General features: G+C 37.3%; 112 protein-coding genes and 4 pseudogenes (2 of these 116 cut by a window edge). 78 read left to right on the forward strand and 38 right to left on the reverse strand.

Going from position 1 to position 115343, the window contains the following annotated elements:
* Together MKY08_RS06645 and MKY08_RS06650 are read right to left on the reverse strand one after the other, a co-directional pair.
* Positions 1-57: pseudogene (locus MKY08_RS06645) on the reverse strand (hypothetical protein); its annotated part reaches 429 nt to the left of the window's first position; the annotation flags it as partial.
* 741 nt (positions 58-798) lie between these two features.
* Positions 799-2409, reverse strand: coding sequence for a glycosyl hydrolase family 18 protein (locus MKY08_RS06650; RefSeq protein ID WP_069511950.1), 1611 nt, complete (start codon positions 2407-2409; stop codon positions 799-801).
* A 635-nt stretch (positions 2410-3044) separates the two neighbouring features.
* On the opposite strand from MKY08_RS06650, the gene MKY08_RS06655 reads away from it, so the two are divergent.
* Positions 3045-4106 carry a PepSY domain-containing protein gene (locus MKY08_RS06655; protein ID WP_069511948.1) on the forward strand — a complete coding sequence of 354 codons (1062 nt, stop codon included), beginning with the start codon at positions 3045-3047 and terminating at the stop codon, positions 4104-4106.
* A gap of 386 nt (positions 4107-4492) precedes the next feature.
* Complete coding sequence (locus tag MKY08_RS06660; RefSeq protein WP_069511946.1) at positions 4493-4774, forward strand: hypothetical protein; 282 nt, start codon at positions 4493-4495, stop codon at positions 4772-4774.
* 848 nt (positions 4775-5622) lie between these two features.
* Here MKY08_RS06660 and MKY08_RS06665 read toward each other — a convergent pair.
* Complete coding sequence (locus tag MKY08_RS06665; RefSeq protein WP_069511944.1) at positions 5623-6663, reverse strand: cytochrome ubiquinol oxidase subunit I; 1041 nt, start codon at positions 6661-6663, stop codon at positions 5623-5625.
* Positions 6660-7988, reverse strand: coding sequence for a c-type cytochrome (locus MKY08_RS06670; protein ID WP_069511942.1), 1329 nt, complete (start codon positions 7986-7988; stop codon positions 6660-6662). Before MKY08_RS06670 ends, MKY08_RS06665 begins: the two co-directional genes overlap by 4 nt.
* Positions 7989-8317: 329 nt before the next feature.
* On the opposite strand from MKY08_RS06670, the gene MKY08_RS06675 reads away from it, so the two are divergent.
* Complete coding sequence (locus tag MKY08_RS06675; RefSeq protein WP_069511941.1) at positions 8318-8911, forward strand: SAM-dependent methyltransferase; 594 nt, start codon at positions 8318-8320, stop codon at positions 8909-8911.
* Between the two features lie 273 nt (positions 8912-9184).
* Here the strand turns inward: MKY08_RS06675 and MKY08_RS06680 are convergent, their stop codons facing one another.
* A complete protein-coding gene (locus MKY08_RS06680) occupies positions 9185-10600 on the reverse strand; it encodes a PLP-dependent aminotransferase family protein (RefSeq protein WP_069511938.1) in 1416 nt (471 codons plus the stop codon).
* A 112-nt stretch (positions 10601-10712) separates the two neighbouring features.
* On the opposite strand from MKY08_RS06680, the gene MKY08_RS06685 reads away from it, so the two are divergent.
* From MKY08_RS06685 to MKY08_RS06695, 3 genes are all read left to right on the forward strand, one after another.
* Positions 10713-11633 (forward strand): EamA family transporter, encoded by a 921-nt coding sequence (locus MKY08_RS06685; RefSeq protein ID WP_069511936.1) that lies wholly within the window; start codon positions 10713-10715, stop codon positions 11631-11633.
* A gap of 74 nt (positions 11634-11707) precedes the next feature.
* Positions 11708-11950 carry an S-layer homology domain-containing protein gene (locus tag MKY08_RS06690; RefSeq protein ID WP_069511934.1) on the forward strand — a complete coding sequence of 81 codons (243 nt, stop codon included), beginning with the start codon at positions 11708-11710 and terminating at the stop codon, positions 11948-11950.
* Positions 11951-12246: 296 nt separating this feature from the next.
* Positions 12247-13941 carry an FAD-dependent oxidoreductase gene (locus tag MKY08_RS06695; RefSeq protein ID WP_069511932.1) on the forward strand — a complete coding sequence of 565 codons (1695 nt, stop codon included), beginning with the start codon at positions 12247-12249 and terminating at the stop codon, positions 13939-13941.
* 73 nt (positions 13942-14014) lie between these two features.
* Here MKY08_RS06695 and MKY08_RS06700 read toward each other — a convergent pair.
* A pseudogene (locus tag MKY08_RS06700) lies at positions 14015-14499 on the reverse strand (IS3 family transposase); the annotation flags it as partial.
* Positions 14500-14693: 194 nt separating this feature from the next.
* Between MKY08_RS06700 and isdC the strand changes: the two are divergent.
* The 4 genes from isdC (at position 14694) to MKY08_RS06720 (ending at position 20589) form a co-directional block, all read left to right on the forward strand.
* A complete protein-coding gene (isdC, locus tag MKY08_RS06705) occupies positions 14694-15344 on the forward strand; it encodes a heme uptake protein IsdC (RefSeq protein WP_256093180.1) in 651 nt (216 codons plus the stop codon).
* Between the two features lie 106 nt (positions 15345-15450).
* Positions 15451-16350 carry a heme ABC transporter substrate-binding protein IsdE gene (isdE, locus tag MKY08_RS06710; RefSeq protein ID WP_069512146.1) on the forward strand — a complete coding sequence of 300 codons (900 nt, stop codon included), beginning with the start codon at positions 15451-15453 and terminating at the stop codon, positions 16348-16350.
* Between the two features lie 21 nt (positions 16351-16371).
* A complete protein-coding gene (locus tag MKY08_RS06715) occupies positions 16372-17340 on the forward strand; it encodes an iron ABC transporter permease (RefSeq protein ID WP_069511926.1) in 969 nt (322 codons plus the stop codon).
* A gap of 306 nt (positions 17341-17646) precedes the next feature.
* Positions 17647-20589 carry an NEAT domain-containing protein gene (locus tag MKY08_RS06720; RefSeq protein WP_069511924.1) on the forward strand — a complete coding sequence of 981 codons (2943 nt, stop codon included), beginning with the start codon at positions 17647-17649 and terminating at the stop codon, positions 20587-20589.
* 188 nt (positions 20590-20777) lie between these two features.
* Here the strand turns inward: MKY08_RS06720 and MKY08_RS06725 are convergent, their stop codons facing one another.
* A complete protein-coding gene (locus MKY08_RS06725; protein WP_069511922.1) occupies positions 20778-21104 on the reverse strand; it encodes an antibiotic biosynthesis monooxygenase in 327 nt (108 codons plus the stop codon).
* A gap of 210 nt (positions 21105-21314) precedes the next feature.
* Between MKY08_RS06725 and MKY08_RS06730 the strand changes: the two genes are divergently transcribed.
* The 5 genes and pseudogenes from MKY08_RS06730 to MKY08_RS06750 all read left to right on the forward strand — a co-directional run bounded on the left by MKY08_RS06730 (position 21315) and on the right by MKY08_RS06750 (position 26154).
* Positions 21315-22286: an ABC transporter substrate-binding protein gene (locus MKY08_RS06730; RefSeq protein WP_069511920.1), complete on the forward strand. Its 972-nt coding sequence runs from the start codon at positions 21315-21317 to the stop codon at positions 22284-22286.
* Between the two features lie 23 nt (positions 22287-22309).
* Positions 22310-23335: an iron ABC transporter permease gene (locus tag MKY08_RS06735; protein ID WP_069511918.1), complete on the forward strand. Its 1026-nt coding sequence runs from the start codon at positions 22310-22312 to the stop codon at positions 23333-23335.
* 4 nt (positions 23336-23339) lie between these two features.
* Positions 23340-24110, forward strand: coding sequence for an ABC transporter ATP-binding protein (locus MKY08_RS06740; protein WP_256093179.1), 771 nt, complete (start codon positions 23340-23342; stop codon positions 24108-24110).
* A gap of 158 nt (positions 24111-24268) precedes the next feature.
* Positions 24269-25170 (forward strand): annotated as a pseudogene (locus MKY08_RS06745) (ferrochelatase).
* A gap of 351 nt (positions 25171-25521) precedes the next feature.
* The gene (locus MKY08_RS06750) at positions 25522-26154 is read left to right on the forward strand and encodes a hypothetical protein (protein ID WP_069511911.1); all 633 of its coding nucleotides are present in this window, start codon (positions 25522-25524) and stop codon (positions 26152-26154) included.
* 87 nt (positions 26155-26241) lie between these two features.
* On the opposite strand, the gene MKY08_RS06755 is transcribed toward MKY08_RS06750, so the two are convergent.
* The 5 genes from MKY08_RS06755 to MKY08_RS06775 form a co-directional block, all read right to left on the reverse strand.
* Positions 26242-27390, reverse strand: a complete 1149-nt coding sequence (locus tag MKY08_RS06755) for an endospore germination permease (protein ID WP_069511909.1) — start codon at positions 27388-27390, stop codon at positions 26242-26244.
* A 16-nt stretch (positions 27391-27406) separates the two neighbouring features.
* On the reverse strand, positions 27407-27646 hold the full coding sequence (locus MKY08_RS06760; RefSeq protein ID WP_069511907.1) for a hypothetical protein: 240 nt from the start codon (positions 27644-27646) through the stop codon (positions 27407-27409).
* An 8-nt stretch (positions 27647-27654) separates the two neighbouring features.
* On the reverse strand, positions 27655-28842 hold the full coding sequence (locus MKY08_RS06765; RefSeq protein ID WP_069511905.1) for a Ger(x)C family spore germination protein: 1188 nt from the start codon (positions 28840-28842) through the stop codon (positions 27655-27657).
* Between the two features lie 28 nt (positions 28843-28870).
* Positions 28871-30394: a spore germination protein gene (locus tag MKY08_RS06770; protein ID WP_069511904.1), complete on the reverse strand. Its 1524-nt coding sequence runs from the start codon at positions 30392-30394 to the stop codon at positions 28871-28873.
* 154 nt (positions 30395-30548) lie between these two features.
* Complete coding sequence (locus tag MKY08_RS06775) at positions 30549-30998, reverse strand: hypothetical protein (RefSeq protein WP_069511902.1); 450 nt, start codon at positions 30996-30998, stop codon at positions 30549-30551.
* A gap of 226 nt (positions 30999-31224) precedes the next feature.
* Between MKY08_RS06775 and MKY08_RS06780 the strand changes: the two genes are divergently transcribed.
* The 3 genes from MKY08_RS06780 to MKY08_RS06790 all read left to right on the forward strand — a co-directional run bounded on the left by MKY08_RS06780 (position 31225) and on the right by MKY08_RS06790 (position 33157).
* On the forward strand, positions 31225-31437 hold the full coding sequence (locus tag MKY08_RS06780; protein ID WP_069511900.1) for a DUF3955 domain-containing protein: 213 nt from the start codon (positions 31225-31227) through the stop codon (positions 31435-31437).
* A 193-nt stretch (positions 31438-31630) separates the two neighbouring features.
* Positions 31631-32761 carry a CamS family sex pheromone protein gene (locus tag MKY08_RS06785; RefSeq protein WP_081327956.1) on the forward strand — a complete coding sequence of 377 codons (1131 nt, stop codon included), beginning with the start codon at positions 31631-31633 and terminating at the stop codon, positions 32759-32761.
* 105 nt (positions 32762-32866) lie between these two features.
* Positions 32867-33157 carry a hypothetical protein gene (locus tag MKY08_RS06790; protein ID WP_069511898.1) on the forward strand — a complete coding sequence of 97 codons (291 nt, stop codon included), beginning with the start codon at positions 32867-32869 and terminating at the stop codon, positions 33155-33157.
* 49 nt (positions 33158-33206) lie between these two features.
* On the opposite strand, the gene MKY08_RS06795 is transcribed toward MKY08_RS06790, so the two are convergent.
* The 3 genes from MKY08_RS06795 to fdhF are packed head-to-tail and all read right to left on the reverse strand — an operon-like array spanning position 33207 to position 37686.
* Positions 33207-34253 carry an Mrp/NBP35 family ATP-binding protein gene (locus tag MKY08_RS06795; RefSeq protein WP_069511896.1) on the reverse strand — a complete coding sequence of 349 codons (1047 nt, stop codon included), beginning with the start codon at positions 34251-34253 and terminating at the stop codon, positions 33207-33209.
* 12 nt (positions 34254-34265) lie between these two features.
* A complete protein-coding gene (locus MKY08_RS06800) occupies positions 34266-34745 on the reverse strand; it encodes a DUF1641 domain-containing protein (RefSeq protein WP_069511894.1) in 480 nt (159 codons plus the stop codon).
* Positions 34746-34749: 4 nt separating this feature from the next.
* Positions 34750-37686 (reverse strand): formate dehydrogenase subunit alpha, encoded by a 2937-nt coding sequence (fdhF, locus tag MKY08_RS06805; RefSeq protein ID WP_069511892.1) that lies wholly within the window; start codon positions 37684-37686, stop codon positions 34750-34752.
* 572 nt (positions 37687-38258) lie between these two features.
* Here fdhF and MKY08_RS06810 point away from each other — a divergent pair.
* Genes MKY08_RS06810 through moaA form a run of 3 tightly spaced genes read left to right on the forward strand, consistent with a single transcriptional unit; the run spans position 38259 to position 40454 of the window.
* The gene (locus MKY08_RS06810; protein ID WP_025219003.1) at positions 38259-38606 is read left to right on the forward strand and encodes a DUF2294 domain-containing protein; all 348 of its coding nucleotides are present in this window, start codon (positions 38259-38261) and stop codon (positions 38604-38606) included.
* 12 nt (positions 38607-38618) lie between these two features.
* Positions 38619-39437 carry a formate dehydrogenase accessory sulfurtransferase FdhD gene (gene fdhD, locus MKY08_RS06815; RefSeq protein WP_069511890.1) on the forward strand — a complete coding sequence of 273 codons (819 nt, stop codon included), beginning with the start codon at positions 38619-38621 and terminating at the stop codon, positions 39435-39437.
* Complete coding sequence (gene moaA / locus MKY08_RS06820) at positions 39438-40454, forward strand: GTP 3',8-cyclase MoaA (RefSeq protein WP_069511888.1); 1017 nt, start codon at positions 39438-39440, stop codon at positions 40452-40454.
* A gap of 47 nt (positions 40455-40501) precedes the next feature.
* Here moaA and moaC read toward each other — a convergent pair whose 3' ends face one another.
* The 3 genes from moaC to MKY08_RS06835 are packed head-to-tail and all read right to left on the reverse strand — an operon-like array spanning position 40502 to position 42058.
* Positions 40502-40984: a cyclic pyranopterin monophosphate synthase MoaC gene (gene moaC, locus MKY08_RS06825; protein ID WP_069511885.1), complete on the reverse strand. Its 483-nt coding sequence runs from the start codon at positions 40982-40984 to the stop codon at positions 40502-40504.
* Positions 40977-41567 carry a molybdenum cofactor guanylyltransferase gene (locus MKY08_RS06830; protein WP_069511883.1) on the reverse strand — a complete coding sequence of 197 codons (591 nt, stop codon included), beginning with the start codon at positions 41565-41567 and terminating at the stop codon, positions 40977-40979. The genes moaC and MKY08_RS06830 overlap by 8 nt, the downstream gene beginning before the upstream one ends.
* Positions 41564-42058: a MogA/MoaB family molybdenum cofactor biosynthesis protein gene (locus tag MKY08_RS06835; RefSeq protein ID WP_069511881.1), complete on the reverse strand. Its 495-nt coding sequence runs from the start codon at positions 42056-42058 to the stop codon at positions 41564-41566. The genes MKY08_RS06830 and MKY08_RS06835 overlap by 4 nt, the downstream gene beginning before the upstream one ends.
* A 100-nt stretch (positions 42059-42158) precedes the next feature.
* Here MKY08_RS06835 and MKY08_RS06840 point away from each other — a divergent pair, with 100 nt between their 5' ends.
* Genes MKY08_RS06840 through moaD form a run of 5 tightly spaced genes read left to right on the forward strand, consistent with a single transcriptional unit; the run spans position 42159 to position 45671 of the window.
* The gene (locus MKY08_RS06840) at positions 42159-43175 is read left to right on the forward strand and encodes a thiazole biosynthesis adenylyltransferase ThiF (protein WP_069511879.1); all 1017 of its coding nucleotides are present in this window, start codon (positions 42159-42161) and stop codon (positions 43173-43175) included.
* Positions 43176-43188: 13 nt separating this feature from the next.
* Complete coding sequence (gene glp, locus MKY08_RS06845) at positions 43189-44478, forward strand: gephyrin-like molybdotransferase Glp (protein WP_069511877.1); 1290 nt, start codon at positions 43189-43191, stop codon at positions 44476-44478.
* A complete protein-coding gene (gene mobB, locus MKY08_RS06850; protein ID WP_069511875.1) occupies positions 44442-44981 on the forward strand; it encodes a molybdopterin-guanine dinucleotide biosynthesis protein B in 540 nt (179 codons plus the stop codon). The genes glp and mobB overlap by 37 nt, the downstream gene beginning before the upstream one ends.
* Positions 44962-45441, forward strand: coding sequence for a molybdenum cofactor biosynthesis protein MoaE (locus MKY08_RS06855; RefSeq protein WP_069511873.1), 480 nt, complete (start codon positions 44962-44964; stop codon positions 45439-45441). The genes mobB and MKY08_RS06855 overlap by 20 nt, the downstream gene beginning before the upstream one ends.
* On the forward strand, positions 45438-45671 hold the full coding sequence (moaD, locus tag MKY08_RS06860; RefSeq protein ID WP_069511871.1) for a molybdopterin converting factor subunit 1: 234 nt from the start codon (positions 45438-45440) through the stop codon (positions 45669-45671). The genes MKY08_RS06855 and moaD overlap by 4 nt, the downstream gene beginning before the upstream one ends.
* Positions 45672-45960: 289 nt before the next feature.
* Here the strand turns inward: moaD and modB are convergent, their stop codons facing one another.
* The 6 genes from modB to MKY08_RS06890 form a co-directional block, all read right to left on the reverse strand.
* A complete protein-coding gene (gene modB, locus MKY08_RS06865) occupies positions 45961-46617 on the reverse strand; it encodes a molybdate ABC transporter permease subunit (protein WP_069511868.1) in 657 nt (218 codons plus the stop codon).
* Entirely contained in the window at positions 46618-47400 is a 783-nt protein-coding gene (modA, locus tag MKY08_RS06870) for a molybdate ABC transporter substrate-binding protein (protein ID WP_069511867.1), read from the reverse strand.
* A 151-nt stretch (positions 47401-47551) separates the two neighbouring features.
* The gene (locus tag MKY08_RS06875) at positions 47552-48820 is read right to left on the reverse strand and encodes a PTS ascorbate transporter subunit IIC (RefSeq protein WP_069511865.1); all 1269 of its coding nucleotides are present in this window, start codon (positions 48818-48820) and stop codon (positions 47552-47554) included.
* 88 nt (positions 48821-48908) lie between these two features.
* Positions 48909-49172 (reverse strand): PTS sugar transporter subunit IIB, encoded by a 264-nt coding sequence (locus MKY08_RS06880; RefSeq protein ID WP_069511863.1) that lies wholly within the window; start codon positions 49170-49172, stop codon positions 48909-48911.
* Positions 49172-49627 (reverse strand): PTS sugar transporter subunit IIA, encoded by a 456-nt coding sequence (locus tag MKY08_RS06885; protein WP_069511861.1) that lies wholly within the window; start codon positions 49625-49627, stop codon positions 49172-49174. Before MKY08_RS06885 ends, MKY08_RS06880 begins: the two co-directional genes overlap by 1 nt.
* A 216-nt stretch (positions 49628-49843) precedes the next feature.
* Positions 49844-50740, reverse strand: a complete 897-nt coding sequence (locus MKY08_RS06890; RefSeq protein WP_069511858.1) for a LysR family transcriptional regulator — start codon at positions 50738-50740, stop codon at positions 49844-49846.
* Positions 50741-50877: 137 nt separating this feature from the next.
* On the opposite strand from MKY08_RS06890, the gene MKY08_RS06895 reads away from it, so the two are divergent.
* The 8 genes from MKY08_RS06895 (at position 50878) to MKY08_RS06930 (ending at position 59830) form a co-directional block, all read left to right on the forward strand.
* On the forward strand, positions 50878-51843 hold the full coding sequence (locus tag MKY08_RS06895; protein WP_069511856.1) for an ABC transporter ATP-binding protein: 966 nt from the start codon (positions 50878-50880) through the stop codon (positions 51841-51843).
* Entirely contained in the window at positions 51840-52871 is a 1032-nt protein-coding gene (locus MKY08_RS06900; protein WP_069511854.1) for an ABC transporter substrate-binding protein, read from the forward strand. Before MKY08_RS06895 ends, MKY08_RS06900 begins: the two co-directional genes overlap by 4 nt.
* Positions 52872-53003: 132 nt before the next feature.
* Positions 53004-54665, forward strand: a complete 1662-nt coding sequence (locus MKY08_RS06905) for an iron ABC transporter permease (protein ID WP_069511853.1) — start codon at positions 53004-53006, stop codon at positions 54663-54665.
* Complete coding sequence (locus MKY08_RS06910) at positions 54658-55749, forward strand: MBL fold metallo-hydrolase (RefSeq protein WP_069511851.1); 1092 nt, start codon at positions 54658-54660, stop codon at positions 55747-55749. The genes MKY08_RS06905 and MKY08_RS06910 overlap by 8 nt, the downstream gene beginning before the upstream one ends.
* A complete protein-coding gene (locus MKY08_RS06915; RefSeq protein WP_069511849.1) occupies positions 55746-56552 on the forward strand; it encodes a hypothetical protein in 807 nt (268 codons plus the stop codon). Before MKY08_RS06910 ends, MKY08_RS06915 begins: the two co-directional genes overlap by 4 nt.
* Before the next feature lie 583 nt (positions 56553-57135).
* Entirely contained in the window at positions 57136-58437 is a 1302-nt protein-coding gene (locus MKY08_RS06920; protein ID WP_069511848.1) for a M48 family metallopeptidase, read from the forward strand.
* Positions 58438-58547: 110 nt separating this feature from the next.
* Positions 58548-59363 (forward strand): YitT family protein, encoded by an 816-nt coding sequence (locus MKY08_RS06925; RefSeq protein ID WP_069511846.1) that lies wholly within the window; start codon positions 58548-58550, stop codon positions 59361-59363.
* Positions 59364-59473: 110 nt separating this feature from the next.
* A complete protein-coding gene (locus MKY08_RS06930) occupies positions 59474-59830 on the forward strand; it encodes an MmcQ/YjbR family DNA-binding protein (protein WP_069511844.1) in 357 nt (118 codons plus the stop codon).
* Between the two features lie 22 nt (positions 59831-59852).
* On the opposite strand, the gene MKY08_RS06935 is transcribed toward MKY08_RS06930, so the two are convergent.
* The 7 genes from MKY08_RS06935 to MKY08_RS06965 all read right to left on the reverse strand — a co-directional run bounded on the left by MKY08_RS06935 (position 59853) and on the right by MKY08_RS06965 (position 63757).
* Positions 59853-60197 carry a GIY-YIG nuclease family protein gene (locus MKY08_RS06935; protein ID WP_069511843.1) on the reverse strand — a complete coding sequence of 115 codons (345 nt, stop codon included), beginning with the start codon at positions 60195-60197 and terminating at the stop codon, positions 59853-59855.
* 16 nt (positions 60198-60213) lie between these two features.
* Positions 60214-60969, reverse strand: coding sequence for a DUF2087 domain-containing protein (locus tag MKY08_RS06940; protein WP_069511841.1), 756 nt, complete (start codon positions 60967-60969; stop codon positions 60214-60216).
* Positions 60970-61099: 130 nt separating this feature from the next.
* A complete protein-coding gene (locus MKY08_RS06945) occupies positions 61100-61975 on the reverse strand; it encodes an ABC transporter permease (RefSeq protein ID WP_069511839.1) in 876 nt (291 codons plus the stop codon).
* The gene (locus tag MKY08_RS06950; RefSeq protein ID WP_069511837.1) at positions 61959-62894 is read right to left on the reverse strand and encodes an ABC transporter ATP-binding protein; all 936 of its coding nucleotides are present in this window, start codon (positions 62892-62894) and stop codon (positions 61959-61961) included. The genes MKY08_RS06945 and MKY08_RS06950 overlap by 17 nt, the downstream gene beginning before the upstream one ends.
* Before the next feature lie 6 nt (positions 62895-62900).
* Positions 62901-63305 (reverse strand): DUF3021 domain-containing protein, encoded by a 405-nt coding sequence (locus tag MKY08_RS06955; protein WP_069511835.1) that lies wholly within the window; start codon positions 63303-63305, stop codon positions 62901-62903.
* Between the two features lies 1 nt (position 63306).
* The gene (locus MKY08_RS06960; protein WP_256093169.1) at positions 63307-63549 is read right to left on the reverse strand and encodes a LytTR family DNA-binding domain-containing protein; all 243 of its coding nucleotides are present in this window, start codon (positions 63547-63549) and stop codon (positions 63307-63309) included.
* Positions 63524-63757 carry a hypothetical protein gene (locus tag MKY08_RS06965; RefSeq protein WP_256093168.1) on the reverse strand — a complete coding sequence of 78 codons (234 nt, stop codon included), beginning with the start codon at positions 63755-63757 and terminating at the stop codon, positions 63524-63526. Before MKY08_RS06965 ends, MKY08_RS06960 begins: the two co-directional genes overlap by 26 nt.
* A 315-nt stretch (positions 63758-64072) precedes the next feature.
* Here MKY08_RS06965 and MKY08_RS06970 point away from each other — a divergent pair, with 315 nt between their 5' ends.
* Positions 64073-65107: an AbrB family transcriptional regulator gene (locus tag MKY08_RS06970; RefSeq protein ID WP_069511833.1), complete on the forward strand. Its 1035-nt coding sequence runs from the start codon at positions 64073-64075 to the stop codon at positions 65105-65107.
* A gap of 48 nt (positions 65108-65155) precedes the next feature.
* Here MKY08_RS06970 and MKY08_RS06975 read toward each other — a convergent pair whose 3' ends face one another.
* The gene (locus tag MKY08_RS06975) at positions 65156-66850 is read right to left on the reverse strand and encodes a methyl-accepting chemotaxis protein (protein ID WP_176723187.1); all 1695 of its coding nucleotides are present in this window, start codon (positions 66848-66850) and stop codon (positions 65156-65158) included.
* Positions 66851-67136: 286 nt separating this feature from the next.
* Between MKY08_RS06975 and MKY08_RS06980 the strand changes: the two genes are divergently transcribed.
* The 4 genes from MKY08_RS06980 (at position 67137) to MKY08_RS06995 (ending at position 70814) form a co-directional block, all read left to right on the forward strand.
* On the forward strand, positions 67137-67283 hold the full coding sequence (locus MKY08_RS06980; RefSeq protein ID WP_176723186.1) for an RAxF-45 family protein: 147 nt from the start codon (positions 67137-67139) through the stop codon (positions 67281-67283).
* A 106-nt stretch (positions 67284-67389) separates the two neighbouring features.
* Positions 67390-69195 (forward strand): ABC-F type ribosomal protection protein, encoded by a 1806-nt coding sequence (gene abc-f / locus MKY08_RS06985; RefSeq protein WP_069511829.1) that lies wholly within the window; start codon positions 67390-67392, stop codon positions 69193-69195.
* Positions 69188-69979 (forward strand): GNAT family N-acetyltransferase, encoded by a 792-nt coding sequence (locus tag MKY08_RS06990; protein WP_069511827.1) that lies wholly within the window; start codon positions 69188-69190, stop codon positions 69977-69979. Before abc-f ends, MKY08_RS06990 begins: the two co-directional genes overlap by 8 nt.
* A 100-nt stretch (positions 69980-70079) precedes the next feature.
* Complete coding sequence (locus tag MKY08_RS06995; RefSeq protein WP_069511825.1) at positions 70080-70814, forward strand: hypothetical protein; 735 nt, start codon at positions 70080-70082, stop codon at positions 70812-70814.
* Positions 70815-70878: 64 nt separating this feature from the next.
* Here MKY08_RS06995 and MKY08_RS07000 read toward each other — a convergent pair whose 3' ends face one another.
* Positions 70879-71259 (reverse strand): hypothetical protein, encoded by a 381-nt coding sequence (locus tag MKY08_RS07000; protein ID WP_069511824.1) that lies wholly within the window; start codon positions 71257-71259, stop codon positions 70879-70881.
* Between the two features lie 196 nt (positions 71260-71455).
* Here MKY08_RS07000 and MKY08_RS07005 point away from each other — a divergent pair, with 196 nt between their 5' ends.
* Positions 71456-71986, forward strand: coding sequence for an NfeD family protein (locus MKY08_RS07005; RefSeq protein WP_069511822.1), 531 nt, complete (start codon positions 71456-71458; stop codon positions 71984-71986).
* A 15-nt stretch (positions 71987-72001) separates the two neighbouring features.
* Entirely contained in the window at positions 72002-73558 is a 1557-nt protein-coding gene (locus tag MKY08_RS07010) for a flotillin family protein (protein ID WP_069511821.1), read from the forward strand.
* 144 nt (positions 73559-73702) lie between these two features.
* Here MKY08_RS07010 and MKY08_RS07015 read toward each other — a convergent pair whose 3' ends face one another.
* Both MKY08_RS07015 and MKY08_RS07020 read right to left on the reverse strand, forming a co-directional pair.
* A complete protein-coding gene (locus MKY08_RS07015; RefSeq protein ID WP_069511820.1) occupies positions 73703-74239 on the reverse strand; it encodes a GNAT family protein in 537 nt (178 codons plus the stop codon).
* Between the two features lie 28 nt (positions 74240-74267).
* A complete protein-coding gene (locus MKY08_RS07020) occupies positions 74268-75092 on the reverse strand; it encodes a methyl-accepting chemotaxis protein (RefSeq protein WP_024362360.1) in 825 nt (274 codons plus the stop codon).
* 301 nt (positions 75093-75393) lie between these two features.
* Here MKY08_RS07020 and MKY08_RS07025 point away from each other — a divergent pair.
* Positions 75394-76599, forward strand: a pseudogene (locus tag MKY08_RS07025) (MFS transporter).
* 97 nt (positions 76600-76696) lie between these two features.
* Here MKY08_RS07025 and MKY08_RS07030 read toward each other — a convergent pair.
* Positions 76697-77479: an SDR family oxidoreductase gene (locus tag MKY08_RS07030; RefSeq protein WP_081327943.1), complete on the reverse strand. Its 783-nt coding sequence runs from the start codon at positions 77477-77479 to the stop codon at positions 76697-76699.
* Between the two features lie 210 nt (positions 77480-77689).
* On the reverse strand, positions 77690-77938 hold the full coding sequence (locus tag MKY08_RS07035; protein WP_024362357.1) for a ferredoxin: 249 nt from the start codon (positions 77936-77938) through the stop codon (positions 77690-77692).
* Positions 77939-78043: 105 nt separating this feature from the next.
* Between MKY08_RS07035 and MKY08_RS07040 the strand changes: the two genes are divergently transcribed.
* The 7 genes from MKY08_RS07040 (at position 78044) to MKY08_RS07070 (ending at position 85537) form a co-directional block, all read left to right on the forward strand.
* Entirely contained in the window at positions 78044-79072 is a 1029-nt protein-coding gene (locus tag MKY08_RS07040) for a helix-turn-helix domain-containing protein (RefSeq protein WP_069511819.1), read from the forward strand.
* Positions 79072-80514, forward strand: a complete 1443-nt coding sequence (locus MKY08_RS07045) for an ATP-dependent DNA helicase RecQ (RefSeq protein ID WP_069511818.1) — start codon at positions 79072-79074, stop codon at positions 80512-80514. Before MKY08_RS07040 ends, MKY08_RS07045 begins: the two co-directional genes overlap by 1 nt.
* Positions 80515-80601: 87 nt before the next feature.
* Positions 80602-81339 (forward strand): LysM peptidoglycan-binding domain-containing protein, encoded by a 738-nt coding sequence (locus MKY08_RS07050; protein WP_069511816.1) that lies wholly within the window; start codon positions 80602-80604, stop codon positions 81337-81339.
* 159 nt (positions 81340-81498) lie between these two features.
* Positions 81499-82254: a metallophosphoesterase gene (locus MKY08_RS07055; RefSeq protein WP_069511814.1), complete on the forward strand. Its 756-nt coding sequence runs from the start codon at positions 81499-81501 to the stop codon at positions 82252-82254.
* A 141-nt stretch (positions 82255-82395) separates the two neighbouring features.
* On the forward strand, positions 82396-83361 hold the full coding sequence (locus MKY08_RS07060) for a YpdA family putative bacillithiol disulfide reductase (protein WP_069511812.1): 966 nt from the start codon (positions 82396-82398) through the stop codon (positions 83359-83361).
* A 69-nt stretch (positions 83362-83430) separates the two neighbouring features.
* Positions 83431-83991, forward strand: a complete 561-nt coding sequence (locus tag MKY08_RS07065) for a glycerol-3-phosphate acyltransferase (protein WP_069511810.1) — start codon at positions 83431-83433, stop codon at positions 83989-83991.
* Between the two features lie 4 nt (positions 83992-83995).
* Positions 83996-85537 (forward strand): aminotransferase class V-fold PLP-dependent enzyme, encoded by a 1542-nt coding sequence (locus MKY08_RS07070; RefSeq protein ID WP_069511808.1) that lies wholly within the window; start codon positions 83996-83998, stop codon positions 85535-85537.
* A 69-nt stretch (positions 85538-85606) separates the two neighbouring features.
* Here MKY08_RS07070 and MKY08_RS07075 read toward each other — a convergent pair whose 3' ends face one another.
* Positions 85607-86575, reverse strand: a complete 969-nt coding sequence (locus MKY08_RS07075) for an asparaginase (RefSeq protein ID WP_069511806.1) — start codon at positions 86573-86575, stop codon at positions 85607-85609.
* An 83-nt stretch (positions 86576-86658) separates the two neighbouring features.
* On the opposite strand from MKY08_RS07075, the gene prsW reads away from it, so the two are divergent.
* The 29 genes from prsW to hisC form a co-directional block, all read left to right on the forward strand.
* Entirely contained in the window at positions 86659-87333 is a 675-nt protein-coding gene (gene prsW, locus MKY08_RS07080) for a glutamic-type intramembrane protease PrsW (protein ID WP_069511804.1), read from the forward strand.
* Positions 87334-87432: 99 nt separating this feature from the next.
* Positions 87433-88257 carry a spore cortex-lytic enzyme gene (gene sleB, locus MKY08_RS07085; RefSeq protein ID WP_069511802.1) on the forward strand — a complete coding sequence of 275 codons (825 nt, stop codon included), beginning with the start codon at positions 87433-87435 and terminating at the stop codon, positions 88255-88257.
* A 24-nt stretch (positions 88258-88281) separates the two neighbouring features.
* Positions 88282-89556, forward strand: a complete 1275-nt coding sequence (locus tag MKY08_RS07090; RefSeq protein WP_069512140.1) for a PepSY1/2 domain-containing protein — start codon at positions 88282-88284, stop codon at positions 89554-89556.
* 86 nt (positions 89557-89642) lie between these two features.
* The gene (locus tag MKY08_RS07095; RefSeq protein WP_069512138.1) at positions 89643-90302 is read left to right on the forward strand and encodes a flagellar brake domain-containing protein; all 660 of its coding nucleotides are present in this window, start codon (positions 89643-89645) and stop codon (positions 90300-90302) included.
* Positions 90303-90385: 83 nt separating this feature from the next.
* Positions 90386-91060: a (d)CMP kinase gene (gene cmk / locus MKY08_RS07100; protein ID WP_069511800.1), complete on the forward strand. Its 675-nt coding sequence runs from the start codon at positions 90386-90388 to the stop codon at positions 91058-91060.
* Positions 91061-91162: 102 nt separating this feature from the next.
* A complete protein-coding gene (gene rpsA / locus MKY08_RS07105) occupies positions 91163-92299 on the forward strand; it encodes a 30S ribosomal protein S1 (RefSeq protein ID WP_069511798.1) in 1137 nt (378 codons plus the stop codon).
* A 450-nt stretch (positions 92300-92749) separates the two neighbouring features.
* On the forward strand, positions 92750-94060 hold the full coding sequence (gene der, locus MKY08_RS07110; protein WP_024364293.1) for a ribosome biogenesis GTPase Der: 1311 nt from the start codon (positions 92750-92752) through the stop codon (positions 94058-94060).
* 158 nt (positions 94061-94218) lie between these two features.
* Entirely contained in the window at positions 94219-95235 is a 1017-nt protein-coding gene (locus MKY08_RS07115; RefSeq protein WP_069511796.1) for an NAD(P)H-dependent glycerol-3-phosphate dehydrogenase, read from the forward strand.
* A gap of 415 nt (positions 95236-95650) precedes the next feature.
* On the forward strand, positions 95651-95860 hold the full coding sequence (locus tag MKY08_RS07120; RefSeq protein WP_024364291.1) for a DUF2768 domain-containing protein: 210 nt from the start codon (positions 95651-95653) through the stop codon (positions 95858-95860).
* A 19-nt stretch (positions 95861-95879) separates the two neighbouring features.
* Positions 95880-96668 carry a hypothetical protein gene (locus MKY08_RS07125; protein ID WP_069511794.1) on the forward strand — a complete coding sequence of 263 codons (789 nt, stop codon included), beginning with the start codon at positions 95880-95882 and terminating at the stop codon, positions 96666-96668.
* A gap of 144 nt (positions 96669-96812) precedes the next feature.
* Positions 96813-98291 (forward strand): stage IV sporulation protein A, encoded by a 1479-nt coding sequence (gene spoIVA, locus MKY08_RS07130; protein ID WP_069511793.1) that lies wholly within the window; start codon positions 96813-96815, stop codon positions 98289-98291.
* A 199-nt stretch (positions 98292-98490) separates the two neighbouring features.
* Positions 98491-98763 (forward strand): HU family DNA-binding protein, encoded by a 273-nt coding sequence (locus MKY08_RS07135; protein WP_004232618.1) that lies wholly within the window; start codon positions 98491-98493, stop codon positions 98761-98763.
* Between the two features lie 460 nt (positions 98764-99223).
* Positions 99224-99793, forward strand: a complete 570-nt coding sequence (gene folE, locus MKY08_RS07140) for a GTP cyclohydrolase I FolE (protein WP_069511792.1) — start codon at positions 99224-99226, stop codon at positions 99791-99793.
* A gap of 63 nt (positions 99794-99856) precedes the next feature.
* Entirely contained in the window at positions 99857-100075 is a 219-nt protein-coding gene (gene mtrB, locus MKY08_RS07145; protein ID WP_069511790.1) for a trp RNA-binding attenuation protein MtrB, read from the forward strand.
* 312 nt (positions 100076-100387) lie between these two features.
* Positions 100388-101155 (forward strand): heptaprenyl diphosphate synthase component 1, encoded by a 768-nt coding sequence (locus MKY08_RS07150; protein ID WP_069511788.1) that lies wholly within the window; start codon positions 100388-100390, stop codon positions 101153-101155.
* Between the two features lie 16 nt (positions 101156-101171).
* Positions 101172-101876, forward strand: coding sequence for a demethylmenaquinone methyltransferase (locus MKY08_RS07155; protein WP_024364286.1), 705 nt, complete (start codon positions 101172-101174; stop codon positions 101874-101876).
* A gap of 19 nt (positions 101877-101895) precedes the next feature.
* A complete protein-coding gene (hepT, locus tag MKY08_RS07160; RefSeq protein WP_024364285.1) occupies positions 101896-102870 on the forward strand; it encodes a heptaprenyl diphosphate synthase component II in 975 nt (324 codons plus the stop codon).
* 86 nt (positions 102871-102956) lie between these two features.
* On the forward strand, positions 102957-103373 hold the full coding sequence (gene ndk, locus MKY08_RS07165; RefSeq protein WP_024364284.1) for a nucleoside-diphosphate kinase: 417 nt from the start codon (positions 102957-102959) through the stop codon (positions 103371-103373).
* 115 nt (positions 103374-103488) lie between these two features.
* Positions 103489-103683, forward strand: coding sequence for a hypothetical protein (locus tag MKY08_RS07170; RefSeq protein ID WP_069511786.1), 195 nt, complete (start codon positions 103489-103491; stop codon positions 103681-103683).
* Between the two features lie 939 nt (positions 103684-104622).
* Positions 104623-106131, forward strand: coding sequence for an SH3 domain-containing protein (locus MKY08_RS07175; protein ID WP_069511784.1), 1509 nt, complete (start codon positions 104623-104625; stop codon positions 106129-106131).
* 347 nt (positions 106132-106478) lie between these two features.
* Positions 106479-107627: a thiolase family protein gene (locus MKY08_RS07180; RefSeq protein WP_069511782.1), complete on the forward strand. Its 1149-nt coding sequence runs from the start codon at positions 106479-106481 to the stop codon at positions 107625-107627.
* Between the two features lie 14 nt (positions 107628-107641).
* A complete protein-coding gene (locus MKY08_RS07185; protein ID WP_069511780.1) occupies positions 107642-108409 on the forward strand; it encodes a 3-hydroxyacyl-CoA dehydrogenase in 768 nt (255 codons plus the stop codon).
* Positions 108410-108534: 125 nt separating this feature from the next.
* Positions 108535-110160 (forward strand): long-chain fatty acid--CoA ligase, encoded by a 1626-nt coding sequence (locus MKY08_RS07190; RefSeq protein ID WP_069511778.1) that lies wholly within the window; start codon positions 108535-108537, stop codon positions 110158-110160.
* A gap of 517 nt (positions 110161-110677) precedes the next feature.
* The gene (locus MKY08_RS07195) at positions 110678-110908 is read left to right on the forward strand and encodes a hypothetical protein (protein ID WP_024364274.1); all 231 of its coding nucleotides are present in this window, start codon (positions 110678-110680) and stop codon (positions 110906-110908) included.
* Positions 110909-110992: 84 nt separating this feature from the next.
* Positions 110993-111763, forward strand: coding sequence for a protein-glutamate O-methyltransferase CheR (locus tag MKY08_RS07200; RefSeq protein ID WP_069511776.1), 771 nt, complete (start codon positions 110993-110995; stop codon positions 111761-111763).
* A 372-nt stretch (positions 111764-112135) separates the two neighbouring features.
* Positions 112136-113317 carry a chorismate synthase gene (aroC, locus tag MKY08_RS07205; RefSeq protein ID WP_069511774.1) on the forward strand — a complete coding sequence of 394 codons (1182 nt, stop codon included), beginning with the start codon at positions 112136-112138 and terminating at the stop codon, positions 113315-113317.
* Between the two features lie 3 nt (positions 113318-113320).
* Entirely contained in the window at positions 113321-114412 is a 1092-nt protein-coding gene (gene aroB, locus MKY08_RS07210) for a 3-dehydroquinate synthase (RefSeq protein ID WP_069511772.1), read from the forward strand.
* Positions 114409-114777 carry a chorismate mutase gene (aroH, locus tag MKY08_RS07215; RefSeq protein WP_069511770.1) on the forward strand — a complete coding sequence of 123 codons (369 nt, stop codon included), beginning with the start codon at positions 114409-114411 and terminating at the stop codon, positions 114775-114777. The genes aroB and aroH overlap by 4 nt, the downstream gene beginning before the upstream one ends.
* 19 nt (positions 114778-114796) lie before the next feature.
* Positions 114797-115343: the 5' end (the start) of a histidinol-phosphate transaminase gene (gene hisC, locus MKY08_RS07220; RefSeq protein ID WP_069511768.1), read on the forward strand. Its footprint extends 554 nt past the window's final position; the window shows 547 of its 1101 coding nt (coding positions 1-547); its start codon is at positions 114797-114799; its stop codon lies off the right edge, out of view.

A 115343-nucleotide genomic window follows, 5' to 3' on the forward strand; every position in this document is an offset into this window, starting at 1 on the left:
AATTAGAACAATAAAAACAACATAAATCCAATGGAGAGAAGTAAGTTCAATCCCCATATAGTTTCCCCCTCAAAATAGGTCTAATTATAGAATATGAGAGGAATTTTAGATGGTGATTAGTTTCGGAAATAAAAGGTGGGAGTCATGTGATAAAAATACACAGTAGGTTCATGTCATGAGAATTATATATAAACTAGAAAATTTAACTAATTATTTCCGTCAAATTTATAATAATGCCATTAGTCATTGGATTGTAATTGAACGTCTTGCTTTAAAACAAATGTTTTCATTACTCATTGTAATAAACTAAATTAGTTGAACTTGAAAATTCTTCATAATATACTGCCGATACATTTCTGACAAATATGTTTCCAATGTCCGGTGGCATTTGGGAAGGGAAATAATACGGTGAACTCATAAGTAAATGAGGTCCTGGAGAGTAGAAAAGCTTTGGGGGCACTCCTTTTTTTGTAATTCATGAAAGCTGATGTGGGCGTTGTGATATGTGAACACCAATTATTCTATAGTACGCATCATCAATATCTTGATAACTTTGCTAATTGTAAATGTTACACCTTTTAGTAAACTTTAGTAGAAATACTAAGCAAAATAAAAAAATGTACACTATTAAAATTAAATTTAGTCATGTACATTTTTATTATATGTGTAATATGATAGACAAGCTATGATGTAAGAAACCATAATTACTTGTCTTTCATTTTAAAGATTAGTTTAAAGGTTTTGCATTGAATCGTTTTATAACTGCTTGTTTTGTTTATACAACTATTGCGAAAGGACTTATTTTTTTACTGCATTCTTTTCTAAATCTGCACTTGCACGGTTTACCATCGCCGCCATTTGACCTCTCGTGACATGATCAAATGGATAAAATCCTCCATCTTCTTTTCCCTTAATAATCCCTTTACTACTTAATTTTAAAATATCTGCATATGCCCAAAAATCTTTTGGAACATCATAAAAACTGGACTCATCCGTAGGTAATGGATAATTTAATACTCTCGATAATATACCTGCTAATTGTGCTCTTGTGATATTGGCATTTGGATCGAAAATGTTTTCATTTGTGCCATTCACAATATGATACTTATAGGCAATTTCTATAGGACGTTTTGCCCAATGATTTGCTGGCACATCCTTGAAATAATTAGGTACAGTTTCGTTTGTTGTGTCTAAACCGATGGCATTAATAAGGATAACAGTAGCCTGAGCTCTTGTTAAATTACCATTTGGATCGTAAGTGTATTCGTTTTTGCCGTTAATCCAGCCTTTTCGGTAAAGGGCCATAACATCCTGTTCTGCCCAATGATTTTCCGTATCTATAAAGTTATGTTCCCCATTCGCCCAAGAAGAATAAAATTTCCAAATACCATTATCCGCTTGAGTTAACTCCCAGCTACCTGTTCCTCTTAAATTATATTTCTCTACAAGTCTTAACTTATATTTTAAAGATAAATCATTTTCGTACCATATCGTGTAATTTCCTGGTACTAGCTTTTTACCACCGATATAAGTAGGAGAGTCACTGCTTTTTACTGTAAATTTGGCAAATGCTGATTTTGAAGTATTATCAAAATAAAATTTTCCATTATGGCTATTCACAATAGATTTTACGGCATTATTAGCAATGCCTTCGCCTCCTATTTCCACATCATCCTTCCAAATTCGTCCATAAAAAGGGAGGCCTAATACTATTTTATTTGGATTAATCCCTTTATCTAATAAATATTTAATCGAATTTTCAACAAATGATAAACTTGCGACAGGACCAACTGAACCACCATTATAGCTTTCATCATACGCCATCAGCATTAAATAATCGCTATACTCACTTAGTTTCGTGTAATCATAAGAACCATGCCACCCAGTTGTCCACCCATATGGATTTGCAGCAACTGCTATGGATAATGTTTTATTATTAGGCATTTTTTCACGTAATAATCGGATGAAATCTGTAAACTCTTCTTTATTTGTATAGTTTAAATTTTCTATATCAATATCAACGCCATCTAAATTATTTTTCACAACAGAATTGACGATTTGAGTAGACAATATTTCTCGGTTTGTCATTGCGATTTGTGCCAATTTACGGTCCCAATGATTAGAAATGAAAGGCACAACTTTTAATCCTCTATTATGCATTGCATCGACTAAACTTTTATCAATCGTAGCACTTAAACTACCATCTGCATTTAAATTAAAAAAGTTAGGTGTTGCCGTATTTAACGCACCTTGAGTCATATCTATATTTTTTATGAAAGAGCTTGTATTTCCGCTATATAAATATGACATATGTATATCACTCGCTGAGGCGTTAGCACTAAACGGAGTAACTAATAAAGTAGTGAGCATAGCTGGTATTATCAAATATTTTTTTAATAGATTTTTCATTACTTTCTTCCTTTGTAATAGATTTTATCCACTTTATTATCTATTACTTTAGTAAACGTAATCAATTATTAAAATATGGTATCATTGAGTTGTTTTGTAAATTTATGATATTAAGGGTTTAATATAATCGAAGTTTAGCACTCAAGACATGGAAATGTAAGTATTGCATTGTCCTTTCGGAAAATTTAGAAGACAGATTATTTAATGACAAATCAAGGGGTCAATTAGTCAAGTTATTTAGTAGTTTTATGTAAAATTTTCAGGAATACCTGTTAAAAAATTGTAATGATTTAATTCTTCAATTCACTTTTGTTCTGAATTATACTTAGTATAAAAGGTTTATTTATTCTTATTATCCAAGTTTTGGACTAAGTGGATCGTATACTACCATCCAAAGATGCAAGGGGTATCTCTTAAAGGGGTTGTTACTTTATATCAATCAAAACTAATTAATAAATTGAAATAGATAGGGATATTAAAATATTTCTAGATTACCATAATGATTAAGCTAACTGACGCTATTTATATGGTTTGTACTTAATATCAAGTTCCAGAAATGACAACAGTAAGTTGGAAATTTTAATTCATAGTTACAACGAAAAATAGTATAGAAATAATATTTGGAGGACTTTATTTTGAAAAATATTCAAACCGTACTTGTTTTATTTTTTACTTTGTTTTGTCTTATTGGCATTGTAAAAGAGAAGGCTTCTGCTTCTACGCTGAACATTACACTAGAAACAGCAAAAGAAATGGCTATTAAGAAATTTGGGGGGCAGGTAATTGAAGCGAGTTTTGATAATGATGAATCCCATTTCGAAATCACTGTTTTAACGAATACAGAAAAAGTTGAAATGGATGTTGATGCTAATACAGGTGAGATACGGGTTACAGAACGTGAGGTTAATAATTACTTTATAGATGTAGACGTCAATGATCCTAATAATTTGCCTATTTATTGGGCTAGAAAAATGGGTTTAATAAATGGTTATAAAGACGGGACTTTTAGACCGAATAATATGGTGACAGAAAGACAGTTCGCAAAAATACTGGTGAATTATTTTAAGCTAGATAATAAGAGCAATGGTAACATTTCAGAAACGGAAATAAATTATAATATATTAGCTAAATATGGGGTTCCATTAAACGGATATAACGATACTAAGTTGAAAGATATGGCTGTGAATAGAGGTGTTGTTGCTCAAGCAATTGCTTATTTAGCCAATGGAAGTAATAATTTGAATGAATCTATCCAATATTTATTACAAAATAAAATAACGACAGGGCAAAATAATGAATATCAAAATATCAATATACAAAAATATTTTGGCTCAGAAAATGTGTTGACTAGAAAGCAATTGGTAACGTTTTTTTATAGATTAAATTACGCTAATATTACTAATGTTTCATCTGTTGCTTTAAATGTTTATACACTCAATTCAACGAGTGATACAATGTTAGATATAAACGATACTATACCTTCAAAACCTTCATCAGCTCAATTCATATCTCAAGACAAGGCAATTGCAATAGCAAAGGAAAAGGTTTCAGGTAATGTTACAAAGATTGAGTTGGACTATGATGATGGAATTGCTATTTATGAGATAGAAATACAAAATGGTCGTATAGAATACGATATTGAGATAGATGCAATAACAGGTACTATTCTAAACCTTCAAAGTGACTATGATGATTAAATTTCGTCATAACTGCTTCTAATCTTTAAAAGTTTAATTGGATAAGTAGTAAGAAGAGCACTACCAATACAAGAAGTGCTCTCTAATAAGAGTGACCTCAAATGTAACTGATTTGGGGTCAATTTCTTTCATAATTATTTTTTAGTCATTTTTATAGCTTTATTTTTTAGTATTCTAAAAAGTTATTACAGTTTTCCAAATAATAAAATATAACAAGTTATTTAAAGTTAACAACACTCGAGTTTAGGTCACCTTACAGTGATAATCTTTTTAATTATGGGATAAATTTATTTCACTGAATTTTCAACCAATTTAACTTTTCCCATGTTGTACTCCATTTTATAATAATTACAAAATATTTATTTACATGAATGGAGGAATTAAAATTGCGTAAAATATTCATTTTAGCATTATTAACAATTTTTTTGCTTCCTACTGTAAATCCAGCAGCGTCTCAAAGTTATGGACCTTCTGTAATAGAAAAGGATAGCATAGAGGACTTTAAAGATTATACTTTTGAAGATATTCTATCGTTAAAGCCTTTTGTCCATGTCGAAGATGGTTTTTTCGTCCTTAATGAAAACGGTGCAAGTGAAGCTGGAATTGATTCTATATTAATTAAAGGCCAACAAGAGTATTTTATTTTTTTAAATCAGCAGGTTAAATAAAATGCAATTAGTGTAGCATCAGATTTAACTATCCAGAGACTATTAAATAATAATAAAAATCAAAACAATACATTTATACGATTTTCAAGGTGTAGAGGTGTAACTACATCGACTGAATATTTCTGGAGGGGTTATAAAACAAAGTTAGATAGTTGTGATACGGCTAAAGTGAGTTCTGATGCAGGTACAATTGCAGCAGGTGGCCGATAACGACAACAAGTCTTACTGCTCTTGGGGTTTGGTTCCCTTCTTTGCTTGCTGTTGGTGCTATTTCTGGACTGACGTCCGGATACTTTTGGCTACTTTCGGAGCGTTTAAATGCTAATAATAAAGGTAGCTATGTTATTGTAGATATGGCTTGGGCAACAATTTATAATATTACGTCTCAATAATAAGGAAATGAGGCGGGGTGTTATAATGAAAAAACATTATCTATTTATATTTATTTTCATTCCTATATTTATATTAAATATATATTTCGGATATTTAGCAATTTGGAAGAATCAGAATGAATGGGTGCCAATTACAAACTTTTTAGCACTGATTGTTTTATTCGTTGTTGTATATTTAAATAGAAAATAGTAAACGGTTGCCAACAGGAACATCATTGGCTACCGTTTTATTTTATTAAAATTCCCCTTTTAAATTTACCTAACAGAAACAGATTACTGACTTGCAGCGCTATTTAAAGATCATTCATTTGGTCAAGCGTGGGAACCAGATGAGGAAGAGTTTCTGTTGCAAGAAGAATAGTAAGTTATGAGTGTTTAAAACGTAATCACTATATATTGAATAGACAAAGTCGAATAAATCGACTTTGTCTATGGTGTTCCTTGCGGTCGATACTTCTATTTCAACGAAGACTCTATTCGCTCCTCTGTTCGTGGATGTTCATCGAGATAAGGTGATAAATAGGCTTCTCTCAATTCATGACGCATCCAGCCCATTATACCAATAACAAACATGAAGACCAAAATAGAGGCTAGAAAAGAATTAGCAGAATCCTTATAGCCTGCTGCATAGAGTAACATACAAAGGATGACTGTTAAGACAATAGAAATAATAAGTAAAGAAGTTAACAATAAATCTTCTCCTAAATAAAGCATACGAATATTCGTATTAAAAGAAAATAATAATAAAAAACCAGTTACTAACTGTGTAATTGTAATCCAAAAGCCTACTTTGGCACCAAAAAGTTTTAATGCTTGTTCATGTTGCTCTAATTTCTTCTGCTTTCGTTTCAAATAAGCAAAATAGACAAACATATAAAATCCACCTGTTGCTAAACTCGCTAACATAAAATGGAGGTAACGTTGCCAAATTTGAGGGTAGTAAAATAAGCTTTCAAAAAAACCATTTGCTTCTCCCCAACGATCGGGATATAGCATGGAAGTGACATTGACAATAAAAATAAGAGGGACAAAAAACAGAATTAACATGGCTAATAGGCCAATACTTAAATGCAATAATTTTTTTGTTTGGAATTTAATCCAAGTGAACTTATAAATGTATAACAAAAGGAATGCAGCAATGAGTAAAATTAATAAACTCATCCAAGCCTTCCCTATTAAGATTGTGGAAGAATAAAAATATTGTGTATATAAGACACTTACAATTAATAAAGGACCAACACCTAACACAACTGCAATACTCTTATGTATTGAAGCATGAAAAGAACAAATTTGTGCCATTTTATCAAATAAACTATTTTTTTTCATCATCCCCGTAATTTCCAGCCCCACAGCACCTGCAGTCAATGAAATAGTAAAATTCACAAAAATAATATGAAGAATAAATGTTAAGACAATCAAAATTTCTAGTAAACCAATGGGTGCAGGAATCGGTAAAGGGTTATCAGAAGAAATTAATGCAAAAACTAGATGGTTCATTTTGGGGTCACCTCTTTATCATTTTCCAATTCTGTTACAATATAAGTAGCTAATGCTTCAATTTCTTCTTCTGTCCCCATAAATGGTGGCATTGCTACTTGTGCATAATGCATATTAGGAATAAAGGACATAATGGCTTGCTTATCCCAACCTTTCATTCTAGTAGCTAATGCTCGTGTATCTCGCCATCCATCAATCGTATGACAAGTAATACATTGACCAACGAAAACGTCTCGGCCAGCTTCAACCATATTGTTGTTAGTTACTTCTTTTTCTTTTGCCCATGTTGCATTTGCTAGATAACCTTCTTTTTTCAGTGTTTCTTCATCTTTTGCTAACATTCCGTTTGCGTACATATAATTATAAATAATGTAAGGCTTTCTAACGCTCTCTCTTACAACTTCAAATTCCCCAATAAATCCGATTGAAGAAAACATGACTGCAATTGATAGCATCCACGGAACGTTTTTTGGACTTTTAACGAGCCATACTAAGAAAATAAGAAGGATACTAAAACCTAAAATATTGAGACTTTTGAAAATGACCTCAGACATGCCTGTCGACCAAACAATCATGTTATAGGCTTCAGTTGGGATGGCCCATAAATACCATAATCCCGTTATAAAAGTGAGTGGTAAGGCGATAGCACCCCCAAATGCAAACACTCGAAAGACTTCTGTTCGTAACGCTTTATCTTTAATGCGCCAACGAATGAAAAATGATACTAATGAGATAGCTAGCATAATTGCTAAAAACATCCGGAATCCGAGTGAAGGGAAGTAAGTTGGGTTGAGAAAGGCATTCCAAAATGAAAATGTGTCAATCCAACGTCCCGGCGTTAATTTTGCGGCTAAGACACCTGTAATGATTACCATTGTTACCCATGAAGCAATACTAAGTGCGACCCCCAACATAATATGCTTTCGCTTACGTTCTCCCTCTTTCCATTTATCCCAAGTATAGTAATAGATGATAAGAATAATCACTTCCGAGATAAATGCGCCCCATTCCACAACCCATGCCCAAAAGAAAATACGTAGTAAAGAAGAAATGGAGTCCGGTTGTATGACGGTTGTTGAGAACCAAATCCCTACTCCAGTCATTGCTCCCATAGTTGTAGTAATGATTAATACCCATTTCAACATTGTTTTTGCTACTTGATCTAATGCTTCGTTCTTTCTTTTCATGGCTCTATACTCAGTAGATACAACTAAAACAGAGGTTCCAATTGCCACGCCATGGCTAATAATTACATGAATAATGGCAATAAGAGCAATGACAGTGCCGTTCCCAAACCAAGTATAATCGACCGATGGAAAATTCATAGTTACGCTTCCTTTCTGTTTTTAATGACATTCAACGCATATCATACTAAATAGATTTGAAACGCAGATGAGTAATATGTGAAATCCAAAGCAACTAAACTTCATTAGTTTGTCAAAATAGTATGTATAACGTAGAAAAGGTTTGTCCGATTTCTCTTGATTTCACGCAATAGATGCTATTTTTTGAGAGCAAATATCGACTTTAAATGAAATTTACTTTTTTGTTACTAAAATTCATTAGAATTTCTCAATTGTTTTTTATAATGATGGTAATCAAAGCATCAGTTTAAAATACTGGAATCGTTTTACGTATAAATGGGGGGAAGGGTATGAGCATGGGGCGTGAACAAGAGAGTCCACCACTATATGTGTATGGAACGGAAGCGAATCGATTTATTAAGTCTTCTGTACATTATTTCCCTAAGCATGCCAAAATTGCTGCGTATGAAGAAAATGAGGGGGCGAATGCAGTATTTTTAGCAAAACTAGGATATAAGGTAACGGTTTATAATTCTACTTCGCAAGGACTAGCTAAAGTTCAATTACTGGCAAATATGAATGGCGTAACGATCGACACAAAAAGGGTAGAATTAATAGAAAACAAACTACCTAAAGAAAACTATGATGGCGCAATAATGGTTTTTGGGCATTTTCCTCATAGCTTACAATTAGTAGTGCTTGATAAAATTATGAACTCTTTAAAACTAAACGGTGTATTTATGTTTGAGGTATATGAATACGCACAGCTTTTATACAATACGGGGGGACCAAAAGATATGTCTCATTTATATAACGCGGAGAATATTTTAAGATGGGCTCGTCGTTATAAATTAAAACATTACTTTACGGGGGAAGTAGAACAATATGATACGTCGATTCAAACAAGTACGCGCCGTGTCATACAAGTAATAGTAGAAAAATAATCAATAATCTGTATGGTATATGAGAAGAAAAAGACAAATGACATACGAGAAATAACTTGTACTTTCTTTTTCTATAGATCGAGGCTGGGACAAAATGAATAAGTTTGAAGAAACAGAGAAATAGTGTTCGTGTATTTTGCTTTTGCAAAAAATCTAATGAAAAACTAGTTGTCGGTAACGGAGCCTTTGGCGAACATCAACGACATAGCAAAAAAGTGTTAGATTGATTGCGGTCAATCTAACACTTTTTCTCTGTTGTTGTATGACAGCTCACTAAGCAAGTGATTGTGCCACTGCTACAAACCTTTTTAGCCCTTCTTTTAATTGTTTTTCATTTGCGTAAGAATAGCTTAAACGAATCCAAGATGATAATTGTTTTAATGGATCACAAACTTGTCCTGGCACAAAGGAAATATTTTGTTCGAAACTTTTGCTTAACAATAATTCAGTTGGAAAATTATTTGGGAGCTGTACCCATAAATTCAAACCGCCTTTTGGACTAGTCCATTGCCAACCTGTTATGGCTAGCTCTTCCTCCATGATTTCCTTTCGAATTTGAAGTGCAATTCGAATTTTCTCCAAGTGTTGCTGCAATCTTAGTGATGAAAAGTAATGGAGAAAAATTTTTTGATTGAGCAGTGGTGAGCCATTATCCGCTAATGATTTCGCTGTTAGCAGTGCGTTCATTAATGATGATTGACAAATAACAGTCGCAATTCTTAAACCAGGTGAAATATATTTGCAAAAGCTGCGGATATAAATGACTGTCCCAGCACTATCATAGGTGTAAATTGGTGGTGGAGGGGGTTCATCAAAATATATGTCATGATAAGCATCGTCTTCGATTAATAACAGTCGATATTGTTCAGCTAATTCTACTAATTTTTTTCGTTGCTCAACAGGAACAGTATAACCAGTCGGATTATGAAATGTCGGATTCAGATAAAATATTCGTGGTTTGTATTGTTGAATATATAATTCAAGTTGTTGTAAATCATACCCTTCTGGCTGAATATCAACCGTAACAATCTGGGCTCCCTGTGCTTTAAAAATATCAATCGCAGCACTATAGCTTGGACGTTCAAATAAAACGACGTCTCGAGGCTTAATAAAAGTTTGGGCTATAAGGTGAATCGCTTGCTGTGAGCCAGAAGTAATGAGTAACTCATCTGCACTAATATGTGTTTTATATTGGTTGATAAAATACTGTGTGAGTGTTTCACGTAGTTCTAAATCACCTTGCACAGTTGAGTAAGTTGCAAGTACTTTTGGATAAAGATCAAACACTTTCTTCACGTAATCTGAAAAATAATGATTAGGTAAAAGATTGGGATCAATTAACGCCTGCGAGAATTGGTAGGAAACAGCTGACTGATGAATTTCAGATAAATGATTTTTTTGTAAGTATGCAGAAACAATTGGATTGTTCTGATTTAGATTTTCAAGATGTTTTGTTTCGATTGATTGGACAAAATAGCCTGCTTTATCTTTTACATAAACTTTGTCATGCTTTTTTAATAATTGATAGGCTTTTAATACCGTTAATCGATGAACATTCATTTCAGAAGCTAATTGGCGGACGGAGGGAATCTTTTCATGTTCTTTCCATTCGTTGCGTTCTATACGGTGTAGTACATAATCATATACTTTCTTAAAAGTAAAAACTTTATGTTCAATCGTTTTGTCCACGTCGATTCCTCCTATTCAAAAAGATTGTACCACGAACGATGTTAATCTGTTCTATCTTTCTCAATCTGTTCTACGCTCCTTCTTTTATGATAGAAAAAAGGAGGAGATATATATGGTGATGATTAATTATATTTTTATGTGTTTGATTTTTGGTACGACTTTTTTAGCAATTAAAATGGGTGTTGATGCAGGGGTACCTCCATTTTTATCAGCTGGGCTTCGTTTTTTCATTGCTGGGTTGCTGCTATTTAGTTTTATGGTTTGGAGAGAAAAAACGACAATACAGTTATTATGGCGGAAAGAGATGTTTTTTACAGGGGTATGTTTAACTTTTGGAACGTTTGCCGCATTATACTGGGCAGAACAGTATGTGACATCAGGAATTGCCGCTGTCTTATCTGCAACGGGCCCGATGATAATTATCGTTATTCAAACATTAGTATTGAAACAACAAGGAAATCGACAAGCATTGATAGGTTGTGCTGTCGGGGTTATTGGTGTCACACTGTTGATTATACCTAGTTTTTCGATTGAAATAAGTACCTTCTGGATGGTTGGTTGTTTCGCCATCATAGTAGGTGAGCTATTTTATGCAATTGGAACGATTTATACGAAACATGTTATCCAAAAATTTGAAACGACATCACCAATTGCCTTAAATGCAGTGCAAATGATGTACGGCGGGATATTATTGATTATTTTATCGTTTTTTACCGAGAACATTCAGTTTGACAATCTGTTAAGCTTCGCTTCAATGGGCTCCCTTCTTTATTTAATTATTGTAGGCTCAATGATTGGGCATAGCATTTATTATTGGCTTGTTTCACGGACAAATCCAATATTTCCTTCTACATGGCTGTATATTTCTCCCTTAATCGCTGTAGTATTAGGCGTTATTTTTTATCAAGAATATCTATCTTGGTTAACTGGCATAGGTACTTTGACGATTATTGTTGGAACGGTTCTAGTCAATTACGAAACATTGAAGAAGTTACTCTGGCAGAAAGCGACTGTGCAGCATGTTAAAAATTAAAAGGTTTTGGATGAACATGATTTTGTAATGTAAGAAAATCGTTTAAAAAAATCTAATTTTCAAGGGGCTAAGTTATGGAAGTTTCTAGGGAAATAGCGGTTTTGGCCTTGGCGAAAATATTAGCGAATACATTACAGCTCCAACCACAAACTACAAGTTCATTTACAGATGTAGATAGTAGTCATTGGAGTGCAGGGTATATTGGGGCACTAGAACGAGCAGGGATTGCATTGGGTAATAATGGTAAGTTCCGACCTGAAGCTTCTGTGACACGAGCACAATTAGCAGCTTTTTTATATCGAGCGATGCAGCAATAAATCTTTTAAGGGCGTGAAGCATTTCCAGTGCTTTACGCCCTTTGAGTATTTCTGTTTGTGGGAGAGGGCTAGTAATAAGTTTAGCGTTTTAAAGTATGGAAAGAAGCAACATATTGTTACTTTATATGACTTGCATACGAAATTAGTGATGTTGCTTTTGGAAACGAAATCGAAAGTTTTTCTAATGCTCCTTTAATATGGTAAACTTTTAGTTGACTATATACCCCTATGGGTATATAGTGTATTGTGAAAGTGCTAATCAATTTATTTTATTCTACATATTTTTGGAGGGGATTTTGATGAAGAAGATTATTATTATTGGTGGAGTTGCTGGAGGCGCTTCTGCTGCGGCGAGAATTAGACGGTTAGACGAGCAAGCTGAAATTATCATGTTTGAAAAAGGACCTCATGTATCGTTTTCAAATTGTTCTTTACCATTTTATTTAAGCGGTGTTGTGGAAGATAGTAAGCGTTTATTAATGATGACACCAGAGTCCTTTGAATCAAAATATAAAATTGATGCACGTGTAAATAGTGAAGTGATTGCGATTAATCGTCATGAAAAGTCAGTAACGATTAGAAGTACACAAACAGGAGAGCTATCAACAGAAGTATATGATGAATTAATTTTATCTCCAGGAGCTAGCCCGATTGTTCCAAATCTTCAAGGTACGGATTTACCACATGTGTTCACTGTGCGAAATGTAGTAGATATTGAACAATTACAACAAGCAATTGTTCAAAAAGATGCTCAAAATATCGCAGTTATTGGAGGCGGATTTATTGGTGTAGAGGTAGCTGAAAATCTCCGCTTAGCTGGACGCGGTGTTACTTTAGTGGAATTTGCCCCACAAATTTTAACACCATTTGATGAAGATATGGTTCAAATTTTACACAAAGAGTTATTAGATCATGGTGTGAACTTAATTGTAGGGGATGGCTTAGCAGAAATTACGACAGACTCTATTACATTAAATTCAGGAAAAACAATGGATGCTGACATTGTTGTTTTAGCGATTGGCGTTCGTCCAGAAACAACATTAGCAGTAGAGGCAGGACTAGAGATTGGTGCAACTGGTGCCATTAAAGTAAATCAAAATTATCAAACGAATGACCCGAGCATTTATGCTATTGGAGATGCCATTGAAGTGTACCATCGCTTGATGAATAAACAGACTCGTTTAGCATTAGCTGGTCCTGCACAAAAGCAAGCTCGTGCAGCTGCGGATCATATATATGGAATTACTTCGGCTAATAAAGGTGTTATAGGCTCATCGAGTATTCAAGTTTTTGATTATGCGGCAGCAGCAACAGGATTAAATGAGCGTACAGCAAAGCAAATAGGGTTACCGGTTGATGCCGTGTATATCATTGCGCCAGATAAAGTTGGGCTGATGCCTACAAGTAATCCACTTCATTTTAAATTAATTTATGAAGTACCAACCGGACGAATTGTTGGTGCACAGGCGATTGGTAAGGGGAATGCAGATAAACGAATCGATGTCATTGCGACGTTAATGACAATGAATGGGACAATTGAGGATTTAAAAGAGCTAGAGCTTTCATATTCACCAATGTTTTCAACTGCAAAAGATGTTGTTAATTTAGCGGCTCTTGTCGCAACAAATATTATGGCAGGCCGTTTCAAGCAAGTGCGTGTCAGTGAAGTACGCCAATTAGTCGAGTCGGATGCAGTCATCATTGATGTACGTGAGCCTAATGAATTTGCAAATGGCGCAATCAAGGGTGCAAAAAACATTCCATTAAGTCAATTACGTGAGCGTATGCATGAAATTCCAAAGGACGTACCTGTCTATGTCCATTGTCGTTCTGCACAACGTAGTTACAATGCGGTAATGGTGCTAGAGCATAATGGTTATGATCAAGTTTACAATATCTCGGGCTCATTTTTAGGAATTAGCTTGTATGAGTATTTTAAAGATCAACAACTAAACCGTGAGCCAATTGTTACACAATATAATTTTAAATAATAGTTGTAGAAGTAAGGCATAGGGCTTTGCGAAACATTGGACGACACTTTGATTGTGCAGCTGGATAAAAAAACTACTTACTATCGGGACTGACCCCTGTATATAAGACAGCAATCAAAAAATCATACCCAACCAGTTGTCGGCATTGAACCGGCGGCTGGTTGTTTCGTTTGAATTCGGTTATAGTTAGAATAATTTATATAGTCTTTGACAGTTTGTTCTACGATGGCCGTCGTAGTATTTCGCAAATTGTCTAAGTAGAACGTTTCAGACTTTAATAAAGAATGAAACAATTCGATTGAGGTATTATCAGCGGGCGTTCCTTTACGGGATATGCTCATGGTAATGCCTTTTGCTTTTACAGCTTATTGATAGTGATAAGATGTATATACCGCGTCTTGGTCACTTTGCAATGTATACCCTTCAGGCAAATGATTGAGTTGGGCTAACGTATGCAGAATAAATCCATTTTCTGGCAATGATTTCGCTATTATATAAATCCTGAATACTTGAAAGATACAACTGTTTCTGAACAAATGGCAAGTAAGTAATAACGGTTTTAGAGGTATGAAAAAGCAAAGTATTTATATATTGACAAGTTAATTTATGCATAATATCATTTATACATAATGATAATGATTATCATTATCATTGAAAATATATCGAACACGCAGAATAATAAAGGGGTATTTTTTAATATCCCTTTTTATTCACAAGGTGTTGATAATTACTAATTACAAGGGGGTTTTACTATCAAAAAGTTATTTTTAGTGTCCATGTTAGTAGCCTTGTTTGGATTTTTAATTACACCAACTAACGATGTATCTGCTGCACTTGTAGACGGGAAATACACAATCAACTATCAAGTGAATAAACCGAATTCTTCATCTGCTTCCATCGCAAATGATTATTTTTTGAAGCCTGGTACACTTATTGTGAAAAATGGCTCTCAGGTATTACAGCTGAAGATGAAAAAAAGTTCGTGGATAACGAAATTTGAATCTAGTACAGGCGGTAATAAAGTAATTAGCGAAAATAAGGCAGAGGATACACGTATCGTTGAATTTGCACTTCCTTCCTATACAACGCCGACGCCTATTACGATGAAGGTCGATATTGATGACTTAAATTATCATCATGAATACACAGTAGATTTTGTATGGGATGCATCTTCATTGAAAAACGAAGATGGTAGTGCGGTGGCAAGTGCTGTGGTACAAAATAGTAACAACAAGGATACAACAAATAATAGTGGTGTAATAAATACTTCGTCATCTCAAGAAAGGGTGACAAATCCTCAAACAAATGATATTTTTCCATTTAGCATACTATTGTTTTTCTGTTTAAGTGGAATTCTATTATTTAATTTAAGGAAACGATCGAAGGAAGAAAAAATCATTTGATGTATTGCAAAGCACCCTACTCTACTCATTTTAAGTAGGGTAGGGTGCTTTTTAAAAGGAGTGAATAGGCATAGTGAAGATAAAAAATACGAAAGCATTTCATCGAATGCTATATATAGTAGGGCTTTTTAGTATGATAATAATTCTTTCAGCATGTATTACTTCAACTACGGAAAAGAAAAATCAAGCAGAAGAAGAGAATAACGAAAGCAATACAGTCGTTCAAGATGAAAATCAAAATCGAATTATTCCAACGACAGTTGCAGTCACACATATATTAGATGCACTGAATCTAGAGGCAATTGCGGTTCCTACAACTATGTATGATTTGCCAGAACGATATAAGGGATTACCGGAAATTGGTAATCCAATGTCGCCGGATATGGAAATTGTAAAATCTCTGAATCCAACAGAGGTATTTTCTGTAACAACATTGGAAGCAGATTTAAAAAATACATTTGAGGAAGTCGGTATTAATGCTTCATATGTCAATTTACAAAGTATCGATAATATGAAAGCGGCTATTTTAGAAATTGGTAAAAAATATGACCGTACTGCAGAAGCAACTAAGCTAGTGTCGCAGCTTGAAGGAAAGATTTCAGCCCTTCGAATGAAAGTAGAATTAAACGAATCACCTAAAGTTTTAATTTTGCTAGGAATACCAGGGAGCTATTTGGTAGCAACAGAAAATTCTTATATTGGGGACTTAGTGAGAATGGCTGGGGGTCAAAATGTCATGAGTGGTCAAGAGCCCGAGTTTTTACCATCCAATACGGAATTTTTACAACAAAGCAATCCAGATATTATTTTACGTCTGGCACATGGGATACCCGACCAAGTAGTGGAAATGTTTAATGAGGAATTTGCAACGAATGATATTTGGAAGCATTTTGACGCTGTGAAAAATGGCAGGGTGTATGATCTAGAGGAGCCTGTATTTGGAACAACTGCAACGCTTGCAGTGCCTCAAGCACTAGAAGAACTAATTGACATTATGTATCCGTAATGGGAAATGTAGAGGGCTCAGATGAATAAAAAAATTAGTAGTTTTATAATTGTAAGTACTTTACTTTTAGTCGTGATTATCTATTCGGCGATTACAGGCTCTATCAAAATGAATATGCTGGAATTTATTAGAGCTTTTTTGGGTGAAGAAAATCCAGATTACACAGTTATTAAAGATTTACGCTTCCCAAGGATCATCGTCGCATTATTTGCAGGTGCGGCATTATCAGTTGCAGGCGTATTATTACAGGCGGTTATGCGTAATCCATTAGCGGATGCAGGTGTAATTGGCATTTCAGCAGGCGCATCATTTGTCCAATTATTAGTCATTACATTATTTCCAATGCTGTTTTTCTTTACGCCATTCTTGGCTTTTTTGGGAGGAGCATTTGCTTGTTTTTTAGTATTTACGTTGTCATGGAAGTCGGGCTTAAATCCTTTGAAAATTATTTTAGTAGGTATTGCGATTAATGCGATGTTTACTGGTCTAACCGAAGCATTTGTTACACTATGTAGCTATATGAATATTATGGTTGGTGGTATAGGGGGCTCTAATTTGTCCATGCGTACTTGGAGTAATGTAAGTCTAATAACATTTTACGGTGCAATCGGTTTAATTATTTCTCTCCTTTTAGCTTCTTGGTGCAATTTATTGACTTTGCAAGACAAAACGGCAAAGAGTTTAGGCTTTAATGTAACACGTGCACGACTAATTATTGCAGCAACAGCCGTATTACTAGCAGCGATTTCAACTGCTACAGCAGGCGTTATTGCATTTGTCGGGTTATTAATACCCCATATTTCAAGAAGATTAGTAGGCTCAGACCATAAATGGTTAATTCCATTTTCAGCACTAGCGGGTGCCTTGCTGATTTTGACAGCCGATACGCTAGGTAGAATTTTAGTTGCGCCATTAGAAATTCCAGCATCAACAATAATGGCTATCATCGGTGGGCCATTTTTAATCTTTTTAATTCGCAAAGATAAGTAAAAGGAGATGAGTCAATAACATTTTTTAGCATCTCGCAACGTATTTTAACTTTCTTGACAATAATAATGGGCGGGATATAATTAAAATTGAATGATAATCGTTATCAATTGAAGAAAGTTATTTATATAAAAACATCCATGTCTGAATCGATGTTTTTCTTTTGATTATAATTGAGAATGATTGTCATTCTGGTTTAGGGATAGTACTAGTGAAAACTTTTAAAATAAAAAGGGGGTAGAAAAAGGTATTTAGATATTCTGAATTTCTTGTCATTTAAACGAATTAAATTTTCAGGAGGTCAGAGCAGTGAAAAAAATTTTACAATATGTAGCAATGGTAGTGCTGATGCTAGGTGCCATATTACCGAGCTTTGGCATGGAAGTACAGGCAAAGGAGAGTACCGATGCTAGTTGTACAATTGATTATTCAGCAAGTCTTAATGTTCGGGATGAAACTCAAACAAAAGATTCAGTAATGAATGGCTATATTTTAAAGGAAGTTACGATTCAACAACAAAAAGATGATCCATATAGGGTCGCAATTACGGTGCCGAAAAACTTTGTAGAATGGTATAAAGGTTTTAAAGTGAAGTCAGGTGGCGAATTAAAAGCAGCTATTGAAACAACGAAAGACAAGGCGGGCAATGAAATATACACATTCGTCATCGACAGACACGATGAATCAATTGAGGCGTGGGTTCATGTTCACGTTCCGGCTTTCAATTACAATAATAAAAAGTATACTGTTTACCTAGAATTCTCGAATGTTACAGAGACTAAGCGCGTTTGTGAAGAAGTACCAAAGAAACCAGAAACACAAGAACAAAATAAAGATGAAGCGAATACAGGAAAAGTTCCATCCACTGGTGGTACAGCAGTAGAAGACAAGGGCGGAATGGCTAATCAAGAAAAAGGGAATTCAAAAGGAAATACCAACGGCAATGAATCAGGTTCTGGGCAGAACGATACAAATTCAAATCCCGCTGGCAATAACAATTCTAACACTGAAAAAGCTGAACAATCAACTAATAGCGGCACATTGGTTGACGGAACTACAGGAAACTTTAATCAAGAGGGAGTAGTTCAATTTGATTTTCCACAAAATGCACAAGAAATAAAGACATTCCTACAAACAGCTAAAACAGTATTTGAAGACAATAAATATAAAGTTACTCTATCGTTAAATATACAAAATAAATTACAAGAATTTATTGTAAAACAAAATGGAAGAGAACTTGCGAAATGGTCTAACAAAATGGCTTCACTAGTACCTGTTGCAATGAACAAAACAGCATCACTCTCATTTGAAGCGAACACTCTAGATAACCTTGTTTTTGAAGCGGTGACAGCTGATAAAAAAATTTCAACAAATGTAATCGCAACAACGAAGGACGGAGCACCAGTTTCAAAAATTACTAATCCTATAACATTGCCGATTACTGGTGGGGGTACGAGTGGTGGTCCAACGCAATCAACAAATGGGCTGTATACAGCGGACTATACGTTTATTAGGGGTTCGGGTTCTGGTACTTCAATGATGGACCAATATGTAATTAAACCAGCGTACGTTGTGAGAAATGGTTCCTCCTATCAAGTACAATTAACGTTAAAAAATAGTTCATGGATTACTGGGTTTACAGTGAACGGTGTAACACCAACTACCATTAGCGACGTCAATGATGTGCGAGTTGTTCAATTTTCATTACCAAGTTTAGCTGAGCGTCATAATGCATGGGTAAAAGTAGATATTGACGATCTAAACTATCATCATAACTACAATATCTTTTTACAATTTAATGAAGCTTCATTGTCTAAAATAAGTGATAGTACAACATTCCCAATTACAAGTGGCCCAGTTAATAGCGGCTCAACACCGAATAAAGGTTTGCCGAATAATGGAACGAAGATTGAAGGAACTACAGGGGAATTTATGCAGGAGGGAGCAGTACGTTTTGAATTTGCACAGAATGCAAAAGAGATCGCTGCATTCCTTCAAAAAGCAAAGACAGTATTTGAAGATAACAAATATAAAGTTACGCTTTCATTAAATTCTGGGAAAAATTTACGGCAATTTATTGTGAAACAAAATGATAAAGAAATTGCCAAATGGTCTAACACAGTTGCAACTTTAGCATCTGTTGCACAGGTAAAAACAGCAGCACTTTCGTTTGAAGTTGAAACACTAGATAATCTTGTTTTTGAAGCAGTAACGACTGATAAGACCATTTCTACAAATGTAACAGCTACTACGACTACACCTACACCGATAACAAATGAAAAGATTACTCGTCAGCCAATTACGTATAAAATGGAAGCTGATCCAAATGGTAAAATACCTGAATTTATTACAAACTATTTAGCACCATACTTTACGAAGGCAGAATTAGTTACAATTGATGGTAAACGTTATATTGAAATGACACTAATAGGTAAGGCGTATGGCTTTGAAACCATTGCTTATATTGATGCAGATGGTAAGAAACAAAATATTGAGATAATTAGTTCTAAAGGTGAAAAATTAGATCAAGTACGCGTTATACGTCTACCATTCGTTAAAGATCGCAATGGCGTTACAAAAATATTTGTTGATTCAGGCAGCTTAGGTTATGGGGCATATACATTATTCTTTACGTTTAATGTACCAGCTGTAGACGAAGAAACAAAAATCGAAGAAGAAGATAAAAATAACGCTAATAACGTTGTTAAAAATCCTTTTACAGATATCGAGACTGTCTTTAGTAAGGATGAAATATTAGCTTTATACGCTGCTGGCATTACAACTGGAACAACAGCTACAACATTTAGTCCAAATCGAAATATAACGCGTGCTCAATTTGCAGTGATGATGGCTCGAGCGCTTAAGCTTCACTCAAATAAAGAAACTGCCTTTACGGATGTTAAAGGTAAGTGGTATCAAAAAGAAGTACAAGCACTTGCGGAGGTCGGCATTGTGAAAGGTGTTAATGCAACAACATTTAATCCAAATGCAAACATTACCCGTCAGCAAGCTGCGGCAATGATCATGCGTATGCTTGAATACAAAGGCTATAAAGCAACAGTTGCTGCAAATGCTTTATCATTTAAGGATGCTAATGAAGTATTTGACTACGCAAAGCAAGCCGTATCAGAATTACAAGCACAGGACATTATGACAGGATCGAAAGGCTACTTATACCCACAAAGCAATTTAACACGTGCTCAAATGGCGAAGATTTTAAAACGATCATTGCAATTAGTAAATTTAATTTAATTCATTCAAAAATAAAGTAAGTTGCTAATACTATCCCTTAAACGCTGATTAAAAGTGGATGAGGTGATAGCTCGAGTCATTCCGACAAACCTGTTGCCTCATCCAAAAGTGAAAAAATGCAATTCAAGTTAAATTCGAATTGCATTTTTTTACACTTTTTAATGATTCGTTGGAACATCTTCAAAAGTTTATTTTACTAAAGAAGCAGCAATTTCGGAAATAACAATTCGGTTACTTATGATTGGAGATGACTCGCTGTTTTCTTTGTTAGCAATCCTTTCACGGCGGTGTAATTTTATAAAGTCATCAGATTCGCGCCATGCTTCAAATTGCTCGATTGTATCCCAAAACATCATTACATTCATTTCATCGTGATTTTCTGGTTCTGAGCAAATGTTCACTTCAACTTTATGAAATCCTTCCCAGTTCAATAAAGTTTTATCAGTTGTAAATAGTGGTGCCATTTTATGAGCAAAACCTTTTTTTACTAAAAAACGGTTAGTAACTGTAATCATATTTATTGACTCCTTTATGTCATTTTTAATTGATATTGATTCTCATTATCAATTAAAACATGCATTAATTGGATATGCAATTAAAAATTAAAAAAATAAAACAATAAAAACGTTTGTTGACAATTATTATTATTTAAAATAGAATCATTAACAATCGAATGAGAATGATTATCAATTAAGCTTAAAAATAAAAGAAAGGATGATAGTAAAATGAAAAAGTTTACATTTCTATTAATTTGTGCGTTAGCTTTATCATTAGCAGCATGTGGTGAGAAAAGCACAACAGAGGATGTTAATGCTTCAGCAGACAAAGTAGAAACTGAGCAACAAGTACAATCGTCAGGAGCGATAACACTAATTGATGACTTAGGAAATAAGCATGAGTTTGAAGCAACGCCTAATTCGGTTGCAACGTTACATAGCGGAGTAATGGATATTTTGTTAGCGTTAGGAGCAAATGTTACGGGGCGACCAACGATTTCTTATGATATAGGAGCAGATGTAGCAGCTATACAAGAAATAGGCAACCCGCATGAACCGTCGTTTGAGAAAATTGCTGCATTGAATGCGGAGGTGCTTATTGTGCCACAAAGCTTTCAGCAGTTTGCTACAACGGTAGAAGCAACAGGTACGAAAGTTGTCTATTCAACGATGAATTCGGTTGATGATATAAAAGATACGATTGAAAAGTATGGAATGTTATTTAATAACACAACAGCAGCAGAAAAATTAGTCGCTCAAATTGATGAGAAAATTGCAGAAAGCGCTGCACAATCAAAGTTAGATGCTCTTATCGTTTATGGAGCACCAGGTACATATTTAGCCGCGCTTGATAATTCGTTATATGGTGACATTTTAAATAAAGCGGGTGGAAAAAATATCGCAGCTGATTTACCAGCGACAGATAAATATCCTACTTACGCGAATTTAAGTGTTGAGAAAATCGTGGAGCGTAATCCAAAAGTAATCATGCTGATTACACACGCGAATCCTGCTTCAGTAAAAGAAGGTTTTGAAAAACAATTAAAAGAAAATGCAGCGTGGAAAAATTTAGATGCAGTAAAGAATAATCAAATCATCATTTTACCATCAGAAGTATTTGACAACCCTGGCACAGAAGTCATTGAAGCCATTGATTATATGCGTGGCGTTTTAAAGACAGCTGAAGAAGCGGTTAAATAATCTTTTATAGTGGGGAAATAACGATGATAGAAGAGGAAAAATATGCACACCCTCTTGCTAGAAAACGAAGAATGGTGCTGATGGTGTTACCAATATTGTTAGTTATCGTAAGTGTCAGTAGTCTTATGTTAGGCCAAGTTTCGTTTTCAGTAAGTGAAGTGTTTAGTGGGATTTTTAGTTCAGAAGATACAATGGCACGACGAATCGTATGGGAAATTCGGATGCCACGTATACTGACGGGTATTATTATTGGCGTTTGTTTAGCTATTGCAGGTTCGATTTTACAAGGTGTCATGCAAAATCCATTAGCTGATCCAGGAGTTATTGGTATTACTTCTGGCGCTGGCATTATGGCAGTAGCAATTATGGTTGTCTTTCCAGGCTATATTATCTATTTACCTATTGCCGCTTTTGTAGGTGCATTTGTAGCCGCAATGATAGTCTATTCGTTATCGGTGAAAAAAGGTGGTACATCCCCAATGCGTATTATTTTAGTAGGGGTAGCCATTAATGCACTATGTGGTGCGGGGACAAATGCACTGATGATTCTGTATAGTGATCGTGTGCAATCTGTATTGCCATGGTTGTCAGGCGGTTTAATTGGTGTTGGTTGGGTACAGTTTAATATGATTATTTACTACGTCATTGTAGCAATTTTCTTATCCATTGTAGCGATCAAACATATTCGCATCATGCGTCTGGGAGATGAAATGGCAAGCCTTTTAGGACACAATGTGGAACGCAGTCGATTTTTTTTAATTGTGTTGAGTACGTTATTAGCAGGAATTGCTGTAAGCGTTGCTGGATTAGTTGGATTTGTTGGCTTAGTTGTACCGCATATTTTACGTTTAATTATCGGTGGAGATCATAAGTATTTAATACCTGCATCAGCATTGGCTGGAGGCTTACTAGTTGTCTTCGCCGATACAATTGCGAGAACAATATTTGATCCGATTGAGGTTCCTGTTGGCATTTTACTAGCATTCATCGGAGGACCGTATTTCCTCTATTTAATTCATAGAAAGGGGAATTCCATTGCTACGAACTGAGCACATTCATTATCAACATGAGTTCACCAATTTTCAGTTAGATGATATTAACTTGAAAATCAATGAAGGGGAAGTTATTAGTTTAATAGGACCAAATGGCTCGGGAAAATCAACATTATTACGTGTAATATCACGTCTTTTAAAACCGAATAGTGGTACTGTATATTTAAATGAGCAAAACATTCATGAAATGAAGTCTAAAGAAGTGGCTAAAACATTAACGATGCTTCCACAAATGAATAGTCATCAATTAGATTTAACTGTGCGTGAGCTAGTAGAGTTTGGGCGTCATCCGCATAGCGGAGGGAAAGCGGTCCTGACAAAAAAGGATATAGAAATTGTCGATTGGGCAATTGACGTAACTGGCTTGAAACACTTGCAAAATCGAGTATTACCATCGATGTCTGGAGGAGAACGCCAACGCGCTTGGATTGCAATGACTGTCGCACAGCATCCCAAAGTGTTGTTGCTCGATGAACCAACAACATACCTTGATATTGCGCACCAATTAGAAGTGATGGAGCTCGTAAAAGAGTTAAATCATAAATACAAGATGACAGTGATTATGGTGTTACATGATATTAACCAAGCTGCACAAAATAGCGAACGTCTAATTGTACTAAAGAAAGGGAAAATACACTATGATGGTTCTCCACATTGTGTGGTATGTAAAGAAATGTTCCAATCAATTTTTGAAATTGATGCTGAAATTTATATGCAAGGTGGCAATCCAATCTTTACCCCTATAAAATTGTGCGCAAGTCCTTGTAAATAATGTTAGCTTCGGCGGTCACAGGAAGTTTGTTAAAAACCCTTTTTTTGCAATGGCAACTGCAAGTAAATGAAAGCAAACGCTATTACGTTTAATTAATAAAGATGGAAAAAATCAAGCATAAAAATTAACATAAAATAATGAACAAAGGGGTTTACATAATGATTGGTATAATTTATTACGCTTATGGGGCACCGAAATCTTTAGACGATGTTACACCTTACTTTTCGCATATTATGAAAGGCAAAACGCCACCACCACAAGTGATTGCAAACGTTACGGCACAATTTAAAAAATTAGGTGGTGTAGATCCATTAGCCGCAAATACCGGCCGTATCGCAAAAGGGTTGGAACATGCTTTACAAAAGCGCTTATCACAGACTGTAAAAGTTTATAACGCCTATAAACATACTGAACCCTATATTCCAAATGTTATTGATACAATGCTAAAAGATGGCATCACAACTTTCATTACGCTACCTGTCAATCCGATTATGTCTTCAGGTGCTAGCGCGTTTCATGATGAAGTAAAATCGTTATTAGAAGGGCATAATGTGACTGTTATTCCTGCGAAAAATTGGCATCTAAATGCGGAATTACTTGCTGTATATCAAGATCGCATCAGACGTGCTTACGAATGGATGCCTGCAGAAAAACGAGCGCAGACGCATGTTTTATATACTGTGCATAGTCAGCCTATTGATCCTGAACGAAATGAAAGTTACGTTCGCCAGTTTACCGAATTAGCCGAAGCTGTGATAACTGGCACATTACTTATCGTAGCGGTCATGGCAAAGGAGACTGGCTTGGTCCAAATGTAAAGGATAGCATTTATACACTGCATGGCGAAGGAGCTCAAGGCTTCGTCACATGTGAGCTTCTTTCATTATCAGCGGATATTGAGTCCTATTTTGAAATCGGAAGTGATTGTCAACGAGTATGTGAAGAACTTCAAGTGGAGTTTGCCCAAGCGGAGTTTCCAGGTGATAGCTACGATACGATTCAAGCTTTAGCAGTCATTGTCGAATCATTTATACCAGCAGAATCACAGCTTCGTTCATAAGCTCAGTTGGATTGAAGTGAAAGTAAACGATTCATTTATTTCGCTTTAGGGGACCAAGCTTCCTTGAGTATGTAATGCTTAGAAGTAATTATCGTGATTAAAGAGCCCTACTACGTGATTATGAGTAAATGCCTTTGACACTCATCTATCATCCAAGTGGGCTTTTTCTTGTTTACTATTAACAATAGTCAATATAAATATGTACTGAATAAATATTTATATTGAGGCATTAATATAAAATCTATTGTTGAAAGGTGTTGATTCTTCGTACTAACATCCTGTAAAACATCAATCAATATTGATAATCTATCAAAAAAGTGAGAACTAACATTGTTTTAGTAGTGTAAACACATGAATTGGAAATACCCATTATCAGCATTAGCCATTTCGGCGTTATTAGTCGGCTGTAATCAGTCGGATAACGCAAATAAATCGGCTTCTAATGATATTGTAGAAACAAAAGAAGAAGCGATTATAAAGGACGAGCTCAATCGTCAAATAACAGTACCAATGAATCCTGCGCGTGTTGTAGTAGGAGGCATTTTACCCTATTTCTCAACTTGGTATATTGCCACGAATTCGACACAAGAAATTGTTGGTATGCATCCAAATTCATATAATGCAGCATCGCATTCCATCTTAAAAGACATTTCACCTGATATTATCTATATTACTAATTTTACTGAAACACAGCCAAAAGACTTGTTCAATAATTCAATTCAAGGCCAAGATTGGAGTCAGTTAAAAGCAGTACAAAACAAACAAGTGTACAAAGTGCCACTAGGTATTTATCGCTGGTATCCACCAAATGGAGATGCACCTCTTATGTTAAAATGGATGGCACAGCACAATCATCCAGAAATTTTCAATTATAATATGACTGAAGAAATTCAACATTACTACACTAAATTCTACAATTATGATGTAACTGAAGAACAAGTACACGATATTTTAAATCCTTCTTCTGAAGCGGCAAGATATTAATAGATACTGAATATAAAAAAACGGTTGCCAGTGGAAAAATCCTTGGCTACCGATTTTTTTGCGTTTCTTTTAGTGTTAAATTGAGCCTTATGATGATGCATTAGGAGGCGTTTCACCATCGTTCATAGCTGGGTCGATTTTTTTCTTATTTTTTGATCTTTTGAACATCGCTATCAATAGCAAGATGATGGGTAGAAAAATAGAAAAAACAGCGATAGCAAGTGGCCATGTTTGTTGGTTGTATTTATCGGAATGAATAATATTTGCATGAACAATTTGAGAGAGTGCTATTGAGATCATGCCAAGTGGCAAAATTAATGGTCGATGATCTTTTAGTTTCAGTATTTGGCTAATCCCAATTAAAGAAGCATAATAATACATAAACGCTCGTACAAATATTGTGACCATCCACATAAAAGCCATAATAATTTCAATACGTTGCAAAAATTTTCCTACAGAAATTTTTTGTGCCAATGTATAACTAGGGAATGTTCGAATAGTGGTATTGGTAACGCCTAATACAAGTATTGATAAAGCTATAAAGACAGTAATAATAAATCCTCCAACTAATGTGCCTATATAAAATCCTTTTTTACCTGATTGTAGGTTATTGATAACCGAAGGGAAAATCATTAATAGCACGATTAATGGAAAAGAAAATAGCCCCATAAAATGTATAATGCTATAGATAAATGGTTGAAGGGAAACTTCAAAAACTGGTTGCACATGTTTTATTTCTATTTGGGGTGAAACAAAGAACAAAAAAATAATAAATAACAATAAAAAGGCAGGAAATAGAATCTCTAAAGTACGTGCAAATACTTCAATCCCTTGATATGCAGCAAATAAAATAATACAGCAAAAAAGTATGGAAAAAACAACTGGAGGTGTTTCAGGCATCACCTCTGTTTGTAGGAAATTACCAATGAAATATAGTAACTCACCGGATGACAAAAGTGTTAACAGAACAAATCCGATAGAAACAACTTTGCCGATAAATTTTCCTAGAAATTTTTCAGTTACTTTTACAAGAGAAAGTTCCGCCATTTTATTTGATAACATAATAAATAGCTTTATTAAAAGTAAACTTAATAGAGTGCCGATTATTGCTACAATCCAAGCATCTTGCTGTACTTCTAAGGCAATACTTGCAGGTATTATTAGTACTCCTGTTCCTGCTGTATAAAGTATAACAATGATTGTGAATTGACGGGAGCTTATCAATTGTTTTTTCATAATAGCCTCTTATTTGTTATTTTTTATTTAGTAATGCTTCTTTTAGAAAGTCACTAATTGGATGAAAAATATACATAATTGGGTCCAGTGGGCTAGACTTTATAGCATTATAACTTATAGCAATGTTTAAGGATGTCCCTATGACTAAAAGAATGGAGAATGTCCAAATTAGCTTTTTTCCTTCCTTTTTTAATTTAGGACGTTCGACCAAAACAATAGCAAGAGCAATCGCTAATATGCCTAGAGCAATGAACATAGTGTTTTTTACTCCTTTAATTTTGAATTTTGCATCGTTCCTGAACCGTGTGTATTGACGTTTACCTTGACATTTACTTCAACATTTGGATAAATGGTATGCCAATCTCCTTTTATCTTTTTCCATTTTTTAGGGTCAGCGCGATGGATCGCTTCACCAAAACCGAGAACATCTGCGTTATATTTTTCTTGGAGAACATGCAGCGATTCATCAATATTCTTTTCGATAGATAACTCGGTTTGACGATTAATCCAATCAATCGTGGTCAAATCTGTTAAATTAATGTCACATTTCACTTCTGCAACATTTTGGACAATGTCGATGTTAACGTTGATGGTAGGTGAACCGTTCTTTATTAATCCCTTTGTTGTTGTTTTGGATTGCGTAATTTCAGTTGTTAACACACCTTCAGAAGGGCATGCAATAATTTCAATAGTTGATTTTATATTATCGTTTAAGTAATTAAAACTTTTACTGTCGTACTCATCCATATAACCGATTAATTTATCTTCTTTAAAAATGGCAAGGCCAGTAAACTTAAGTTTTACAGGTGTTTCAATTCTTTCTACGTTTGTTTGGTCAATGCCTAAACTTTTATCCCCTTGAATTTCAATAGCTGATAGAACAAAATATTGATTTCCTACTCCTAATTTTGTTACTAAGTCTTCAACATCGACTTCTAAAGTAGAGCCCCATGCATCTTGCGTAATTGTAAGCGAATTTAACATCTTTTTTGCTGGTATTTTTTCTATTGGGGTTAAGACATTTAAAATATCTTTGGCCATAGCTTGCTGCGAAACGATAATCGTAAAATCGTTTCTTATCTCCTGATCTCTTGCTAGAAAATCAATAGAATCTCGTATACCGTCTACAGCTAAGTCCTCTCCAAGCACAACTAATTGTATATGCGCAAAATATAATTTTCTTGGAGACAAGGCTAATATTTTTCGAATGGCTTCAAAGACAGTTTTTCCTTTTGCATGATAAGTAACTACGGGTGCTTGTCTAGATGACGACTGTTTTGAAGAGATTTGACTAGGATCTATTACTTGTACAGAAATGGCATATTCATCATCAATAAAGTCTATACCTAGAGCAGCAACAAGTGCCAAGTCATTTAATTCACGTTTACTCCAACAACCACTAAGAATTGAAATTAGAAAGATTAATGAAATCATTAGTATGGTCTTCTTCATTAGGTACCCTCATTTAACCAAATAGTGATTAGCGATTTTTGCGTCCTCTTACATTATTAATTTGACTAATTAGTCGCGGACGTGTTAGTAAAGAACCACGCGGTAAAACAATTAAAGCATCTTTTTGATCCTTCGGTATTAAAGGGGCATATGGGCTCATATATGGAACGCCAAAAGAACGTAAGCTACATAAATGAATGATTAATAGCATAATTCCAATAAATATGCCAAACAACCCGAACATCGCTGCCAAGCCCATTAATGGGAAGCGTAAAATACGAATTGAATTGGAAAGGCCATATGCTGGGAACAGAAAACTACAAATGGCTGTTAAAGCAACAATAATGACCATTGCTGCGGATACAATGCCTGCCTCAACGGCTGCTTGTCCAATAATAAGTGTGCCAACTATCGAGATGGCTGATCCAATCATTCTCGGCATCCTCAAACCAGCTTCTCTTAAAACTTCAAATGCGATTTCCATAATTAAAGCTTCAACAAAAGCAGGGAATGGAACGCCTTCTCGCTGCGCATAAATACTAATTAGTAGTGATGTTGGCAGCATTTCTTGATGAAAGGTCGTTAAAGAAATATAAAGTGATGGAGCAACCAATGCCAAACTAATCCCTATAAATCGAATAAGACGGATGAAGGAACTAACAAATGCGCTCTGATAATAATCTTCTGCTGATTGTAAAAAGGAAGTGAATAAGGCAGGTACAATTAAAACAAAAGGTGTACCATCCACTAGAATCGCAATCTTTCCTTCTAATAATTCTGCAGCTATAACATCTGGTCTTTCGGAATTGTAGATGGTAGGAAATAAAGTAAACTTTGTATCCTGAATTAATTGTTCAATGTAACCACTCTCTAAAATACCATCAATATTAATCTCATCTAATCGATGCAGTACTTCCTTCACTATTTTTTCATTGGCTATGCCGTTTATATACATAACGGCGATTTCGGTTTGTGTAACCTCACCTATCACTCTTGATTTTATCCATAGATTAGGGCTTTTTATTTTCCGTCGAATTAAAGCTGTATTCGTTCGTAAAGTTTCAGTGAATGATTCTCTAGGCCCCCTAATAACAGCTTCTGTAACGGGCTCTGTTATCGCCCTATCTTTGACCCGTTTAGTACTTGTTGAAATACCGATAGCAAGCCCATCTATTAATAAAATAGTTTCGCCACTTAAAATAGCATTTAACAATGATGAAAGGTCCGCAATATCTTTTATACTGCCAACAGTTATGCAATAAGCTTTTAATCGAATCGCAATTTCTTGCAAAGTAGTTTCAGATGTCGCTTCAAAATTAGAAATAATAGATTCTAAAACAAAGTCGTTAATCGAAGTATTATCTGCTAGACCATCCGTATACATAATAGCGATTGGTATCTCCAACGGTTTGCCAACCAAAAATTCACGGATAATAATATCATTGCTATTACCTAGTGAGTTTTGAATGGTCTTAATATTTTCTAGGAGAGATGTAGAAAGAGATGTAATCGTTTTATTTTCTAAGAGATTATCATTTTCGGCATTACTCACTACAGTGTCCTCCTTTAGTTTTCTATTTAATAGAATATGCAAATGATAGCGTGTTTATACCAAATAATAGAATTGCTGTTTCATAAATTATCTAAAATAAATGAAATGAATAGAAATAAAAAAACAGACATATGATGATTGTCTGTTTTGAAATCTATTTTTCGCTTGTCCAAATGCTAGGTTGTTCGAAGGAGACAATATCTACTATATGGTCTAGACAAACAATCTGATAGTGGATTAATTCTTTATAAGAATATATTTCCTGTGCAATCGTTGTTTGACATACAAAATCTAAATAGGCGGATTTTGTAAAGATGCGTATGGCATGTCCTCGAAATTCATCTTCGTTATTGACAAAGTGGAATGACTCATCAAAAACAGTGTACGCTACATACGAATCGAATTCGATATGGATTTGTGGTAATGTCTTATCCATTTCAATGGGATAGGCATCATGTAATTGATATTCATGAATGTTGACATCCTCGCTTTTTGAACTGATGGAAGCTCTATTAATCGAAATCCTTAAAGAGTTTGTTCCAGGCTCTGTTATCTTATCTAAAAATAAATAACCTTCTCGCTGCATTAAATCCTCATAGTTCATAAATACACCCTTCCATATTTATATAAGATTTTTGGTTATTTTATAATATTAAATTTTGAAAGTCAAAAATAAAAGCACATTCTAAAGAATAAAAATTTATCGTTTTACGATAAAAAATAATTGACTTAGGTTAAATAATTCGTTTATGATAGCAACAGGGTAGCAAGAGATTTGGTGGCTAAATTAAAACACTGAATCAAAAATATTTATATGGAGGGACAAAGAAATGAAGAAATATCTGTTAGCTTCAACACCAATTGTTTTAGGAGTCATCAGCTTTTTAATCTTTATGATAAAGGGGAGTAGTGTTGCACCTGATGGTACATTAGAGGAACCGTTCTTTTTAATTCCAATAGGATTTTTGTTGTTATTTATTGGTTGTATTTGTGTAGTAGGGGTAGTATTGTTGTCGTTAATCCAAAAAACAAGACATGTTTGAGTATGAATTCATTAAAAACCCTGTTTTATTGCAGGGTTTTTTGTATGGTGTAAAAAATAGAATAAGAGGGTAGTTAATCAGGTAAAGGTTATTTATGGCGTTAACCTATCTACGTACAATTTATGGTAATATTAGGTATAGACCTATTTGTAGAGAAATGCCTGAAATGACAATGATTAAGGAGCAAAATGAAATGGTTATAAAAAAGAGTGCGCTCATTTGGCTATCCCCTTTGTTTTTTTTAGCTGCTTGTAGTGATAATGACGATGTAAATACGAAAGAAGAAAAAATGTATATTTCTTCAATTCAAAAAAAGGAAATTTATGAAATTCAACAGCCTGCCAAACAGAACGTTTCAAGAGGGCTAATTGTTAGTCACATGAACAATTCAATAAATATCAATGAAATCGAAAAAGGACTCATGAATTTATCAGTTGACCATTTTTCGCCAAATAGTTTTTATATGCAAGAAGGACAATATTTAGATAAAACTATTATAAATCAATGGTTAGCTAGAAAAACGGAAGAAGGTTTAGGGTTAAATCCAGCTATCAAAAATAGTACGGGTAATGTTTTAGAAGATGAAAAAGAGAATCCGCTCATCTTATCACATGTGTTAGAGCAAAATTTTATTAACAAAAAAAGTGGGAAAATCGAAGGAATGTCTTTAGCTATATCGTTAAATGAATTTTATGATATTCGCGTGTCTGATGATAAAGGCTTGATTTATACAGGGCAAGTGAAAGTAGATAATAATGATGATGATGTGAATGATGTTGCTAAGTATGGTAAAGAAATGGCTGAAAGAATTATAAAAGATATAAGGAAAAATGCAACAATACCTAATGTTCCAATCTATTTAACGTTGTATCAAGAGTCCAATAAAAACGATATTATTCCAGGTGTGTTTTTAGCTGATACTTATATTGCAGAAGGGAAGGAGAAAATAGATAAATGGAATGACATTGATAAAAAAGACTATACGTTTCCTTCTGATGCCTTATATAGTTTGGATCAAGATACATATAATCAATTATTGAAGTTTAAGGAAGATATACAACAGAATTTCAAACATTTAAATCCTAAAATAATTGGAAAGTTGCGATATGAAAATGGTAAGTTAGCTGATATAAAAATAGAGGTACATGCCCCTCTAATAAACGATACAGAACTGATTGGGCTTTTACAGTTTATAGGGACAAAACTAAACACTATTTTATTTGACTATGTGCCCGTGACGATTCGTATTATCGATCAAAAAGAAGATGTCGGCATTGTTCTATGGGATCCAAAAGAAAAACAAATATTTGCTACCCCGATTTAGTTTTAGTGACAGGCACCCAAACAATTCTGATAATTATTCGTATCGAAAAGTAGTAGTTATTTAAATAGGAAGAAACTCTATATTGAAGGATGGCATTTAGACAACATGGATAAGCAATTAGTGGAATGGATTATACGCTTTCAAAGGGATCAAGATATTGAAGCATTGGCACATTTAAAAAGCTATTGTTACAACATAATTGAGACTTTGATTGGAGAATTTACAGCGAAATACGGTGAAGAGGCAGGAGCGTTATTACGCTTAAAATGGGATAAACGCTTTTCTTTTATTTTTACAAAGTATCAGGTGCATGTAGGGTTACCTTTAGATACATTTGTCCAAAATACGTATCGTTTTTATTTCATACAAGTGTTAAAAAAAGCGGGTTATTTGTAGCAAGGAAAATCCCTTGATTTGTCACTAAGCAAATCAAGGGATTGTTGTTTTATTGAAATAGTAAATCTTCTGCTAGATGTGTAAAGATTTCGCCAATCACTGTTTCTTCATCGTATATGGAGGAGCCTGTATTTTCTTCAGGCTGGGCGAAAGGAATATGGGCAATCACTTCAGTTTGGAGTAATTTTGCCAATTGTTCGGCTCCACCTTGTCCAAATAGATAGTTTTTTTGACCATCTGCCCCTTCAAAATAAGCCATGTTTTCAACTACACCAAGAATAGAATGTTTCGTATGTTGAGCCATTAAGCCTGCACGGGATGCGACGTGAGAAGCAGCCAAATGCGGTGTCGTTACGATAATTTCTTGTGCTTGTGGAATCATCGCCGCCATATCAATCGCCACATCCCCAGTTCCTGGTGGTAAATCAATTAGCAGAAAATCCAACTCTCCCCATAAAGTGTTGACAAGGAAATTGCGCATCCATTTGTTGAGCATTGGTCCACGCCACATAACAGGTTGGTTCCCATTGGTGAAAAAGCCCATTGACATCAATTTAACCCCATGACTTTCAACTGGAATCGCAATTTGGTCAAGCATGGTAGGTTTTTGCTCAATGTTCATCATAGCAGGGATACTAAAGCCATAAATATCAGCATCTAGTATGCCTACACGTTTGCCAAGACGGGCAAGAGCGACTGCTAAATTAATGGTCACTGTCGACTTCCCAACGCCGCCTTTACCACTTGTGATGGCAATAAACTGCACTCCTGAATGAAGATGCAACATGTTTGGCATTCCTTGTTCGTTGACATTCTTCGCTTGTAGAGAGGTCGATAGTGTACGTCGTTCCTGTTCAGTCATCGCGCCAAAGGTAATAGCAACACTGGAGGCACCAATCGCTTGTAGTGCCTCCTCCACATCTTGCTGGATTTTCGCTTTTAACGGACAGCCTGATATAGTTAACATAATATCCAGTGATAGATGGGTGCCGCTTATGTGAATATTGCGTACCATATTTAATGTGACAATACTCTGATGAAGCTCAGGATCTTGAACTTGTTGTAATGCGTTGATAACATCTTCTTGTACTAACATATTCGAACCACCTTATTCTTTTAACCCTTTGCCAAGTCCCTTTAAGAAATGCACACCAAAATTAAGTGCGCGATTGACATCTGGATCATTTAACATTTTGACTAGTTTAAAGGCACTAACTTTGTCATCGGATTCAAGTGCTTTGTTAGCTTCCTCTACACCTGAATTTAAGCCTTCAATCAGCTTAGTCGTTGTTTCAGGATTTAGCTCTGTCAATGCTCCCGCAACACCCATTAAATTATTAATGATATTGGTTACAGGCTTTCGTGTTAATTGTCCAAGTGCAACATGAGCCACTTCTTCTTTAGCTTCTAGTAGTTTCATTGCAGCTTCTAGTGCACCGATATCATTTAATTCAGCTATAATATGCAATACTTGTTGGACCGCTTCTTCTTGCTCAGAAAGTAGTTGTTTAAGATTATCTAATTTTTGTTCTTTGAGCTGTTCGTCTGTTACTTGTTGTTTTTTTATGCTTGTAATGGGTTCAGCCATGTTCTCACTCTCTTTCGTTTAGGGTTGTTAAGTGAACGTAGCCAGGACGATTCCATTTTCGTTGTACCTCTACACCATTTTGAGGATGACGCTTTTTATAGCGCGGGTTAGTGCGCGGCAGCGGCGTCTTGCCTTTTGCTTTTAGCACCTCTACTCGAACTTTTGTTTGTTTGTACGCGGGTGTTGATGTATTAATATCTGCTGCAGGACCAGTTAAGAAGTTAATAGCTGAATCTTTGCTAACAGAGTTCATAGGTAAAAATAATTCATTCCCTTGCACGCGATCTGTTACTAATGCATTGAGCTTTAATGCGCCATATGGAGATACTAAACGGAGTAGGGCGCCATCTTCAATGCCTCGTTCTTTCGCCAATTGTGGTGATACTTCAACGAAAATTTCTGGTACCTTTGATTGGATACCTTTCGATTTATTTGTTAGATTTCCTTCGTGGAAGTGCTCAAGCATACGACCGTTATTAATATGACAATCGTATTGTGCCTCAAATTCAACTGGTTGCACCCAATCATGTAAAGCAAAACGAGCTTTTTTATCTGGGAAGTTAAAACCATCTTCATATAATAATGGTGTATCTTTTCCATCATGACTACCCCAACAGAAGCTACCCCAGCCTTCTAAGACATCATAGTTGGCTTGTGAGAATAGTGGAGACAAACTCGCCATTTCATCGAAAATTTCACTTGGATGATTATACTGCCAATCTGCTCCTAATCGACGTGCAACTGCTTGGAGGATTTCCCAATCAGCTTTCGACTCACCGAGTGTTGGCAAAACTTGATAGAGACGCTGAACGCGACGTTCTGTATTCGTGAATGTGCCTTCTTTTTCAAGCGAAGGGGCTGCTGGTAAAATCACATCTGCATATTGGGCAGTACGTGATAGGAAGCAATCTTGGACAACAAAAAATTCTATTTGTGAAAGTACCTCATCTACATGGTTAGCATTACAGTCAACAAGTGCCATATCCTCGCCCACTAAATACATCGCTTTCATTTTACCTTCCATAATAGCATCTAACATTTGCATATTATTTCGACCTGGTTGAGATTGAATAGGGACACCATAAGCTTTTTCGAATTTTGCTCTTGCTTCATCATCGGTCACTTTTTGGTAGCCTGGCAATAGATTTGGTAATGTCCCCATATCACAGGCACCTTGAACATTATTGTGACCGCGTAGCGGGTAAGCCCCAGCCCCAGGACGACGATAGTTACCCGTTGCTAATAGTAAATTCGAAATAGCGGCTGATGTATAAGAGCCTCCCGTATTTTGCGTGACACCCATACCCCAAAGAACACAAGTGCCATCTGCATCACGAATCATTTCAGCCACTTCAATCAATGTTTCCTTGCTAATTCCGGTCATATTTTGAGCGTAATCAAGTGTATAGGTTGCAAGCACTTGTTTAAAATCTTCAAAATGCAGGACATTGTCTTGAATAAAGGCTTCATCATGCCATCCTTGATCGATGATATATTTGGTAACCGCCATAATCCACACTTGGTCAGTACCTTGTTTTGGACGCATAAAGATGTCTGAACGCTCAGCCATTTCATGTTTACGAATATCGGCAACGATTAATTTTTGACCATGTAATTTGTGTGCACGTTTCACACGTGTTGCTAAAACAGGATGGCCTTCAGCTGGGTTAGCACCAACAATAATGACAAGGCCTGCTTTAGCAATATCTTGAATCGTACCAGCGTCACCGCCTAAACCTACTGTACGTAATAAACCGTCTGTAGCTGGAGACTGACAATAACGGGAGCAATTATCGACGTCATTTGTGGCAAATAATTGACGCGCCATTTTTTGTATTAAGTAATTTTCTTCATTTGTAATTTTAGAAGAAGAGATAAAACCGACAGAACCAGGACCATATTGTTGTTGAATACCACCGAGTTTTGTGGCAATTAAATCCAACGCTTCATCCCAAGAAGATTCAACAAACTCATTATTTTTACGAATAAGTGGTTTTGTAATACGTTCTTCCGAATTGATGAAATCCCAACCGAATTTTCCTTTTACACATGTAGAGATTGCATTGACCGGACCATCTGAAGGTTGTACTTTTAAAATTTTGCGGTCTTTTGTCCAAACTTCGAATGAACAACCTACACCGCAGAAAGTACAAACTGTTTTTGTTTTTTTCGTGCGCTTACTACGCATGGCTGCTTCCACTTCAGAAACGGCAAAAATACCGCTATATCCTGGTTCAACTTCTTTAATCAAACGAATCATTGGATCTAACATATCTTGTTTCAAACCCGTCATAAATCCAGCCTCTCCAAGCATGGACTTTTCCATTAAGGCATTACAAGGACAAACGGTAACACATTGACCGCAGCTTACACAGGAAGAATCATTAATGGCAACACCTTTATCCCAAATAACACGTGGTCTTTCTGCTTCCCAATCGAGGGATAATGTTTCGTTTACCTGTAAATTTTGACAAACTTCTACACATTGCCCACATGCAATACATTGGTTCGGATCATAGCGGTAAAAAGGGTGTGACATGTCTACTTCATGTGGTTCAACTTTCGGTTTGTACGGATATTTTTGATGCTCGATTTCCATTAATTCGGCTGTATTGTGTAATGTACAATTTCCGTTGTTATTATCACACACTGTACAGTACAGTAAATGGTTTTCGAGTAGACGGTCCATCGCTTCTGTTTGTGCCGCTTTTGCTTTGTCAGAAGCTAATAACACATTCATGCCATCAATTGCCTTAGTGGAGCAAGAACGAACTAATTGGCCATTCACCTCCACGATACATGTATCACATGTTTCGATTGGGTCTACAGCGGGCACATGACAAATCTGTGGATGAGGAATGTCATGTTGGTTAATCGTATCAAGAATCGTAGCTCCTTCTTTGACATCATACGGTACCCCATTAATATGAATTTGAGTCAAGATAACTTCCTCCTTTTGCACTTTGAGACTCTTTAGACAACTTGTTACGGCTTAAGACAAAAAGGGAATGACGAATTGAGTTGATGATTGAATTGATTGTCTTGTTATCATTGTAATTCCCACTCGGTCTTTAATCTACCTAGAAATAGTTAAATGTCTAGTTCATAACAAGTTATCCATGTCTTGGTTCATGAAAATAAAAAAATCCACCATGAAATTACATGTCCAAGACATGCTAATCATTCATGGTGGATAAAATTCTTAGCAGGTCTTGCTAAAAACTCAATCTACTTTTATGTTTAATAACAATAGAATTTAACTATTAAAACCACTTTCCAACATCGTGAGATAGGGATCAAAATAGATAAACTCCATTTGGAATAACAATAATTATAGCCTTTTTCTACAAAATGAACAATATTTATCATAAAAAATTATTAGATGATAATGGTTATCAAAAAGTATTTTCTCTTTTAATTTTTTTCAAGTTGCTATATCATTAACAAACTGTAAGGGTGACCGTCATATCAAATTGACTAAAAAAGTTTTATTACGATGGGAGAATCGTTGCTATGTCTAAAAAAATACATGAATTTAATGATATGATACGTAAATTAAGAAAAGAAGTATTTGGTAAAGGGCCAGAGCGTATTCATACAGTTTTTGTCGAGAATATGGCTGTATCTACTTTGTATGGAAATATAACACCAACGGAAAAATTTATTGCCAGTACACCAGAAGGGCTAAAAATGGTGCATGCTGCAAGGACAACTATGATTCAAGATTTATATGCCCAATCACCACCAGAGGGTATGGAAGAATTGATGGGCAGCAAATTGCTCCACTTATTTTCAGATATTAAAATTGAAGAGGATTTTGCAATTTCCGTCTTCGTTTTTGAAAAGAATATCAGTGTTTAAAGGGGATGCCTTATGGAACGAGCAATCACAAGGAAAATTATGCGCGTTGAAGGACAGCAAGTAAAAGAAATAGATGATGTAATCGTCACAGAATACGCTGTAACTGTCAAAATCAATCAGCAAGAATTTGTCACGATGGTATGTTCACCAGAGTATGTGGAAGATATGGTTATTGGCTACTTAGCTTCCGAACGAGTTATTCGTAGCTTTGATGATATTGAGGAAATTTGGCACCAAGAAAAAGAAGGCTTTGTGCATATTAAAACAAAACATGTTAATCCCTATTACCAGCAGACGCAAAACAAACGCTATATTACCTCTTGTTGTGGTATGAGTCGACAAGGATTTGTTTTTACGAATGATGCATTAGTGGCGAAAAAAATGGACGATGTGCATGTGCAAATCACAACCGAGGATTGCTTCCGTTTAATGCATGATATGCAGGAAGGTGCAGACATTTTTAAGCAAACGGGTGGTGTGCACAATGCTGCACTATGTAATGTCAATGGCATTATCTTAAGTCGCATGGATATTGGGCGTCATAATGCATTAGATAAAATTTACGGCTATTGTCTGCGCAACAATATCAGTATGCAAGATAAAATTATCGTCTTTAGTGGACGACTATCGTCAGAAATTTTACTAAAGGTCTCAAAAATAGGCTGTGAAATCGTGCTATCTAAATCAGCACCAACTGAGTTGGCATTGCAATTAGCCGAGCAGCTTGGCATTACAACGGTAGGTTTTATCCGACAACAAGCTCTGAATATTTATACACAGCCACAACGCATCCTACTACCAGCCCAGAATGCACGGAAAGAAGGAGATTAAATGCCGGCTCTACAAGACCAATTCAATAGACCTTTAAGAGACTTAAGAATATCTGTAACAGATCGCTGTAATTTCCGTTGTCGCTATTGTATGCCAGCTGAAGTATTTGGTCCAGATTATGCATTTTTACCGTCTAATAAAATATTAACTTTTGATGAGATTGAACGATTAGTAAAAATATTTGCGTCATTCAATGTGAAAAAAATACGAATTACAGGTGGAGAGCCCTTGCTTCGTCGTGATTTACCAGCATTAATTGCACGCATTCACCGCATTGAAGGTGTAGAAGATATTGCTTTAACAACAAATGGCACTTTATTAAAAAAATATGCACCAGCATTGGCTCAAGCAGGCTTAACTCGCGTTTCAGTTAGTCTAGATTCATTGAATGATGAACGGTTTTTGGAGATGAACGGACGTCGAGGTAAGGTATTAACGGTGTTAGAGGGCATTGAAAAGGCTGCGGAAGCAGGTTTACAAGTGAAAATTAATATGGTTGTGCAAAAAGGAAAGAATGACCAGGATATTGTTACAATGGCACAATATTTTAAAGAAAAACAGCATATTTTACGTTTTATTGAATATATGGATGTAGGCAATTCGAATGGTTGGAACTTACAGGATGTTGTGTCGAAGCAGGATATTATTGCGAGAGTCCATCAATTTTCTCCGTTACAGCAAGTAGCACCTAATTACAAAGGGGAAGTGGCATCACGTTATCAATATCAAGATGCACAAGGGGAAATAGGGGTGATTTCATCCGTTACAGATTCCTTCTGTTCCAATTGTTCACGTGCTCGTCTTTCGGCAGAAGGTACCTTATATACTTGTTTATTTGCAACAGAGGGAACAGATTTAAGAGAGCTGTTACGATCAGGACAAGATGATGCCGCTATCCGCGAGTGCATATCGAAGGTATGGGAAACAAGAGACGATCGTTACTCAGATGAACGCAATGAACAAACGATAACAACAAGGAAAAATACAAAAATTGAAATGTCTCATATTGGGGGGTAGTGCAAAAAAACAGAAAAAATCGGCAAAGTGATGCCGAATTTTTCTGTTTATTTATGCACAAAAGTGCCGCTTTTTCCACCCGTTTTTTCAACAAGATAGGTATCTTTAATGACCATCGTTTTATCAACTGCTTTACACATATCATAAAAAGTTAAGGCAGCGATCGTCACGGCTGTGAGGGCTTCCATTTCAACACCCGTTTTCCCACTGCATTTGACAGTAGCTTGAATATGCAGCTCATAGCCCTTCTCCACTTTTTCATAGTTAAATTGGAAATCCGTGCCTTGTAGCATGATGGGATGGCACATGGGAATAAGATCAGCGGTCTTTTTAGCCCCCATAATCCCTGCAATTTGGGCAACTTGTGTAGGATCGCCTTTTTTAATGCCACCTTGTTGGATGGCTTCATAGACAGTATCGGATAACGTGATTGTGCTACGCGCAATGGCCGTTCGTGTTGTGATTTCTTTTTCTGAAATATCAACCATTTTAGGGCGACCTTCTTCGTTCCAGTGTGTAAAATTATTCATTATTAGACTCCTTTTTCCTTGTTTGAGACCAGTCTTGTTGTGCATTAATATTGATAAATGTTGTGTCATCGTCATCAAAGGGGACGTAACAAACTCGCAGTTGCTCTAACAGTACTTTCATACTTCGTTTGTTTTGTTTCGTTAATTGTTGTGCTTTAGGTAAAGCTGTACGTCGAAATAATGCAGCTAATGGCTGATGTTTTTGCGCCTGCATAGGAACGATTGCATCATAATCGTCACTTATTCGACCGACCATTTTTTTGATAAAATCAGCATTCATATAAGGCATATCGCTAGCCACGACAAAAAACCATGCCACATCAGGGTAGGCTGTCATGATATGATGTAAAGCAAAAAGTGGTCCTTGATGTAGCTGTTTGTCGATAATCCATTGGACGTTTTCCTGCTCAAACTGATGTTGTAACTGTGCGTTTGTAGCGATAATAATAGGGGATAGCTGATTTTTTTGTAAAGCGATGAGACTATGCTTGTATAAAGGCTGCCCAGCAAACAGCTCGAACATTTTAGGTTTACCATATCGAGAGGATTGACCACCTGCTAATATAATACCAGCAATTTTCATAGACGATTCAACTCACCAACAAAATGTTGAACAGTGGGTACTATAAGTTTCGTCATAGCTAGTGATACCGCATTTGTGGAACCAGGTAAAACATAGATGGCTGTTTGTTGAATACTCCCAGCAGTGGCACGACTAAACATTGCCCTTGGGCCAATTTCGTCATAGCTAAGTGTTCGAAATAACTCACCAAATCCCATCATTTCCTTTTCGAAAAGAGGCAAAATGGTATCGTAAGTTTGGTCTCTTGGTGTAAAGCCTGTTCCGCCCGTTACGATAATGGTATTGATGGATGGGTCACTGGACCATTGTTTCACATAACGAGCGATATCCCGTGGTTCATCCTTTGTGAGTTGGTAGTCCACTACTTCGAAAGTTGCTTCTTGAAGTAAAGTTTGAATACGCTGTCCAGCGTGATCATTTGCCTTTGTGCGTGTGTCACTGACAGTTAAAAGAGCAACTTGAATGGGTTGCTGATGATATGTGGGATGCACAGTAAAGACCTCCTTCAAAATTACTAAAAAACATTGCTTTTATTATAATGCTATAAATAAAAAGGTCAAACGATATTCATAGAAAGAAAGGCTCATATGTATGCAAAATAGATATTCGAGACAACAATTATTTACCCCTATCGGACAATCTGGGCAAGTATCGATCCAACAAAAACATGCCCTTATAATAGGTGTCGGTGCATTGGGGAGTGCTAGTGCCGAAGCGCTTGTACGTGCTGGTATCGGCAAGTTAACACTGATTGATCGTGATTATGTAGAGTGGAGTAATTTACAAAGGCAACAATTATATACAGAGCAAGATGCCCAAGAAAAAATGCCAAAAGTTATCGCAGCTAAAAAACGTCTGCAAGAAATTAACACAGAGGTTGAAATCAATGTTGCCATTATGGATGCATGTATAGAGACTTTGCTACCATTGCTAAAAGATGTAGATGTAATGGTTGATGCGACTGATAATTTTGATGTGCGTTTTCTAATGAATGACCTTGCACAAAAGTATCGAATTCCGTGGGTGTACGGCTCTTGTGTCGGTAGTTATGGCGCAACCTATACGATTGTGCCAGGCAAAACACCTTGTTTGCACTGCTTATTAAAAGCAATACCCCAAACAGGGATAACTTGTGATACGGTAGGTATTATTAGCCCAACGGTTCAAATCGTTGCCGCATATCAAGTGGCTGAAGTATTAAAACTGCTTGTTGGAGATGACAAAGCGCTACGAAAAAGCTATTTAACATTTGATGTTTGGCAAAATCAACACTATGAAATCAATGTCGATAAAATGAGACAGGCTGATTGTCCATCTTGCGGCAATGCGCCAACATATCCTTATTTATCCTATGAAAATCAAACGAAATTACAAATACTTTGTGGACGGGACGCTGTGCAAATTCGCCCACCAAAGCCCATTTACTATCAGTTCGAGCAGTTGGCACATCAGCTTCGTTCCTATGGTGAAATTCAGATGAATCCTTATTTGCTTTCTTGTCAAGCGGACGATTATCGAATCGTTATTTTTCAAGATGGGCGAGTTGTGATTCATGGTATACAAGATATACAAAAAGCTAAAACGATTTACTATCGGTTATTAGGTTAAAGGAGTGTACTAAATGCTAGAAAAAAGACAACCAATTCCTGTGGCAGAAGCTGTTCATCGTGTAATGGACTATGCCTTTCAAGCACAAAATGAGCTCGTGCCATTAACACAAGCTCATGGTCGCTTTATAGCGGAAGCGATTCGAGCCGACCAAGATGTACCCGCTTTTGATCGTTCACCGTATGATGGTTATGCTATTCGTTCTATTGATAGTCAAGGAGCTTGTTCACAAAAGCCAGTTCGATTTCAGGTCGTTGGCGAGATTGGTGCAGGCTATGTCTATGATGGTGTAGTGGAGGAAAGACAAGCTGTTCGCATTATGACAGGAGCCCCTATACCACAAGGCTGTGATGTGGTGGTAATGCTTGAGTTAACCAATACTTTTGAAGAAAATCATCAAAAGTATATGTCGATTAAACGTTCTTTTGAAGCGGGGACTAATATTTCCTATAAGGGGGAAGAGGTACACCAGGGTACAATCCTTATTGACAAAGGTCAATATATTAACCCTGGTGTAATGGCTTTGCTCGCTACGTTTGGCTACGAGCAAGTACCGGTTTATCGTAAAATGGTCATTGGCGTGATAGCCACGGGTAGCGAATTACTAGAGCCCGGTGAATGTTTACAACCAGGCAAAATTCGAAATAGTAATGCCTATATGATGATGGCACAAATTGAACGTGCTGGTGCAGAAGTCAAATATTTTGGTAAGTTTAGCGATGATTTGGCGTTATGTATTAAAATCGTGGAAAAAGCATTACAGGAAGTTGATATTTTAATTACAACGGGGGGCGTTTCCGTAGGTGATTATGATTATTTACCAGCCATTTATCAGGCGCTGGAGGCAAAGGTATTATTTAATAAAGTAGCAATGCGACCAGGCAGTGTAACAACAGTCGCAGCTCGCAATGATAAATTGTTGTTCGGCCTTTCAGGTAATCCTTCAGCCTGCTATGTTGGTTTTGAACTATTTGTACGTCCAATTATTCGCACTGCCTATCGTCATCCTCAACCTCACTTACGCAGAGAGCAGGCTATATTAGGAGCAGATTTTACAAAACCGAATCCCTTTACACGATTTGTGCGTGCGACAGCTTATTATGAAACAGGGCAGCTAGTCGCTGTGCCATCTGGTTTTGATAAATCGAGTGCCGTTTCTTCGTTGGCGACAGCTAATGCTTTTATCGTTTTACCAGGTGGTTCTAGAGGTTATGAAAAAGGCATGTCCGTAGCAGTCTTATTGTTAGAAGATTTACAAGGAAGTGAATGGCCTTGGGACAACATCGAAAAATCTTACAGATAGTTGGCTATCAAAATAGTGGAAAGACAACATTGATAGAGCAATTAATTAAACAAGCTTCACTGGAAGGGCTACGAGTAGGAACAATCAAGCATCACGGACATGGTGGTGTGCCAATGATCGAAACGTCCAAAGATAGTAGTCGGCATGAGCAGGCAGGTGCGATTGTTACTGCTGTGGAAGGGGAGGGTACTTTACGTATGAGTATTCACCAAAATAGCTGGCGATTAGCTGAAATTCTAGCAATCTATGCTTCCTTTTCGATGGATATCGTGCTGATTGAAGGATATAAACAGGAACATTATCCAAAAGTTGTACTACTCCGAACAGCACAGGACCAAGTGCTATTGCAGCAACTAACCAATATTATTTGTGTTATTTATTGGCCGAACTATCCACTGGATCCACCGTTAACAATCCCAGCGTATTCAATTTATGAAGAAAGAAAATATATGGAATTTTTGTTGAAAGAAATGAGGGAAGACTATGACGGTAGCGTTGTTTGAAATTATCAATCAACCGATTGATGTTGAGCAAGTTAGACAAAAAGTAATGAATCGAAATGCTGGTGCCATTACACTATTTATCGGCACAGTGCGTGAAATTACAAATGGCAAAAAAACATTGCATTTGGAATATCAAGCCTATCCCGCGATGGCGATAAAAATGTTTGAACAGATTGCAAAGGAAATACAAGAGCAGTGGCCAGAAGCGATAGTGGCTATTACCCATCGAGTAGGTCGCTTGGATATTTCAGACATAGCTGTTGTTATTGCTGTGTCATCGCCACATCGTAAAGTGGCGTATATGGCAAATGAATATGCGATTGATCGCATTAAACAAATTGTTCCAATATGGAAAAAAGAGCATTGGGAGGACGGGACGGAATGGATTGGTGACCAATTAGAAAATATCCCCTATCCACAAGGAAAACCAGTTATTCGGAGGGAGGAAAGGAAAGCGTGATTAACATCTTATTATTTGCGCACTTACAGGAACTGGTTGGTGAATCACAACTCAAGGTAGAGCTGTCAGATGTCACGGTTGCTCAGTTAAAAGAGTGGCTAGAAAAGCAGTATCCGCAGCTATCATTACAACAAATAATGACAGCAGTAAATGAGGAATTTGCAACCGATATGACAATCGTTAAATCGGGTGATACCATCGCCTTTATCCCACCTATTAGCGGGGGATGATAAAAGACTAAGTTATGAGTGTAGCGCTACGAGAGCATCGGCTGTAGCTTTCATCCAACGTACAATGAAAAAGAAGCTGGGGCAAAAGAGAAAAAGTGTTAGATTGAACCTGAAATCTAACACTTTTTTGCTATGCAATTGTTGTTCGCGTCTTACATTGTGTGCTGTTCTGAGCAGGATTTCCCGCTCCGCTGCCAAGTACTAGTGAACACTTCTATTTTTTATTTTTGCAAAAGCAAGAATAGCTAAGTTCTCCATATAGCGAAAATTTATTAACACCTTTCCTCTTTTATACTTTTAGTAAATGGATACTAAGAAGCATTAGAAAGGAAATAGCAATCATGCACAAAACCCATGTCCAAGCAAGCGTCATGTTACCCGAATCAAGTGCCATATAAATCGCTAGCGGTGTTGTTTGTGTTTTTCCGGGAATGTTCCCCGCAAACATCAGGGTCGCCCCAAACTCGCCTAAAGCACGTGTAAAGCTTAAAATTCCACCAGATACAAGTGCCTTTAATGCGAGCGGAATAGACACAAAAACAAAAATTTGCCATTCATTCGCCCCATCAACACGTGCTGCATTTTCAATATCATTATCTATAGAGGCAAAGCCCGTTTTAGCGGATTGATACATTAATGGAAAGGCAACAATCGTAGAAGCGATAACGGCAGCCCACCATGTGAACATGATTGGTTGATCAAAAAGCCACACAATAAGATTTCCTAATACACTATTTTTTCCAAAAATAACGATGAGCAAAAAACCAACTACAGTAGGAGGTAATACTAAAGGTAAAAGCAAGATTGTTTCTAACAAGAGTTTACCTTTAAAATGGCGGGTTGCCATCCATTTACCCATTAAAATACCAACTATAATAGCAGTAATTCCAGCAACAAAGGCAATTTCAATGGAAAGCCTAAGAGGAGACCAAAAATCGGTACCCATTTATTGAGCTCCTTTAAAGCCATACTTTATAAAAACATTCATTGCCTCATCACTTTGTAAAAATTGATAAAAATCGTTTGCCTCTTGTCCATGCTTACTCGCTTTTAGGACGCCTACAGGATAAATAATCGGTGCATGGGTCGCATCATCGGCAGTTGCAACGACATCGACTTTATCGGAGACGAGGGCATCTGTTTTATAAACGATTCCAGCATCTACATTTTCGCTTTCAGTATAAGTAAGTACTTGACGCACATCTTTTGTATATACCACTTTAGATGCAAGTGATTCCCAAAGCTGCATGCTTTTTAACGTGTCGACGCCATACTGCCCAGCAGGGACTGTTTCCGGTGTGCCAAGCGCAATTTTTCCTGCTTGAAGTAAATCGTCAAAGGAATGGATTTGCTTTTCGTTGTTTTTAGGAACGATTAAGACTAACTCATTAGCTAAAAGATCTGTTCCCTGTTGTTCAATCATTTCTTTTTTTACCAGGGCGTCGAATTTATCTTCCGCTGCTGAAAAGAATAAATCCACCGGTGCACCTTGTAAAATTTGTTGTTGCAATGCACCAGAGCCGCCAAAGTTATAGAGGATTTTGACCGAATCGTGTTCTTTTTCATAAGTTGTTTTAAGTTCTTCTAAGGCATCCTGTAAACTAGCTGCCGCAGAAATCGTTAATTCAACAGGTTCGTTTGCAGTCCCTTCATTTTCTTGGTTACCACAAGCTACTAATAAACCCACTAGTAGAGCCAGTGCCGCAAATAAACGATAAAAGTTTTTCACTATTTTACTCCTTTTATAACTCGTTATAACAAGACATAACTAATTATAATCAGTGCCAAGTAAAAAAGATAGTCGTGCCAGTCACCCAAACAATTCTGATAATTCAAAAACTCGTTCTGCATGTCAGAACGAGTTTTTTGAAGTGATATGCTTACACTGCACCAAATAATTTTAAAATATTAATAATAATAATGCCTACGATGCCAAAGTCAGAATCACCAAATGTTGTTCCTTCGTAGCCGATATCCCCCATAAAGATAAGCAAGATAGCTGGGATAAAGCTAATGATTATCCCGTTAGCAAATGCACCTGCCATGGAGCCAATACGACCACCCGTTGCATTACCGAAAACACCTGCCGCAGCACCTGTAAAGAAATGTGGCACTAGGCCAGGTACAATAACTTTAAGCCCAATCAGTGGGAGGGCAAACATGGACAATAAGCCAGCTAAAAAGCTAAAGAGGAAGCCGATAATAACGGCATTCGGTGCAAATGGGAAAATTGTCGGGCAATCTAAAGCAGGCTTAGCGTTTGGTACGAGTTTATCAGCAATCCCTTTAAATGCAGGAATAATTTCTGCAATCAGCATACGAACACCTGCAAGGATAATATAGACCCCCGCTGCAAAGGTAATCGCTTGGATAATCGCGAAAACAATGAAGTTCGATCCCCCGGATAATTGCGCTTCAATATAAGAACGGCCTGCGAATAAAGCGACAACAATGAAAAATAAGCTCATTGTCAAGGAAATGGCAACAGATGTATCTCTTAAAAATCCAAGTGATTTAGGTACTGCAATCGCTTCAGTTGATTTGGCTTTGTTGCCAAATAGTTGACCAATTTTAGCAGATACATAGTAGCCAATGCTGCCAAAATGTCCAACTGCAAAGTCATTATTCCCTGTTATTTGACGCACGGTAGGTTGTAAAATGGCGGGGAAAATCACCATACATAAACCTAACACTATAGAACCGATAATAATAAGAGGAGTACCACTCATCCCCCCAACAGAGAGGGAAGCTGCGATTAAACACGCCATAAATAATGTATGATGACCAGTTAAAAAAATATATTTTAAAGGCGTAAATCGCGCTAACAAAAGATTCATTACCATCCCGAATACCATAATCAAGGCTGTGGATGTGCCAAAGGTCGTTTGTGCAGCAGCTACAATGGCTTCATTATTGGGGATAACTCCTTGCACCTGAAAGGCATGATCGAACATTTTGCTAAAGTGAGTTAAAGAACCAATTAAAACGGCTGCACCGGCACCTAAAATGACAAAGCCCATAATGGTTTTTAACGTTCCTGAAAGAACAGTGGAAGCAGATTTCTTTTGGATTAGTAAGCCGACAAGAGCAAATAGGCCGACTAGTATTGCTGGTGTACCTAAAATGTCATTCATCATAACATCTAACATACCAACACCTCATCCTATCCAATTTTAAAAGCGTAAAGAGAAAATTAAACCTAAACGTAAGAGCAACAACTGCGCAACATATTGTCCATTACAATAGTGGGGCAAGCTTTCCTTTGATTTCTGGGATACTCATCATATTGACGATACGCACAATTTTTCGCACACCATTATCTAGTTGGTCGATGATATCCCCTGCACCAATATAAATATCAGCCTTTTCAGAAGTTGCAGATGTTAAATCCGTATGTGTTACCTCTGCTTCCTTGCCGAGTTCTAGCAATGCCTTTTTTACATTCAGTTCCATCATGAAGCTGCTGCCTAAGCCATTTCCACAAACGACTAAAATTTTCATTATAATCGCTCCTTTGTTGTATATTGTTTTATTTTATCCATGACGCATTCTGCACGCTTGCATCCGATAATGTTGTCGATTTGGCTAGGTTCTTGTAATACTTGTGTTAAATCGACTAACGCCTGTAAATGTGTTGAATGATCCGTAGCTGCTAAAATAATGATTACATACACAGCTTTATCGAGTCCAAAGTATACCGGCTTTTGTAAAACTAATAAGCTCATCGATAATTCGTTTACGCCATCAGATGGCCGCGCATGTGGAATTGCTACTTTAGGTGTAAGTACAACATAGGGACCGTGTTGTTCGATGGAATCGATCATGGCTTGGATATAGCGCTTTTCTATTTTGTTTTGCTGTAACAGTGGTGAAGCAGCAAAGCGTATAGCATCCTGCCAGTTGGCTACTTCGTTTGTAATTTGGATAGTTTCTCTATGAAGCAACTCGGTAAGCAACTTGTCATCCCTCCTTTCGTTAGAGCACAACATGTCTTCTATCCATGTTATGAATGCTTACTATGTAATGATGTCAGATTACTGAATTTTTTTAATAAATATGTTAAAAAGGGGAGTAAGTGATTATTGGTATGCCAATGGAAGTCGTTTTGTGCAGATAGATGAGGGAGAGCTCACAGTTGGTTGAAGCTGTGAGACTCATCGCTTGTAGCGGGTTTATGTTTTGATTTTTTGTGCTAAATCGTAAATCACTTTTTTGACAAATACATCAATCTGATTGTCTAGTCTAGATTGCGGGTAAACCAGTTGGATTTTCCGTTTGAGCGTAATATTATTTAAATCTTTTTTGATTAATAAGCCAGATTGTAGTTCATCCGCAATAAGGGAAACGGAAAGAAAAGCAATGGTTTTACCAAACGTCAGCATTTTTTTAATCGTACTAACAGAATCGAGTTCAATTGTATTAAATGCTGGTTGGAAAGGGTCCAACCATTTTTCGATAAAATGATTAGTTGAACTGGAGGAAGTATGTAATAATACTTTATTTTTAAGGACATCGGATTGCGAGATGTCCTTTTTTGCTGCCAGTTCGTGACGAGGGCTTAGAGCTAAAACAAGCGAATCTTCACCAATTGTCTCATAGATTAGTGCTGGGTTTTCTTGCTTTGTTTCCATGAGTAAACCAAAATCTAGTTCTTGCAGGGCTACCATTTTTTCAATTTCAGGTGCTGTTTTTACCTCTAAGGATATGCGGATGTCAGGATATGCGGTGGAAATTTGATTAATAATTTCAGGCATATAAATATGCGCAGGTACGGCACTTGCACCTAATCGAATGGAGCCAATATTGCCTGCTAATAAATTTTCAATGAAACGATTCATATCGTTTTGTAGTTGGACGATTTGTCTTGCGTAGTGATAGAGCCCCTCTCCAGCTTCTGTTAAACGATAGCCACCCGCATTTGTGCGAAACAAACGTACCCCGTACTCTTCTTCAATCGAGCGAATATGAAAGGATACCGTAGGCGGCGTAATACCTAGCGCTTTAGCGACAGGAGCTAATTTTTTAAAATCGACGAGTAAACAAAATGCCTGTAATTTCAGATGATTCATTTTAGCCTCCTAAAGGAAATTCGAAAAAGTATTGCATTTCCTTAAGTTTATTAGATTTTTTTTAACGACATATTAATAGTAGGTTAATATTTTCTAAATATCTGGAAACTATAGTAGAGATAGACGAGGAGGATACCATGAAAATCTCAATAACGAACTTAGAGAAAAACTATGGACAAGCACAAGTGTTATGGCCCATTAATGTGGAATTAGATAGTAAGTTCATTACAATTTTAGGCCAATCGGGCTGTGGGAAAACGACTTTATTGAAAATACTAGCTGGTCTTGAAAAGCCAACAAATGGTGAAATTGCATTCGATGACACAATCATTTATTCGTCTAAGCTTCACAAAAATGTTAAACCAAATAAACGCAATATTGCCATGGTCTTTCAAGATTTCGCATTATGGCCTCATATGACCATTTTCCAAAACATCGCATTCGGCTTAAAAGGAATGATGCCAAAAGAAGAAATAGCAGAGCGAGTAGCGTATGTAATGCGGTTAGTGAAGATGGAAGGATATGAAAATCGTAAGCCGGGACAATTATCGGGAGGTCAACAACAACGGGTTGCACTGGCGAGGGCACTGGCAACGAATCCAAAGTTAATTTTATTTGATGAACCATTATCAGCGTTGGATGCCGTACTTAGAGAAAAAATGCAGGATGAAATTATGCATATTATTCATGAACTAGATTGCCAAGCTATTTTTGTAACACATGATCAAACAGAAGCCATGACGATGTCAGATCAAATAATTGTGATGGAATCAGGCAAAATTGCGCAGGTTGGGTCACCTGAGGAAATTTATCATACGCCGGCAACACCTTATGTAGCGGATTTTATAGGGAAGGTCAATTGGTTCGGTAAAGGGAATCGAATTGTACGTCCAGAGGGTGTCTCGAGACAACAATATCCTGGTGCTATTGCGAAACAGGCAATGATTGTGAAAAGTACTTTTGTTGGAGATCGCTATTTAGTACATGCGCAAGTTGAAGGGAAGCAATGGAGCTTTTATGAAGCTGTACCGCTTGAACACGGACAGCAACTGGAAGTTTTTGTGGATACTAAACAAATCTATCAATTGGAGGGTTTACAGTGAAAAAACGTTTCAAATTATTAGCAACAGCGGGCTTTCTTGTGGCATTAACATTAGCAGGGTGTAACAATAATAAATCGGCAGACAGTGTTAACAATGATGCAGCAAGTGCTAAGCCAACTGAAGTGCAAACACTAACCGTCTATTCTGCTGGTCCTGATGGCTTGGCAGCAAATATTCAACAAGCTTTTGAAGAAAAAACGGGCATAAAAGTAGAGATGTTTCAAGGGACAACGGGCAAAATTTTATCTCGTTTAGAAGCAGAGAAAAATAATCCTGTCGCAGATGTCGTTGTGCTAGCTTCTATTGCATCAATGGATGGATTAAAGGAAGCCAATCAATTACAAAGTTACAAAGAAACCGAAAATGCTAGTAAAATGAACCCCGATTGGTCAGATGCAGAAGGCTATTACTATGGCTATAGCGCATCGGCATTAGGCATTGCCTACAATACGAAAAATACGAAAGACATACCAAGCGAATGGACAGATTTAGCTAAAGCACAGTGGCAAGGTAAAATAAATATTCCTGATCCAAGTTTGTCTGGATCTGCTGTTGATTTTATTTACGGTTATACAGAAGCGGAAAAATCGGCATGGGATACAATCCAAGCATGGAAAAACAATGGACTACAAGTGAATGGAGCCAATAAGGAAGCATTGGATGCTGTTATTACAGGTGATAAAAATGCAACCATTTCAGGTGTTGACTATATGGCGTATAAAGCGAAAGCGAGTGGGGAACCAGTAGAAATTGTTTATCCGAAGAGTGGAACGGTTGTTAGTCCGCGAGCAGTAGGCATTATGAAAGATGCTAAAAATGTGGAAGGTGCGCAGGCCTATGTTAATTTTTTACTTTCAGATGAAGGACAAAAACTAGTGGCAGATGCTTATCTACTACCTGGCAATCATGATATAGCTGTAAAAGATCGCGCAGCATTGGATGAAATCCCGCAGTTAAATGTGAACTGGAAAGGTTCAGAAGCAAAGCAACTTGATATTTTAACGAAGTTCAATGATATTTTTCGTTAAGTTGTAAGCGTCCTTCTTGATGATGCATTCATCCTGCCTGTGAAAAATTCGCTATTGGTCAGTCATAACTTTTTAATACTGACTATTGCGAATTTTTCAAAAAATGTTGTTCTATGAAAGGAATGATGCAACATGATAATGGAAAGTAGACGAAGTTTTGGCTTGTTATTGACGATTGTCGCAACGTTTGCGATCGCACCATTAATAGCCATTATGTATTATACATTTGTTCGTGATGGTATAGTTGATGTTTCACAATTTAGTAGCATGTTTGCTAATGAAAGATTATGGCAGACTTTGGGCAACTCTTTATTATTAGGTGTATTGGTTATTTTAGGAACGACGATATTAGCATTCCCTATGGCATTCATTCGCACGAAAACAACTTTACAAAAATATGATTGGCTAGATATTGTCCTAACGATTCCTTTTATGACACCCCCTTATATCGGTTCCATGGGATGGATATTATTTATGCAAAATAATGGATTTTTACAGCAACTAGTGCCAGGCACGGCTTGGTTGTCAGATGCCTTTTTTTCCTTATTTGGCATGGTCATGGTTATGAGTCTACATCTATTTCCTTTTTTATATTTAATGTTGAAAAATACGTTGCTTAGAATAAATGGTTCCTTTTTGGATGCTGCACTTATTTTCGGACGTAGCTCTTTGCGCAACTGGCTACAAGTAATACTGCCGTTACTGATTTCTAGCTATGGTCTTGGGATATTGTTAATTTTCATTAAAACGCTAGCGGAATTTGGGACACCTGCAACGTTTGGAAGCCGAATCGGTTTTCAAGTTTTTACGACAGAAATTCACGCTTATCTTTCAAGGTGGCCTGTAGATATTCGAATGGCTACATCGCTTTCTGTATTTTTGCTTTCCGTATGTCTTATTATCTGGTATTTCCAAAATCTTATCGGACGAAAGTTTACATATAGCGTACTTTCAGGAAAAACGCCCGCTGCTCGTGAAAGAAAAGATAAATGGTTTATCCAATTGGGATCATGGTTTTATGTAGGATTTGTTTTATTGTTTGCAATCGGTATTCCTTACTTTTCAATAATTGTAACCTCGCTACAAAAAGTAAGGGGAGACGGTTTACGTGCAGGCAATTTCACATTAGCGTCTTATCAGGCTGTCTTTACTAGTGGTAGCGCTGGCTTAACGGCATTTTTAAATAGCGTTGTTTTTTCAATACTTACAGCAGTTATTACAGCGATAATTGGTTTATTTATTGCCCTTTACATTAAAAAGGGAGAAACGAAAAAGCAACAACTATTAGATTTCTTTAGTCTTATGCCGAATATTATTCCTGGTATCGTCTTTGTTGTCGGCTTAATTATGTTTTGGAATGCTCCTTGGTTACCAGCAACTATTTACAATACAAAGGCAATGGTTGTTGTAACTTATTGTGTGCTGTTCTTACCCTACGCTGTGCAATATACAAAATCCTCACTATCACAGTTAGATCAATCTATTTTCCAATCAGCTGCGATTTTTGGACGCAATAGTTGGGACGTGTATCGAGCTATCATCATCCCGCTGCTAATGCAAGGAATACTTGCTGGTATGATGATGACATTTATTATTTCAATGCGCGAACTAGTCGCGGGTCTCCTTATTTTGCCTCCATCAGTTGAGACAGGCGCAACGTTTATTTATAGCCAATTTGAACAAGGTAATGTTGGGATAGGAATGGCTGTTGCAGTTATTACAGTCGGGATGACAGTTGTTTTTATGTTCCTATTAAATTGGCTTCAAAGATGGGGAGGACATGTACGTGCTTAATGTAGAGATTTTAGGAGGGGTTGGAGAGTACGGACGAAATTGCTTTTATCTCGAAAAGGACGGACGAGCGATATTACTTGATTGTGGTGTCATGAATAATCGAGAAAAAACGATGCCCACTTTAACTCCCGCTCATATGGCAAAACTTGATGCTGTGTTTATTTCTCATTCGCATATTGATCATGTCGGCGCGCTTCCTTTACTGGAACAGTGGGGTTACAAGGGTCAACTAATTATGAGTGAGATGACAGCAAAACAATTAAAACGCACTTATCCAAACATTAAAACCTTTTCACCAAGATCGATTGGTCATTGGTTACATATTAATCAGCATCTTTCTTTTCAATGGGGCTTTAGTGGGCATCTAATAGGAAGTGTTTGGTACAGCATTCGATTTTTGGGGGAGGTGATATTTTTTTCGGGAGATTATGTTTTGGATTCCTATCTATTAAAGGCGAATCTTCCGTATGAGGATTGTGGGAAGTATAACGTCGCGTTTATCGATAGTGGGCATGTTGAAAAGACCATTAAGAATGAAGAAGTATTGCAACAAATAGTGGAGTTTATTTGTACGAACGATAGTAGACCGATTATTTTCCCTTCTTCCTTTTCAGGTAAAACGGCTGATATTGCGATTTATCTTTTTGCGCATAGTACAAGAAAAGTGTGTATTGATCATCAGTTTTTCCCATTGTTTGAAGATTACTATGCAGCACCTGAAAATGTGGTATCTACTCCGATATTGCCGTTGTTTAGAAGTGAATGCTTACAAGAGAAGACTGTGGAGGAAAATGCTATTTATTTTGTTCCAGAACGAGATGAAGCAACCATATCGCAACTATTCAAAAATAGTCCATCAGCAATTGTGATCTTTACAGGATACTTTAATAAAGCTTGTTATATTCAACCATTAGCACCCCATCAAGTAAAACAGTTTTTTTACAAAACACATCCGGATTATAAGGATATTATTGCACTGTCCAAGCACATAAATGCTGAGAAAACCATTTACTTTCACAGCCATTTTACAAATGAAGAAACAACACTATTAACTTTAATCGGAAAAGAGGCGGATATAGGATGAATCATTTTAAAAGAATTGCACTGAAATTGGTCGTAATGACCATGGTACTGGGCACGCTTGGCCTATTGAATACAGTACAAGCGAAAGCAGCAATGGAGCCTAGTCATGAGATTAAATATAATTTGCGAACGGATTTATTTAATGAATCAGCCATTTTAAAACTTTTTGCAGCAACGAAAAAAGATGAGGTAAAGATTTACTATTTCGATACAAATAATAAAGATTTTTTAAATGCAGACTATAACAACCGTTTACGTGTCTATAAAGATAGCACGAAAATCGATATTACGTATAAAAAGAGATTTCTTAATACACCGCTTGACGAAGCACTAGCAATCACAAAAAGCCATGGCTTTACAGGGGATGAATCTAACTATAAGTTTGAAATGGATATTAAGGGTGGAAATCGTACATTTACAATTAGTCGCAAAGAATCATTAAAAGCAACGACTAAAGTATCTTTCGATGCAGTGGATGTGAATGCTGCGAAAAAAATGATTTTAGATAATGTTCCAAAGAAAATTTTAAATTGGGATTCGGCAACATGGTATAACAACACGTTAGCGCAAGCCATCGTGTATGGGCCTGCCAATGCAACAACCTATAAAGGAAGCTTTGCAGGCTACGAGGCTGATATTGAGGTTTGGCATTATCAAGGGGATGTTATGATAGAACTATCTACTAAAGAAGACGACGCCACAAAAGCTGCAGTAATTGAGCAAGTATGGCATGATCAGCTAGCAGCAGTTGGATATCTTAGTGCGGATCAACGTGGAAAAACAGCCTTTGTAATGGAGCAATAAGAATACCCGCGGAACAAAGTGAAATACCCGCGAAATGAGAGGTTTTACCCGCGGAATAAAGTGAAATACCCGCGAAGTAAGAGGTTTTACCCGCGGAACAAAGTGAAATACCCGCGAAGTAAGAGGTTTTACCCGCGGAACAAGGTGAAATACCCGCGAAGTGAGCGTTTACCCGCGGAACAAAGTGAAATACCCGCGAAGTAAGAGGTTTTACCCGCGGAACAAAGTGAAATACCCGCGAAATGAGAGGTTTTACCCGCGGAACAAAGTGAAATACCCGCGAAGTAAGAGGTTTTACCCGCGGAACAAGGTAAATACCCGCGAAGAACGAGGACCTGCAATAATATTGTTAATACGGATTATAAAAAAATTTCGTGAGACGTCACGGAATTTTTTTAGGTTAATTAGCTGCTTTAAAATAAGTATGGATAAGGAACAACCTAGTAGGTAATAAATATCGTGTTGACTATGGAGTGAATTGGTCAAAGAGTGAAAATAAAACCTATAAACTTTGTTCTAACTTTTTTAATTTAGCTTACACTTACTATAGGACGAACTTTGTGTGGAGTAAGGGGGAAATAACATAGCGAAAAAAATGGGAGTTGTGGCACTACTAATATTTGGTGCCTACGTTCTGGGCATGTATTGGTATATATTTCATAGTGGTGGTGGCACAATACCGCGAGCGTTTCAAGGCTCCGTTGCGGACCCAGTTATGTTTATGTCTGAAAAAGAACTAAACTTAAGTCTGGAATATTCGAAAATACGAAATTTCTTATTTTTTGTAGTAACACCATTTGAATGGCTTGCTTATATTGTAATTTTGTTAATGGGTGTTTCTCGCTATTTTGAAAAAGTTTCGACGTCCCAAACGAAAAGGAAGCTGTTACAAAATGCTGCCTATTTATTTTTATTATCGTTTTTGCTGTATGTAGTCCTTTTTCCAATTGAATACTATCGTTACTATTTAAGTAAAAGCTATGGCATTAGCACTCAAGCTTTTCCGTCTTGGATGCGTGATGGTGTCATTGATTTTTGGGTTAACTTTGGCATGACTTTTATTATCGTATCTGTTCTTTATTGGCTTATGAAAAAGAGTGCCAAGAGATGGTGGCTATATGCGTGGATATTAACGATTCCCTTTACGATTTTTGTAATGTTTATTCAGCCCGTTGTGATTGATCCGTTATACAATGATTTTTATCCGCTAAAAAACAAGGAACTAGAAACGAAGATATTAGCAATAGCAGAACAAGCTGATATTCCGGCAGAGCATGTGTATGAAGTGAATATGGCACAAAAGACCAATGCATTAAATGCTTATGTGACGGGTATTGGTAGTAATTCAAGAATTGTGCTGTGGGATACGACGTTAAATCGTTTAACAGATAATGAAATTTTATTTATCATGGCGCATGAGATGGGGCATTATGTTGAGAAACATATTTATTTTGGCATTGCGGGTTATTTATTAATGACCTTAGTCGGGCTTTGGATAACAGCGAAAATTATGCGGTGGGTAATAGCCCGTTACGGACATGCATTAAAAATTACAAAAATAAGTGACATCAATTCTTTGCCACTATTTTTACTTATTACATCCTTTTTATTATTTGCTTCGAGCCCTTTATCGAATTTTATATCAAGATATCAGGAAACACGAGCCGATCAATATGCCATATCAATGATGGACGATCGTCAGGCAGCTGTAACCGCATTCCAAAAGCTTACCATATCAGGATTAAGTGAAGTGAATCCACCGCTTCTTGTGAAATGGTTCCGCTATACGCATCCAACCATGCTTGACCGCATTATGAAAGTAGCGGAAACGGAAGAACCAATCAAAGAAAAGCCGATCAAGGAAGAACAGAAAAAAACGAGGTAATGATGGAAGTAAAATAATCCACAATTGCCGAGGTTTTTCAGGCGAATAAATTGGGTATTCTAACGATAAGTTGATCAAAATTAGTTCGTTTTAGAATGGTAGGGGAGTTTATGCGCAATATTGTTATTATAACGCTTGCATCCATTTTAATGGCATTTGCTTATAATTTTTTATTAATACCGCATGAGATTTTAAGTGGTGGATTAAGTGGGATTGCCATTATGCTTGGCATCGTAACGCCGTTGAATACAGGTGTGTTAAATCTTTTATTAAACTTGCCCTTGCTTATATTAGGTGTGATGAAGTTAGGGAAACGTTTTATTGCTTATACCATTCTTTCAGTTGCAGTAATGTCTATCGCCTTGTTAATTATTCCAATTTATAAGGCAACACAGGAACCGATTTTAGCTTCCTTATTTGGTGGTGTTATTGTTGGTCTTTGTGTAGGTCTGATTTTTCGTGCGTCTGGTTCCTCAGGTGGCTTTGATATTATTGCGATGCTGTTGAGTCGCAAAAGGGATTTTCCATTGGGGGTACTTATTTCAGCTATGAACGGGGTCGTAGTAGCGATTTCAGGTTTTGTTTTTAGTTGGGATGCCGCTTTGCTGACACTCGTTTCGATATATGCCACTGGGAAAGTTGTTGATACCATCCATACGAGTAATATTAAACTGACGCTAATGATTATTACTAGCAACGGTGAGGATGTGAAACAACAACTGTTAACTAGACTGCATCGAGGGATTACGATGATGGATGCGAAAGGTGGCTATTCAGGAGAAGGGCGAAAAGTGCTGATTACCGTCATTACACGTTATCAGCTGGCTGAAGTGAAAAGCCTAATAAAAGAAGTAGATGCAAAAGCGTTTGTGAATATTTTGCAAACAACAGAAGTGATTGGTATGTTTGACCGCGGTTCTAAATGATAGAAAAGTTAAATCATTTGGAAAAAATGTATTTTAAAAACACACGTAATTGATTATACTATAATCGAACGTGTGTTTTTAAATTTTTGAGCTTGAAGAAAGGAGTAAATATGCAAAAAGATATTATTCATACGTATTGTTTAAAACTTCGTGGCACAACGCATGATTACAAGGACGAATGGCAGGCTGATCGCTATCATATCGGTGGCAAAATGTTTGCCATGATGGGCGGAGATGCAACGAGAAAACCGATTATTACGTTAAAATGTGCACCTAGTCGTGCAGAAGAATTAAGAGAAACCTATGAAGGCATTATTCCAGGTTACTATATGAACAAAACACACTGGAATTCTATTTATTTAGATGCCAATATTCCGAACGAGTTACTTGAAAATTTAATTCAGCATTCCTATGAGCTCGTATTCGAAAAGCTAACAAAAAAAGCACAAAAGGAAATAGGCATTTAAGTGCCAGTCACGAAAATAATTCTCAAGAGTTATAGCCTTGTTCACCATAAGGTTGTAGCTTTTCAAGCCATTTTTGTTCAAGCTTTTCGAGTTCTTTTTTGGCATCAAAAAATCCCTCTTCTTTCTGCTTCAAGTACTCCACTACTTCGAGCTGAAAGGCATCCGTACCAAATGTAATGTAATCTGCTTGTAACGCTTTATTTGTATACGTATTTGTCTTTAGCATAAACTGAAAGCCATTTAGGCGCTTTAAGTTATTGAAGCTACCAACAAACACTTTGCCATTTTGTTTGTTCGTCATGGTAAAAACGCCTGCTTCAATTTTCATTTCTTTATAAAGTTCCTTTAATTCTTTTTTGTGGTCCATTCATAACCCTACTTTCTTATTTTTTTACCCAATATGCACTACCATCATCCTGACGATCCATAAATCCATATTGAATTAAATAGCGACGAATTTGTACATAATCCTCATACATCGGCTGGATAATTGCATTAAGTTCCTTTTCTGTATAGTGTGTTGACTCATCGAGAAGCTTTGTAATGGCGCGGAGCACAACAATTTTATGCTTTTCTCGTTTTGGAAAGCGGACAAGCTCCTGCCCAATGCCATGAGGGAAGTATTTAGCCAGTAGCTGTTGTTCTTCGGCCAAGGTGATGTTATAGCGATCATCCACCATCGTAGCTGTTTTGTGAATAGGGACAAATGGTTCTTCCTTTTGACCTTGTTCTTTTAATAGTTCCATCATGGCAAGGAATGTTTTAGCCTGACGTTCTTTTTCTTTTAAGGCAAAACGGTGGTGACGAATCGTTGTGGCACTGCCAATGGCAAGCTCTTCTTTAATGTCCTGATCGGTTTTACCTTCATAAAATAAACGCAGAATATGGCTTTGATGGTCCGTTAAGCCTGTCATTTTTTTATTTAATCCATTTAAGTAGTGAAAAACGGATTGGTGTGTTGTCAAAATATGATGTTGCATAAATTTTTTTGCTTCATACAGGACATTTTCATGTGGATATATAATCCCTTTTTCAATTTTCTCTCCACAAAGAAGGCAAGTGTAGTGTGTATCTTCATCCGTGTAGCCTTGTTTAATATCTTCGATAGAAGCCTGCCAAAACAATTGGTTTAGATCCATTGTGAAACCTCCTTAAAAACAAACGTATTTAATTTTTGTTTGCTTATTTATATTTAAAATAACAAAACGTTTGTTAAAAAGCAATAAAAAATACACATCGCATTGTCGTCGATGTGTATTTTCAATGAAACTAGTGATTTTTCTTTTTGAAAATAATAATTGATAATAGAGCAAGTAGAACAATAGTTATTAAAATAATTATATAACTTGTAGTTAGGCTAACAGCATGGCCATTAAGCTCATAAATAATACCGTAATTCAGCTTATAGCTTTCCACATGCTCCGTAGGAACGCCATCAAACACGTTCGCAATCGAGCTTTCCATAAAGGCATTTCGCAATAGTAATGTAGTATGACTAATTGGAAAATACATGATTAATTGTTGGGCAAAGCTAGGGAGGACGCCCACAGGGACATAAACGCCACATAAAAACCCGAGTACTGTACCAACGATTGTACTTAAAGTAGAAAAGGCACTTTGCGTGCTAACAAATAGTACAAGAAACATATTAAATACGCTCGCAAGGAGTACGGATAATAAAAGTATGCCAAGTACTTTGATGAAGGCGCTAAAACTAAGGAGCTCCCCGCCAGTTGACACAATGAAAATCTCACAGCCTATTAGAGCTACGAAGGAGAACAGACAGCCGATGATAAAAGCGTTCAATACATAGCTCATATGAATCGTTGCACGAGAAATAGGGGCTGTTAGAAAATCTGCAGTTGCTTTTGACTCCATATCGCGCACCGCAATGGCAAATGCACCTAAGGTTGTTGTAACCGCCATCATTGATAATAGACCAGCAACAAGCCATTCATTGACCATTGTAATCAACTTAGGAGTAGCCTCTGTTACTTGCTCAATCGCATCCACCTGCATTTTTTGGAGAAAAATTGCGTAAAGAACAATCACAATAATGACGGAAAGCAGGGAGAAAAAGACTTGTGTTTTATCTCTTCTAAAAACTTTACTATTGCGCTGTATTAAGCTAATCATTGCTTCCATTTGTACCATCTCCTTGTGCCATGATATGAATAAAGACATCATCCATTGTGCCCTTCATGACTTCAAAAGAGGCTAATAGGGGCTCGGCACTTTTTAAAAGTGTAAGTGCTATCAGTGTAGAGCTAACTCGAACATAGAAAATGCCTAGCTTTTCTGTGTACGGTAAGGTATTTTCCTTCAGCCACTTCAGCCCTAATGAACGATCATGAAATACAAGTGCCATCTGGTCATAGGCATATTTTGTTTTTAAGGCATCAGGTGTTCCTTCAGCGACAATACGACCTTGTTTTAACACTATCACCTGATGCGCCACGGCAGCTTCTTCCATATAGTGTGTTGTTAAAAATACGGTCATATTTGTTTCTGCCTGAAGTTGTTTGATTGCTTGCCAAACAAATTGGCGTGTTTGGGGGTCTAGACCAGTTGTGGGCTCGTCTAAAAATAAAATTTGTGGCCGATGAATAAGTGCCCGAGCGATATCCGCGCGTCTTTTTTGTCCGCCTGATAATGTCCCGTATTTTTGCAGTTCTATATCATCTAAGTGTAAATAGGTCGAGACGAATTGATAATTTTTTGTCAGCTGTGCTTTCGATAAGCCATATGTTTTGCCGCGGTGCAGGATATTTTCTCGAACGGTTAATCGTTCATCTAGGAGGCTTTGCTGAAAGACAACGCCGATAGATTTGCGTATTTTGGCATTATGAGATTTATCATCCAGTGTATAGCCGTTAATCGTAACGGTACCACTAGATTTTTGTAGTAATGTACATAAAATTTCGATGGTTGTCGATTTACCGGCACCATTAGCACCTAAAAATGCAAAGAGGGAGCCTTGCTCCACCTTGAAAGAAATTCCTCTTACGGCTAAATGCTCGCCATAGTGCTTTTGTAAGTGGTCAACTTGAATCGCAAATGTCATATTCGTCTATTCCTTTCTTTTTTGGATTTCATGATTGATTTCTTCAATATCATTTTTTTGCAAGACATATAAAATGCACCATACGATGAAGTAAATGATAATTTCCGCTACGATCACATACAGTATGCTTGAATGTTCGAACCAACGCCCAAAATAACCAGCAATCATTACGCAACATGTCACGGCAATAAAATGCACAATGAGCTGAATAGCAAATGCTAACCGTTCTATTTCAAAGATGAGGGATAGTGAACCTATTACAACACCAAGTATGGCGGCAATGATTATTTGTTCGAAAAGTTCTGCTCCTACTATTGTTGAATGATTCGACATAACACTTAATGTTACTAAAATGTAGGATGAGCTTAGTGAAATCAGTAGTCCAATTATCATCATGCGTAATATTTTCATATTATAATTCCCTCCCGATCCCTAATTGGCGTTTTAATTCTTTTAAATATTTTCGGCTGACATGAATGGATACATCATTTTCAAGTAGTAACTCTGTTGCGCCAATTTTACCCATTTGAATAGATGAAATTTTATTGATATTGACGAGCGTCGATTTGCTGACTCTTGCAAAGTCTTTTGCTAATTGGGCTTCTAGCTCATATAACTTGCGTTTGGACTCAAATTCTTGCTCCTCGGTCTGCAAAAAAAACTTTTGCACCTTCAGCATAAATCGAATAAATATCTGTGATTTTGATTAGATGAATTTCCTGTTGTAAATAGCCATCAAGCATGGTTGTTTGGACTGCTTGTAATTGCTTCATCAATTTTTCAATATGTTCGTTGTATTCTTTTGCATGTATATGAATCTCTGTTTCTTCTAGCGCACTATTAATGGTTAAATGAATTTTCATTGGAGGCCTCCTTTGGTAATCGTATTACCTCATCTCCCGTAAAAGAAAAGGGCATTTATGTACTGAATCAGCTTAATATTAATGTAGCATAGAAATTTTTAGCGAAGGCAAATTGTTTAATAAGTGGTAAAAATTAATGACTAACAGGTAAGATTTATACAATAACGGCAACTACCATCAATTATTTCCATTGCATTTATTGATTTCTGAATATTCAAAATTGTTTTGGTGTCTGGCACGGATAAAAGGCGTGAGTAGTAAATTGGGGATGTTCACGTCATAATAGAACTATTCATTCTTGAGGGGTTGCTAGCAATGTTTACATTTTATAAGCAGATGTTCATAACACTCTGTATAGGGTTGTTAGGAGCGCTTTTATTTCAACTTTTACATATACCAATGCCGTGGTTGTTAGGGGCTATTGCCGCTGTACTTTGCGTGCAGTTATTTACAAACATACAGTTACGATGGCATCGTTATTTCCGCAATATTGGTTTAATCGTGGCGGGCTATTCCATTGGATTTGCATTTACTAAAGAAGCCATACAGGATATACAACAGTTTTTAGGCAGTATAATTGTACTAAATATAATCTTTACTCTTTTATTTTTTGCCATCAGCTTTTTAGTTGCAAGGCGTACAGATTTAGATTTTTCCACTGCGCTTACATGCTGTGTACCAGGAGGCATGACACAAATTATTGCATTTGCCGAGGAGCAAGGCAATATGAATATGGCTGTCATTACGTTTTATCAGGTATTGCGAGTCCTTTTAATCGTTGGCTTTGTGCCACTAATGGTGACAGGCACTGGTGAAAATCTTGTCACGGTAGATGGCGTCTTTTCTTGGCAGTTGCTAACTTTACTACTTATTTGCGGCTTAGCAGGGTGGCTTGCTCAAAAGGTGAAAATTCCAACAGGCTATATGTTAGGACCGGTATTTTTATTAATGGGGTTGAATATAGCAGAAGTTGCTGTGCCAAAGATGCCCTTATCATTTCTGCATATAGCACAGCTAGTAATCGGTATTTATATTGGTCTTTTATTGAAAAAGGAAGACTTACATTTATCAAAGAAGCATGTATTTTATGCTTTTGCGTCAGCAAGTCTTTTTATCGGTTCTGCTTATGTTTTATCTTTTGTGATGAAACATTTGTATAGCCTTGATTTCCGTACAGGATTTTTAAGTATTGTACCAGGAGGACTCGATCAAATGGGCATTATAGCGGCTTCTGTACATGCAAATGTAACTATTGTGACCGCTTTTCAGTTATTTAGGGTATTGATAGTATCTGTCTTTCTTGTCCCGTTGGTAAAGGTGTTTGTCAAAAAGGTGAAAGTTCATGATTAGAGAATAAAAAAGATTGCTCATGCGTTAGCGATGAACAACCTTTTGGCCTCAATATTTAAACTGATGAATTAAGTTTTGGAGTGTTTCGGCATTTTTTGTAAGTGTTGTAGCTGCGTTATTAATGTCTTCCATAGAGTAAAGATTTGTCTCGGCGATTTGGGTCACGACCTTTGATTGTTCGCGTGCATCAACCGCAATTTCAGCCATGATTTGGGTAGAGGCATTGGCTTGTTCTATACGCGCATATAGCTCCTCTGCAATACCAGAAACTTCCTGAATTTTATGTGTGACTACCGCTACTTTTGTTGTAATGTTCTCAAATGCGCTATTTGTTGTACGAACTATTTCTACACTTGAAGCGGCTTCTTTTTCACTTTGTTGCATATAGTCGCTTGCTTCTTTTGCTAATTGTTGCATTGTATGAATAGTCTCGGTAATTTGAGCGGCAGATGTTTTAGATTGCTCGGCTAATTTACGAACTTCCTCTGCTACAACAGCAAAGCCTTTGCCATGTTCTCCAGCACGTGCAGCTTCTATAGATGCATTTAAAGCAAGTAAGTTTGTTTGATCAGCTATGGCATGAATAACCTCTACAATGTCTCCAATTGTATTGGCGTGTTTATCTAATGCTACGATTGAATTGACGCTTTGTAAGACGGCTTCTGTCATAGCATGCATTTGAGTTTGCATGGCATGTGCTGTTTTTTCGCCATATTTCGCCGTATCAAACGCTTCTGAAGCATGAGATGAAACTTCCATATTTGTTTCCGTTACAAGCTGAATACCGCCTGCAATATCCTGCATGGCTTCTGCATTTTCATTGGCGCTTTGTTTTTGGGTGCTTGCACCGCTCGCTAATTCTTGCATATTGGCTGTTAGTTGTTCCGTTGTTCTTGTTGTAGAGCCTGCTGTTGCAGAAAGCTCAGCAGATGATGCCGAGACTTCATTGGCTGTTTCATCAACTTGTTGCATCATTTTTCGGAGTGTTGCAAGCATTGCATTAAAGGATTTAGCAAGATCTCCGATTTCATCTTTCGTTGTAACAACTAACTGTTGCGTTAAATCGCCTTCGCCAGCAGAAATGGTTTCCAATTGCGTATTCAAACGCTTTAAAGGCTTGACAATATTACGCACGAGCAATGTTCCGGCAATGACAGCAATAATTGCCGCAATGATGGCAACAACCCCCATTTTGAGAAGCATTTTTTGTTCGATAGCATTGATTTCAGAGGAAGGAACACCTGCGAAAATCATACCTATCGTTTCCCCGTTCGCATTTTGAATTGGGCCATACTGTGTAAAATAAGGTTTGCCAACTACATCAGCTGCTCCTTTGTAAAGGTTTCCTTGTGTAAGCACGGCTTCTGTCACTTTAGGATCGGCTGTTGTGCCAATCGCACGTTGTCCATCAACCAGTATATTTGTGTTAACTCGTGTATCTTGAGCAAAAATAGTAATAGCTGCGTGGGATAACTCTCCTAATTTATCAATTAATGCAGTTTCCTCTGCTATTTTAGCGTCACCTTTGTAAAGCTCTCCATTTTTTAAATGCCATTCACCAGGTAATGTTTGATCCAAATTATAAACACTTAAATCATAGATTTGACTAAGGCGTACTTTATTTTCTGCTTCAATGGTCGTTTTCATTTCGCTTGTATTGACAATTCCAACAGCAATTAAAACAAATAAAATAACTGTTACAATCAACAAGCTCATTTTCATTTGCATCGTTAAATTTTTCATAGATTCCCTCCACGTTTTTGTCCACATAAATAGACAGCAAGTGTTGCAAAGTAACTTGCTGTAATTGTATGTATTTCAGGAAAACATTGTATTTTTACTAGTATATAATTACTTACGCTATTTGTATATTTCAAAATTAAATATAATTAGTGACATTTAGATTATTTCATTGTTAAATAGTGGGATTTTGTAATGATGGTTGTTCCAGTTGTGGAATTTAGACATTCCCAAATTATATGGAATATGGTATGCTATACCTAACTAATTCGAACGGAGGTGAAAAGGAATGAATATAAACGCTACGAGAACAGGTGTAAACATAGAAATTGATATAGCTATTTATTTTACACGTGTTCAAACTTTCGATTTTGCTAACAACGGGATAAGTCTGTCTATTTTTAAGCAAAATCAAATACTAAACGTAGCGAATTAACCATTCTTTTTCACACATATATTGAAGAAAAAGACTGCTTGTTAATTGAGCAGTCTTTTTTGTTGTCTAGAAATGTTTTTTCGCACGTTTTATGGAGGAAAAAACAATGCAAATAAAGGCTGAACAAATACAAAAAATCATCGGTGGCAATGTATTATTTGAAGGACTACAACTGGAAATCAAAAAAGGGGAACATGTAGCGATTGTGGGTGTCAATGGTAGTGGAAAAACAACTTTACTGCAATTGTTAGCAGGGCTCGATACACCTGATGCTGGACGTATTATTAAAAGTAAAGGAGCAACTATCGGCTATTTACACCAAATTCCAAGCTATCCTTTGCTTACTGTGAAAGAAGTACTGGAGGAAGCATTTGCTGACATCTACAAGTTGAAGGCAAAAATGACCACACTGGAACAGGCCATGCAAGTGGATGGTACGGACAAAGTGTTACAACAATATGGTCAAGTTCAGGAACAATTTATGCTACAGGGGGGCTATGAAGTCGATGCGCAATTAGCTGCTATTGCAAATGGACTTAATATTACGTCTTTACTTTCTGTGCCCTTTGCAAGCATAAGCGGTGGCGAAAAAACAAAGGTAATGCTAGGTCAAATGCTTTTAAGTAACCCATCTATTTTACTTTTAGATGAACCAACCAATCATTTAGATATGCAAGCAATTGAGTGGCTCGAACACTATGTACAACACTTTGCTGGCATTGTCATTGCTGTTTCGCATGATCGTCAATTTATGAATCATGTAGCGCAAAAAATCATTGAAATTGAGGATGGAGAGGCGTTAACTTATGCAGGAAATTATGATGATTTTACTGCACAGAAAGAAGCGAAAGTTGAACAGCAATTTGCTGAATATGAGGAACAGCAAAAGAAAATTAAGAAGATGCAAGAAGCGATTAAACGTTTAAGACAGTGGGCAAATGAAGCGAATCCACCGAATGCCGCATTGTTTCGCCGTGCTAAAAGTATGGAAAAGGCATTGAATCGTATAGAACGAGTTAAAAAACCTGGTACAAAAAAGAAAATGAATCTCGCGTTAACGATGGCTGAACGTAGTGGAAAAGAAGTGATACAAATGAAGGCGATAAGTCATGCATTTGATAAGTCATTATTTAAGAATAGTCATCTATCGGTCTATTTTGGCGAACGTCTCGCGATTATAGGCAATAATGGTAGTGGAAAATCAACCTTGCTAAAAATGATGTTAGGGGAGATAGTACCGAATCAAGGAGAGTGTAAAGTAGGTAGTAGTGTAAAAATAGGATATTTATCGCAGCAATTTGACCATGAAAATCCTGCCATTCGTTTAATTGATGCCTTTCGAGAATGTGTATCCGTATCAGAAGCAGAGGCGCGTCATTTGTTAGCACAGTTTCTGTTTTATGGATACGATGTCTTTAAGAAAGTGAAGGACTTAAGTGGTGGGGAAAAGATGCGTCTGCGTCTCGCGCAATTAATGCATGAAGATATTAATTTACTTATTTTAGATGAACCGACTAACCATTTAGATATAGAAGCAAGAGAGGTATTAGAAGACACCCTTGAATCCTTTACAGGTACTATTGTTGGTGTATCTCATGACCGCTACTTCTTACAAAAAATCTTTACAAAAATTGCATGGATTGAGCAACAAACGATTTATGTATATGAAGGGGATTATGAATGGGCAAGAACAAAGCATGTTCTTGTTGAGCAAGTGCCAGAAGTAAAAGTGGACAGTAGCACAAAGACAAATGAACACAGTGTTAAGGAAATTCCGATTGAAGAACAAATTGAAAAGGTAGAGGTCAAATTAAAAGAACCAACACTTGCTAAAGAGCAACGTCAAAAATTGGAACAACAGCTAGAAGCTCTATATGTTAAATGGTTGGAAGGAGGAACAGCACATGCATAAGCTCGAAGACATTATGCAGTTAGACATTGACTATATCAATGAATTTAGTGAAATGGAACGATGTTCTGAAGGAGTATTTTTTTACAATAAGGAAATGCCTATGTACTATGACGCCAACCATGCACATATATGGAAGAGAGTAGAGCAAGCAAAGACATTTTTAACTAGTATAAAACAATTCTATCACTCAAAAGGCTTGATTCCGAGAATGTATTTATATAATGTTGAGGAAAATCATCACTGTGTGGATGCATTATCATCACATGGTTTTCAATATGAGTCTTTTACGAATGATATCCAATGTTGGAATGGCGAAAATGTTATATTACCGAATAATCCAGCGATTCGCATTGAACGTGTGGCAGATACAAATGTACAAGAAGCACTAGAAGTTGAAATGAGTATTTCTACATTTGGTGAGCCTGCTTTAATAAAAAAGGCGTTCGATAACATGTACCGTTCACCGCATTTTACGTACTATTTATTAAAAATGGATGGTGTTCCTTGCTGTACGGCCAATTTGTTTATATCTGGTCGTCAAGGTCGAGTTGAAAGTGTTGCAACATTAGAAAGCTATCGCGGAAGAGGATTAATTGGTTATGTATTGCAGCATATTCAAAAAGAAGCTGTTAAAAGAAACTTAGAACATCTTTGGATATTGCCTATTAATGAGCAAGTCGCTAAAGTATATGAAAAGGCAAATTTTTATTCTTTTGGTAAAATAAAATCAATACATGCCTTTACAGAAGGGAAGACGATTCAAGAAATAAGGTCTGCAAAATAAACATGTATCCGTAAATTTTGAAGGTAAATTACTTGAAAAAAAGTGGTATTCGATTTATTGTCTTTAGAGATACTTGTTAAATGGACTTGGAGGATATGGAATGCACGGAATTTATATACGCTACAATGTCTCAGAAAAAAACCAAGAAGCAAAATGGCCCCGAAAAGTGGATGCATTTGCGTATGTTCAACGAGGAAAACCACAACAAGATAATGACAACATGCTTTCAATGGAGGAGCTAAGAAGTCATGCAATCCGATATATTAAAAGTTTAAAAGAAAATGCGAGTGCCCATTTAGTAGAGCAACATAAAGGGGAAATTGAACATTTCGATCGCCGCTATATGGAGTCGCTAAAAGTCAAAGAAAATATCGATTCACAGCTTATTAATCTTGAAGAAGTTCGCTTATTATTGCAATTGATGAATGTATTGAATTTATCGCATAGTTTTGGTGAAAATGCTGGAAAGCTATTACGTCAAATTACGCCATATGCAAAAGATATAGAGCATCCAACGTTCCAAACTACGCGAGTTGAACGTCATTTTTATAGTGAAATGATTGAGCAAATAGAAGCAATATATGCACGCATTATGCGTCAGCACAATCCATCCACGACAGAAATTCAGCAATCGGAAAAATTATGGATGAGCGTTTGTGAGCAAGCAATTGACAAAGTAGAAGCACGCATTGAGCGCTTATCTTCTATTAAATTAAAGCATGAAAAAAATTTATTAGAGTTCAGTCAGTTAAAGCAACAAAACATTGAGGCGAAGGAACGGTTAGACCATGCCGTCAATGAGCTCGATACGATTTTAAATGTACTAGAATCTTAAACTAGCTATATACAAAAAAGGGCATGTCGCCAATTAGTAATGAACACTAATTGGCAACATGCTTTTATTTTGCATTATTTTTTTCTGCTTCTTCACGCTTCCATTGGCGATAAACTCGTAATAAGTCAAACCCAAGTACAATTACGATAAGATAGAAGATAGGGCTATTATAGGATAAGCCAATTTCGGACTCGCCACCTAATAATGTTAGCACAATCCAAAGACCAACTGTATAGAGTGTTAAACCAGCATATGCTTTTTTGGATAGCTTTTTATATGTACCTTTTGAAGTCACTAGATTTATACCTACTAGGACAATTAATATAACAAGAATAATTTTTTTCGACAATATTTCTGCTAACGGAGTGGCAGGGAAAAAATCATTGACGAATAGTAAAGTGAAAAAAATGAAAATACAAACATTAATAATTGTTGATCGCTTCATGCAATATCTCCTTCGATGCCTTTATTCTTTTCTATTGTAACATGGTTTGAGTTGAAGAAATAAAAATACGCAAAAGAATGACAAGGGATAAATGCTTGCTTCTTAATTTTAAAAATTTTGATAATCTTAAAAATTATGAAACTTTTTTCTTAGGGCATCCGTATAGTAGGTAATATGATGAAAAGGGGTGAACAACTTGACGCTATTTGGCTATTCACTCGAACAAATTTATTTGGTGGTATTAATTTTCGCGGGACTTGCAACGATTTTGTTTATGTTTTTCGGCGAAGTAGTCGAGGGCATTGGGGATGGTCTACCGATTTTTAATCCAAGTGTCATTTTATCATTCTTAACATTGATGTCAGCAGCTGGATTTATATTAGAAAAGTTAGCCTTTTTCCCTAGCGTATGGAACATAGGTGTGGCTGCTATCATCGGCGTGATTTTAAGTGCCCTATTTTATTTATTTATTCTTGTTCCACTAAAATCAGCGGATGTTTCATTAGCCTATACGGAACAATCTCTTGAGGGGCAGTTAGGTAAAGTGATTGTACCAATACCAGAAGATGGCTTTGGTGAAGTTGTTATTGAGACAACGAGCGGTATGATTGCAAAGCGCGCAGCAGGCTATGACAATGAGGTCATTGATTATGATTCGACCGTCCTTGTTGTTGAAGTGAAGGAAGGCACTCTTTTTGTAAGAGCCTATGAAAAAAAGTTTATATAAAGGAGAGATACAGTAATGTCAATGGAGATTTTAATTGTCTTGGGAATTGTAGCATTTATTTTAATCGCACTAGTGGCACTGTATGTAACAAAGTATCGTACAGCGGGTCCTGATGAGGCACTGATTGTGACAGGTAGCTATCTTGGCTCAAAAAATGTACATAAAGATGAGTCGGGAAACCGTATTAAAATTATTCGTGGGGGCGGTACATTTGTCTTCCCAATTTTCCAGCAAGCACAACCATTAAGCCTATTATCAAGTAAGTTAGAAGTGACAACGCCTGAAGTTTATACAGAGCAAGGTGTTCCCGTAATGGCGGATGGTACAGCGATTATTAAAATTGGTGGTTCCATTTCAGAAATCGCTACAGCGGCTGAACAGTTTTTAGGAAAGCAAAAGGCAGAACGTGAAGGGGAAGCACGTGAAGTATTAGAAGGACATTTACGTTCTATTTTAGGATCGATGACAGTTGAGGAAATTTATAAAAATCGAGATAAATTTTCGCAAGAGGTACAACGTGTAGCTTCTCAAGATTTAGCGAAGATGGGTCTTGTTATTGTGTCCTTTACAATTAAAGATGTGCGTGATAAAAATGGTTACCTTGATTCACTAGGGAAGCCAAGAATTGCACAAGTGAAACGTGATGCAGATATTGCAACTGCCGAGGCAGAAAAAGAAACGCGCATTAAACGAGCAGAAGCATCAAAAGAAGCGCAAAAAGCCGAGCTAGAACGGGCAACAGAAATTGCGGAAGCGGAAAAAGAAAATCAATTAAAAGTGGCGGAATTCCGTCGTGAACAAGATATAGCCAAAGCGCGTGCTGACCAAGCTTATGAATTAGAAACGGCACGTGCGAAGCAGGAAGTAACGGAGCAAGAAATGCAAATTCGCATTATTGAACGTCAAAAGCAAATTGAATTAGAAGAAAAAGAGATTCTACGTCGTGAAAAGCAATATGATTCAGAAGTGAAGAAAAAGGCAGATGCCGACCGCTATGCAGTTGAGCAAAATGCAGAGGCAGAAAAAATGCGTGAGCTTGCACAGGCAGATGCGGAAAAATATCGTATTGAGTCGTTAGCAAAAGCGGAAGCAGAGAAAATACGTTTAGATGGTATTGCGAAAGCGGATGCTGAGCGTGCGCAAGGTGAAACAGATGCCGATATTATTCGTCTTCGTGGTCTAGCGGAAGCGGAAGCAAAACGTAAAATTGCGGAAGCCTTTGAATACTACGGTCAAGCAGCTGTCCTTGATATGGTTGTACGCATGATGCCTGAGTATGCAAAAGAGCTTGCAAGTCCACTTGGCAATATTGACAAAATTACAGTTGTTGACACGGGTGGTGGAGAAGGAGGCAGTGGCGCGAACAAGGTCACTTCTTATGCAACGAATTTAATGTCAACCTTGCAAGAAACATTAAAGGAAACTTCCGGTATTGATATGAAGGAGTTAATCGAAAGCTATGCGGGCAAGCATACATTGCGTCCAGAGCTTGAGCGTATTGCAACGGAGCTAGTGAAAAAGCCAGAGCCTGTTGTGACGACAGAACAAGTAAAAGAAACCGTCGAACAATAAAATAGTAAGAAAAGCTACCTAAAACTTCGGGATTAGGTAGCTTTTTTATGCTAAGTGGAACTTTTAATGGCGATGGATGAAGTAATAGTGGCGCAAAGCCAATTACTATTAGCGGCGAATCTCGTTACCCAATAGTACCGATGCTTATGTCCATTCGCTCGCAAGCATGCCGTAAACGACGTGATCCACATAGTGATCGTATAGCCATTCTGCCGCGCGAATTGTTCCTTCCGTTTTAAAACCAAGTCGCTCCGGAATCGCGCGACTTTTTGTATTGCCAACAGCAACACGGATTTCCACTTTGTTTAACTGGAGCTCGACAAAAGCATACTGTAATAGCGCTTGTACTGTTGTCGTCATAATGCCGTGCCCTTGAGCATCTGCACTAAGCCAATAGCCAATGGCTGCAATTTTATTTGCATGATTAATCGTATTAAAACCCGCAATGCCTACAATTTTATCGCGGAAAATAAGCACAAAGGACATACTACTTTTTGCTTCATAGCCAGCAATACAGCCTTCTATATAGCCTTTTGTATCCGCTAGTTCCTTTGTGAAATCTAACCATGGTAACCATTCCCGTAAATATGCTCTCGATGTATCTGTTAGTGCGAAAACCGTTTCTGCATCATCTAGCGTGATGGTTCTTAACATTAGTTCGTGATTGATTGTAATCTGCATTGGTTTTGTAGCCCTCCGTTTCCGTAGTTTATTTCAAGGCATTATGCATAAAGCCCTTCATTTCTTGACTTAATGTTGTGAGTTCGTCAATAATTTCACTAAAATCTTGGACAAGTTGTGCTTGTTCATTAGTTGCGTCGGAGATTTGACCCATGTTTTTCTTTAAATTATCAAGATTTCTAGTAATATTGCGCAGAGAAGCTTCAATATTTTCCGTGGCACTTGACGTTTCAAAAGAAAGTTTTCTAACTTCCTGTGCTACGATATTAAAACCAGCTCCATGCTGACCCGCACGTGCAGCTTCAATCGAGGCATTTAAGCCAAGTAAATTTGTCTGTTGAGAAATGTTTTTTATTAAATCTGTGACATCATTTGTTTTTTCAGAATCTTCTAGGGCATGTTGTGCCTGTTTATTAATTTCCTCACTCGTGGCAGCTAACTCCTCCGAATGAGAGGCGATGTTATGTACTTTATCTTGAAGGTTATAGACGATACTATCCATTGTATTCATATAATGTTCGAGTTTTAGCTCATTATCGATAGGAAGTCCAAACGCTAGAGCGCCGATCACTTTGCCATTTTCTCGAATTGGGAATGCAAAGGCGTTAATGGCAATGCCATATACATCCTCGGGTATGATGACATCTGCATTTTTTCCAGTAAAGGCGATGTAAACATTTTGATCATTTGCATTTACTTGTTGCCCATCTACATAACCTGAGTCAACACGTTTGCCTGCTAAATATTTTACAACTGTTTCACTTTCTTTATCAACGACAGCTACAATGGCTTCTTCTTTTAATGCAAGATGGATATAGTGCGCTGATTGTGCTAAAGCTTCGATTATTTTCATGAAATACCTCCAAATTGTAGAATAACAGTCATTATATTACTCACTGTAGCATATTAATGCCGAATTCAACATAGCAAAAACATGCATTTAACATTAAATTACTGTTCTTACTACTAAATGGATTACTTAGAGAAAATAGAAAGACTACCATTTAGCAATCTATAGAATTGTCAAATAAAAATGGTGGAAAATATAAAGATGATTTTTGTTTTTGTCTATTTTTTGACAATTTACAATGTATTTTAGAGAATATTGTATTAGAATAATAGATAGATGGACTCGTAAATGGAAGGAGATTGAAATGGATTATATAGAGAAAGGAACAAAGGCATTCCACAAAGCAAATTGGGCTTAATTTTTAGCTGGATTTATTACCTTTGCGAATTTATACGTTTCGCAGCCATTGTTACCGACATTTGCAGAGGAATTTCATGTCTCGCCAGCAGTTGCGAGTTTGTCACTATCGGTGACTACATTGGCACTGTCAATTAGTATGATCATTGTCGGCTCATTCTCTGAGGCGTGGGGAAGAAAGTCATTAATGACGCTTTCGATATTTGCCGCATCCATTTTGACGTTAGCACTCGCTTTTTCACCGAATTTTGAAACAATATTAGTATTGCGTGTTATTCAAGGTGTAGTGTTTGCAGGCTTACCAGCAATTGCGATGGCTTATTTAGGAGAGGAAATGAACCCATCTAGCCTTGGTATTGCAATGGGACTTTACATAAGTGGTAATTCTGTAGGTGGTCTTAGTGGACGTGTCATTATTGGTACATTAACAGATCTTTATAACTGGCAGGTTGGTATGATTGTACTTGGTGTTATTAGTTTAATCATTAGTGTGTTATTTGTCTGGATGCTACCGAACTCGCAGCATTTTTCGGCACGGCCGTTACAAATAAAAGCTTTAACCAAATCACTTATGCAGCATTTAAAGGATCCATCCATGCAGTGCTTGTTTGCTATTAGCTTTGTGCTAATGGGAAGCTTTGTGACACTTTACAATTATATTGGTTTTAAATTAATGGCACCTCCCTATCATTTGAGTGCCACAATTGTCGGTTGGATATTTGTAATTTATTTAGTCGGGACATTTAGCTCCGCGTGGTTTGGCAGTTTAGCTGATCGTTTTGGGCGACAAAAAATGTTATTGTTAGCCATTGCAATTATGCTTGCTGGTGCCATTATTACTTTACAAGGTCTACTACTATTAAAAATAGTAGGGATTACAGTGTTTACCTTTGGCTTTTTTGCAGCCCATTCAATCGCAAGTGGATGGGTGAGCAAACGAGCTACTCATGATAAAGCACAAGCATCTTCTTTATATTTATTTTTCTACTATTTTGGCTCTAGTGTCGGTGGGACGGTAGGGGGCATATTTTGGATGCATTTTGGTTGGTTTGGTGTGGTTGCAATGATCACGATCTTTTTAGTCATTGCTTGTGGGCTAACATTTGTTTTAAAAAGCATTATTGCCAAACAACGGTTCCTTACTGGGCATTAGATTGAGGTGCTAAGTTAGTTTTACAACTAGGCATTAATAAAAGCGAGCAAAGAAAAAGTGTTAGATTGATTGTCGTCAATCTAACACTTTTTAGGTGTTAACCCATAATATTATAGCCTGCGTCAATATAGATTGTTTCGCCTGTTACACCACGTGATAAGTGAGATAACATCACGATTGTCATATCAGCTACTTCATCTTGTTGAACATTACGTTTTAACGGTGCTGTCTCTTCAATTTTGTGTAAAATTGTATTAAATGAAGGAACACCTTTCGCAGCAAGTGTACGAATAGCACCTGCAGATATTGCATTGACACGGATATTGTCTTGACCAATATCAGCAGCAAGGTAGCGCATAGATGCTTCTAATGCAGCTTTGGCAACACCCATTACGTTGTAGCCATCAAGTACACGTTCTGCACCTAGGTAACTCATTGTTACAATAGAGCCGCCTTCTGTCATGTATGGATGTGCTGCTTTTGCTGTTGAAATAAGGGAATAGGCGCTTGTATCTTGGGCAAATGCATAGCCATCACGAGTTGTTTCTAAAAAGCGATTGTGTAAATCTTCTGCATTGGCAAATGCTACTGAGTGCACAATACCGTGGATAACGCCAACTTTTGAACCGATTTCATCGAATGCTGCTTTTGTGCTTTCATCACTGTTCACATCGCATTGCACAACAAGAGCATCTGCATGCCCATAGTTTTCAAGTTGTTTTTGTAATTTTTTTAAAGAACGTTCCTGACGATACGTGAAAATCACGTTTGCCCCTACATCAAATAAACGTTTAGCAATCCCCCAAGCAATACTGCGATCGTTTGCAACGCCCATTACGACAATATTTTTATCTTTTAATTGTAATAAATTATCCATCATTTATAAGAATCCCCTTTACGAAATAATATCTGTTATTAGTACCAACTACTAAAATCTTATCATACATAAATTATGGTTGCAATAACAAGATGAAAAGGGCATAAAATTGATTTCAATGCGCTCTTCAATTCTAGGAAACATTGAGTTTGTTAATGACATATGCATAAAAAAAGGCACCCTTTATTGGATGCCTTTTTAGTAAGGTATAGACTATTCGAATTTTAAAGAGTCGCCGTCAAAAGGTTCGTCAGCCACTTTGATAGAATCAGTTGGGCAACCTTCAAAAGCATCTTGCATGTCTTCTAATAGATCTTCTGGAACTTCAGCAGTTCCCATGTTATCATCTAAAATAACGAAGGCAATTCCTTCATCATCATAATCATAAATATCTGGTGCTGCGGCTCCGCATGCGCCACAAGCGATGCATGTATCTTTATCAACAATTGTGTATTTAGCCATTTCTTTCTCTCCTTTTACGATGTTCCTACAAAGCTTCATACTCATTTTAAAGATGTTTAACTGACATTTCAACCTAATACTATTAAATTGGAGGAATTTGCTTCAATGTTTTATCAAATTTTATTGCAAATCTTTCAAAAACTAAATAACGAACGTACCGTTTCAGCGGCCTATCATATCCTTAGAGGAAAGCGTTCAGGCCAGACCATTCAAGATGTTGGACTGTTTCAGTTACATAACTATTTTGGATTACTCCCAAAGCTGCCTCGTGCGATATTTGATGAAGCTGTTTCTACCTTTTTGCAATATAGTTGGTTAATTATGCAGGAATCAGGTCACTATTCCATGAAAAAGCTAGGTTTACAGCGAGCAGCGCAAACACCATCTTTTTTATTTGACGGTTGGCATTATCGAGGAAATGAACAGGTGTTTTTTGCACGGCTTTCCTTAGTTGTACAAAGTTTGTCCTATCAAAAAGAGGGGATTCGGTCATTTTCACCTATAAGTAAAGATACACAAGTACAATCATGGGTACGTGCTTTTTTACAAGACCAGCAGTATCAATCAGGGCATTTGCAACAGCAATTACTAGATGAATGCTTGCGTGTGTTCGCAACACTAGCCGTTTCTGAAAGCAATAAGCAACTTGCTCTTTATCGATTGAGTGGCTATAGTTTACCAGGTTGGACATGGCAGCAACTTTCCAGTGAACGCAAAGAAACGGTACTTGATAGTCAATTAGCATTTATTGAGTTACTACATACACTATTGAATGAAGTGCATGCAACAAACAACTACCCGTTGCTTGGCAAAATAGCAGAAGAATTGCGAGTAAAGGCATTGTTGACAGATTCGACACAGCAAACTGCCTATTTATATGACCAAGGGTATTCAATTGAGCAAATTGTACAAATTAGAAAGTTGAAACAAAGTACAATTGAAGATCATTTAGTTGAAATAGCAATGAACGAACCGAACTTTTCGATTGGTCCGTTCGTCTCTTATGAGGAAGCGGAAAAAGTTTGGCAGGCTTCCAAGCAATATCAAACAAAGAAATTAAAGGCATTGCATGAAGTGGTCAATGACTTGAGTTATTTCCAGCTCAGACTTGTCCTCGCGAAAGGAGAAGTATAATGGAACTAGAGCAAACATTAGCAAAATATTTCGGTTATTCCACCTTTCGGCCAGGTCAAAAAGAGGTAATTGAAGCAATTCTTAGCGGGAAAGATGTCATTGCGTTATTGCCAACTGGTATGGGTAAGTCATTGTGCTATCAGTTGCCCGCTTATTTATTGCAAAAACCAGTGTTAATAGTGTCTCCGTTATTGTCTTTAATGCAAGATCAAGTAGAGCAACTGAAGCGATTTGGTGAAAAAAGAGTAGTAGCATTAAATTCATTTTTAACAGTAGAAGAAAAACGATATGCACTCCATTTTTTAGAACAGTATCGCTTTATTTTCACATCGCCAGAGATGCTGTTACAACAACAGGTGCAGGAGAAGTTAGCAAATATGACGTTAAGTCTTATCGTTGTGGATGAAGCACATTGTATCTCGCAGTGGGGATTTGATTTTCGTCCGGATTATTTGCGCATCGGCGACTGGTTTTCACAAGGTAATCGTCCTCCTGTATTAGCGTTGTCTGCGACTGCAACTGAAAAAGTAGTAAAAGATATTCATGCTACACTATCACTGCATGCACCGTTTGAATTTATGTATAATGTTGATCGTCCAAATATTCACCTCGGACGTGTTCTTTTCGAGGATAGGGCCGATAAAGCAAGATGGATAGTGGAACATGTAAAAAAAACAGCTGGACCAGGTATTTTATATTTGTCATCACGCAAGCGTGCTGAGCAATATTGTGAACTGTTTATGCAAGCGGGTTTGCGAGCTGCCGCTTATCATGCAGGCTATAGCGCGGAGGACCGTCAATTTATTCAACAGCAGTTTATCGATGGAGAGTTAGATTGGATTGTGGCGACCAATGCGTTTGGCATGGGCATCAATAAGGGAGATATTCGACAGGTGATACATGAAACAATGCCTGCCAATGTCGCGAATTATATGCAAGAAATTGGGCGCGCAGGTCGTGATGGTAAACCTGCACTTGCGATTTTACTTTACAGCGATGGTGACGAGGAACTGGCGAAATTTGTAGTAACAGGAGATTTACCGTCATCTAGTCATGTCGATCGCTATCAAGAACTTGTATGGCAGCGTATTGCCCCCTCTCAAATGTTAAAAAATGGTGAGTTGAGTGAAACAGCCTTTCGTGTGCTAGATTACTGGCTCCATCAGGAATCTGAAGAACGAGTAAAAGCACGACTTCATCATTTCGCACTTGAAAAATATCAGGCAGTAGATGAAATGTTAAAAATTACAAAGACAAAAAATTGTATACGTGAGCAGCTTGTCGGGTATTTTGGGCAAAAATTGCAGAAAAAACCTGAAAACTGTTGTGAAAATTGTGGAATCCATTATGATGAAATCAATACAGTACGCATGAAGGAAGAGAAGAGAGTAGAAATGATGGCGTGGGAAAGTCGATTAAAACAGCTTTTAATAAGCGACTAGACTAAACTTACGGTCATTTACTTTTTTCGCAAAATTCGTCATAATAGAATGATAGAAGAATGCGTAGCAAGGTTGGAGGAAAGTCGAATGAGTAAAGAAGACTATCGTGATAAAATCGAAGAACATCGTCAGTCATTTGAAGAAGAACAACAAGAACAGCAAAATCTATCTAGAGTTTCAAGAATGAATAAAAATGGAAGTAATAACAAAAAGCCGAAAAATACAAAACAACGTAAATTTCCTTTAATGACGATTCTTTTTGTTACATTTATCTTAATTCCATTAACTATATTAATTTATTTTGTGCAATTCTATGATCCTGGTAAAACGATTGAAGAAGCTGAAAAAGATACGATGGATGCTGTAGTAGAAATTGATAAAACTGATGGAAAAGCGGAAGCTTCTACATCAGCGGATAAAGAAAAAGATGATAAGGCAAATGAACAAGCAAAAGAACAAGCGCAAAAAGATGCTGAAAAGCTAGCTGCACAACAAAAAGCTGCTGAAGAAACAAAGAAGACAGAAGAAGCGAAAAAGGCTGAAGAGGCGAAAAAAGCAGAAGAAGCGAAGAAAGCACAGCAACAGGCAGAGGCAGCGAAAAAGGCTGAAGAAGCGAAAAAAGCTGAGCAAGCACGTAAAGCAGAACAAGAAAAGCAAAATGCGACACAAGTAAAAACACATACAGTTAAACCTAATGAAAATCTATATCGTATTGCATTGAATCACTACGGTGATGGTAGTGAAGCAACGCTAGCGAAAATTCGAGCTGCGAACGGTATGACGTCTGACACGGTAATTGTTGGGCAAGTCATTAAACTACCATAAGAAAAACGGTGTCATTCTTTGGCAACGATGTTTTTCTAGTATAAAATAAAGGACAAACGTCAACACCAACATAAGGTTGAGGCAAACGTCTAATTAGCAAAAAGGCGATTCTATAGCGTATTGAATCGCCTTTTTGCTATCGTAAGGAGAAGTGAGGGAATGCTATATATTGGACTATTTCTTTTAATAGTTATCGCCTTCCTACTCTACATGTGGAAGGTCGCGCACGAAAATAATGTGTTGCACCATCGATTATCACTTAAAGGTCAACCAGAAAAGATTCGGCTATTTTTTATTTCAGATACGCATTTACGGAAAATTAATCGCCCAATGATTGAACGATTAGAAAGTACATTTGATGCGGTCATTATCGGTGGAGATTTTGCAGATGGACGCACGCCAATTCAGCGTATTCATGAAAATCTCGATTTATTGACACCGTTAGGCCCTACTTATTTTGTATGGGGAAATAATGATAGAGAAGTGGGTGAGGAGCGACTTCGAGCTATATTACAACAGCATGGTGTAAAGATTATCGCCAATGATGCTGTGTTATTGCCTAATAAGAACCGCTTTTGGATAAGTGCTATTGAAGATACTTCGACAATGAAATATAGTTTTGATGCTGCTTTTGAAAAAGTGGGTGAGGAGGATTTAGTCGTTTTTATTTCACATAATCCAGGTGTCTTTGCCCGAGTAAGAGCAAAATTTAGAGCTGACTTAATGATTGGTGGACATTTACATGGTGGGCAAATACGAGTTGGTCCATATGGGGTGCATCCACTAGGCTCCTATCGACAACGAGAAGGTATTATGACGCTCGTAAGTAATGGCTATGGTACAACTTTATTGCCATTTCGTTTAGGAGCGAAACCAGAGTGTCATATTATTGACATTGATATTTCGGATAAATAAACAACCAAAAATGTATAGAAGGCGTATAATGGAAACGATAGTTGATTTTGAAATCATTATGTAGATACCCTAAAGGGAGTTCATCTGCAACAGTTAAGCATCTGTGTTTAATAGATGCCAATTTGATAGGAGTGTCAAACAATGCAACAAGTCGATGCAATTATTGTTGGAGGAGGCCCTTGTGGTTTAGCCGCAGCAATATCTTTGCAAAAAATTGGTTTACAACCGATTGTAATTGAAAAAGGAAATATCGTAAACGCTATTTACAATTATCCTACACATCAAACTTTTTTTAGTACGAGTGAACGTTTAGCGATTGGTGATGTACCATTTATTATTGAAGGACGGAAGCCAAAGCGAAATCAGGCACTTGTTTATTATCGTGAAGTAGTGCGCTTGAAAAATATTCAAGTAAACCGTTTTGAAAAAGTCGAAAGTGTTGTTAAATCAGGGGAATTATTTACTGTTACGACGGATAAGGATGTATATGGAACACCCTATGTGGTCATTGCAACGGGTTACTATGATCATCCTAACTATATGGATATTCCGGGCGAGGAATTACCTAAAGTTCACCATTATTTTAAAGAAGGTCATGAATTTTTTGATACAGATGTCCTTGTGATTGGTGGCAAAAATTCAGCAGTAGATGCAGCTTTAGAATTAAACAAAGCGGGCGCTCGCGTCACAGTTGTTTATCGAGGTAGCGAGTATTCACCAAGCATTAAGCCATGGGTCTTACCAGAATTTGAAGGTGTTGTGCGCAATGGAGAAGTCACAATGCATTTTAATACAATTGTGAAGGAAATCCGTGAACATGAAGTCATCATCAATATTGATGGTCGTGAAGAAATGATAAAAAACGACTTTGTCTTTGCTATGACAGGCTATCATCCAGACCATTCATTTATCCGTGCGATGGGAGTTACAATTGACGAAGAAACTGGTCGACCATTTTGTCACCCAGAAACAATGGAAACCAATGTAGCTGGGTTATTTATTGCTGGGGTTATTGCAGCAGGAAATAATGCCAATGAAATTTTTATAGAAAACGGCCGTTTCCATGGGGATTGTATTGCTCAAGCTATTGCGGACAGAAAGGTATAAAAGAAAAGGAAGCTGTATAGGCATGCACTGCTTATACAGCTTCTTTTAAACTGTATAAGGAGGGGAATAATGGCTTGGCTTTATTGGCTATTTAGTTATGGTGTTGGAAACTTTTTGACGGCTTATTTCGTTGGGAAAATGTATGGTGTCAATTTACAACAAGAACGCAGTAAAAATCTAGGAGCCAGAAATGCAGGGAGTGTAATTGGCAAGGCTGCATTTATGTGGACATTTTTAGGGGATGCATTAAAAGGTGTACTTGTTGTCACAGTAGGCTATTTCTGGCATTTGGAACAATGGGTAATTATGGCTGGAGCCTGTTTCGTGATTCTTGGTCATTTATATCCGATTTGGCTAAAATTTAATGGCGGTAAGGGGGTTGCAACGTTTATTGGTGTTGGACTTGCCCTATCTCCATCTTTATTTTCAATGATGATTGTCGGTACAGCTATTGTGCTTGGTATAACAAGAAGTTTAACACTTGGCATGTTAGGTGGCTTTGTATTTTACATTGGCGCAATTGTACTGACAGGACATTTACAGTTATACATACCGATACTTGTTGCCATTATGTGTATGCTATTGAAGCATTCATCCAATATAAAGGAGTCATTGAGAAGAGGGAAGTGAAATTATGTACTGGTGTAAAGTCGCACAGACAGAAAAGGAATTTGATGCAATCGCGCAGTTGAATTATGAAACTTTTGTTGAGGAAATTCCACAACATGAACCCAATGCGCTGAAAAGAAAAGTCGATCGTTTCCATGATGAAAATACGTATTTAGTGGTATATAAAGGTACTGAGCTGATCGGTATGTTAGCCTTTCGAGATCAGCGGCCGTTTTCAATCGACGAAAAAATCGGTGAAGTGGAGCAATTTTTACCAAAGGAGATTTGTACAAAGCTTTGTGAAATTCGCTTACTGGCAGTGAAAAAGCCTTACCGCTCAGGTCGAGTACTAATCAGATTAACACAAGCATTAAATGCTTTTGCGTATGAAAAGGGGTACTCAGCAGCTGTTATCTCAGGTACTACTCGTGAGGAAAAGATGTATAAACAAATGGGCTTTAGCCAATTTGCACCTGCGGTAGGAACAACAGAAGCACGGTTTTTACCAATGGTTTTAACTAGGCAACAATTTGAACAGTCGTTACAACAAAAACTTGCACAGGAAAGTTATACATTTTACCCAGGACCAGTGAAACAGCTAGGACCTATTGTGTATTCTGATATGTCGCACAGGTCACAAGCCTTTCAATCGCTCTATGCACGTATGCGAAGCAAGTTGCTTGAATTATCTGGGGCTAAACAAGTCGCTACAATCGTTGGATCAGGGACGCTAGCAAATGAAGTAATGCTTGGACAACTCAAGGCTCAGCAAGCAGGGCGTGGACTTATTTTAACAAATGGCGAATTTGGAGAACGTCTTCATCAGCAGGCAAAACGCTGGTTATTGGATTTTGATGTGGTTACGCAAGCGTGGGGAAGTGCATTTGACATACAGGCGGTGGAGGATTTATTACAAACAGGGGCTTATCAGTGGCTACTGATGGTGCACGGAGAAACGTCAACAGGTGCTTGCAATGATTTACATGGGATGAAACAGTTGGCTAAGCGCTATAATATAAAACTTTGTGTTGATTGTATTAGCTCTTTTGGCGCTATGCCGTTTTTATTGGACGATTGTTACTTAGCGACAGCGGTGAGTGGTAAAGCTATTGGGGCACTGAGTGGCTTGGCCTTTGTGTTTTCACAAGAACTTGAAGAGCCTGTAACAGCGTTGCCTGCTTATTTAGATTTAACCAATTATCAACATGGAACGATTCCGTATACACTACCAGCAGCACTTGTTGGGAATGTAGTGGAAGCCTTACAAGCCTATCCAGCACGTTATCATCAACTACAGCAGCGCTATGAAGCATTATTGCAGTTGCCTTTTATGCATTATCGTTTACCGATTACAGCGTATCCAATGATCATCACTATACAATGTCCAAATGGCTTAACCAAGCTAGCAACAGATTTAAAATTAAACGGGTTATTTGTGCATGCAGATAGTGCCTATTTACAGCAGCGAAATTTCATACAGTTATCCGTGATTCAACCTGATTTTGAGTTAGCCTATAGTCGCTTACAAAATCTGTTAACTTTTTATAAGCAAACAGTGGATTTATAAGTGACATCTCTAATAACTATAAACTGCCCCCAATTGTTAGGTGGTGTCTAACAATTGGGGGCAGTAGTATTACTGGAAAAATTCTTTTAAGTCTAAAGGATTTCCTGCTGTATTTAGACCGATAAGTAATTTTAGGCGTGCTTTTTGTCCATTAATGCCTGTGGCGAAAATTGCGCCTAAGTCTTCAAGCATTTTACCACCACCAATGTAGCCATATACGCCTTCTGCGATGCCATTGAAGCATCTAGAAACTAGAACGACCGGAATACCTCGTTCCAATAGACTTTCGATGCCTTTTACAACTGTTGGTGGTACATTGCCTTGTCCAAGTCCTTCAAGTACAACACCATCATATTGGCAGGCAAGGACAACATCGAGTAAATCAACTTCCATACCCGCATATACTTTTAGCATCGCTACTCGTTTTGTTAAGCTTTGTACATCTACGTATTGGCGACGAATCGGGGCATGATGAAACAGAATACGTGTTTTTGTAATAAGTCCGACTGGGCCATATTGTGGAGATTGAAATGTATTAACTGAGCTCGTGCTCGTTTTAGTTGTGTTGACAGCCAAATGGACTTCGTCGTTCATCACAACTAGCACACCTTTGTCTTTTGCTTCGGCATCTATCGCTACACGAACAGCTTCCACTAAGTTGTATATGCCGTCAGCACCTAGCTCATTGGAGGAGCGCATAGCACCTGTTAAGACTATTGGAATGGATAGATTGGTTGTTAACTCTAAAAAATAGGCAGTTTCTTCTAATGTATCTGTGCCGTGTGTAATAACCACACCATCGAATTGTTCTGTTGAAGTTTTTTCCATAATTAAGTTACGTAAATGAAGCATTTCATTTGGTGTTATATGTGGTGAAGGAAGATTAAACGCCTCCACTTCTTTTATAGTTGCCAGTGTATCAAGTTTTTTACTCTCTTTTATAAGTGGATTTTCTTTATTGGGCATCACCGCACCTTCATCACTCATTGCCATGGAAATTGTGCCACCCGTATGAATTAATAAAATTGTTTTTTTCATAAAAAATATATCTCCTTTTAAAAAGTTTTTTTGTCATTACATGGTATAATGATATCAGTCTATTGTTGAAAGGAGCCGGCAACATGATCATCCTTTTATCAGCTGCCATTGCTCCCGGTCTAGCGCTTTTTAGTTACTTCTATTTGCGCAATCAAATGGCAACGGAGCCAAGAAGAACTTTACTTCAAACGTTTTTGTATGGTGCTTTTCTAACTTTCCCTATCTTGTTTTTACAATATGTATTAACGGAGGAGGGAGTTTTTCGATATCTTTATTTACAAGATGTCCTTTTTTCAAGTGTCATTGAAGAGTTTTTTAAATGGTTTGTTCTGTTAATAGCTATTTACAATCATGTGGAATTTGATGATCCTTATGATGGTATATTGTACGGTGCAAGTATATCTCTTGGGTTTGCTACGATAGAAAATGTATTATACTTATTTTCTTTCGGTTTGAACACGGCCTTTATGCGCGCGTTATTACCTGTATCTAGTCACGCTCTGTTCGGTGTAGTAATGGGTTATTACTATGGACGTGCTAAATTTTCCAAAAATGCAAAGACAAAAGAAATGATTGCTATGGCCATTTGCGCACCGGTAGTATTACACATTTTATACAATACAATATTATCATTTAAAGGGCATTGGGTATATTTAATGATACCGTTTATGTTATTTTTATGGTGGTTTGGCTTACGTAAAGTAAAGTTAGCGCACTATCATCTTGTCCAACATTTGCATATGCATAAAAAAATATAAAAACGTAGAAATCTATAACGATTTCTACGTTTTTTTCTTTTTTATCAATGTATAAAAAGTGTCGTTTGTTTCAAGCTATAAAAAAAAGGAGTGATGATTGTGCGTTTATTAAGCATACTTTTTGCTTTCCTATTTGCGATTAGTATAGTCTCGATTCCGCAAAATGACGCCATCGCGTTTAGCGATCAACAGATTGCTCGTGGTGCTTATGGAGATGACGTGATTGAGCTGCAAGCTAGACTACAATACTTAGGATTTTATAAAAGTAAAATTGATGGGAAATTTGGCTACAACACGTATTGGGCACTGCGAAATTTCCAAGAAAAATATGGCTTGCCGATTGATGGAATAGCGGGGGCAAAGACGAAAAAAGCGTTAGCTGGCTATTCAGATTATGATGAGAATTGGGTAAAAGCGCAATTAAAAGCAGGCAATCAATTTACCTATTATGGTGGTGTGCCTCTTGATCAACAGGTGAAAAATAGTGGTGGAGGCAGTACAGCAAATAGTGGTGATAGCAGTGGTAGCAGCAATAGTAATGGTACCGATACACAAATTCCACCAAAGTATACAGAGCGAGATTTACAGCTAATCGCTAATGCCGTTTACGGAGAAGCGAGGGGAGAACCTTATGAGGGGCAAGTTGCTGTAGCAGCAGTTATTTTAAATCGACTAGAAAGCCCTGATTTCCCTAATACAATATCAGGTATTATATTCCAACCATTAGCATTTACAGCAGTAGCAGATGGACAAATTTGGCTAGAACCGAACCAACGTGCAAAGGAAGCGGTCATTGATGCTATGAATGGCTGGGATCCATCGGAAAATGCACTTTATTACTTTAATCCAAAAACAGCAACAAGTAAGTGGATTTGGACGCGTCCTCAAATAAAACAAATAGGTGAGCATATTTTCTGTTCATAGAAAGGGGGAAAACAATTGAGAACAATGCTCGTTATTTTAACAATAGCAGTAATTGGTTTGGGTGCCTATAGCATTGATTTACATGGCGATAAAGAAAGTTTACAACGTACTGTACATGCGCAGTATACAGAAAAATTAACGGACGCTTCTGAAAAATTATCATACTTACAAAGAGCCGTTTCACAATCCTTATTATTTAAGGATGAACAGGCGATCGATAGTGAGTTAGATTCTATTTGGCGACTCAGCTCTGAAGTACGCTCTTCTATTGCGAATATTCCAATTGGGCAAGAACTTTCTAATCAGTGGCTAGGTTATTTGGGAAAAATAGGAGATGAAGCAAAGAAAACAGCAAAATCGGGGGATTATGAAGCATGGCGAGAAAAAATGCCACAAATTTCCACTAATTTACAAGCTTTATCTGACGAGTGGACGACAGCTACTGTTGATTACTACAAGCAAGATGGAAAAATGGATGTTTGGATGCGTCAAGTAGACAATAAAAATCCTAATACCTCTTTCGATAACATTCAAAAGACACTAAAAGATTATGGTGAAAGTGATTTCCCGCTTACTTTAAGTGAAGCCGATTGGCAAAAGAAAATAGAATTAAAAGCTTTACAAGATTCAGTTATTACGGAAAAAGAAGCATTGGAAAAAGTGAAATATTTATTCCCTCTTATTAAAGATGCTACATTTACTGTGACCAAAAGTAGTGATACCGCACCATATCCGTTTTATCACATACAGTTCCACCAAGGTATTCGCTTAGGCTATGTAGATTTAACTGAAAAAGGAGGACATTTACTGTCCTATTTAGTGGAACGTCCTGTGGATGAAGCAAAACTTTCCCAAGATGAAATTATTAAAAAAGCTGAAGAGCATTTAAAGCGATTGGAAATGAAAGATGTTGCTTATGTTGAAGCACGTGAAAATCATTTAGCATGGCATGTTACTTTTGCGCGCGTTCATCCTGGTGATAATGCATTAATCTATGCGGATGGCGTTCAGTTAAAAATTGCAAAAGATACTGGGGAATTACTTGGTGCCAATGCAATGGAATATATCCAAGAAGAATCAATTAAACCTCAAAAGGCTAATCCAATTGATTGGAAATCTTTCTTTGATGATAATGTGCGCGTGGAAGAAGTGAAAAATATTTATACGGATAATGGACAATTCGAGCAACGCCTTTGCTATGAAGTGATAGCCGTTCGAGATGAACAGACGCAAGAAACATTCCGTATTGTCATTGATGCTGAAAATCACAATGTTTTAAAAGTAGAATATTTAACCTAAGATAAAGAAAAAGCTCCCAGTTCATATAGCCAAAATTTACATCCCATGCGATAATGGAGGTATATATATTGTTCGGGGAGATGCTCATGGAAATAAAAATTGGAACACTATTACAACTAGAACCTACTTATACAGAACGTATAGAGAAATTCCGCTGTAAAGTAGTTGAACAAAAAGACAATATTCTTTATATTGACTATCCAACCAATGTAGTAACAAAGAAAACCGCTTTTTTAATAGATGGTTCAGAATTTAGGGCAACCTTTCGAACAGAGGATAAGCTTTCCTATGCATTCAATACAGAAGTAATAGGACGCAAGGCGGGCAATATACCGATGATTATGTTGCATTGCCCACAAGAAGATGAATTTATTAAAATTCAACGCCGTGAATATGTTCGTGTTGATACACCTGTTGATGTGGCAGTTCAATTTAATGAATTTAAGTATCAACTAGTAACAGCGGATATAAGTGCGGGTGGTATTGCACTGATTTTGAAAGGTGATGTAGCTTTTAAAGACGGGGATGATGTTAAGTTAACAATTGTCTTACCATTTGCCAATGGAGATGTTATTTATGTCGTAACAGAAGCTACTGTTGTTAAGATATTTGAAAAAGAAGATAAGACAATTGCTACCATTCAGTTAACAGATACGGATGATATTGATCAACAACATATCGTACGTTTCTGCTTCGAACGTCAGCTAGTAAATCGTCGTAAAGAATTAAATCCTTTTGATGATTAAAATCACAGTAGCCCTCTTGCAAATAGAGGGCTTTTTTTTGTTAGTGTGATACAATATGGTGTGAAAGAAAGTAGGGAAGCATAATGAACAAAAACATTCAAATTGCGATTGACGGACCTGCAGGAGCTGGAAAAAGTACAATCGCGAAAATCGTTGCAGAATCACTAGGATTCACGTATATCGATACGGGTGCAATGTATCGAGCAGTTACGTATAAAGCTATGCAACAAAACATACATTTAGATGATGAAGCAAACTTAGCAGCAATGTTAGCAGTTAGCTCAATTGAATTAAAGCCATCTCCTCAAGGTCAACTTGTTTTTTTAGACGGCGAAAACGTATCAGATGCAATTCGCTCTAACGAAGTGACATCATCTGTTTCACAAGTAGCTGCACATGCCAAAGTGCGTGAATTGTTGGTCGCACAGCAGCAAAAACTTGCTGCAAATGGTGGTGTTGTGATGGATGGACGGGATATTGCTACGCATGTGTTAAAAAATGCTGAACTCAAAATCTTCATGTCTGCTACTGTAGAAGAACGTGCAAGACGTCGTTTTATTGACAATGAAAAAAGAGGGATAGCGTCTTCAATAGAAAAGCTCCAAGAAGAGATTGCTTTGCGCGACAAAATGGACAGTGAGCGCGAAGCATCGCCACTGATTCAAGCAGCGGATGCTATATTTTTAGACACAACGGAGCTATCAATTGATGCCGCAGCACAGGCCATTTTAAAATTAGCACAAGAAAAAATGGTATAAATCCTAAAATTTCAGACATTTTTTGAATTTAAAGGATTTATTTTTGTCTTTGTCTTCAATATCGAATAAAATAGTAAGGGAAGATGCGAAGGAGGGTTACATATGTCTGAAGAAATGAACTATGCAGAACAAACGTTTAACGAAGGTGATATCGTCAAAGGTATTGCAGAGCAGGTTGATGAAAAAGCGGTAACTGTTTCAATTCCAGGTGCACCGTTTGACGGTATCGTACCAATAAGTGAATTATCGAGCTTACACATTGAAAAAGCGTCTGACGCAATCTCCGTTGGGGATGAGTTAGAATTGATGATTACAAAAGTTGAAGAAGGAAACTATGTATTATCAAAACGTAAAGTAGATGCCTTAAAAGCATGGGATACACTAGAACAACAATTTGCTGCTGAGGAAGTTTTCGAAGCGGAAGTAAAGGATATTGTTAAAGGTGGTCTTGTTGTTGATTTAGGAGTACGTGGCTTCGTTCCGGCATCCTTAGTAGAAGATTATTTTGTTGATGATTTTGAAGATTATAAAGGAAAAGTATTAAACTTTAAAATTGTTGAGCTAGATAAAGAAAAAAATCGCTTAATTTTATCACATCGAGCTGTAGTTGAATCTGAGAAAGCATCTCAGAAGAAAAATGTCATTAACCAAATTAAAGCTGGGGATGTATTAGACGGTAAAGTGCAACGGATAGCATCGTTTGGTGCATTTATTGACCTTGGTGGTATCGATGGGCTTGTCCATATCTCACAAGTATCACATGAGCATGTAAGTGATGTCAGTGAGGTTTTATCAGAAGGACAAGAAGTGAAAGTGAAAGTTCTTTCGGTAGATCCAGAGAATGAGCGTATCTCATTATCCATTAAGGAAACAATTCCTGGACCTTGGTCGAATATTGAAGAGCGTGCAGCGAAAGGCACAGTACTTGTAGGGAAAGTCAAACGCCTTACGTCCTTTGGTGCTTTTGTAGAAGTGTTCCCAGGTGTGGAAGGCTTAGTGCATATATCGCAAATTGCACACAAACATATTAACACACCACATGAAGCGTTAAAAGAAGCGCAAGAGGTACAGGTGAAGGTGCTGGATGTTAACGTTGACGAAGGTCGTCTAGCATTAAGTATAAAAGATTTATTGGAAAATCCAGAGGCTGAAGAAGTAATCGATTATGAATTACCAGAAGAAAACACAGGTTTCTCTCTTGGTGATGTCATCGGTGATCAACTGAAAAATTTTAAATAGTTATGATATGCGAGGATATGATGTTGTATCCTCGCTTTCGTCTGTCAAAAATAGGCTAATGAAGCCGCATAAAATTTAAATATGCAAGCCCCATCACTGCGCTATTAGTGGGTGAGTAAGTGCTTCTATCTATGGCATCTGCCTGCGAAATGAGTGAAGTTATATCTATCTCGCTGCTACCAGAAGCCTATTTGGTGGGGCTATCCTAGTTTACATGTTTTGTTGCCGATTCGGTGATACTAAAGCGGGATTGCACGAGCGCAAAAAGAAAATAAGGGAAAACTAAAAATAGTTGAATGATACGCGTAATAAAGAGCACGCTGGTACGAAAAACAACGATTATGTCGAGCAGAAAGGTAAAAAGTACTCTCCTTGATGGATATGTTATGATATAATGGCATTTTTCGTGTATAATAGCGAAAGATAAGAAGTTGGAAGGATGAAGTACAGATGACGAAACCAGTAGTAGCCATCGTAGGTCGTCCGAACGTAGGTAAGTCGACGATTTTTAATCGTATCGTTGGAGAACGTGTCTCGATTGTAGAAGATATTCCGGGAGTAACACGTGACCGTATTTATAGTTCGGCAGAGTGGTTAACACATGATTTTAATATTATTGATACAGGTGGTATCGAAATTGGAGACGAACCGTTTTTAGAACAAATTCGTCAACAAGCAGAGATCGCTATTGAAGAAGCAGACGTTATTATATTTATGACGAATGGCCGTGAAGGCGTAACAGCAGCAGATGAACAAGTTGCAAAAATTTTATACAAAACAAAAAAGCCTGTCGTTCTTGCTGTTAACAAAATTGATAATCCGGACATGCGTGAAATGATTTATGATTTTTACGCACTTGGCTTTGGTGAACCTTGGCCAATTTCAGGCTCTCATGGCTTAGGCTTAGGGGATTTATTAGATGAGTGTGCAAAACACTTCCCTCAAGAGGATGAAAACCAATATGGCGATGACGTAATTAAATTTTCTTTAATTGGCCGTCCAAATGTCGGGAAATCATCACTCGTCAATGCCTTTTTAGGTCAAGAACGCGTTATTGTCAGCAACATTGCAGGTACAACGCGAGATGCAATTGATACACCTTACGAATATGATGGGCATGAATACGTCATTATTGATACAGCCGGTATGCGTAAAAAAGGAAAAGTGTACGAAACGACAGAAAAATATTCTGTGTTGCGTGCGCTACGTGCCATTGAACGCTCTGACGTTGTATTAGTTGTTCTGAATGCTGAAGAGGGCATTCAGGAACAGGATAAAAAAATTGCAGGCTATGCACATGAGGCTGGAAAAGCAATTGTTATTGTCGTTAACAAATGGGATGCGATTGAAAAAGACGAAAAAACAATGAATGTTTTTACTCAGCAAATCCGTGAGCACTTTTTATTCTTAGACTATGCTCCAATTATTTTCGTATCAGCCAATACAAAACAACGAGTACATCAAATTTTACCGATTGTGCAGCGCGTAAGTGAAAATCATGCAATGCGTATTCAATCGTCTATTCTGAATGAAGTGATTGAAGATGCTGTGGCACGTAACCCAGCGCCGACTGACAAAGGTCGCCGTTTACGTATTTACTATGCTACTCAAGTGGCGATTCAACCACCAACGTTTGTGGTATTCGTCAACGAAACAGAATTAATGCACTTCTCTTATGAGCGATTTTTAGAAAATAGAATTCGTGAAACATTCGATTTTGAAGGGACGCCAATTCGTTTAATTACACGTGCCCGTGCATAATTTAACATATTACACATTCAGTACGCCAACCCGACAATTGTTGTTGGGTGGCGTCTTTTTTCAAAGGACTAGGCTAAATCACTAATTGGTTAAAATATGTGTAGCACACATATGGTCTTTTCGCGATTAACCTGTAAGAATTAAAAGGGGGAATAACAATGGAACGAGTTTGTGTACTAGGAGCAGGCTCATGGGGATCGGCACTAGCAATGGTACTTGCGGAAAATGGACACGATACGCTTGTCTGGACGCATAGAGCAGATCAGGCTGAAGAAATTAATGCACAGCATACAAATAAAAAGTATTTACCTGAAACGCTCTTACCGGAGAATTTACATGCAACGAATGATATTGCAAAGGCAGTAGCACACTCAAATACAATAATTGTAGCAGTGCCAACGAAGGCTATTCGAGAAGTTTGTGAAAAGATGACTGCTACATTAGACAGAAAAGTATTATTTGTCCATGTATCAAAGGGAATTGAGCCTGATTCACTAAAACGTATATCTGAAATTTTGGCTGAAAGCTTGCCAACTGAATTTATTGAAGAAATTGTAGTACTCTCGGGGCCAAGTCATGCAGAGGAAGTCGTATTGCATCATCCGACAACGATTACGGCAGCTTGTGCCAATATTGAAGCAGCTGAAAAAGTCCAAGATTTGTTTATGAATCAATTTTTCCGCGTTTATACGAATGAGGATGTTATAGGCGTAGAAATGGGTGGGGCGTTAAAAAACGTGATAGCGTTAGCGGCAGGCATTACAGACGGTCTAAATTATGGTGATAATGCAAAAGCGGCACTAATTACACGTGGACTCGCTGAAATTACGCGCTTAGGTGTCAAAATGGGCGGAAATCCATTCACATTTGCGGGACTGACAGGTATGGGTGATTTAATCGTAACATGTACAAGCGTGCATTCTCGTAATTGGCGTGCTGGAAATATGTTAGGTAAAGGCATGAAACTGCCAGAAGTACTCGATCAAATGGGAATGGTAGTGGAAGGCGTACGAACAACGAAGGCAGCCTATCAATTGGCGGAAAAATATAATGTGGCAATGCCGATTTCAACAGAACTTTATGGTGTATTGTTTAACGATGTAGAGCCAAAAGTGGCGGTTGATGCATTGATGATGCGTATGAAAAAGCGTGAAATTGACGAAATGATGCACTAAATCACCGTAACGTTCAATTTATTAAACAGCAAGAATTTGTCATGAAATGGACACAAAAAAGGTATCTCAGACACACTGTGAGATACCTTTTTTAATTTGAATGGCAAAAGGGAAATATAATTTTTAGTGCTTTACTCATAACTAAACTGTGTAAAAAGTCCTTTAAATGTCCATAATCCTCTCTCTATTTAGTGAATATATGTTATAATTTCCATGGGGATATAGTTGAATACAGCTGTTGTTTTATTCTGTAATGCATTTCTTAAATTTCATTAGTATATCAAAAAAATAGTATTTTCAAATAAGTCTTTATGCTATTTTCTTTTTTGCTACAGCGCCATTTCTTTTTTGAAGTTGCCCATAGTATAATAAACGTTGATTGTCTCGTGTCATTGAAGAAAGGTGGTAGACTAAAATGGGTCCGTTAGCACATATGCCTGCACTAGATGTCATGTGGGTATCTTTTTATTGTATCGGCTTTATGATTTTGTCGGTTGGTTTAATTTATTTAGGCCGCAATAAAATTTCAAATGGTTTTTTACGTACAATCGTAAATTTATTAGCATACATACTGTTTGGACTTGGAACATTTTTAATGGTACTTATTATTGCCACATGGCCTTAAAAAGGAGGAAGAACGTGTTATGAAAAAACTAAATGCTTTTCTTTTAACAGTGGCAATTGCCGTATTGTTAGGGGGCTGTGCCTATCCTGAGGAAGAAAAAGCCGCAAACCAAGTACCAGATGTCGACCAATTAGCAGCCGTACAACGTGCTGTCAATGAATATCGTGAAGCGACTGGTGGCCTTGTGCCAATTAAAAACAGTGAAATGGATACAGATATTTATATAAAATATTTAATCGATTTTGAAAAGCTTATGCCAAAATATATTGCTCAAATTCCTGGGAATGCCTATGAAAAGGGCGGTATTTATCAATACATTATTTGGGATCCAGAAAACAGTGCCGAAGTTAAATTAGTAGACTTAAACTCTGCTGAGCGCATGCGAGAGATTAATATTCGAAAATTGGGTACGCAATATATCCCGACTAAGGGTGCAATTGCCGATAATGTGTACCAAATTAACTTTGAAAAATTAGGCTATAAATCAGAAGTGACGGTGAAAAGTCCGTATTCAGGTGCTGAATTACCAATTTTTATGACTGGTGATGGCGAAATGCATGTGGATTATTCCATTGATTTAGGCCAACTTTTAAAAGAAGACAAGCCAGATGTGAAACCAGGGGATGATATTCGTCAATTGCTTGTCGAAAAGTATCCTGTTGTTCCAGCTTATTCAGTGCCCTATACTGTGGATGAAAACGGAGAGCCAACTTATATGATGGATGCCTATCAAGCGGATGTCAAAAAAGCTAAGGAAGAAGCTAAAGCAGCGCAAGAAGAAGAAAGCAAAGCTACTGAATCAAAATAAGTTTTTCACCCCAATCATTAGATGTTGGTCTAATGATTGGGGATTTTTTTTATGTGCCAGTCACTCAAACAATTCTCATACATTTTCATATTTATCTGCATGGGCGCATATAGTGAAAAAGCGTAGATAAAGGAGGCAGAAACCTTGAGTGAAGCAGTATTTAAAGAAATTGCAGAGCGCACAAATGGCGATGTTTATATTGGTGTTGTTGGTCCAGTTCGGGTAGGTAAATCAACATTTGTAAAAAAAGTAATGGAAGCTGTAGTATTGCCGAATATTGTGGATGATACAGAAAGAATGCGAGCACAGGACGAGCTGCCACAAAGCTCGCCAGGCCCAGTTATCATGACTGCTGAGCCGAAGTTTGTGCCTGCCCAAGCGACTCGTATTGCGGTTGGCGAAGATGAAATGACATTCCAAATACGCTTAGCGGATTGCGTCGGTTATGTGATTGATGGTACAAAGGGCTATGAGGATGAAAATGGTCCGAAATACGTGCATACACCTTGGCATACGGAGCCGATCCCTTTCCAGGAAGCAGCAAAAATCGGTACAGATAAAGTAATTCGTGACCATGCGAATATCGGGATTGTTGTGACAACAGATGGAACAGTTAATGGTATCAGCCGCCGTGCTGCTGAAAAAGCGGAAGAAGAAATTGTTGCGCAATTAACCGAAATTGGCAAGCCTTTTGTCATTGTGTTAAATTGTCAAATGCCCGCAAGAGAAGAAACGGTACAGCTTCGAAATGAGCTATTTGAACGTTATAATGTTCCAGTAATTGCGATTTCAATCGATCAAATGCGTGCTTCAGATATTCAATATATTTTACAAGAGGCATTATTTGAGTTTCCAATTCGGACGATTGAGGTTGAAAAACCAGATTGGCTCGACGTCCTTGATGCTACCCATCCGCTAAACGTGGCATTAATTGATTCGATGGAAGAAGTGCTTTCGTCTGTTATGAAAATTAGAGACGTGCAACAAGCTTCTGATGCCTTTAAAGCGATTGATTTTATCGATCAAAGTGAAGTGGTGCATGTTGATTCAGGAATCGGTACAGCAGTTATTCGTGTGTCATTACAAGGTGAATTATATAAAGCAGTTTGTAATGAATGGTTAGATGAGCCGATTGAGTCAAAACGAGATTGGTTGTTATTTATAAAAGAGGCTGCTGAAGCAAAAGAAGCCCAAAAACGCTTTAAAGATGCCATTACTGAAGCAGATAATAGTGGTTATGGCGTAACATTGCCAATGATGCAAGAATTCGAACCAACTGCTCCAGAACTAATTAAACAAAATAATTTCTACGGCGTACGTATGAAAGCAAAAGCGCCATCTTATCATATTATACGTGTTGATATGGAATCAGAATTTGCGCCACTTATTGGTTCTGAATTCCACAGTCAGCAGTTACTAAAGGATTTAAATCATGCCTATTTACATGATCGTGAGGCACTTTGGCAAACACAACTTTTCGGTACGCCGTTGCATGAAGTGTTAAAAGAGGGCATACGCTATAAAATGAATGCAGTACCACCTACAGCTAAAAAACGTATGCGCCAAACAATTGAGCGTATGGTGAATGAAGGTGATAGAGGATTAGTGACATTTATTTTATAGAGATAAAATGGAAAATACTGAGCAAAAAAATAGTGCAGGACTATTCGTATTTATGCGAAAAGTCCTGTTATTTTTGTTTTTTGGGTGAAAAACGCATTTTTTGGTTATAATCATGAATGAATACAGTTGCGTCGCGGTTTTCTATGTGTTACTCTTTTTACAGAATTGGTTCATGACCCTTTGAGAGGAGGTGAATGGTGTGAATAAAACAGAATTAGTAAACTCTGTTGCTGAAGCTGCAGGTCTTTCTAAAAAAGACGCTTCTAAAGCAGTTGAAGCTGTATTTGATACAATTCAAGATGCTCTTGCAAAGGGTGACAAAGTACAATTAATTGGTTTTGGTAACTTTGAAGTACGTGAACGTGCGGCTCGTAAAGGTCGTAATCCACAAACTGGTAAAGAAATCGAAATCGCTGCTAGCAAGGTACCTGCTTTCAAACCAGGTAAAGCGCTTAAAGATGCTGTAAAATAATACACGTCTAGTAGTTACATAGAGCAGTCTTCATGTAAACGAGCATGAGGGCTGCTCTTTTTAACTTAATTTATAAAATGGCTTTTAGCAGTAATACATGAAATCGTTTTACTAAGATTTGTATACATAGCATGATGAACGAAAACGATAATTTGCTTCACCAGAAGTCGTCTTTCGCTAAAAACGAGGATAAATGCCAAATAGGAACTGATTAGAGCAAGCATTCCATCAAAGATTGAATCAAGTTAAACGCTTTAGAAGGATACATAGAATTTAAAAGGAGCTTTTTGAGCAAACTTGAATATAAAATTTGGAAACAATTATGGCAGTCAATGCCTAATTACAGAAGTTATGTTGAATTTCTTTTAATTCAAGTAAGTCGTTTTGCGCTTAACTTTTGGATATGCTACGATGCATAGGGAAATGTGTAATGTTTTGATACGCAGGAGGGTTTTTACGAATGTCGAATGTAGATTTATTGAAAATAGAAGAAGCAGTGAAAATGATTTTAGAAGCTGTGGGCGAAGATGTGAATCGTGAAGGATTACTCGATACACCAAAACGAGTTGCTAAAATGTATGCTGAAATGTTTAGTGGCTTACATGAAGATGCGAAAGATTATTTCAAAACGGTTTTCCATGAGGATCATGAAGAACTAGTGCTTGTAAAAGATATCCCATTTTACTCAATGTGTGAGCATCATCTAGTGCCATTTTACGGCAAAGCACATGTCGCTTACATACCAAACGACGGCATTGTAGCGGGACTAAGTAAATTAGGCCGCGCGGTGGAAACGATTGCACGTCGTCCGCAATTACAAGAACGAATTACATCATCAGTAGCCGATACGATTATGGACATGCTATCTCCTAAAGGGGTTTATGTCGTAATTGAAGCAGAACATATGTGTATGACTATGCGTGGACTGAAAAAGCCTGGATCTAAAACGGTAACGTCAGTGGCACGTGGCATTTATGAACAAGATGAGGTAAAACGTAGAGAAGTCTTGTCATTTATTCAAATGTCTTAAACTGCATGTCTAATTATGTTATGATGGACTAAGAATTTGTCGGATTTAAGGAGTGTACAGACAATGGCGCAAGATTATATAGTAATACAGGCAGAAGAAGATGGTGTACATGTAATTGGCTTAACACGTGGTACAGATACAAAATTCCATCATTCTGAAAAATTAGATGCAGGGGAAGTAATGATTGCTCAATTTACCGAGCATACATCTGCCATGAAAATTCGTGGCAAAGCACAAATCCATACAGCACATGGTATTATCCAAAGTGAAGGTAAAAAGTAGCATAGTCATGTAAATTAGCTTCCATCGGTAGAGTCAACATACAGTGCTGGTGACTGGTTAGTTATAATCTGCAGATGTGCCGAACGCATATGAAAAAAGTAATATGTGTTGGTGAAACTGACTTTTACGGGCAAGTAGATTTCCTACCATTTTTTTCTTGTACTTTCCTTGGTAGGGTTCTACTGCCCGTTCGTGTTGGTGAAAGCAAAAACTTTTTATTCCGAAACGATGCTTATGCTATAATGACTCAGTAAGCAAGCGTTAAGTCATGTTGATGATGAACGTATTTGAAAGTGAAATGGAGTAAGGTCTATGAATGCAACATACATTCAAAATTCAATTGCACAGTTAAAAACAGAGATTTTCATGGATGTTCGTCATAGAACTTTGCAAAAATACACAGGAGCGCCTGTGCTCGATGAAAATCAACTGTTTTACTTGTTAGTACCCTTCTTGAATGGAGAAGAGTGGCAACAAGAGCAAAGAGAAGCTGCAATAACTGTTGGAATTGTATATGCAGCGCTAGCGGCACATGATCATATAAAAGAATTAGATGCCACTTCAAAAGAACAGCAGCTAACCGTTTTAGCTGGTGATTTTTATAGTGGCCGGTATTATGAAATTTTAGCAATGTCGGGAAATGTCGCATTAATTCGGAATTTATCACAAGGTATCGTGTCACGTTGCGAACATCAAATAAAAGTGTATGAGGCAAAACAGCGTACAGTGGAACAATGGTGTTCTTCAATTAGCAATATCGAGTCAGGTTTAATTGCGAAATTTTTTGAGCTCTATGCATTGCATCAGTATATTCCAATAATGGAGAAGAGCTTATTGATCTTACGATTAGAAAGAGAATGGGCTATGTATCAACGTGGACAAAAATCATTGATGAGTAAAGTGCTGGAACAAAGTGCATTACAAACAGGCGCGACCTTCAATAGCGTCTTACAAGATAAAATTGCCCGCTTAAAAACAGAGCTGTTGCAAGTAATAGCACAAGCATCATTTTTACAAAGTGATGTGAAACAAGCTCTACAAGCACGTGTAGATGCATCGATTGCTTCTACAAACGGATAAGAGAGGTTTTTCTAAAATGGCTAAATCAAAAGAAGAGCACGTTCACGAAGTATTTGAAAGTATTTCTGAAAGCTATGACAAAATGAATGGTGTAATTAGCTTCCAAATGCATGTAGGTTGGCGCAATGACACGATGAAGCGTATGGCTGTCAAGCCTGGATCGAAAGCGCTAGATGTTTGTTGTGGCACAGCTGACTGGACAATTGCACTAGCTGAGGCAGTTGGAGAAAGTGGCGAAGTAAAGGGACTGGATTTCAGTCATAACATGCTGCAAGTGGGCGAAAAAAAAATAACGCCTTACCCGCAAATAGAACTTATACAAGGAAATGCAATGGAATTACCATTTCCAGACAATACATTTGATTATGTGACGATTGGTTTTGGTCTACGCAATGTTCCTGATTATTTACAAGTGTTAAAAGAAATGAATCGTGTTGTTAAACCGGGTGGCATGGTTGTATGTTTAGAAACATCTCAATCAGAAATACCTGGCTATCGACAACTATTCCGTTTTTATTTTAAATATATTATGCCGATATTTGGTAAAATTTTTGCAAAAAGTTATAAAGAGTATTCTTGGTTACAGGAATCCGCAAATGATTTCCCAGGTATGAAGAAGCTAGCGGCAATGTTTGAACAGGCAGGTTTAGAAAAAGTAACGTACAAAGCATACAGTGGCGGTGCTGCGGCAATGCATATGGGCTTTAAAAAGGTACGTTAATGGGGGAAGGTTTTCAAGCGTGGAAAAGATGAAGTTAAAACTACTCTATTCCGATTTGAAGTCAGATATTGATATCATCGAACAAGAATTAGAAAAAGCGGTGAATTCGTCTTCGCATTTAATTAACGATGCTTCTCTCCATTTATTACAAGCTGGTGGCAAACGAATCCGACCAATTTTTGTGTTGCTTGGCGCAAAATTTGGCGATTATGATATCGAAAAGATGAAAAATGTGGCTGTGCCTTTAGAGCTCATTCACATGGCGTCGCTAGTGCATGATGATGTGATTGATGATTCCGATATGCGACGAGGACGTCCAACTGTCAAATCCCAATGGAATAACAGAGTAGCAATGTACACGGGCGATTTTATTTTTGCACGTGCACTTGAGTACATCACAAAGCTAGAGGATCCACTTGTTCATCAAATTTTGGCACGTACAATGGTGGAAATTTGCAATGGCGAAGTGATACAAATTGAGGACAAGTTTAGATTGGATCAGGGCTTAAAGGATTACTTCAGACGTATTAAACGAAAAACGGCATTACTTATTTCTTCAAGCTGTGAAATTGGTGCAGTGGCAGCAGGTGTTGATGCAAAAACAGTAAGCCATTTGAAACGCTTTGGCTACTTTGTTGGTATGAGCTTTCAAATAATCGATGATGTATTAGATATTATGGCGACAGATAAAGAATTAGGGAAGCCAGCAGGTAGTGACTTATTGCAAGGTAATATTACATTGCCGATTTTGTTATTAAAAGATGATCCACAAATGCAACCTTATTTAGCAAAAGTGTTTGCAGGGACATTAACGGAGCTTGAGCGCCAAAATATGTTGCAATATGTGCGTAAATCTGACGCAATTACACAAGCTAATAAAATGAGTGATAAGTATTTGAAAAAAGCTTTACAAGAAATAGATGCTTTACCAAAACATCCAATTAAGAAAAAGCTTCGTGACATCGCTTTGTTTATGGGCAAGCGTAAATTCTAGCTTTTTGTTGTGCTAAAGCTTATTTTTTGTTAATATTTATCGGTAGGTGTAAAACCTGTTAGACGAATTTAAGGAGTGTTTTAAACATGGCAATCGAAAAAACTTTTTTAATGGTTAAGCCTGATGGCGTAGAACGACAAGTAGTAGGTGACATCGTTGACCGTTTTGAACGTCGCGGTTTTGTATTAAAAGGCGCTAAATTAATGGTAATTCCTCAAGAATTAGCTGAAAAACACTATGCTGAGCATGCTGAACGTCCATTCTTCGGTGAATTAGTAGACTTCATCACTTCTGGTCCAGTATTCGCTATGGTATGGGAAGGCGAAAACGTAATTAAACTTGCACGTACAATGATGGGTGCTACGAAACCAGAAGAATCTAACCCAGGTACAATCCGTGGTGACTACGCTACAACTGTATCTCACAACATCATCCACGGTTCTGACTCTCTTGCTTCTGCAGAGCGCGAAATCGGCTTATTCTTCGGTGAAGATTTAGTTTAATTTTATCTTCGTTGTGAGTAGCGAAAAAAACTACGGATAGAACTAAATAATAAAATCATCTATTTTCCGATGTGACTTTTACCTTCTAACAAAAAAATGTTAGGAGGTTTTTTGTTTGTCTAAATCCTTTAACAAAGTTAATTCAAACATTGATTTAGAGTTATTTACTATCAAAACTGAAAAAGAATCAAAAAAAGAAGTGGTGAAAAAAACTAATAACCCAATAGTTAAAATTGATTCTTTTGATGATATGGATAGCAGAAATATAAAAATTGGACATGCAATGAAAATTTTAAATCAACAATGGTGACTAAGTGGATTAAGACCAAGGACAATTGATAGTTATAACTATAATTTTAAGCGTTTTATTGAGGTTACCGAAGTTGAATATCTACATAAAATTAATAATGAAAAATTGATCAATATTTATCAAGTTTTGAAAATGTGAAGGACACTTCTTTATATGGTCGTTTAAAGCTGTTTTAAGCAAATATAAGCGTTAAGGAAGCTGCTACAGAAAAGAGTTAGCATTAGTGTTATTGCTTTTAGATAAATCAACCATGGGGGGGTGAATAACGAAAAGCATTACTCCATTTTTATAAACAACGTGTAACTGCATGGTCAACATCTTTATTTTTTATTAAAACATTATTATCGTTATCGACCTGATAAATAATTTCTTCAGTATTTAAACATATAAACAAAGATTCTCTCAATTCATCTTTCATGGGGGTTGAATAAATGGGTGCGTAAAAGTGCGAGGTTATAAAACAAATTATGATGAGATTGCGGTAGCCTATCATTAAGTTGGTGTGCTTTTTCTAAATGAATAAGATTAATGAATAAATATAAGAAGCGACAAAGCAAAAACGCTCACGGTTGTAATAAGGAGTGTGACAAAGTTCTATTTTTTTAACTTTGAGTCAGCCAGCTTACTACAACAATTGTAGCAAACTTACAGAGCCATTTAACGAGCTTGTATGAGTTGATAGATTTTGCTTGGGCTTGTTTCAATGGACTTTAGGAAGCTTACCTATTTCACGAAAAGTAAAAATCCAACAATCACTATGTACAAACATTTCACCGAATTAAAATTAAACAATATATGTTTGAGCTATCATTTATCGTTCATTAATGTTAAAATAAGGAAAAAATGACTATTACCTCTATCTCAAATATTGGGTTTATGATAACATATATATGAATCTTTTAACTTTAAATAATATGAAAGGAAGTGTAATGATCATATATGAAAAAGATATTGAAACCATTGCTTAGTGTTATTGCCATTGGTACCCTCTCTCTATCTATAAACATAGATAAAAATGTATTAGCTAATAATATTGCAAATACATGTGCGTATGATTCGGCATCGAAAGTAAACCCTGATTATTCCACAATGAACTGTTTGTTAACCGAAACAGCACTGAATTATGATGTTCCTCCTGAAATTGTGAAGGCAATAGCGGAAGGTGAAAGTGGAAATTGGCGTCATTTTGATAAGAATGGTGAAGCAATTGTGACAGCTGATAATGGAATTGGCATTATGCAAATTACAAATCAAGCAGGCTACAATCAAGATAGACTAAAAAGCGATATTGTCTATAATATTCAAGCTGGTGTAGAGACTTTAGATAATATGTTTAAGCGAAAGGATTTACCTAGCATCAACGGTGGAGAAAGAGATGTACTGGAACATTGGTACTTCGCTATCATGGCTTATAACGGTACTAAGCCAGTAAATAGTCCAATTGTTCAAGCAACTGGTGAAAGAAATACCAATGCCTATCAAGAAAGAATACTCCGAATTATTAATAAATTGGAATTAATAGACTTAACAGAGCTGCCTTTTTCACGTGAACATTTTCAATATGACTCTAACAGCAGGGAAAATATTAAATTTTCAACGTTGCACTATGATTTTGATTTACCATTAACAAAATCTAAGTATTTTTTTGAAACAAATCAAAAAGTTAGTGCAATAACGAATGTAACAATTAGGACAAGACCTACTACGGATAGTCCTTCTTTGGGTACTTTACGTGAAGGTGAAGTTGTTACCATTACGGGTCCTTTTGAATATGAAAAAGTATCAACGAAGAAAAACCATTTTGTTTGGTATCCTGTGAAAAGAAGTGACGGGACAGAGGGCTATGTAGCATCAAGTTATTTAAACTACTCAGCTTCAACACCAACACCTCCAGTAACACCGCCCACAACGGGCAATGTTGATGTATCAAAGTTTGCTGATTACAATGCAAACCAATATTGGGCTGAGGATTTTAAGTGGGCAGTCAATATCGGTATCATCAGTGGATACCCAAATGTGAAAAACCCATCAACAGGTAAGTACGAAAACTTACTTAAACCGTACACGAACTTAACGGAAAACCAAATGTTATCTATCCTATTCCGTTACTTCAAACCATCAGAACTAGCTTCAACGATAGCTAATACTTCATGGTATGGAGATGTAAACTACCAATTGGCTACAAAATACTCTCTACCAGTTCTAGGTGCAAACACAGCATCCAAACAAGCCATTGCAGGGAAGGATATTACACGGGGTAACTTCGCTCGTATCTTAGCTTCAATGCATTATGGTAAGACTGTATCTCAGTCAGAAGCTATTAAATTCCTTCGTGATAATGGTTTAACAACTACTAAAACAAATGAAGAGTTTAAACCAAATGATTCTCTAGCAAGAGCGCACACAGTGGCATTCTTCCACCGTTACGAACAAACATTCAATAACTAAATTGCTACTTACAAGTGAAAAGGTGACTATAAAAGTCATCTTTTCTTTTTTAGGTTTAATAAATCCTTTCTTGACACCCTTGGAGAAAGCATAACAATGGAAGGCGCTATGATAAGTGACAAAATAGCTATTGAAAGACAAATGAATTTACAAACTTTCCATCTGTTTTGGCTGTGAGTGCAATCCTTATAAGCTTTAATTTTTTGGGGATAAATGCTATAATATTCAGATAATTTATTGCTAGTAAATAGTTTCATAAAGCGGTATATATTTTCTAGCAAGCAAATAAACTTAAACGTAATGCATTAAGGGGAATGACAGAAACGTTTTAGAAAAGGGGTAGTTATATGAGAGAAGTAGTAATAGTAGCAGCTGTTCGTACCGCAGTTGGACGTAGTAAAGGCGCTTTAAAGGATGTACGTGCAGATGATTTAGCAGCAGATGTGCTACAAGAAGTAGTAAACCGTGCTGGGATTGACAAAGGTCAAGTGGAGGATGTTATTTTCGGCTGTGTGACGCAATCAGGTGAGCAAGGTGCAAATATTGCCCGCACAGCGTTATTAATGGCAGGCTTCCCAGAGAAAGTTCCTGGCGTCACGATTGATCGTCAATGCGGTTCTAGCCAGCAAGCTGTGCATTTTGGCGCACAAGCTATCTTAGCAGGTGATATGGATATTGTTATTGCTGGTGGTGTAGAAAGTATGACAAGGGTGCCAATGTTTTCAAATATGCAGAGTGCTCATAAAGGCAAACGCTTACACGAAAATTATACGATTATTCATCAGGGGCTATCAGCTGAGAAAATGGCGGCAAAATGGCAATTTTCAAAAGACCATTTAAATCATTTTGCTTATGAAAGTCATAGACGAGCTTTAGCAGCTATTGAGGCAGGTCATTTTCAACAGGAAATTATGCCTGTTCATATAACACAAGAAGACGGAACGGTTACCATATTTGAAGTCGATGAAGGACCGCGTGCAGATACAACTATAGAACGATTAAAAGACTTAAAAACCGTCTTTCAAGAGCAAGGGGTTATTACAGCCGGAAATGCTAGCCAAATGAGTGATGGGGCATCGGCTGTCGTGCTGATGTCGTTAGAAAAAGCACAAGAGCTTGGCATTCAACCGCTTGCAAAAATTGTCACACGCGTTGTGGTAGGCTCTGATCCGACGCTTATGCTTACAGGTCCAATCGAGGCTACAAGACAAGCCTTGAAACGTGCAGGACTGACAATTGAAGAAATAGATACGTATGAGGTCAACGAAGCATTTGCCCCTGTGCCACTTGCTTGGTTACATGACATCGGTGCAGACCCAGCAAAGCTAAATCCAGATGGTGGTGCCATTGCTTTAGGACATCCATTAGGGGCAACGGGTACGAAGTTGTTAACGACGATGTTATATCGGATGCAACGTGAAAATTTACGCTATGGCCTTATTGCTATATGCGAAGGTATGGGCATGGCAAATGCCACAATTATTGAAAAAATGTAAAGGGGTTGTGTGGGATGAAATGTCATGAAGTTGTAGCGATTGTAACAGGTGGTGCATCAGGCTTAGGGGAGGCAACTGTCCGGAAAATTGTTGGAGAAGGTGGCAAAGCTGTTATTTTTGATGTCAATGATGAGAGAGGGCAGACACTCGTGCAAGAATTAGGTGAAAATGTCCGCTATGTCCGTGTTGATGTGACACAGGAAGCGGATGTGGCAGCGGGGATTGAACATGCGATAGCAACATTTGGACTGATTAATGTTGCTGTTAACTGTGCAGGGATTGCGGATGCGAGTAAAGTCATTTCAAAACGTGGTGTCCATGCTCTTGGATTATTTTCAAAAGTGATAGCTGTCAATTTAATTGGCACATTTAACGTTATTCGTCTTGCAGCCGAACAAATGCAGCATAATAAGCCTGATGAAGATGGGCAGCGAGGCGTTATGATTAATACAGCATCTGTGGCTGCATTTGATGGTCAAATTGGACAAGCAGCTTATAGTGCCTCAAAGGGTGGAGTAGCGGCGATGACATTGCCGATTGCGCGTGAGCTTGCAGAGCTAGGCATACGAGTAATGACGATCGCGCCTGGGCTAATTGAAACGCCGATGTTTGCGTCGCTAGCTGAACCAGCTCGTACAGCACTAGCAACTATGACACCGTTTCCTAAACGTCTTGGCAAACCATCCGAATATGCACTGCTTGTAGAAAGTATCATTCATAATGTTATGCTTAATGGCGAGGTCATTCGCCTTGATGGTGCGATACGAATGCAACCGAAATAAAAAAATTTAAGTACTTATGATGTAAAAAGAATAGTCGTCGATAAAAACGAATGTTTTGTAGCAGCGGTCAGCTTCGGTTTAATTAGGGCGTGATAAACGTCAGGATAATGAAAGGGAGCGATGTTATGCATATGATGGATACACCTTTACTACTGACAAGTTTTTTAAGTCGGGCAGAACGATTCTTTCATGCGAAAAAAATCTATTCGCGTACAAGCCCTACAATGACTCATGAGTTTACTTATAAAGAGTTTGCTATTCGTACTCGTAAATTAGCGGATGCTTTAACGACACTTGGCATGGACCGAGGGATAAAAGTTGGCACTTTTGCTTGGAATCATCATCGTCACTTAGAGGCCTATTTTGCCGTACCGTGTGCTGGTGCAGTACTGCATATGATTAATATTCGCTTGGCGCCTGAGCATATCGTGTATGTGATAAATCATGCAGAAGATGAAATTTTGCTTATTGATGAAAATCTAGTACCTGTTATTGCACCAATCGTGTCCCAGCTTAAAACGGTGAAGCATTTTATCGTGATGGGGGATGCAGTTGAATTGCAAAACTCGCCACTACCCAATGTACTTTCCTATGAAGAACTACTTGCAGAGGCAAATGGTGATTTTGAATTTCCAGATGATATAGAGGAGAATGCGCCTGCTGGCATGTGCTATACAAGTGCAACAACAGGCATGCCAAAGGGTGTTGTCTATACACATCGGAGCATTGTTCTTCATAGCATTACAGCTGGGCTGTCTGATAGCATCGCTATATGTGAACGTGATGTCGTGTTACCGGTCGTCCCAATGTTTCATGCCAATGCTTGGGGTTTACCGTTTGCTAGTGTGTTATTTGGGGCTACTCAAGTACTACCTGGACCGATGTTTACACCACAGCTATTAGCCGATTTAATTGAACAGTATAAAGTAACATTAACAGCAGGCGTTCCAACGATTTGGCTTGGTGTGTTACAAGCGCAACGTCAACAACCACGTGATTTATCGTCGTTACGTTCCATTATTTGTGGTGGCTCCGCATCGCCCATTGGTCTTGTGCGTGGTTTTGAAGAAGAACAAAAAATTCCGTATTTCACGGGCTACGGAATGACCGAGACATCACCGCTTGTTAGCTTATCGACGTACTTATCACATATGGAACACTATACGACAGATGAAAAGATGCACGTTCGCACAACGCAAGGGATTACGATGCCACTTCTTGATATGCGAATCGTTAATGAACATGGTGAGGTACCATGGGACGGCAAGACGATGGGGGAAATTACAATTAGAGGCCCTTGGATTGCTAGTGAATATTATAAAGACGAGCGCACGGCAGAAGCTTTTAAAGATGGGTGGCTATATACTGGAGATATTGCGGTGATGACCCCTGACGGCTATATTAAAATTACAGATCGTACAAAAGATTTGATTAAGAGTGGTGGGGAATGGATTTCATCTGTGGAGCTTGAAAATGCATTAATGACACATCCGAAAGTGTTTGAAGCGGCAGTGGTGGCCATTCCACATGAGAAATGGTTGGAACGTCCGCTGGCATGTGTCGTTCCTAAGCCTGAATATAAAGATTCCATTACGAAGGAGGAACTGCTCGATAGTTTGCGAGCACAGTTCCATAAAACGTGGATTCCCGATGATGTTGTTTTTTTAGATGAAGTGCCGAAAACATCCGTTGGCAAATTTATGAAAGCTAAGTTAAGGGAAAATTTAAAAGATTATCGTGTGAAAATTTAACAGTTATATTAATATGGTAATAGACTGGAGCTGGGACATAACTCAAAAAATTTAAGAAACAGACGAAAGGTGTTCATAATTTTTTGCTATATGGAGAACTTAGCTATTCTTGCTTTTGCAATAAAAAAATTAGAAGTGTGCACTAGTTGTTGGTAGCGGAGGTGGTGACTCCTGCTCAGAACAGCACATAATGTAAGACGCAACAGACCGAGCGTTAGCGAGGGTTGCGGCTTACGGTGTGCCGCGGAAAGCACCGCCGTAGCGGACAACAACGGCATAGCAAAAAAGTGTTGGATTGATTGCAGTCAATCTAACACTTTTTCTCTTTTGATGCCTTTTATTGCATTGGACGCTGTGTTGAGAGAAAACGCTTGATGTCTATAACAAAAGACGTATGTTTTTCCTCGAACTAATTTTTCATTGTTGCTTAATTAGAAAATGAATGGAGTACACTTAAAAAAGGAAACTATTTGCTTGTTTTATCGTATAATCTTTATAGATAGGGGGAAGAGAAATTATGGAAATCGCTATTGTTGCTATTATTGGTGGCATAATGGTCGCTTTGGCTGGAATATTTACTGATGCGCGTACAAAGGGGCAAAAACTTAAATTAAAGACAATCGAACAAGAAGTGGAGTTAGAGAAGCTAAGATTGGAATCATATACAAAAGAAACCGAAAAACTGCGACTAGAATTGGAACATTCGAAAGTGCTACTATTAGAAGAGAAGAAAAATACAACGAGGTAACCTTGAATACACATGAAAGACTATTTCAGTAAAGGCATTTTTCCGCTATAATGGAAATACGACGCTAGAGGGGAAGATGACCGTATGTCAGATTATGAACAATTTGTAGAAGGTATTAAGCGCAAAACTGGTATTGATTTAGCGTTATATAAAGAAGCGCAAATGAAAAGACGATTAACTTCACTCTATGAGAAAAAGGGATATCGTAATTTTGTTGATTTTTTAAAGGCTCTTGAGCAAGATCGCGATTTAATGAATGAATTTCTAGATCGTATGACCATTAATGTTTCGGAGTTTTATCGAAATGGAAAGCGCTGGGAAGTATTACAAAAGAAAATTTTTCCAAAGTTATTGCAATCGAACAAGCGTTTAAAAATTTGGAGTGCTGCTTGTTCTACTGGGGAAGAACCTTATTCATTAGCAATGGTATTATCACAATTAGTGCCGTTATCGCAAATTCAAATAATCGCCACAGATTTAGATGAAAATGTTATTCAAAAAGCTAAATTGGGTGTCTATCCAGAGCGTTCTTTAGCAGAGGTACCAAAAGATATTCAGGCGAAGTATTTTGAGCAAGAGGGAAGCTTCTACCGAGTGAAAGATGAAATTAAACGTTGTGTGACCTTTAAAAAGCATAATCTGCTTAACGATCATTATGATGCCAATTATGATCTTATCGTGTGCCGCAATGTGATGATTTACTTTACCGAAGAAGCAAAGGATCAAATCTATGCAAACTTCAGTAAAGCATTACGACAAGATGGTATTTTATTTGTCGGCTCAACGGAGCAAATATTTAATCCTTCGCGTTATGACTTTGAGGTAGAGGATACATTCTTCTATCGAAAAAAATAGCAAACTATATGATGAAAAGCATTCGTACAGTGAACAAGATGACTGTCACGTACATAAATTGCCAAGACACTAGACATAGATGATCGTACGCTTTTCGCTTGTCATAAGCAAAAAGCGTATTTTTTTATTAAGTTAACCATTTCACTGCCGATAATTTCCAGGAGAATGTGTAGCGTTAAGAGTTGGATGTGTTACTAAAAAACCTTCTTTTTTTAAATGAATCGTTCAGAATATTCGCATATAATGTTGTGCTGTCTATTTGAACGTATTAATGTCAAGGTGGTATGACATTTGTAAAAGGACTGTTTTTTTAGAGAATATATGTTATAGTGAAAAATACATACTTTAGCGAGTTGAAGGGAGAAAGCGTTTATGCGTTACTTAACAGCAGGAGAATCACACGGACCGCAATTAACAACGATAATTGAGGGTTTACCGTCACTTTTACCAATTACAGCAGAGAAAATTAATCATGATTTAAAACGTCGTCAAGGAGGGCATGGCCGCGGTCGCCGTATGCAAATTGAGACGGATACAGTAGAAATAGTAGGTGGTGTGCGCCACGGACAAACGCTTGGCTCTCCTGTCGCGCTTGTTGTCACAAATGATGACTGGAAGCATTGGACAAAAATTATGGGGGCAGAACCATTAGCAGAAGATATCAATCCAGAAGATATAAAACGTCAGATTTCACGTCCGCGTCCTGGTCATGCAGATTTAGTAGGCGGTATGAAATATGGGCATCGCGATTTACGCAATGTTTTAGAGCGTTCTTCTGCGCGTGAAACAACTGTCCGCGTCGCTGTTGGTGCCGTTGCTAAAGCATTATTAAATGAGCTTGGTATATCAATTGTGTCACATGTTACAGAAATCGTAGGCATTAAGGCAGACACTTCTGTAATTGAAGGGAAATCAGCAGCAGAAATTCGTACAATTGTTGAAGCAGATCCATGTTACTGTGTAGACCCTGTTGCTTCTGCAAAAATGGTGGAGGCAATCGATGAAGCGAAAAAAGCAGGTGACTCTATCGGTGGTGTTGTTGAAGTAATTGTTGAGGGTATGCCAGCTGGTATTGGCTCTTATGTGCATTACGATCGCAAGCTTGATGCGAAATTAGCGGCCGCTATGTTATCAATTAATGCCTTTAAAGGTGTTGAATTTGGTATTGGTTTTGAAATGGCTCGTCGCAAAGGTTCAGAAGTACATGACGAAATTATTTGGTCAGAAGAAGAAGGGTATACACGTGCAACGAATCGACTGGGTGGCTTAGAAGGCGGTATGTCAACAGGTATGCCAATTGTCGTTCGCGGTGTTATGAAGCCTATTCCAACGCTATATAAACCTTTGCAAAGTGTTGATATTGAAACAAAAGAACCGTTTAAAGCAAGCGTTGAACGTTCTGATAGCTGTGCAGTACCGGCGGCATCAGTTGTTGCTGAACATGTTATTGCCTGGGAAATAGCAAGTGCGATTATGGAACAATTCCACGGAGATCAATTGCCACAACTACAAGCTCAAATTGAAGAACAACGCCGTTACGCAAAGGAGTTTTGATATATGCGTGTACCAGTAGCGACAACATCACATCAGTATGAAGTAGTGCTTGGGCATAATTTTTTAGCTGAAGCAGTCAAAACATTTGACGATAAACTGCAAAAAGCAGATAAACTCATTGTTTTTACAGATGCCAATGTGTGGGCTGCCCAAGGGGAATATTTTAAGGGCCATTTCCCATATGACTTTGAGGTCTTTGTGCTACCGGGTGGTGAAGCTTGTAAAACGTTTGAACAATACAATGCAGCACAAACTTTCTTACTTGAACAAAAATGTTCACGAAAATCATTTATTTTTGCATTTGGTGGCGGGGCAGTTGGCGATTTAACAGGCTTTGTTGCAGCTACCTATATGCGAGGAGTACCGTTTATTCAAATCCCAACGACGATTTTAGCACATGACTCAGCCGTTGGAGGTAAAACAGCCATCAATCATCCACTAGGCAAAAATATGATTGGTGCTTTCTACCAGCCTGAAGGGGTCATATTCGATACGGCCTTTATTGAGAGTTTACCTGAGCGAGAGGTGCGTTCGGGGACAGCTGAAGTCATTAAACACGCAATGATATCAAATGCTTCCTGGCTACAGCAATTAATGGCGGCTGAATCAGTTATTCATTTTAGTACAACGGAATTGGCTCAACAGCTAAAGGCGGGCATTGAAGTAAAGGCGAAAATTGTATCCGAGGATGAAACGGAGCAATCTGTGCGCAAATATTTAAACTTAGGTCATACATATGGCCATGCCATTGAAGCAGCAGCAGGTTATGGGAAAGTCGCACACGGTGAGGCAGTGATGATTGGTCTTGTGTATTGTCTTTTACTTAGTGAGCGATATGGTAAGCTAAATCGTGACTTTACAACAGCATTTTTACATTTTGCTGTAAAAAATGGCTATCCTTTTGAAGCGGTGAATGATTATTCATTTGAACAGTTAACAACGTATTTATTAAAAGATAAAAAAGCGGAATATGGCGTACTACAATTTGTTTTACTAGAAGAAATTGGGAAACCTTTTGTGCGACCAATTGAGTTAGCAGAATGCAAAGAGATAGATGCTGAATTCCGCCAATTATTAGCGGAGGTGCTTGGATGATTCGTGGATTAAGAGGCGCAATTACAATTGAATTGGACAAGCCAGAGTTTGTTTGGGATGAGACAGCTAGATTAGTACGTGAAGTAGTGGCAGCAAACGATGTTACAGTAGAGGATATTGCTTCTATTGTCATTTCGACAACGCCAGATATTACATCAGCGTTTCCAGCGCGTGCTGTAAGATTAATGGAAGGTTGGCAGTATGTGCCTGTTATGTGTATGCATGAAATGGACGTGCCTGGAGCTCTGCCATTATGTATTCGTGTGTTAATTCATGCGAATGTAGAAATGGCGCAAAAAGATGTAAAGCATATTTATTTAAATGATGCAATCAAATTAAGACCAGATTTAGCCCAAGCTAAATAATTAAGAGGAGATGTTTGAGATGAAATGGAAACAACAATTGGACGGTATGCAAGCATATAAGCCAGGTAAACCAATTGAAGAAGTACAACGTGAATTTGGCTTACAAGAAGTCGTAAAGTTAGCATCAAATGAAAACCCATTTGGTTGCTCCCCTAAGGTAACAGCATATTTACACAATAGTGCAGTAAACCATGCATTATATCCAGACGGCTATGCGCAAAACTTACGTACAACTGTAGCAAATCATGTAGGTGTCAAAGAAACACAGCTTCTTTTTGGCAATGGCTCGGATGATATTATTGCAATTCTTACTCGTGCGCTGTTGTATCCAGGTGTGAATACAGTCATGGCAGATCCATCATTCTCACAATATGCTCATAATGCTGAAATTGAAGGCGCGGAAGTTCGTAAAATTTCTTGTATTGATGGCGCACATGACTTGGACGCTATGGCGGCAGCAATTGATGAAAATACTTCGATTGTGTGGGTATGTAGCCCGAATAATCCAACTGGTGTTGTCATTGCAGATACTGATTTACGAGCGTTTTTAGCGAAAGTACCAAGCG

This window comes from Lysinibacillus sp. FSL M8-0337 (genome assembly GCF_038593855.1).
Classification (GTDB): domain Bacteria; phylum Bacillota; class Bacilli; order Bacillales_A; family Planococcaceae; genus Lysinibacillus; species Lysinibacillus sphaericus_D.

What these genes read in the sequence shown, in the direction of transcription:
- MKY08_RS06650 (WP_069511950.1), bottom strand. Translation starts at nt 2,409, where the DNA reads ATGAAAAATCTATTAAAAAAATATTTGATAATACCAGCTATGCTCACT.
- MKY08_RS06665 (WP_069511944.1), bottom strand. Translation starts at nt 6,663, where the DNA reads ATGAACCATCTAGTTTTTGCATTAATTTCTTCTGATAACCCTTTACCG.
- MKY08_RS06670 (WP_069511942.1), bottom strand. Translation starts at nt 7,988, where the DNA reads ATGAATTTTCCATCGGTCGATTATACTTGGTTTGGGAACGGCACTGTC.
- MKY08_RS06675 (WP_069511941.1), top strand. Translation starts at nt 8,318, where the DNA reads ATGAGCATGGGGCGTGAACAAGAGAGTCCACCACTATATGTGTATGGA.
- MKY08_RS06685 (WP_069511936.1), top strand. Translation starts at nt 10,713, where the DNA reads ATGGTGATGATTAATTATATTTTTATGTGTTTGATTTTTGGTACGACT.
- MKY08_RS06690 (WP_069511934.1), top strand. Translation starts at nt 11,708, where the DNA reads ATGGAAGTTTCTAGGGAAATAGCGGTTTTGGCCTTGGCGAAAATATTA.
- isdE (WP_069512146.1), top strand. Translation starts at nt 15,451, where the DNA reads ATGCTATATATAGTAGGGCTTTTTAGTATGATAATAATTCTTTCAGCA.
- MKY08_RS06715 (WP_069511926.1), top strand. Translation starts at nt 16,372, where the DNA reads ATGAATAAAAAAATTAGTAGTTTTATAATTGTAAGTACTTTACTTTTA.
- MKY08_RS06725 (WP_069511922.1), bottom strand. Translation starts at nt 21,104, where the DNA reads ATGATTACAGTTACTAACCGTTTTTTAGTAAAAAAAGGTTTTGCTCAT.
- MKY08_RS06730 (WP_069511920.1), top strand. Translation starts at nt 21,315, where the DNA reads ATGAAAAAGTTTACATTTCTATTAATTTGTGCGTTAGCTTTATCATTA.
- MKY08_RS06735 (WP_069511918.1), top strand. Translation starts at nt 22,310, where the DNA reads ATGATAGAAGAGGAAAAATATGCACACCCTCTTGCTAGAAAACGAAGA.
- MKY08_RS06750 (WP_069511911.1), top strand. Translation starts at nt 25,522, where the DNA reads ATGAATTGGAAATACCCATTATCAGCATTAGCCATTTCGGCGTTATTA.
- MKY08_RS06755 (WP_069511909.1), bottom strand. Translation starts at nt 27,390, where the DNA reads ATGAAAAAACAATTGATAAGCTCCCGTCAATTCACAATCATTGTTATA.
- MKY08_RS06760 (WP_069511907.1), bottom strand. Translation starts at nt 27,646, where the DNA reads ATGTTCATTGCTCTAGGCATATTAGCGATTGCTCTTGCTATTGTTTTG.
- MKY08_RS06765 (WP_069511905.1), bottom strand. Translation starts at nt 28,842, where the DNA reads ATGAAGAAGACCATACTAATGATTTCATTAATCTTTCTAATTTCAATT.
- MKY08_RS06775 (WP_069511902.1), bottom strand. Translation starts at nt 30,998, where the DNA reads ATGAACTATGAGGATTTAATGCAGCGAGAAGGTTATTTATTTTTAGAT.
- MKY08_RS06780 (WP_069511900.1), top strand. Translation starts at nt 31,225, where the DNA reads ATGAAGAAATATCTGTTAGCTTCAACACCAATTGTTTTAGGAGTCATC.
- MKY08_RS06785 (WP_081327956.1), top strand. Translation starts at nt 31,631, where the DNA reads ATGGTTATAAAAAAGAGTGCGCTCATTTGGCTATCCCCTTTGTTTTTT.
- MKY08_RS06790 (WP_069511898.1), top strand. Translation starts at nt 32,867, where the DNA reads ATGGATAAGCAATTAGTGGAATGGATTATACGCTTTCAAAGGGATCAA.
- MKY08_RS06795 (WP_069511896.1), bottom strand. Translation starts at nt 34,253, where the DNA reads ATGTTAGTACAAGAAGATGTTATCAACGCATTACAACAAGTTCAAGAT.
- MKY08_RS06800 (WP_069511894.1), bottom strand. Translation starts at nt 34,745, where the DNA reads ATGGCTGAACCCATTACAAGCATAAAAAAACAACAAGTAACAGACGAA.
- MKY08_RS06810 (WP_025219003.1), top strand. Translation starts at nt 38,259, where the DNA reads ATGTCTAAAAAAATACATGAATTTAATGATATGATACGTAAATTAAGA.
- fdhD (WP_069511890.1), top strand. Translation starts at nt 38,619, where the DNA reads ATGGAACGAGCAATCACAAGGAAAATTATGCGCGTTGAAGGACAGCAA.
- moaA (WP_069511888.1), top strand. Translation starts at nt 39,438, where the DNA reads ATGCCGGCTCTACAAGACCAATTCAATAGACCTTTAAGAGACTTAAGA.
- moaC (WP_069511885.1), bottom strand. Translation starts at nt 40,984, where the DNA reads ATGAATAATTTTACACACTGGAACGAAGAAGGTCGCCCTAAAATGGTT.
- MKY08_RS06830 (WP_069511883.1), bottom strand. Translation starts at nt 41,567, where the DNA reads ATGAAAATTGCTGGTATTATATTAGCAGGTGGTCAATCCTCTCGATAT.
- MKY08_RS06840 (WP_069511879.1), top strand. Translation starts at nt 42,159, where the DNA reads ATGCAAAATAGATATTCGAGACAACAATTATTTACCCCTATCGGACAA.
- glp (WP_069511877.1), top strand. Translation starts at nt 43,189, where the DNA reads ATGCTAGAAAAAAGACAACCAATTCCTGTGGCAGAAGCTGTTCATCGT.
- mobB (WP_069511875.1), top strand. Translation starts at nt 44,442, where the DNA reads ATGGCCTTGGGACAACATCGAAAAATCTTACAGATAGTTGGCTATCAA.
- MKY08_RS06855 (WP_069511873.1), top strand. Translation starts at nt 44,962, where the DNA reads ATGACGGTAGCGTTGTTTGAAATTATCAATCAACCGATTGATGTTGAG.
- modB (WP_069511868.1), bottom strand. Translation starts at nt 46,617, where the DNA reads ATGGGTACCGATTTTTGGTCTCCTCTTAGGCTTTCCATTGAAATTGCC.
- MKY08_RS06875 (WP_069511865.1), bottom strand. Translation starts at nt 48,820, where the DNA reads ATGTTAGATGTTATGATGAATGACATTTTAGGTACACCAGCAATACTA.
- MKY08_RS06880 (WP_069511863.1), bottom strand. Translation starts at nt 49,172, where the DNA reads ATGAAAATTTTAGTCGTTTGTGGAAATGGCTTAGGCAGCAGCTTCATG.
- MKY08_RS06890 (WP_069511858.1), bottom strand. Translation starts at nt 50,740, where the DNA reads ATGAATCATCTGAAATTACAGGCATTTTGTTTACTCGTCGATTTTAAA.
- MKY08_RS06895 (WP_069511856.1), top strand. Translation starts at nt 50,878, where the DNA reads ATGAAAATCTCAATAACGAACTTAGAGAAAAACTATGGACAAGCACAA.
- MKY08_RS06905 (WP_069511853.1), top strand. Translation starts at nt 53,004, where the DNA reads ATGATAATGGAAAGTAGACGAAGTTTTGGCTTGTTATTGACGATTGTC.
- MKY08_RS06915 (WP_069511849.1), top strand. Translation starts at nt 55,746, where the DNA reads ATGAATCATTTTAAAAGAATTGCACTGAAATTGGTCGTAATGACCATG.
- MKY08_RS06925 (WP_069511846.1), top strand. Translation starts at nt 58,548, where the DNA reads ATGCGCAATATTGTTATTATAACGCTTGCATCCATTTTAATGGCATTT.
- MKY08_RS06930 (WP_069511844.1), top strand. Translation starts at nt 59,474, where the DNA reads ATGCAAAAAGATATTATTCATACGTATTGTTTAAAACTTCGTGGCACA.
- MKY08_RS06935 (WP_069511843.1), bottom strand. Translation starts at nt 60,197, where the DNA reads ATGGACCACAAAAAAGAATTAAAGGAACTTTATAAAGAAATGAAAATT.
- MKY08_RS06940 (WP_069511841.1), bottom strand. Translation starts at nt 60,969, where the DNA reads ATGGATCTAAACCAATTGTTTTGGCAGGCTTCTATCGAAGATATTAAA.
- MKY08_RS06945 (WP_069511839.1), bottom strand. Translation starts at nt 61,975, where the DNA reads ATGGAAGCAATGATTAGCTTAATACAGCGCAATAGTAAAGTTTTTAGA.
- MKY08_RS06950 (WP_069511837.1), bottom strand. Translation starts at nt 62,894, where the DNA reads ATGACATTTGCGATTCAAGTTGACCACTTACAAAAGCACTATGGCGAG.
- MKY08_RS06955 (WP_069511835.1), bottom strand. Translation starts at nt 63,305, where the DNA reads ATGAAAATATTACGCATGATGATAATTGGACTACTGATTTCACTAAGC.
- MKY08_RS06965 (WP_256093168.1), bottom strand. Translation starts at nt 63,757, where the DNA reads ATGAAAATTCATTTAACCATTAATAGTGCGCTAGAAGAAACAGAGATT.
- MKY08_RS06970 (WP_069511833.1), top strand. Translation starts at nt 64,073, where the DNA reads ATGTTTACATTTTATAAGCAGATGTTCATAACACTCTGTATAGGGTTG.
- MKY08_RS06975 (WP_176723187.1), bottom strand. Translation starts at nt 66,850, where the DNA reads ATGAAAAATTTAACGATGCAAATGAAAATGAGCTTGTTGATTGTAACA.
- MKY08_RS06980 (WP_176723186.1), top strand. Translation starts at nt 67,137, where the DNA reads ATGAATATAAACGCTACGAGAACAGGTGTAAACATAGAAATTGATATA.
- abc-f (WP_069511829.1), top strand. Translation starts at nt 67,390, where the DNA reads ATGCAAATAAAGGCTGAACAAATACAAAAAATCATCGGTGGCAATGTA.
- MKY08_RS06990 (WP_069511827.1), top strand. Translation starts at nt 69,188, where the DNA reads ATGCATAAGCTCGAAGACATTATGCAGTTAGACATTGACTATATCAAT.
- MKY08_RS06995 (WP_069511825.1), top strand. Translation starts at nt 70,080, where the DNA reads ATGCACGGAATTTATATACGCTACAATGTCTCAGAAAAAAACCAAGAA.
- MKY08_RS07000 (WP_069511824.1), bottom strand. Translation starts at nt 71,259, where the DNA reads ATGAAGCGATCAACAATTATTAATGTTTGTATTTTCATTTTTTTCACT.
- MKY08_RS07010 (WP_069511821.1), top strand. Translation starts at nt 72,002, where the DNA reads ATGTCAATGGAGATTTTAATTGTCTTGGGAATTGTAGCATTTATTTTA.
- MKY08_RS07015 (WP_069511820.1), bottom strand. Translation starts at nt 74,239, where the DNA reads ATGCAGATTACAATCAATCACGAACTAATGTTAAGAACCATCACGCTA.
- MKY08_RS07020 (WP_024362360.1), bottom strand. Translation starts at nt 75,092, where the DNA reads ATGAAAATAATCGAAGCTTTAGCACAATCAGCGCACTATATCCATCTT.
- MKY08_RS07030 (WP_081327943.1), bottom strand. Translation starts at nt 77,479, where the DNA reads ATGATGGATAATTTATTACAATTAAAAGATAAAAATATTGTCGTAATG.
- MKY08_RS07035 (WP_024362357.1), bottom strand. Translation starts at nt 77,938, where the DNA reads ATGGCTAAATACACAATTGTTGATAAAGATACATGCATCGCTTGTGGC.
- MKY08_RS07040 (WP_069511819.1), top strand. Translation starts at nt 78,044, where the DNA reads ATGTTTTATCAAATTTTATTGCAAATCTTTCAAAAACTAAATAACGAA.
- MKY08_RS07045 (WP_069511818.1), top strand. Translation starts at nt 79,072, where the DNA reads ATGGAACTAGAGCAAACATTAGCAAAATATTTCGGTTATTCCACCTTT.
- MKY08_RS07050 (WP_069511816.1), top strand. Translation starts at nt 80,602, where the DNA reads ATGAGTAAAGAAGACTATCGTGATAAAATCGAAGAACATCGTCAGTCA.
- MKY08_RS07055 (WP_069511814.1), top strand. Translation starts at nt 81,499, where the DNA reads ATGCTATATATTGGACTATTTCTTTTAATAGTTATCGCCTTCCTACTC.
- MKY08_RS07060 (WP_069511812.1), top strand. Translation starts at nt 82,396, where the DNA reads ATGCAACAAGTCGATGCAATTATTGTTGGAGGAGGCCCTTGTGGTTTA.
- MKY08_RS07065 (WP_069511810.1), top strand. Translation starts at nt 83,431, where the DNA reads ATGGCTTGGCTTTATTGGCTATTTAGTTATGGTGTTGGAAACTTTTTG.
- MKY08_RS07070 (WP_069511808.1), top strand. Translation starts at nt 83,996, where the DNA reads ATGTACTGGTGTAAAGTCGCACAGACAGAAAAGGAATTTGATGCAATC.
- MKY08_RS07075 (WP_069511806.1), bottom strand. Translation starts at nt 86,575, where the DNA reads ATGAAAAAAACAATTTTATTAATTCATACGGGTGGCACAATTTCCATG.
- prsW (WP_069511804.1), top strand. Translation starts at nt 86,659, where the DNA reads ATGATCATCCTTTTATCAGCTGCCATTGCTCCCGGTCTAGCGCTTTTT.
- MKY08_RS07090 (WP_069512140.1), top strand. Translation starts at nt 88,282, where the DNA reads ATGCTCGTTATTTTAACAATAGCAGTAATTGGTTTGGGTGCCTATAGC.
- MKY08_RS07095 (WP_069512138.1), top strand. Translation starts at nt 89,643, where the DNA reads ATGGAAATAAAAATTGGAACACTATTACAACTAGAACCTACTTATACA.
- cmk (WP_069511800.1), top strand. Translation starts at nt 90,386, where the DNA reads ATGAACAAAAACATTCAAATTGCGATTGACGGACCTGCAGGAGCTGGA.
- rpsA (WP_069511798.1), top strand. Translation starts at nt 91,163, where the DNA reads ATGTCTGAAGAAATGAACTATGCAGAACAAACGTTTAACGAAGGTGAT.
- der (WP_024364293.1), top strand. Translation starts at nt 92,750, where the DNA reads ATGACGAAACCAGTAGTAGCCATCGTAGGTCGTCCGAACGTAGGTAAG.
- MKY08_RS07115 (WP_069511796.1), top strand. Translation starts at nt 94,219, where the DNA reads ATGGAACGAGTTTGTGTACTAGGAGCAGGCTCATGGGGATCGGCACTA.
- MKY08_RS07120 (WP_024364291.1), top strand. Translation starts at nt 95,651, where the DNA reads ATGGGTCCGTTAGCACATATGCCTGCACTAGATGTCATGTGGGTATCT.
- MKY08_RS07125 (WP_069511794.1), top strand. Translation starts at nt 95,880, where the DNA reads ATGAAAAAACTAAATGCTTTTCTTTTAACAGTGGCAATTGCCGTATTG.
- folE (WP_069511792.1), top strand. Translation starts at nt 99,224, where the DNA reads ATGTCGAATGTAGATTTATTGAAAATAGAAGAAGCAGTGAAAATGATT.
- mtrB (WP_069511790.1), top strand. Translation starts at nt 99,857, where the DNA reads ATGGCGCAAGATTATATAGTAATACAGGCAGAAGAAGATGGTGTACAT.
- MKY08_RS07150 (WP_069511788.1), top strand. Translation starts at nt 100,388, where the DNA reads ATGAATGCAACATACATTCAAAATTCAATTGCACAGTTAAAAACAGAG.
- MKY08_RS07155 (WP_024364286.1), top strand. Translation starts at nt 101,172, where the DNA reads ATGGCTAAATCAAAAGAAGAGCACGTTCACGAAGTATTTGAAAGTATT.
- ndk (WP_024364284.1), top strand. Translation starts at nt 102,957, where the DNA reads ATGGCAATCGAAAAAACTTTTTTAATGGTTAAGCCTGATGGCGTAGAA.
- MKY08_RS07175 (WP_069511784.1), top strand. Translation starts at nt 104,623, where the DNA reads ATGAAAAAGATATTGAAACCATTGCTTAGTGTTATTGCCATTGGTACC.
- MKY08_RS07180 (WP_069511782.1), top strand. Translation starts at nt 106,479, where the DNA reads ATGAGAGAAGTAGTAATAGTAGCAGCTGTTCGTACCGCAGTTGGACGT.
- MKY08_RS07185 (WP_069511780.1), top strand. Translation starts at nt 107,642, where the DNA reads ATGAAATGTCATGAAGTTGTAGCGATTGTAACAGGTGGTGCATCAGGC.
- MKY08_RS07190 (WP_069511778.1), top strand. Translation starts at nt 108,535, where the DNA reads ATGCATATGATGGATACACCTTTACTACTGACAAGTTTTTTAAGTCGG.
- MKY08_RS07195 (WP_024364274.1), top strand. Translation starts at nt 110,678, where the DNA reads ATGGAAATCGCTATTGTTGCTATTATTGGTGGCATAATGGTCGCTTTG.
- MKY08_RS07200 (WP_069511776.1), top strand. Translation starts at nt 110,993, where the DNA reads ATGTCAGATTATGAACAATTTGTAGAAGGTATTAAGCGCAAAACTGGT.
- aroC (WP_069511774.1), top strand. Translation starts at nt 112,136, where the DNA reads ATGCGTTACTTAACAGCAGGAGAATCACACGGACCGCAATTAACAACG.
- aroB (WP_069511772.1), top strand. Translation starts at nt 113,321, where the DNA reads ATGCGTGTACCAGTAGCGACAACATCACATCAGTATGAAGTAGTGCTT.
- aroH (WP_069511770.1), top strand. Translation starts at nt 114,409, where the DNA reads ATGATTCGTGGATTAAGAGGCGCAATTACAATTGAATTGGACAAGCCA.